The organism is Candidatus Alistipes pullistercoris, from assembly GCF_027665465.1.
Classification (GTDB): domain Bacteria; phylum Bacteroidota; class Bacteroidia; order Bacteroidales; family Rikenellaceae; genus Alistipes_A; species Alistipes_A hominis.
Genome location: NZ_JAQDED010000005.1, coordinates 57,672 through 152,039, shown reverse-complemented (window position 1 = coordinate 152,039; position 94,368 = coordinate 57,672). Strand labels below are relative to the sequence as shown.

Below are 94,368 nucleotides of genomic sequence, written 5' to 3'. Positions count from 1 at the left end.
ACGGCACCCGCCGCAGAACCGCAACCTCGTGTTAAAGGCGATGCGATCTATTTCTATTGTACTTCACGCACCGATCCCGACGAAGGCGTCGAAAGAGGAGAAAATCCGGCAAACGACAATGACCCGCTTTATGTACATCGACCTATCTTTTTTCAGATGGTTTCAAAAACTAAAGATATTTATATTGATTTTGCTTTTTTCAACTACAATCCGGTGGAACTCAGCAAAACCCGCCCGGTAATCCCGGCGAAAGACCAAATGGAAATCGTCACGGGACCCCGAACCATGCTGCGGTTTATCAATACGTTCAATCCGATCACACTGGAAAACAAACTGGCTTCCTTCAAAACGAAAGAAGAATCATGGGCCTGGGTGGACTCGCTTAGAATGACAGGGAAACAGATTTACCTGATCGACTGGAGCGACCCGGTGAACGGTAGCGGAGGCACCGAACTCAAACTGATTCAGGTAAGGCCTACCCTTACCAACCGTCCGTCTTACTAACAAATTAAATACTAAATGATAACTATCGGCAGAAAGAATCGCACCTTTCTGCCGATTTTCATTATATTTACAAAAACGAGCCTGCCGAATTATGAAAACATGGTTGTTACTTGCATTCGTTTGCACGGCGGCATTCACGGCACTCGGTGTCGAACCCCAATCCCGTGTCAAAGGCGATGCGATTTATTTATACTGTTCCGCATCTACACAAGACACCCGGGAAGGCATCGAAAGATTCGAAGATGCTGAAAACGACAATGACCCGTTATTCGCGCATCGGCCGATCAGTTTCGAAATGAAATCGAAACAAAAAAACATTTACATACTCTTTTTCCATTGCAGTTTCAATCCGGCGGAACTCAGCAAAACCCGCCCGGTAGACCCCGCAAAAGATCAGATGGAAATCGTCACGGGATCCCGAACCATGCTGCGGTTTATCAATACGTTCAACCCGATCACGCTGGAAAACAAATTGGCATCCTTCAAAACGAAAGAAGAATCATGGGCCTGGGTAGATTCGCTCAAAGCAACCGGAAAACAGATTTACCTGATCGACTGGAGCGACCCGGTGAACGGTAGCGGAGGAACAGAACTCAGACTGATCCAGGTGGCACCAACAACCATCAACCGACCGCTTTTTTAGATATAAAAGCAGACTAAAAAAACCGGAGGACAGGGACATGCTTTCCGCCGGTCTGTTTTTTCAGTTTCGGGACTTTCGAAAAGAGCTAAAGCAGTTCGCCGATCAGCGTGGCCGAACTGCAATCGGTGATCCGGACGGTCGCGTATTCGCCGATCCGCCGGTCGCCGCGATCGAAGACGACGACTTTGTTCTGCGACGTGCGGCCGAACAGCCGGTCGTCGCTGCGTTTCGAAACGCCTTCGATCAGCACTTCGAACGTGCGGCCCACGTCGCGGCGGTTGCTTTGCAGCGACAGTTCGTTCTGCAGATCGATGATTTCGGTTAGTCGGGCCGTTTTCACCTCGTCGGGCACGTCGTCGGCGAAATGACGAGCCGCTTTGGTATTCGGGCGTTCGGAATATTTGAACATGAAGGCAAATTCGTAGCCGACTTCCCGCATCAGCGACAGCGTGTCGCGATGATCCGCATCGGTCTCGGTGCAGAAACCGGCGATCAGATCGGTCGACAGCGCACAGTCGGGCAAGATACGCCGGATCGCGGCGATCCGGCCGAGGTACCACTCGCGGGTGTATTTTCGGTTCATCAACTCCAGCATCCGCGTGCTGCCGGACTGCGCCGGCAGGTGGATCGCGCGGCACAGGTTCTCCCGCCGCGCCATCACATGCAGCACCTCGTCGCTGAGATCTTTCGGATGCGAAGTCGAAAACCGCACCCGCAGCAACGGGTCGATTCCGGCCACGGCGTCGAGCAGGGCGGCGAAGCCGGTCGAATGCCCGTCCTGTTCCCAACGGTACGAATTGACGTTCTGCCCGAGCAGCGTCACCTCGCGGTAACCGGCGTCGAACAGCTCGCGGGCTTCGCGGAGAATCGTCCGCGGATCGCGGCTGCGTTCGGCTCCGCGCGTATAGGGAACCACGCAGTACGAACACATGTTGTTGCACCCGCGCATGATCGAAATAAAAGCGCTGACGCCGTTCTTATCGAGCCGCACCGGGGCGATTTCGGCATAAGTCTCCTCCTGCGACAACAGCACGTTGACCGAACGGCTGCCGTCGCCGGCCTGCCGCAGCAGCCGAGGCAGATCGCGGTAAGAGTCCGGCCCGGCCACGATATCGACCAACTGTTCGCGCTCCATCAACTGCTCTTTCATCCGTTCGGCCATGCAGCCGATCACGCCGACGAGCAACGCTTTCTTACGCCGCTTATAAGGCTTGAACTCGCGCAAACGGCCGAGGACGCGCTGCTCGGCATTGTCGCGTACCGAACAGGTATTCACGAGGATCACGTCCGCTTCGTCGATCCGCTCGGTGTAACGGTATCCGTCGCGCTGCAGGATCGACAGCACCACTTCGCTGTCGCTGACATTCATCTGACAGCCGTAGGTTTCGATATACAGTTTACTGCCATCGCCGGACAACGGCCGCAGTTTTTTCAGATTTTCGGCATTGAAATCCATCGTTTACTCTTTTTGCGGGAAAGGCTTGAAACCGTCCCCATAAGTTTCGTCGGCATCGACAATCACGACGAACGCCGTCGGATCGATCTCGTGTACCATACTGCGCACCATCGACACCTCGCCGCGGCTCACCACCACGAAAATCACCTCCTTATCCCGCGCGGTGTACAAACCCGACGCCTTCAGGTAAGTGCCTCCGCGTCCCATTCGTTCGAGGATATATTCCCGGATCTGCTCGCGCCGGTCGGAAACGATGAACAGCAGCTTGTCGTAGCTCGCGCCGTCGAGGATATAGTCGATGACCCGCGACGAGACAAAGATAGTGACTAACGAGTAAAGCGGCAAGCGCCAGTCGCCCAAAACGATCATGCCGAACAGTACGACGCACGAATCGACGATCAGTATTCCGCGCGAAAAGCGGATGTGCGCGTAGCGCGTCAGTAACTTCGCGATGATGTCGGTGCCTCCCGACGTGGCGTGCGACTTGATGATCAGCCCGGTTCCGGCGCCGATCAGCACGCCGCCGAAGATACACGGCAGGAACATGTCCTGCGACAGATTCATGGCTCCGCCGAACAGCGTTTCGGGACTCTCGCCGAAAAGCCACGTCATCGCGTTCATCGAAAGGGGGATCAACAGCGCGGAAAAAATCGTTTTCGCCCCGAACGCCCGCCCGAATACCTTCATCCCGACCAGCAGCAGCGGGATGTCGAGCATCAGGCCGAACGTCCCGACCTGCACCGACGGAAACAGATAGTGCAGCACGATGCCGGCGCCGTACACCCCTCCCGGCACGATGCGGTACGGGTTCATAAACAACACGAACCCGGCGGACAGCACGACACTGCCGACGAACACGTAAATCCACGAAACGACGGACTGTCTCGCAAGCCATCGGTCGTATACTTTCGGAATCATAACATTCCTCCTTTTTCTATTTTCGTTCCAATAAATAACAAAAGTAATCAATTCTGTTAAAAACCAAACTCCGGATTTCGTTTATGCGTTTTATTTGCCTAATTTTGCGGCTTAACGCGAAAAATCATGGTACTCAATATAACCTTAATCGTCATTGCTTATCTGCTGGGATCCATTCCGAGCGCCGTATGGATCGGCCGCCGCTTTTACGGCATCGATGTCCGCGAACACGGCAGCCATAACGCCGGAGCGACCAACACGCTGCGCGTGCTGGGGCTGCGGGCGGCGCTTCCTGTCTTCGGGATCGACATGCTGAAAGGATTCGTCGCGGTGATGCTGTCGCACCTGACCGCTTACGAAAACGGCAGCGACGCGATGTTCGACCTGAAGATCGCGCTGGTGGCGGCAGCCGTGATCGGGCATATCCTGCCGCTGTTCGCCGGGTTTCGCGGCGGCAAGGGCGTCGCCACGCTGGCGGGAGCGGTGTTGGCCGTCTATCCGTCGGCCGTGTTGTTGTGCCTGCTGATTTTCGGGATCGTCTTCGTAACCACCCACTACGTATCGCTCGGTTCGATCAGCGCCGGGATCGCGTTCCCGATCTTCGTAATCGGCGTATTCGGCGAACGGTCAGTATCGCTGATCGTATTCAGTTGCGTCATCGCGGTGTTGCTGCTGTATACCCACCGCAGGAACATCCAGCGGCTGTTCGACCACAGCGAATCGAAGACCTATCTGTTCAAAAAAAAGGACAAAAAATAACCGCTTCCCGGAACAACCCGTTTGCAAAGGAGTACGAAAACGCATCCTGTCCCCCGCCGGCACAGACGATCTTACCCGACGCAGAGCAAAAACAGATCCGATATGAAAAAAGTGAAAATAACGGTGCTGAAAACCACCCTGAACGAAGAACTGGCCAAAGAGTACGGGGCCGAAGGACTGACCGCATGCCCGATGCTGAAACAGGGACAAACGTTTTATGCGGATTACGCCCGCCCCGAAGGATTCTGCGACGAAGCGTGGAAAGCGATCTACCAATACGCGTTCGCCCTGGCCCACGGAGCGGGAAACGGTCTTTTCTATTACGGCGACTGGATCCGGAAACAGGGAATGGCGATCTGCAGTTGCAACGACGGACTGCGTCCCGTGATTTTCAAGCTGGAAGCGACCGACGAAGAATCGACGATCGACTACACTCCGGTGCGGTAATTCGGCCCCGGCCGGAAACGCCGGAAGCGGAAAACCGTTCCCGCGCTTCCGAAACCGGCACTCACTCCGGCACGCCCACGGCGCATACCGGAGTTTGCTCCGCCCGCCGCGACAGGAACGTCGGATACCCATAAAAAAACGGACGGCAGCCCCGCGAGGCCTGCCGTCCGTTTTTAAAACCCGGTCGTCAGATCCGGTCGAAACGCGTGTATTGGGCCAACGCCGCCGGGATACGAATATTCTCCGGAGTCTGGTTGTTCTCCAGCAACGCCGCCAGGATACGCGGCAGAGCCAGCGAACTGCCGTTCAGCGTATGGGCCAACTGCGTTTTCTTATGAGCATCGCGGTAGCGCAGCTTCAACCGGTTTGCCTGGAACGACTCGAAATTCGATACGGACGACACCTCGAGCCAACGTCCCTGCGCCGCCGAATAGACTTCGAAATCATACGTAATCGCCGACGTGAAACTCATGTCGCCGCCGCAAAGTCGCAGAATCCGGTACGGCAGTTCCAGTTTTTGGACAATGCTTTCCACATGCGCGATCATCCCGTCCAGCGCCTCGTAAGAGCGGTCGGGATGCGCCAGTTGGACGATCTCCACCTTATCGAACTGGTGCAGCCGGTTCAATCCGCGCACATCCTTGCCGTAGGAGCCCGCTTCCCGGCGGAAACAGGGCGTATAAGCGGTCATCTTGATCGGAAAATCGGATTCGTCGAGGATTACGTCGCGGTAGATGTTCGTCACGGGCACTTCGGCCGTCGGGATCAGGTAGTAATTGTCGAGCGTCACATGGTACATCTGCCCCTCTTTGTCGGGCAACTGCCCGGTACCGAAGCCCGACGCCTCGTTGACCATCAGCGGCGGCATGATCTCGGTATAACCGGCAGCCGTATTGCAGTCGAGGAAAAACGCGATCAACGCGCGCTGCAGCGCAGCGCCCTTGCCTTTATAAACGGGAAAACCGGCCCCGGTCAGCTTGACACCCAGTTCGAAATCGATCAGGTCGTATTTGCGGGCCAATTCCCAGTGCGGCAACGCTCCTTCCGGAAGCGCGGGATTCGTCCCGCCCATACGCACCACCACGTTATCGGCCGCCGTCTTGCCGCGCGGCACGTCCTTGTTCGGGAAATTCGGCAACGTCACGATCACGGCGTTCAGCTCTTCGCCTACGGCCCGCAACCGCTCCTCCATGCTCCGCGAGCGTTCCTTCAACTGAACCGTTTTCGCCTTAGCGGCTTCGGCCTCCTCCTTTTTGCCCTGTTTGAACAGCATACCCACTTCCTTGGCGATGGCATTTTGCTGCGCCAGGCATGCATCCAATTGAGCCTGAATAGATTTACGTTCATCGTCCAGCGCTTCGATCTTCTCGACGGCCTCTGTGGCATCCACCCCCTTGACGGCCAAACGTTCCAGCGTAAACGCCTTGTCTTCCCTGATTTGCTTAAGTGTCAGCATTTGGTTTCGATCTTTTTAAATTTTTGTATACTGCTTTCGTTCGTTTTTACGTAATATCAGTGAGGCAAAGATACTATTTTTTCGTACCTTTGTAACCTGTGAATTCATAATTTATGGACATCCGGAAAAACATATCGCCGCTGGTCGTACTGCTGTTTTGCCTGTTAAGCGCATGCGTAGGAACCGGAGGAGCGAAAGCCGACGGCGTTTCTGAAAAGAAACGGGAACAGACGGAAAAGAAAAAAGCCGGCCTGATACGCAGCGTATCGCCGCTGTACGGCACCTACGTCACGCAGGGGGAATCGCAGCGGATCGTAGCGGAACTCGGCGCGGAAGTCGATAGCGTCGTTTTGTCGATCGGCGGCAGCCGCGTGACGGCGCTCGACACGGCGGGTTACGTGTATGCCACCGACGGGAAACACCCCACCGGACGGATCGTTTACCGAATCACCGCCTACCGCGACGGCGACAGCGACAGCCGCACCGGCGAATTTACCATCCTGGCCGCAAAAGCGCCCATACTGTACGGACACAAGGTGCTCAGGCAATATCCGCACAACGCCGACTCGTATACGCAGGGCCTGCTGTGGCACAACGGCTCGCTGTACGAAAGCACCGGCCTCGAGGGACGTTCGTCGGTACGCAGGGTCGAACTCGCCACCGGCAGGCCGGTCGTCACCAAAAAACTGGACGACAACCTGTTCGGCGAAGGCCTCGCGCTGCTGGACGGCAAGCTGTACCAACTGACCTGGCAAAACAACAAGGCGTTCGTCTACGATCTGGAAACGTTCGACAAAGTCGGCGAATTCGATTACAGCGGCGAAGGCTGGGGACTGACCACCGACGGGAAGCACCTGTATATGAGCGACGGCAGCGAAAAAATTTATGTCCTCGACCCGGAAACTTTCCGGCGGATACGCACGATCGAAGTCTATACCGACCAGAGCAAGGTAGCCTACGTCAACGAGATGGAGTGGATCAAAGGCGAAATCTGGGCCAACGTCTACATGACCGACACCATCATCCGGATCGACCCGCAGACCGGCGCGGTGACCGGAGCGATCGACATGAGCGGACTGCTCTCCGAAGCGGACGTCACGCCGGCGACCGACGTGCTGAATGGCATCGCCTACGACGCCAGAACGGGCCGGATTTTCGTCACCGGCAAAAACTGGAACAAACTATTCGAAATTTCGGTCCATCCGAAGTAGGGCCGACTCCACAATTTACGTATGCTGAAATTTTCGATACACGACCAGAGCGCGCGCCGAATCCTGATCCTCGACGGCGGACTCGGAACGATGATACAGGGCTACGGCCTGAGCGAAGAGGATTACCGCGGAACGCGTTTTGCAGATTGGAAAATCCTGCTGAAAGGGTGCAACGACCTGCTCGTGCTGACCCGTCCGCAAGTGATCGCCGAAATCCACGAAGCCTATCTCAAAGCGGGAGCCGACATCATCTCGACCGACACGTTCAACGCCAGCGCGGTATCGATGGCCGATTACGGGCTCGAGGCGTATGTTTATGAGATGAACCGGGCGGCGGCGGCGCTGGCCCGCAAAGTCGCCGACGGCTATACGCTCCGCAATCCATCGAAACCGCGCTTCGTAGCCGGTTCGATCGGCCCGACCAATCGCACGGCGTCGATCTCGCCGGACGTCAACAATCCGGGTTACCGGGCGGTGACGTTCGACGACCTTCGGGCATCCTATGCCGAACAGGTGCGCGGTCTGCTGGACGGCGGAGCGGACGTGCTGCTGATCGAGACGATCTTCGACACGCTGAACGCGAAAGCCGCGCTGTTCGCCATCGAGGAGACTTTCGCCGAACGCGGAAGACGGATTCCGGTGATGGTCTCCGGAACCATCACCGACGCCAGCGGACGGACGCTGTCCGGGCAAACGATCGAGGCTTTCTACGCTTCGATCGCCCATGCGAATCCTTTTTCGGTAGGACTGAACTGCGGCTACGGCGCCGAACTGATGCTGCCTTACATCGAACGGCTGGCGGCGGTCGCCGGGTGCGCCGTATCGTCGCACCCGAACGCCGGACTGCCGAACGGCTTCGGCGGTTACGACGAAACGCCCGAAATGATGGCGGCAACGATCGGAACCTACCTGGACAAAGGCCTGCTGAACATCGTCGGCGGATGCTGCGGCACGACGCCGGAACACATCGCCGCCATCGCGCAAGTCGCATCGAAATACACGCCGCGCGCAATCCCGGAACCGGAGCACGTAACTACGCTCAGCGGACTGGAAACGCTGCGGATCACGCCCGAAGCTAACTTCGTCAACGTCGGCGAACGGACGAACGTGGCCGGATCGGCCAAATTCGCCGGCTTGATCCGTGAAAAAAAATACGAAGAAGCGCTGTCCGTAGCGCGGCAGCAAGTCGAAGGCGGCGCTCAGATCGTCGATATCTGCATGGACGACGGGCTGATCGACGGCCCGACGGCGATGCGCGACTTCCTGAACCTCGTGATGTCCGAACCGGACATCGCACGGGTCCCGGTCATGATCGACTCGTCGAAATGGGAAGTGCTCGAAACGGGGCTCAAATGCGTGCAGGGTAAATCGGTAGTCAACTCGATCTCGTTGAAAGAAGGCGAGCGGGAGTTCCTGCACCGGGCCGGACTGATCCGCCGTTACGGAGCGGCGGCCGTCGTAATGCTGTTCGACGAACAGGGTCAGGCCGATACTTTCGAACGGAAAATCGCGGTCGCCGGCCGCGCCTACGAATTGCTGACCGAAAACGGCTTCCCGGCCGAAGACATCATCTTCGATCCCAACGTGCTGTCGGTAGCCACCGGTATCGAAGAACACGACGGCTACGGCATCGACTTCATCCGCGCCTGCGGCTGGATCAAGGCCAACTGTCCGTATGCGAAGGTCAGCGGCGGGGTCAGCAACCTGTCGTTCTCGTTCCGAGGCAACAACAAGGTGCGCGAGGCGATGCATTCGGTATTCCTGTACCATGCGATCGCCGAAGGGATGGACATGGGCATCGTCAACCCGTCGATGCTGCAGGTGTACAGCGAAATTCCTTCCGAATTGCTGGAACTATGCGAAAACGTCGTGCTGAACCGGCGTCCCGACGCGACCGAACGGCTGACCGCATACGCACAGCAACTCAAGGATAAAAGCGGCACCGTGTCCGACGATACGCAACGGCTACAGTGGCGCAAAGGGAGTGTCGACGAACGGCTGGCGCACGCCATGCTGAAAGGAATCACCGATTTTATCGACGAAGACACCGAAGAAGCCTACCGGTCGCTGGGCAATGCGCTGGCCGTGATCGAAGGGCCGCTGATGAACGGCATGAACCGGGTCGGCGAATTGTTCGGCAGCGGAAAGATGTTCCTGCCGCAGGTGGTCAAGAGCGCCCGCGTGATGAAACGCGCCGTCGCGGTGCTGACTCCCTACATCGAACAGGAGCGCAGCGAAGGACGCGCCGCATCGGCCGGGAGGATCGTCGTGGCGACGGTCAAGGGCGACGTGCACGACATCGGCAAAAACATCGTCTCGGTGGTGCTGGCCTGCAACGGCTATCAGATCGAAGACCTCGGCGTGATGGTCGAGACGGGACGGATCGCCGACGCCGCCTCGAAATGGCAGGCCGACGTGATCGGACTCAGCGGACTGATTACCCCGTCGCTCGAGGAGATGGCCAAAGTAATCGTCTCGGTCGAACAGATGGGCCTGAAGATCCCGATTCTGATCGGCGGCGCCACCACGTCGGACATGCACACGGCGGTCAAACTGGCCCCGCTGTACAGCGGCCCGGTGATCCACGTCAAAGACGCGTCGGAAGACGTGCGGATACTCGGCGAACTGAATTCGGCGCACCGCGAAGACTTTTTGCGGAACCTGCGGACAGAGCAGCAGCGGCTGCGCGAAGAGTTCGTCCGCAAAGAGAGCGGCAAAACCTACCGCACGCTCGCCGAAGCCCGCGCCCGCGCACTGAGAATCGACACGAGCCGGATCGCGCGGCCCGCGCGCACGGGACGTTTCGTTTTCGCGGACTACCCGTTGGACGAAATCGCGAAACTGATCAACTGGAGTTACTTTTTCGCCGGCTGGGGACTGGCCGGACGCTACCCCGCCCTGCTGGACGACCCGATCAAAGGCGAAGAAGCCCGCAAACTGTTCGCTGACGCGCAGGAGCTATTGCAGCAAATCATCGACAACAAATGGCTGAGGGCCAACGGCGTCGTCGGGATTTACCCGGCGACCGGCGACGGCGACGACATCGTGCTGTACGCAGACGACAGCCGGCGGCAGGAACTCCTGCGGCTGCCGCAGTTGCGCAACCAACAACCCGACGACGAAACGAACCTGTCGCTGGCCGACTTCGTCGCTCCGGCAGGCAGCGGAATAGCAGACTACGTCGGCGCGTTCGCCGTAACGGCGGGCATCGGTCTGAACGAACTGGCCGAACGTTTCCGCCGCGACAACGACGACTACCGCGCCATCATGACCAAGTTGCTCGGCGACCGGCTGGCCGAAGCCTTCGCCGAAACGTTGCACCGGCGGGTGCGCACCGAACTGTGGGGATACGAAAAACCGGACGCATTCACGCCGAAAGAGCTGTTCGCCGGACGGTACCGGGGTATCCGCCCGGCATTCGGCTACCCCTCGTGCCCGGATCACTCGATGAAAGAGGACATCTTCCGGCTGATGCGGGTGACCGAAGCGACCGGCATCGCGCTGACCGAATCGTACATGATGACGCCCGGCGAATCGACCTGCGGCCTGATCTTCGGCTGCGAGGAGGCCCGTAACTTCTCGATAGACAAGATAGACGGCGAACAACTCGCCGATTACGCGGCAAGGAGGAACGTCGATCCGGAAAAACTGAAAACAATCATGCCGCAGCACCTGCGGTAGCGCCATAGCGAAATTAAAAACCTATTTCATGCACATTACCGACATCATACGAAAAGCCGGCGCGGAAGGCAAACCCCGTTTCTCGTTCGAACTGCTGCCGCCGCTCAAAGGCGACGGAACACAGCGCACGTTCGAAGCGATCGACCCGCTTATGGAATTCTCCCCGATCTTCTGTAGCGTCACCTACCACCGCGAGGACGTCAAATACGTCGAAAAAGAAAACGGTCTGCTCGAACGGCACACGGTACGCCGGCGGCCGGGGACGGTCGGCATTTCGGCGGCCATCATGCAGCGGTACGGCCTGACCGTCATCCCGCACCTGATCTGCGGCGGCCAGTCGCGCTACGACATCGAAGACGCCCTGATCGACCTGGACTTCCTGGGAATACAAAACGTGCTGGCGCTCCGCGGAGACAATCTGAAAGGAGAACACACGTTCCGCAACCACCCGGACGGACACCTGCACGCGTCGGAGCTGGTCGAGCAGATCGAACGGATGAACCGAGGCGTTTTCATCGACGGCGAGGTCGAACAGTGCCACAACACGAATTTCTGCATCGGCGTGGCCGGTTACCCCGAGAAACACGCCGAAGCCCCGAACAAAGCCGAAGACCTGCGCCGGCTGAAAGAGAAAGTAGACGCCGGCGCCGCGTACATCATCACGCAGATGAGTTTCGACAGCGCGAAAATCCTGTCGTTCATCGACGACTGCCGCGCGGCCGGAATCGACGTGCCGATCGTTCCGGGCATCAAGCCGTTCTCGACGAAAGCCCAGCTCACGATGCTGCCTCAGATTTTCCATGTCGACCTGCCCGAAGCGTTGGTCGAAACGGTGAAGCGGTGTAACAACAACGCCGAAGTGCGCGAAGCGGGCGTCGAATGGGCCATTGCACAGGGACGCGAGCTGATCGCGGCCGGAATTCCCGTCCTGCATTTTTACACGATGGGAAAGACCGACAACATGGTCAAGATCGCCCGCGCGTTATTCTAAAAACCGAGAACCTATGGACTACGAATCGATTAAAAAACACGCGAAGGCCGTTTCCGAACAGGTATTGACCGTCCGCAGGACGATCCACTCCCGGCCGGAGCTGTCGTTCGAAGAGCACGAAACGGCGGATTACATCGCCGCACAGCTTACCGAAGCGGGAATCCTGTTCCGCAGGATCGCCGGAACGGGTATCCTGGCGCGCATCGAAGGGCACGGCGACCTGCAACGCTGCGTGGTGCTCAGGGCCGACACGGACGCGCTGCCGATCTGGGAGGAAACCGGACTCGAATGCGCCTCCCGGCACGACGGAGTGATGCACGCCTGCGGGCACGACATGCACACCGCCTGCCTGCTCGGCGCGCTGCTCGTGCTGAACCGGCACAAATCGGAGATCGCCGGAACCGTGTTCGGGCTGTTCCAGCCCGGCGAAGAGGTTTGCCCCGGAGGCGCGTCGATGGTCATGGCAGAAGACCCGTTCCGCGATTACCGGGTGGTCGCATTCGTCGGGGAGCACGTCGCCCCGGAAATGGCAGTGGGAAACCTCGGTTTCCGCAGCGGAAAGTACATGGCTTCGAGCGACGAATTGTGGATAGAAGTACACGGCACCGGCGGCCACGGCGCCCTGCCGCACACGATGACCGATCCGGTCGTAGCCGCCGCCGCGCTGATCACGTCGCTGCAACAGGTGGTCAGCCGCAACAACAACGCCACGATCCCGACCGTGCTGTCGATCGGGCGGGTCATCGCCAACGGAGCGACCAACGTCATTCCGCCGGTCGTACAAGTCGCCGGGACGCTGCGCACGATGGACGAACGGTGGCGCGCGCAGGCTAAACGGCGCATTCACGAGATCGCCGCCGGAGTCGCCGCGGCCCATTGCGTTACGGCCGAAGTGAAAATCCCGGAAGGATATCCGTGCGTGGTCAACGATCCGGCGCTGACCGTCCGCGCCCGCAGCATCGCTGCCAAACTCTGGGGCAAGGAGCACGTCGAAGAGCTCGACCTGCGGATGACCGCCGAAGATTTCGGCACCTACACGGAACGCTACCCCAGCCTCTTTTTCAGGCTCGGCACCGCGCGTAAAAACGGCGAATGCGGCGGCGCGTTGCACACCGCTACGTTCAACCCGGACGAACAAGCGCTGGATTACGGCGTGGTCACGATGGCCGTATTCGCCCTGGAGTTTCTGCAATAATCCGCCAAATTTATTCGTTGTTAACTTGACTCGTATATAGAATAATTATACATTTGCGTCGTGGAACTCTTAAAACAAACAGAAAATGGCTTACAAAATCAGTAAAGACACATGCACCGCTTGCGGTACCTGCATCGACGAATGCCCGGTGGGAGCTATCTCCGCAGGGGATGTCTATGTAATCGATCCCGAGTCCTGCACCGAGTGCGGTACCTGCGCCGACGTTTGCCCGACCGAATCCATTTCGCTGGAATAATACGGCCACGCAACGTGGGAAAATAGAACCGCTTTCTCTTCGGAGAAGCGGTTTTCCTATTTAAAAAACGATGGACAACGAAAAAATATACCGCAAGGCGCTCGCCCTCGAACCGCTGACCGCCGGCGAGGCGATGCGGCTGTACGACACCGCCCCGACCGGCGAGTTGACGTTACTCGCATGGGAACTGCGCCAAAAGCAGGTTCCGGGCGACGTGGTAACGTGGCAAATCGACCGCAATGTCAACATCACGAACGTCTGCATTTCGGGTTGTAAATTCTGCAATTTTCACTGCAAGCCGCACCAGACCGAACGGGCCTACGTCACCACGATCGAACAGTATGCCCAAAAAATCGAGGAAACCCTCGCGCTGGGCGGCGACCAACTGTTGTTGCAGGGCGGCCTGCACCCGAAACTGGGGATCGATTTTTACGAAAACCTGTTCCGGGAGCTGAAAACGCGCTATCCGCAGATCCGACTGCATGCGCTCGGCGCGCCCGAAGTATTCCACATCGCCCGGATCAGCGGGCTGGACACGGAAACGACGCTGCGACGGCTGGTCGACGCGGGACTCGACTCGCTGCCCGGAGCCGGAGCCGAAATCCTCGACAACGGGGTGCGGCGGACTATCTCGCCCGGCAAACCGAACGCCGACCAATGGCTCGACGTCATGCGCACCGCGCACCGCCTCGGCCTGGCGACCTCGGCGACGATGATGTACGGGCACGTAGAAACGCCGCGGCAACGCATCGAACACCTGATCCGAATCCGCGACCTGCAGGCCGAATGTCCGGCCGGAAACTACGGATTCATCGCCTTCATCCCGTGGATCTTCCGCGCGAGCGGAACGCAGCTCGAACGCGAGGGCGTAAGCGCCCGGTTCGTTCCGCTCGAATACCTACGGATCATCGCGATCAGCCGCATCGTCCTGCACAACATCCGCAATATACAGGCTTCGTGGCTGACGGTTGGCAAAGCGACCGCGCAAATGGCGCTGCACGGCGGCGCCAACGATATGGGATCGATCATGATCGAAGAAAACGTCGTCTCGTCGGCCGGCGCGCACAATCGTTTCGACGCGCAGGGTATCCGGCAGGCGATCCGAGAGGCGGGCTTCGTGCCGCGCCTGCGCAACCAGTTATACGAATTCCGGGACGAACCGTCCGCATAGGAACACCCGGAACGGGCCAAGTTATTCTGTACACGGGACTTTTCCGAAACATTCCGACAATCCCGCCGCGATTTAGCACAATATTTGCACGAACCGTTTCCAAACCGTCATTAATCATTAAAACGCAAAACGATGAAACAGGTAAGTGCAGAGGTGCTAAACCTCGATGTTCAGAAACTGATCGAAATGCTTAACGCCGCCCTGTGCGAAGAGTGGCTGGCCTACTACCAATATTGGGTAGGCGCGCGCGTCACGGAAGGCCCGATGCGCAGCGAAATCGAATCGGAAATGCTCAAGCATGCCGACGAAGAACTGTCGCACGCCGTCAAACTGATCGATCGGATCATCCAGCTCGGCGGCACGCCCGTGCTCAGCCCCGACCAATGGATGAAAATGGCCCGGTGCAAATACGAAGCGCCGACCGACCCGTACATCGAAACCGTTCTCGAACAGAATCTGCGCGGCGAACGCTGTGCAATCAAGCGCTACCAGGACATCGCCGACTTTACGAGCGGGATCGACTATACAACCGCCAAAATGGCCGTCGAAATCCTCGAAGACGAACTGGAACACGAGCAAGACATCATCTCGTTCCAGCGCGACATCACTTCGCTGAAAAAGACGCTCGACAAAATGATGAAATAAAACAACCCGGTTACGGACATAAGAGGGAATCCCGCTATTTGCGGGATTCCCTCTCATGTTGCCGAAACTGCGGCGCGGCCCGGAAAAATTTCCTAAATTTGTCCGTACTTCAAAAAAACGGAACGTCATGAAATACCTGTTTCTTCACTATCCAAAGTGCGGCACCTGCATCAAAGCCGCCAAATGGCTGCGGGCGAACGGCATCGACGTCGAAGCGCGCGACATCACGCTGCAAAACCCGACCGCGCAGGAACTCTCCGCATGGATTCCCGCCAGCGGACTGCCGATCCGGAAATTCTTCAACACCAGCGGGCTGAAATACAGGGAACTGAACCTGAAAGAAAAAATGGAAACAGCAACCCGCGAAGAGTTGCTGTCCGTACTCGCCTCCGACGGCAAGCTGGTCAAACGCCCGTTGTTGGTCGCCGCAGACTTCGTGCTGGTCGGCTTCGACGAAACCGCATGGCGGCAACGGCTGGCGGTACGCTAAAAACCTTCAGGCTGATTAGTTGATCTTCTTGCGGTCGGCTTCGGTCTCTTCGGGCTCCATCTCTATCTGCAAAGCGATCATCTTGATGACCGCAGCGGCGGCTTCGTCCCCCTTGTTGCCGTACTTTCCACCGGCACGGTCGATGGCCTGCTGCAAATTCTCAGTCGTCAGCACCCCGAAGGCCACCGGCATGTTCCACGACAGCATCAACTGCGTAACGCCCTGCGTAACGCCCTGGCACACATAATCGAAATGCCGCGTCTCGCCCTGGATCACGCAGCCCAGCACGATCACGCCGTCCACATCGGTGTACTCGGCGAAAAACTGCGCTCCGAGGGAAAGTTCGAACGTCCCGGGGACGCGTTTCACTTCGATATTCTGTTCGTCGCACCCGGCGTTTTTCAACGTACGCACCGCTCCTTCGAGCAACGCGCCGGTGATCTGCTCGTTCCACTCCGACACCACGATGCCGATCCTCATATCCGCCGCCGAGGGCAGTTCCGTTCCTATTTCCGACAAATTTTTATGAATCGTCGCCATATCTTTTATTTATAGTTTAAGTCAAAAAAGGTTGCCGTACAACACAGCAACCTTTCGGTTTATGGATTCCGTAAACGGTTACTGCTGCTGAATTCGCCCGATGTATTTCTGAATATCACGGGCCTCCATGCTGGTCGGATAATCGACCTCGACCGCCTCGTACGCCGCGAGCGCCTTGGCATTGTCGCCGAGCTTTTCGTACACTTCGCCGGCTTTTTTCAGGTAGTAAGGCGCCGTAAGCGGATCGCTGCTCGTGGCGACGGCTTTTTCATACGACTTGGCAGCCTCGGCGTAATCGCCCATCTGGACATAAACGTCGCCCCGCAGTCCGTAGTTCTGCGCGGCCAGCAAAGCGGACGGCACGTCGTCGGTCGAGCCTTTGTACTGAGTCAGGTAGTCCAGCGCTTCCTGGTACTGTCCCAGGCGCAGGTAGCAGATTCCGGCGTAATGCCTGGCTACGTTGCCCGTTCCGGTCGAACCGTATTTTTCGATCACCTGCAGGAAACCGGCGAAATTACCGTCCCCGTTCAGCGCCAGTTTGAACGAATCCTGGGCGAACTGCTGCTCGGCGGCGAACATCATCGCCGAAGCCTTCTCCATCCGCGGAACGGCGACCAGGTATTTATATCCGAAGAAACCTCCCACCACGATGATAACGACTCCCAAAGCGGTCAGCAGCGACCGGCTGTTTCGCATGATAAAAGCCTCGACGCGACCGATCGCCGATGCGATGGCTACCTCGGGATCTTTTTCGGCCTGCGGTTTGTTTTGTGCCATAATCGATTCAAAAATTAAAATTTACATACTTACGAAATGCAAAAGTAACCTTTTTTAGGGAAATTAAAACTATTTCGGCATCTTTTTTATCTTTGCCCGCCTCCGGAGCGACGCCCGCAAAATCCTCCCGTCGGCATCCGGGAAGCAAAAAACCGCGCGCCGCGGAATATTCCCGAAAATTAAGTATCTTTGGGAACGTAAAAACAACCTTATGCACCTCCACAAACTGTCGCTGATCGACTTCAAGAACATTGCGGAAGCCCATATCGAGCTTTCGCCGCAGATCAACTGCCTGGTAGGCGACAACGGAACCGGCAAAACCAACCTGCTCGACGCCGTACATTACCTGTCGGTCGGTAAAAGCGGATTCAATTTTGCCGATTCGCAGTGCATACGCCACGGTGCGGACGCATTTTTGATCGACGGCGTTTACCGGACGTCCGAAGATCGCAGCGAGCACATCGTTTGCTCGTACAAAAAAAATTCTCAGAAAAAGTTGTGCCGCGGCGGGAAGGAGTACGAAAAGCTGTCCGATCACTTCGGACTGATCCCGCTGGTGATGGTCACCCCGTCGGACACCGCGCTGATCAACGAATCGGGCGAGGAGCGGCGCAGGTACATGAACAGTCTCATTTCGCAGCTCGACCGGAAATACCTCGCGACATTGGTGCGGTACAACCACCTGCTCGCCGAACGGAACAAACTACTCAAGGCACAGCAAACGCCGAACTTTTCCGAAATAATGGAAGTGATCGATCTACAGATGGCGGCTCTCGGAACGGATATCAACGCAAGGCGCAAACAACTGATTGACGAACTGGCGCCGCACGTAGCGCGATATTACGCCGCACTGTCCGGCGACCGAGAACAAATCAAACTGAAATACCGGTCGGAACTGAACCAACTGCCGTTCGATGAAATCTTGCGCGATGCGCAGCCACAAGACCGGGCGAACCAATACACTACACGCGGCGTGCACCGTGACGACCTGCGTATGACCCTCGGCGACTATACGTTGCGCAAATACGGTTCCCAGGGACAACAGAAGTCGTTTCTCATCGCGCTGAAGTTGGCCCAGTTCGATCTGATAGCCGGCCACAGTCCGGTTCGGCCGATCCTGCTGCTGGACGACATCTTCGACAAGCTCGACATGCAACGCGTCGAACAGTTGATCCGCATCGTGACCAGCGAACGTTTCGGTCAGATCTTCATTACCGACTGCAACAAAGTCCGGCTCGAAAACGTACTGCACAGCAACGGATGCCGGTACACCCTGTTCAACGTAACCGACGGCGAAATCCGAACGGCATGAGAAGACGCGACCCGATCCGGATAGGCGATGCGCTGAACGATTTTTTCACGTCCACGCCGACGATCGCCCGCAAAATAGCCGAAGCGCGGATTCCGGACGTGTGGCCGCGCGTGGTCGGAGACATCGTCGCATCGTATACCGTCCGGCTCGAGATCAAGACGGGCGGACGGTTGTTCGTCTACCTCAGTTCGTCGGTCGTCCGCAACGAGATCTTCATGCAGCGCGCGGCGCTCAAAGAGGCGATCAACCGGGCCGTCGGCAGCGACATCCTGACGACGATCATCGTCAAATAGCCGCCGCGAAATACCGCCGCCCCTTTTCAAAGAAACCGATAAAAAACCGGGAAGCGTTTACACGCTTCCCGGATCTCTCTGCTCGGAGCGAAAAATTATTTCGTAGCCGAATCCGCAGGAATCACGTCGATCAGATCGACTTCATAGTACAATGCCGAGTTGGCGGGAATCATCTGACCGCGGCCCTGTTTGCCGTAAGCCAGTTCGGACGGCAGCCACAGTTTGATTTTGCCGCCTTTGCCTACCAACTGCATACCTTCGGCCCAACCCGGGATTACGCCCTTCAACGTAATGTTGGCGGTATCCTTGCTGTCATAGGTATTCTGCAGATCCTTTCCTTTGCGGTCGGTCATCTTGTAGAGTACGCGTACGGTCGAAGCCGAATCGGGTTTCACGCTCTCGTCACCCATTTCAACGATCTCGTACAGCAGGCCCGAAGCGGTCTTCTTCACGTTGCTTCCTTTTTCGGCTTCGGCGATGAATTCCGCGCTGGCGATACTGTCTTTACGGGGTTTAACCACCGTGTAGTATTCGCGCATAAAGTTATAGGCGGCCTCCTTGCTCATCACGGAAGTATCGCTCTTGGCAACATCCTGCATCGCTTTTGCGATCACCGCCAGATTCAAGTTGGCGTCCAACATCGTATCCATGTTCTGGATATAGCTGCCCATATCCAGGCCCATAGCATAGGCCAGCGAATCTTCGGTCGATTTGAGGCTGCCTCCGCCGGTCGAGGTGCAGGCGCCGAGGAAAAGGGCGGCCACACCGCTTAAAATAACAACTTTTTTCATTTTTTTAGAACTATAAATTAATAATCAGAATCGTCTTCAAAACCGTGCCACGTTTTCAGTAGCCGTATACGAGTCGCAAACTTAAACAAATTCAGCGAATAATGCACCATTTTCGCCGCATTTTCGGGCAAATATTTTCAATCTTCCGGTTTTTCCTTCCGTTTCACCATCGTGCGGGTAAAAACGAACCCGACGATCACGGCGGCCAGCGACGCCACCAGAATCGCGATTTTGCCGTTACTCACCGTCGCCGGATCGGCAAAGGCCAGGTTATTGATAAAAATCGACATCGTAAATCCGATCCCGGCCAGGCACGAAACGCCGAAAACCCCGGCCCAGGTAGCTCCCTGCGGCAATTCGCCCCATTTCAGCCATACGACCAGCCGGCTGAACAGAAATACGCCCAGCGGCTTGCCGACCACCAATCCGAGAAAGATTCCCATCCCCAGCGGCTCCAACAGCACGCGCAAGTCGCCGAATCCGCTGATCGCGACCCCGGCGTTGGCCAGCGCAAAAACGGGCATAATAAAAAAGGAGACGACGTGGTGCAACGCATATTCCAGCCGTTGCGACGGGCTGATCGCATTGGTCGCCACCAAGCGCACCATCTCGATGTCTTCGAGCTGTTTGCGGTTCGACAGCACCTGCACTCCTTCGCGGTCGTGTCGGCGGAACGAACGCAGGTAATACCGCGTCTTGTAGGAAAAATAACGTTTCGTAAAACGGGGCGTAGACGGAATCGTCAGCGCGATCAGCACGCCGGCGATCGTCGCATGAATCCCCGAATACAGAAACAGAATCCACATCACGATACTGAGAATCAGGTAATAGCGCATCTTGTAAACATTCAGCCGCTTCAGCAGGATCATGAAGACGAACACGACGGCCGCCGCCACGAGCATTCCGACCTGGATGTCGGTCGAATAGAAAACAGCGATTACCAGGATGCCGCCGAGGTCGTCGACTACGGCCAGCGCCATCAGGAACACCTTCAGCGAAACCGGAACCCGGTTGCCGAGTAGCGACAGGATGCCGATCGCAAATGCGATGTCGGTTGCCATCGGGATCCCCCACCCCGACAGGAAATCGCCGCTCCGGTTGATCAGCACGTAAATCAGCGCAGGCACCGCCATGCCTCCGATCGCCGCCGCCACCGGAAGCGCGGCGCGGCGCACCCCGGAAAGTTGGCCGGCGATGATCTCGCGTTTGATTTCCAAGCCGACATAGAAAAAGAAAATAACCATCAACCCGTCGTTGATCCACGCTTCGAGCGGCTTGCTGAGCCGGAAATGGTCGAACCCGACGGTCAGATGGCTCTCAAGCAGGTGGTGATAGACCCCGGCGGTTTGCGGAATGTTGGCCAGAATCAGGGCCAACACCGCGAACGCGACCAAAATCACGCCGCCCGCCCAGGGGCTATGCATGAAACGGTGGTGCTTTTCGTGGCGGACAAAAAAATTCCGCTTGCGTCTGAAAGTAACGGCCCTCGTCATAATCCGTTGTCGAATCGATAAAATAACGCCGCTGCAAAACGGCAAAATGTCAGAGCCTTACCGCAAACAGGATACCAAAACCTCCTATTTGCCGCCCCGCAACGCAAAATTGCACAGTTTATAGAGCATCCGCGCGCCGACGTTGGCGTCCCAGTCATCGTCGCCGGCCGGATCGGGAGCCACCTCGCAAAGGTCGAACCCGACCACCTCGCGACCCGAAGCGGTCAGCCGGTCGAGCAGGTAAACCGCTTCGGCGAAACTCAGTCCGCCCGGAACCGGCGTTCCGGTATGCGGGCAATACTCCGGCGCGAGCCCGTCGATATCGAAACTGACGTACGCCTTTTCGGGCAGGCAGGCGATGATCCGGTCGCACACGGCATTCCAACTTTCGCCGCCGAACTTCGCGGCGGACAGCGCATAATCGTCGAACAGGCGGACACGCGCATCCGCCGAGGCCAGGCGCGCCTCGTCGTCGCAGAGATCGCGAACGCCCACCTGCACCAGAGCCGACACTCCGGCCGCTTCGTTCAACACATTATACATAATGGAAGCGTGCGAATAGGTAAATCCTTCGTAAGCCCGGCGCAGGTCGGCATGAGCGTCGACATGCAGTACGCCGACGCCCGGATTACGCTCGGCCACCGCGCGGATCAATCCGAGCGGGACGCTATGGTCGCCGCCGACCAACCCCACCTTTTTACCGGCGTCCAGCCACCGGCAGGCCTCGTCGTACACTTCCGCATTGAGTTTTTCGGAACCTTCGTTGACCCGCGCGATACGGCGGCGCACCGATTCTCCGGCCGTACCGCCCGATTCCCAGTGTTCGATCACCCGCCGAGCCTCTTCCCGCAATTTTTTACCGCGCAGTTCCAGCGTATCGCCGACCGGCAGCGTCCCGATTCCCTGCCGCCAACCGTCCGGATTGTGCAGGTCGTACAGATCGACCTGCAACGAAGCGTCCAGGATTGCATCGGGACCGCCGGCCGTCCCCTCGCGGTAAGAGGTCGTCACGTCCCACGGAACGGACATCAGCACCAGTCGAGCCTGCTCCGGCGTAAAAGGAAGTCCGAAATAGCGCCCGTTATTCACGCCCGGAGCGTTCGGATCAAAATCTGTTTTCTCCACGTTTTTCGAAATTAAGCGGCCCGCAAACGACCGGCCCGCACGGACAAAAATAGATAAAAATACCGGATTTCCGGGAAAAGGCTTTTTTCCGAATTTTGAAATCCAACCCGTTACCGTTTTTCTTCCGACAAAAAGAACGATCCGGACAATATCCGCCAATCCGCCCGCGTTACTAATGTAGATTTCCGATTATCGTTGTGAAACGGAGATCGGGTAGTTTTTTTCATAATCATACATTAAGTTGGGTAACCCCCGTCGCAGTAGCTGCGGCGGGGGTTTTTTCACGATTCGTCCGCCCGATGCCGGATTCCGTCGCTACCGGAGCCGGAACAAGCCGTAAAAACAAGCCTTTGCGAAAATCCGGACGGCGATTCCAAAGTTATTGTTACATTTGCCCCGGAAACAATAAGCTGGAAGATGAACGCAAAACCTTACGTGCTGGCCGACTGCGACATTCCCTTTCTCAAAGGCGTGCTGGAACCCTACGCCCGCGTGCAATATCTCAAAGGCAGCGAGATTTCGCACTGCGACGCGGCCCGGGCCGACGCTCTGGTCGTGCGGACGCGCACGCACTGCGACGAACGGTTGCTCGGCGGCACGCCGGTCGGATTGATCGCCACGGCCACAATCGGCCACGACCACATCGATTCGGAATACTGCTCCCGGCACGGCATCGCGATCGCGACCGCCCAGGGATGCAACGCGCGCGGGGTGCTGCAATACGTCATGGCGGCCCTCGCGGCCCTCGCAGTCCGGGACGAATGGTCGCCCGCAGACAGAACCCTGGGCGTCGTAGGCGTAGGAAACGTTGGGTCGCTGATCGCCGAATACGGCGAGCTGTTCGGCTTCCGAGTGCTGCGCTGCGACCCGCCGAAGGCCGAACGGAACCCGCAGGACGACTACCTGCCGCTCGGCGAACTGTTGCCGCAGGCCGACATCGTCACCTGTCACGTTCCGCTGAATCGCACGGGAAACTATCCGACGCTGCGAATGGCTTCGGCCTCCTTTTTCGAAGCGATCAAACCGGGGGCGATCTTCATCAACACGTCCCGGGGAAAGATCGTCGACGACGAGGCGCTGATCGGCGCGCTGCAAAGCGGACGGCTGTCGCACGCGGTCGTCGACACCTGGAACAACGAGCCGGATATCCACCCGACGTTGCTAAGCCTGGCCACGTTCGCCACGCCGCACATCGCCGGCTACTCGATCCAGGGAAAAGCCGCCGGAACGGCGGCGGCCGTACGAGCCGTCAGCGAATTTTTCGGATTCCCCCTGAACGGCTGGTATCCTCCGCAGGTAACCCCGAGCCGGGCCGACCCGAACATCACATGGGAACGGATGCGGGAAACCATGCCGCGCTATTTCCGGATCGAAGCCGAGACGCAACGCCTGCGCAGTGCGCCTTCCGCATTCGAAAACATCCGCAACAACTACGACTACCGCACCGAGTTCTTCTAAACGATCCGATTCATAATGAAAATGTTGCGGGCGACGTACTTTTGCCCGGAATTGCTTCCGGAATGCCCGTTATTTTAAAAATTATTCCTACTTTTGCAGAAATTCTGGCCGCCTGATTAATTATGTATAAGAAAGTCATCCGTCCGATCCTGTTCCTGATTCCCCCGGAAATCATCCATCGGATCATCGTCACCGCACTGCGCGTGATTCATTACATTCCCGGTTCACGTATGCTGCTGAGAGCTTTCTGCGCCGTCAGACATCCGTCGTTGGAACGGGAAGTGTTCGGCATCCGGTTCCAAAATCCGGTCGGGATCGCCGCCGGCTTCGACAAGAACGCCGAAGTGTACAAAGAGCTGCTCTCGCTCGGATTCGGATTCACCGAGATCGGAACGGTCACCCCGAAAGCGCAGCCGGGCAATCCGCGCCCGCGCCTGTTCCGGTTGCCCGAAGACAACGCGCTGATCAACCGGATGGGCTTCAACAACCAAGGGATGGAAAACGCCGTCCGCAACCTGCGCCACCGCCGTCCGCACCAGATCATCGGCGGCAACCTCGGCAAAAACACGCAGACGCGCAACGAAGACGCTCCGGCGGACTACCTGCGTCTGTTTCGCAACCTGTACCAATACGTCGACTATTTCATCATCAACGTCAGCTGCCCGAACGTCGCGAACCTGACCAGCCTGCAGGACAAGAACAACCTGAACCTGATCCTGCGCGGTTTGATCGACTTCAGGCGCGGACAGAACCAGTACCGGCCGATCCTGCTGAAAATATCGCCCGACCTGACCGACGCGCAGATCGACGACATGATCGACGTGCTGGTCGAAACGGGACTCGACGGCATTGTCGCGACAAACACGACAACCCGCCGCGACGGACTCGAAACCGATCCGGCCACGGTCGCAGCCATCGGCAACGGCGGACTCAGCGGAGGTCCGCTGACCCGACGGTCGCTGGAAGTGGTGCGCTACATTCACAAAAAAACCGAAGGTCGCTTCCCGATCATCGGCGTGGGCGGCATCATGACCGAGGACGACGCCGTAGCGATGCTGAACGCCGGCGCCAGCCTGATCCAGATCTATACCGGCTTTATCTACAACGGTCCGCAATTCGTCAAACGTATCTGCAAGCGACTGAAGCAGGAAGCCGAGAGCAAGACGAAAACGGAAACCCGATCGGAATCCGGACAACGCTAATCCCTACCGTATGCGAAACGTTCCGCTCGAAAAGGCGGAACGTTTCGATTTACGACGAACGTTCCGGAAACCGGTTTCGAAAAAATGCCGGGCGAAAACGGCCGCCGGAAACCCGACGGCGGGCGAAATCCGGGCGGAGCGGAGCCGGGAACGCCGCCCGACGCTCCTTTACCGCAGCCGGCGACTCCGGAAATTTATCGAAAAAATCAGCCGATCCGCAGTCTCGGCCGCAACGGTCCGAACGAATTTACCGATAAAGCCGTATCTTTGCCGGACGTTTCGCCGGCGGCGGGAACGTTCCGAACAACGTCCGCCGGAATCGGCCGAACGACTTTAAACCGTATAATCATAAAAAATCCCAGATTCGGGATCAGAGAAACGATGCAAGCAGAAATCATTACCATCGGCGACGAAATTCTGATCGGACAGATCGTCGACACCAACTCGGCATGGATCGGCGAAAAGCTGAACGCGGCCGGAATCAAAATCCACCGGATCACTTCGGTATCCGACCGAGCCGAACCTATCTCCGAAGCCGTCACGCAAGCGTTGTCGCACTCCGATATCGTCATCTGCACCGGCGGTCTCGGCCCGACCAAGGACGACATCACCAAACATACGCTGGCCCGGTTGTTCGGCATGAAACTGGTACGCAACGAAGCCGTCTACGAGCAGGTGCGCGCGATGACTGCCGTACGGCACATCGACTTCAACGAACTGAATCAGGGCCAGGCCCTCGTGCCGGACGGATGCACCGTCCTGCCGAACCGTTGCGGAACGGCTCCGGGCATGTGGTTCGAGCGGGACGGCAAAGTGCTCGTATCGCTGCCGGGCGTCCCGTTCGAAATGAAAACGCTGATCGGCGAGCAAGTGCTGCCGCGGCTGTACGAACATTTCCGATTCGACGCGATCGTACACAAAACGGCGATCACCTACGGACTGGCCGAATCGATCCTCGCCGAAACGATCGCCGACTGGGAAAACGCGCTGCCCGCCTACCTGCACCTGGCCTACCTGCCCAGCGCGATGAATATCCGCCTGCGGCTGTCGGCCTACGACGTAGACGGACAGCAGGCCGCGGCGGAAATCGACCGGCAATTCGCATTGCTGGACCAAGCGATCCCGTACCGGATCATCGGTTACGGCGACGCTACGCTCGAAAGCGCCGTCGGCGAGTTGCTGCGCGGCCGCGGCGAAACGGTCGCCGCCGCCGAATCGTGTACGGGCGGCAACATCGCCCACCGCTTTACGGCGCTGCCCGGAGCGTCGGATTACTTCCGGGGAGGCGTCGTAGCCTATTCGAACGACGTCAAGACGGCCCTGCTCGGCGTGAACGCGGACGACCTGAACCGCTGCGGAGCGGTCAGCCGACCGGTGGCCGAACAGATGGCGGCCGGAGTGCGCAAGGCGACCGGAGCGACTTACGGGATCGCGACGACCGGCATCGCCGGCCCGACCGGAGGAACGCCGGACAAACCGGTCGGCACCGTCTGGATGGCCGTCTCAGGCCCCGATGAGACGTATTCGATCCGGATGGTTTTCGGATCGCTGAGGAGCCAGAACATCGAACGCGCGTCGTCGAACGCGATCAATCTGCTCAGGCTGCGCCTGTGCGGCGCTCCGGGAAACGGACTGTGGACGATCCGGTACTGAAGCCGCCCGTAACCGCTTGTGTATTCGGATTATTTCATTGCTGTTGTAGTACTCACGCGTTGAAAGACGTCGTGATATTGTTTCGGCCTGAAAATCGGGAACTTTCAAAGGAACAGGGCGATAGGCACGGGCTCACGCCGGGAGTATGCCGTATGTGAAACGGCCGTTTTCCTGCGTGAAATCTTTTGTATCCGGGATCGATCTCGACACGGGACGTATCCGTACATTCGTGCATACTTAAAGCGTGAACTGTATGCGCTTATTCGTTCCGGATACCCAGGATCTCAAACCGGATCGGTCATGCAGCCTCACGTCTTCCTATGCACTTCACCGGGAGGCGGGTGAAATAAAATCCGGAACAATGAGCCAACCGATCTTTCCGAAACACGGCCCCTGCGCGACGCCGATCGCCCAGGACAATCAATTCCTGCACGAACAGACATTCGCCCTGCAACAGGAAACCGCCCGGCTCGACCGGGAGATCCGAAAAATCATGCAACGCAACGAAGAACTCGAAAAGAGGCGCAAAACAAATGCCGTTGCAATAAAATAGCCTGCGAAACAGCGAAACACATTTAGAATTCCCTTTGCGGAACGCGTATGCAAAGCGTAGCCGGATATGAAAACGGCGCGGACGAAATATCCGCGCCGTTCGAAATTTCCCGCCGGCGTTTTATTGCTGCGGCCTGTCGAAACGGAAACCGACCTGCTCGCGCGGAAGGTGACTCCCGTCGCGCCCCTGCTGTTGCAGGTCGAGCTGGATACGGTCGTACTGCTGCTCCCATTCCAACAGCATACGGTCGTAGCGGATCGCCGCCACGTCCCAGTGAATCGGACGGTTTTCGCCGCGCCACAGATCGCGGTGAAACAGTTTCAGTTCCTTGGTCATGTCCCTCAGCGATCCGAGGCGGCTGGCGTACGGCATAATCAGGTCGTACAACGCCGTATTGACCGCATATCCCTTGTCGTCGTCGCGGACGAACGCATCGTACAGGTCGGACATCTCGCCGGCCAACAGCGCCTTGTGAAACACGAAATCCATCCGCCGGGCGGCGAACAACAGCGCATCGACCGTCGAACCGTGCAGCGCGACCCGGTCGCGCGCGCGGCTGAACTGCGTATAAGCATCCTCGCACCACAAGCGCATCTCGCGGCACGCCCCCGTATTTTGCAAGTGATTCTGCAACGCCACGCCGGCTTCGGTGAACGGCGAAGTGTAAGCCATCTCGAAGTTGACCGCCCCGACGCGGCCGTGCACGTCGGCCAACTTGCAAATTCCGTCGGCGAACGGATGCCCGTCCGAATTGCGATAGAACGCCCAATCAAACGCATCGCGGTAGCGGTCGAGATCCGACTCGCCGTGCTGCCAGGCGCAGGCAGCGGCGTAAACCACGCCGTACCAACCCATATCGAACAAGTCTTCGCCCATATCGTCCCACGAAGTGTTCAGCATCCCCATCGAGCCGTATTTCTGCCCGTCGCGGACGAAATTACGGATATTCTTCATGTGAGACAGGTAATCCGGGAAAACGCGCCCGCCGTAGAAAGCCGACGGCGCGACGAACGTGGCGAAGTGTTTGTCGGCATACGGCTTCAAGAACGTCTCGTAGCTATCCCGGGGCAGGTAGTCCCACGCGACGGCGATCACGTTCGACGGCAGCAGATCGAGTTTCTCGGGATGTTCGACGGCGATCTCTCCCCAAAACAACAACTTTTTATCCTTCAGCGCGGGCAGTGCGGCCACCTTTTTCAGATGTCCCAGGTAAACGTCGGCGTGCGACGACCCGGCCACCGACTCTTTGCTTTTGCCGCGTCCGAGTTCGAACGTCTCGTCGCAACCGATATGAATGAACTCGGACGTGAACATCGGCACGATCTCGCCCAGGTAGTCGCCGATAAAATCGTACGCCCCCGGTTCGGTCGGACTCAGTATCTGGCTGCCGCGCTTTTCGCCGAGGTCGGCGTAACGCTCCTGCCGCAACACATAGTGCAGGTGCCCGAAGGTCTGTTGCTGCGGGATGATCTCGACATGGTAACGTGCGGCGTAATCGATCAGTTCGGCGATCTCCTCCGGGGTGATCGTGCCGCCGTACGGGTTGATCGCCGGATGCGACTTCGACTGGTATAGGTTTTCGGCGTAGATACTGTATCCGTTGATTTTATATTCTGACAAAATGCGCACCTGCTTTTTGGCGTATTCCAGCGTCGGAATCGGCCCGCGGCTCCAGTCGTCCTGCTGCCAGCGATAACGCATCGCCGGAGCGTCGCGCACGGCGACCGCCCGCACCCGGTATCCGTCGCCGGACGGATAGACCAGTTGGCGTAGCGTCTGCACGCCATAGAACAGGCCGGCGGCCGTATTGGCCGAAACGATCACGCCCTGCCCGTCGGCCAACAGCACATACCCTTCCGGATTAAAATCCGGAGCGAGTTCCAACCCCGCCTGTTTCAAGCGTTCGTCGGCCTGACGGTTCAGCCCCGGACGCGTCAGCATCACGGCCCCCTTAACGCCCGACCGCGACTTTCTTACGACCGTGCGGATATTTTCCAGTTCGTCGGTCAACGTCGCGGCGGCAAAAAAATCTTCCTCGTCGCCGGAACACACCCGGACGGTAAGCCGCTCCCCGGGATCGAAATCGCGCTCCCCGACCCGCACCTCGGCCGGATAAGGTATCAACGGCAGTTTTCCGCCTTCGAACGGGTTGTGTTGCTGCGCGATCGCCCGGCCCGTGCCCAATGCCAACAGCGCCAACAACGGCAAAATGATTCGTTTCATACGTATTTTTTATTTGAATTCGTCACACGAAAATACGCATTTCGGACGACATTCCGTTCCGTCCCGAAAAAATTATTGACCGCCGCCGTCCGAAACGGCGCATCTCCGCATTTCCCGTTATCTTTACGGCTTCGTACGAAACGCCCTGTTTTTTTACCGCCGTATTTTTTTATTCGGAGAATATTTCGTATTTTTGGCGATCCTTTTGGAGTAATGTAAAAAAACGAATTCTATGAAAATTTGTGAAATCACGGGTAAAACGGCTCAGGTTGGCAACAACGTGTCGCACTCGAACAAAAAAACCAAGAGGCGTTTTAATCCGAATCTGAAAACGAAACGCTTCTGGAACGAAGAAGAAGGCCGGTGGATCACCCTTAAAGTGACTGCCGCAGGCATGAAAACCATCAACAAGAAAGGTTTGTCCGCAGCCCTGAAAAGCGCCGCTGCGCCCAAATCGGTCTATTAATTATTAATCGAAGCAGAAAATGGCAAAAAAAGGTAACAGGGTTCAGGTTATCCTTGAGTGCACGGAACAGAAAGAGAGCGGGCTTCCGGGAATGTCAAGGTATATCACGACCAAAAACAAGAAAAACACGCCCGACAGGATGGAGCGTAAAAAGTATAACCCGATCCTGAAACGAGTAACCATCCACCGCGAAATTAAATAAGGTTTGAATCATGGCAAAGAAAGTAGTTGCGACGCTGAAGACCGGAGCCGGTAAAGCGCACACGAAATGTATTAAGATGGTGAAATCCGAAAAGACCGGAGCCTACTCCTTCAAAACCGAAGTAGTGCTGAACGATCAGATCAAAGATTTCTTCGCAAAAAAATAAGCGATTTTCCGTCTTATTACAAAAAGCTTCTTAACTGTAAGGAGCTTTTTGTATTTTTGTAGGGCGCATCCCCCGAGTCTCCCGGGGCCCATGCATATCATCAAATAGCGTACGATTATGGGACTGTTCAATATTTTTTCAAAAAAGGAGCATAAAGAAGACCTCGACAAAGGGCTCGAAAAGACGAAAGAAGGGGTTTTCTCGAAACTGGCGCGGGCCGTGGCCGGCAAGTCGAAGGTCGACGAAGAGGTGCTGGACAACCTCGAAGAGGTGCTGATCACGTCGGATGTCGGCGTCGACACCACCGTACGGATCATCGAACGGATCGAAAAACGGGTCGCCGAAGACAAATACATGAACACCGCGGAACTGAACCGCATCTTGCGCACCGAAATCACGGCCCTGCTCGAAGAGAACAAAAGCGCCGGCGAGGAGAACTTCTCCTACGAGAAACGCAACGGTATGCCGTACGTGGTCATGGTGGTCGGCGTCAACGGGGCCGGCAAAACGACCACGATCGGCAAGTTGGCTTCGAAGCTGAAAAACGACGGTAAAAAAGTCTATATCGGCGCCGCCGACACGTTCCGCGCCGCCGCGATCGACCAGCTGGCCGTCTGGGCCGAACGCGCCGGGGTCACGATGATCCGCCAGGACATGGGTTCCGACCCGGCCTCGGTGGCTTTCGACACGCTGCGTAGCGCCGTAGCGAACGATGCCGACGTCGTACTGATCGACACGGCGGGACGGCTGCACAACAAAATCGGCCTGATGAACGAGTTGACCAAGATCCGCAACGTAATGGCCAAAGTGATTCCCGACGCGCCGCACGAAGTGATGCTGGTGCTCGACGGATCGACGGGCCAGAACGCCTTCGAACAGGCGAAACAATTCACGCAAGCCACGCGCGTCACCGCCCTCGCGATCACCAAACTGGACGGCACGGCCAAAGGCGGCGTAGTGATCGGCATCAGCGACCAGTTCAAAATCCCGGTGCGCTACATCGGCGTCGGCGAAGGGATCGACCAACTGCAGGTATTCGACCGCAGGGAATTCGTCGACAGCCTGTTCGGGGAATAAAAACCGCCCGGCGAAACCCCAGCGGTTTCGTTCGGGCGGGAAATCCGCGCCGCACCGGCGCAGGAAGCCGATTTTAAGGATTTAATTTTCCGAAAGACCCCCGGTCGATCTGGAGCGTGCCGATCCGCGGATCGCCTTTATACCGCACGGTCGCCGCGCCGGACAGGCTGGAAACGCTCAGGTTCTGAACGGCCCATACTCGCAACCCCGCCGCGCCGGAACCTCCCAGCGTAACGTCGTTTGCCTTCAGTCCGACCGCTTCCAAATGCGCGCCGCCCGACCCGGAAGCCTTCAGAGCCCCGGTTTCGCCGAAAGCCGTAATGCGCGCGCCGCCCGACATTCCGATTACGATCTGCTCGCATTTTACGGCCATATCGATATTGGCCCCGCCGCTGGCGTCGATCTTCAGGCTGCCGGCTGTCAAATTCAAATTGGCGCGGGAGCCTCCCGAAAGTCCGAGAGAAACGTCTTCGAACGTCCCCTTGATATCGTAACCGGCGCCTCCGCTGGTCTGCGCGCGCAAACGCCCCCCGGAAAAATTCAGCCCGGTCGCCGACGATGCGCCGCTAAGCCCCATGACAAAATCGGAGCCTTCGAAAACTGACGTCGTCGACAGCCGCGCGGCTCCGGAAAGTTGGAGCCGTTCCAGAGCGGGTATGCTGACGACGGCCCTGACTCCTCCGCGGAAATTGCGGCGCTCTTTTCGATCCAACCGGTCCGTATTCAGCCTCAACACGAGATCCCCGCCGCTGACCTTAACGTCAAGCGCCTCTTCGATCTCTTTCGGACAAAAAATCTCGACCGCACATTTATTCGCCCGTACCAACGTAATATCGAAAACGCTCTCCGCCGAAATTCCGGAGAAACCGGACACCTTCACGCGTTTGGTAACCTCCTGCGCGGTCGCGGTCAACGCACAAACGACGCACAGCACTGAAAACATCATTTTTTTCATAACGCATTTTTTGATTGATGGATAATTCGATCTATTCGTAGGAAATTCATTCGTCCGCATCCGATAACTGGGCCCGTAACTGCCTGACGGCTTTCAGTTTCAAATTGAAATATTTTTTCAAGATACGGGCCTTCTTTTCGTCGCCGAGTTCGTCGGGCAGTTGTTCGTATAACGGAACCGTATCGTTGCTGATGTCGCGGATAATGGTCTTCATTTCGGAGGTATCCTCCCCGCGGCGTTCGCTGACATCGACGATATCGCGGGTCAGCGCCTCCAGACTCCGGTTGTACAGGTCGATCTCGGCCTGCACCGGATTCTCCCGCAAACCGTCCCGGCACAGCATCGCGCCGAAAAACACGACTGCCGCCGCCCCCGCAGCCAATGCCCACCGAACCGCCGGCGAATGCGAACGGCGCCCGATCCGATCGAGCTTTCGCCTGAAACGCGCTTCATGGCCGCCGTTCAGCGGCCCGTCGTCGAACAACCCGCGGTTGTTCCGTACAAAATCATACAGCTTATCCATCACGTTGCAATTTTTCCAAAAGTTTACCTTTCGCACGCGTGTACTGCGACCGGACCGAAGAAGTTTTCAGACCCGTTATTTCGGCGATCTCGGCATAATCGTAGCCTTCGAACAGACACAGGGAGAGAATCAGGCGGCAACCGTCGGGCAGCTCGTTCAATCCGGCTTTTATCCGGGCGACCCGGACGGCCGCTTCACCGGCGGAATCGTCCAGCAGCTCGCTCCACCCGGATTCGTCCCGGCTTTTGTCTTCGGCAGGCAACCGGCCGGATTCGGACAGCTCCGACAGAAACGACGCCCGCTTCCGTCGCCGGCGCAAACGGTCGATCGCTCCCCGGACGCAAGTTTTCACCAGCCAGGCCTCGATCTGGGGCGCCGTCTGAGGACATGAGCGCATCCGCGCGAATTTCAAAAACGCATCCTGCATCGCCTCTTCGGCCTCCATGGCATCCCCCACGATCCGCAGGGCCGTATGGAACAACCGACGCGAATAACGGTCGTAAAGCGTGTCGATATCGCAGGACGTTCCCTTCATTTTCAGTGGCTTTTACTATTAAAACGCACGCGGAACCGAAACGCTGCATTTCAGGAATAAAATAACGAAAAACAATAAACAAAAGCTATTTTTTCTGCGGCTCGAACGACGCGCTTCCGAAAAACCGGAAGCCGGGAAGCGTCGGATCGGCCGCAGAAACCCGATACCATGAAAATAAAAAACATTTGCTTATTTCATTAAATCTATTTAATTTTATAAACCCGCCCTGCTAAAACTCCCGTTATGAAAAAACTGCCAATCTGCCGTTTCGCCAGACTGTTGGCCGCAGGATACCAGGCACAGGCCGGTTCCGGCACGAAAGAGGCTACAACCAAATCGAAGTGGAAGACGGCAACATTCCGGGAAACAAACTCTATTTCAACGTAAATCTGGCGCTCGATCCGCTTCGGAAGAAAATGAAATGATGCAAGGAGAAACCGCCCCCCCAGAGCATTAACCTTCCGGATAAAAACGCACCCGAACCGTCCCCGCAAAAAAATATGCCGCCCGTCTGCCGGGCGGCATATCCTCATACCGGAAGCGATCAGTCGGATTATCCGGCGACAGGGCTCGCATAGACCCGGCCGGCCAGTTCCTTGTCCAGCATAAAGGTTCCCACCTTGTCGTCGCCGACCAGCTTCAGCGCATCGATAATGCCCTGCACGTTCTCCTCTTCCTCGATTTGCTCGTCAACGAACCAAACCAACCGGTTCGCCGAAGCGAAATCCTTTTCGGCGGCAGCCAGCTCGCACAGCGCATTGATCCGGGCGGTCACGCTTTTTTCGTGTTTCAGCGTATCTTCGAAAGCGGCCAGCGGAGAATCCCAGGCGGAAGGCACTTCGGCAATCGGCGCCAGAGCGACCTTTCCGCCGCGTGCGAGGACATGATCCATCAGCATCCGGGCATGATCCTGTTCCTCGCGGAACTGGATCGAAAACCAGTTGGCCATTCCCTTGAGTCCTTTCCGGGCGAAATCGCAGGACATCGACAAATACAAGTATGCGGACCAGAATTCCGCATTAATCTGGGCGTTGATCGCCTCTTCCATTTTTTTACTCAGCATAATCTATCGTTTTAAATGTCCGTAAACATTCGGTCAATTTCATGTCGACATGCAAATATAGTGCGGATTTTCCTATTTTTGCAAGCAAATACGCACTATGAAACGTAAAATCAACGTCATAACGCTCGGTTGTTCGAAAAACCTCGTCGATTCGGAACACCTGATGGCGCAATTGCAACGCAACGGTTTCGAAATCGTCCACGACTCGAACGAAACGGACGCCAGGATCGTCGTAATCAACACCTGCGGATTCATCGGCGACGCCAAAGAGGAGTCCGTCAACACGATCCTCGCATTCGCCGACGCGAAGACCAAAGGCTGTATCGACCACCTGTTCGTCATGGGCTGCCTGGCCGAACGCTACCGGGAAGAACTGCGGGAAGAGATCCCCGAAGTGGACGAATACTTCGGCGTCAACGACCTGCGCGACATCGTGAAAACCGTCGGCGGACGCTACCGCGACGAACTGACCGGGGAGCGGCACCTGACCACGCCGGGCCATTACGCCTACCTGAAAATCTCGGAAGGATGCAACTGGGGATGCGGTTATTGCGCGATCCCGCTGATCCGCGGACGTCACGTCTCGGTGCCGATGGAAGAGCTGCTTCGCGAAGCGGAGATGCTGGCCGCGCGGGGCGTCCGGGAACTGATCGTCATCGCGCAGGATACGACCTACTACGGCCTCGACCTGTACGGCGAGCGGCGGCTCGGCGAGTTGCTCCGCAGGCTGTGCCGCATCGACGGGCTCGAATGGGTACGCCTACACTACGCCTACCCGGCGCAGTTCCCGACGGACGTGATCGACGCGCTGCGCGACGAACCGAAAATGTGCAAATACCTCGACATCCCGTTTCAGCACATCAGCGACCCGCAACTGAAAAGTATGCGCCGCGGGCTGAACAAGGCGCAGACCTACGAACTGATCGGCGAACTGCGCCGCCGGATTCCCGGCATCGCGCTGCGGACGACGCTGCTGACCGGCTATCCGGGCGAAAGCGAAGCGGATTTCGACGAACTGCTGGAATTTGTCGAACGGGTGCGGTTCGAACGGCTCGGAGTCTTCCCGTACTCGGAAGAAGAGGGCACCTATTCGGCCATGCGGCTGCGCGACGACGTACCGGACAAGGTGAAACAGCGGCGGGCCGACGCGATTATGGAACTGCAAAACCGCATTTCGGCCGAAAACAACCGCCGGCGGATCGGCACGCGAGAGCGGATCATCATCGACCGGCGCGAGGGAGAGTTCCTCGTCGGACGTTCGCAATACGACTCGCCGGAAGTCGATACCGAAATCCTGATCGAAACCGACGAGAATCCGTCGCCGGGAACCTTCCTGGACGTAAAAATAACGGAAGCAGGAGATTACGACCTTTACGGAAAATTCGTATAGGGAAGCGCGGAAAATAGATTTTGCATTTTGACAAAAAATAACTACTTTTGAGTGGACGAATCAATTTTGTCTGCAGAAATGGATGACAACAAGGCGATTATCGATTCACTGAAGAAAAAGGTTTCTCGGATCATCGAGGACAACCGGCGACTTCGCAGCGAAGTGCGTGAATTGACCGCCGAACGAGACACGGTCATCCTCGAAAAAAGAGCGGCCGAAACGGAAATACGGCAGCTCGGCAGACGAATCGAAACGCTCGAAACGGCGGCCGGTCTGATGGGAAACCGCGGCGACAGCCGGATAGCAAGGCTCAGAGTCAACAAACTATTGCGGGAAATTGACAAATGCCTTGCATTGATGAACAAGTAGCGAAGACGTTATATTGATGGCAGGAACGCGCAGGATATCGGTGAAGTTGGCGGGTAAAGAATACCCGATGACGATCCGGCAGGCCGAGGAGGAAAAGTACCGGCGTGCGGCACAAGATATCAATGCCCTGATCTCGGTTTACAAAACCCGGTTCGCCGCCGAACCGGAAGATTATCTGGCCATGGCCGCTTTGCAGGTGGCCGTCGACAAGGTCGGGCTGGAAATGAACCGGGAGATGACGGAAGAGGCACAGCGTTTGCAGAAAATCGAACGAGAGATCGACGACTACCTGAACAATATTTGAAACGTAAACGACGTCTTAATAACAGACAACAGGTTCTTGGACATATAAGTTAAGGAATAAAAACCCGCATGGATTCCTTTTAAGCTTTGCGAAACTCAACACTATTTACATTGGGGTCAAGCTCAGTATTTCAAAAACAGGCCTTAACCTTCCCCCCGGAAGGTTCTTCATCCGAAGACGTTGGACGTTTGCGATAAACGGCAGCCCCATACATGACGAGATTGGAGATTCGTCAAACAAGGAAAGAGGAATTTGTGCGGGTCTTTTTTATACCCAAACGTACATTTTGTTTAACATATAAATACATTTAACTAACACCTATGAGCATTGTAATTATAGCAATAATTGCCGTCATCTGTTCCGCCGCAGGCTGCTATGCAGGCTATTCGATCACATCGAAAATCGTCCGGAACAAGAAGGCCGCGATTCTGAAAGAGGCCGAATCGGCCGGCGAGATGATCAAAAAGGAGAAGATTCTCCAGGCCAAGGAAAAATTCATCCAGCTCAAAAGCGAACACGACCGGGCCGTCAACGAGCGCAACCAAAAGCTCTCCCAGAGCGAACAGCGCGCCAAACAACTGGAAAACAACCTGACCCAGCAGCAGGACGAGCTGAACAAGAAAATCCGCGAACAGGATTCCGTACGCGAGCGTCTGCAGGCTCAGATCGAGAGCGTCGAACGCAAGAAGGAAGACCTCGACCGCAAAATCAAGGAACAAAACACCCGTCTCGAACAGATCAGCGGCCTCAGTAGCGACGAAGCCAAGAACATCCTGATCGAAAACATGAAAGAGGAGGCCAAGACCGAAGCGATGACCTATGTCAACGAAGTGATGGAAGAGGCCAAGATGAGCGCCAACAAGGAAGCGAAAAAGATCGTCGTACAGACGATCCAGCGCGTCGCTACCGAAGCGGCCATCGAAAACTCGGTCACGGTGTTCAACATCGAGAGCGACGAAGTGAAAGGCCGGATCATCGGCCGCGAAGGACGGAACATCCGGGCCCTGGAAGCCGCTACCGGCATCGAGATCATCGTCGACGACACGCCGGAAGCGATCATCCTGTCGGGCTTCGATCCGGTACGCCGTGAAATCGCGCGTCTGGCGCTGCACCAACTGGTAACGGACGGCCGCATCCATCCGGCACGCATCGAAGAAGTCGTTGCCAAAGTACAGAAACAGATCGAAGAAGAGATCGTCGAAGCCGGCAAGCGCACCACGATCGACCTGGGCATCCACGGGCTCCATCCCGAACTGATCCGCCTGATCGGTAAGATGAAATACCGTTCGTCTTACGGACAAAACCTGCTGCAACACTCGCGCGAAGTGGCCAATCTGTGCGGCATCATGGCCTCGGAACTGGGACTGAACGCCAAGATGGCCCGTCGCGCCGGCCTGCTGCACGATATCGGCAAGGTGCCCGACGACGAACCGGAATTGCCGCACGCAATCATCGGCATGAAACTGGCTGAGAAATTCAAGGAAAAACCGGAAGTGATCAACGCCATCGGGGCGCACCACGACGAAATGGAGATGAACAACCTGATCTCACCGATCGTACAGGTCTGCGACGCGATCTCCGGAGCCCGTCCGGGAGCCCGCCGCGAAGTGGTCGAATCGTACATCAAGCGGCTGAAGGAGATGGAAGACATGGCCCTCGCCTATCCCGGCGTCATGAAGACCTACGCGATTCAGGCCGGCCGCGAACTGCGCGTGATCGTCGGCAGCGAGAAGATCACCGACCAGGAGGCCGACAGCCTGTCGCACGACATCGCCAAGAAGATCCAGGACGAAATGACCTATCCGGGCCAGGTGAAGATCACCGTGATCCGCGAAACCCGCTCGGTCAGCTACGCGAAATAAGGACAACCGGAACCGGAGGAATCCGGATTCATAAAAAGACGACGCCCGGAACTGCAGTTCCGGGCGTCGTCTTTTTATGAATAACACATAAGAGACTGCCAAACAGCATCTTATTTTTAAATCGCCGCATTAAAATACGGACATAAACCATTGAAGCACATCAATCCGGCACGTCTCAGTAAATCCACTTATAGAATAATAAAACAGGATTACTGTTCTCCGAGACTTTTAAAGATAATTCATCCAGCAAAGCGGAATCGCAACCTTTTCTCCGACCTATCTTTTTATCAGCCTCGATATTCACCGGACTGAAATATGAAATCAGATAACCGGAATTGTCGAAATCCAGATACGGTACGGGCCTCAATAAAACGCCATTCTTATCCCTGGCGCTGTTACCGGTGTACAATATCTCTCCTTGTTCGTTGGCAATCAGCACATACGGTCGGAAATCATAAGTATATTCGGCTAAATAACCGTTCGGAAATTTATAGAACGCTACCGGAACTTCTGGTTTTTCACCGCCTAAACCTTTCTGGTAGTTCGAAATCGGGTAATTCTCATCATCCGCCCTCGGTCGTTCGACACCCAAATCAAACACAAGACAGGGCGTTATCCGACCGGAGGTATCGGATACCTGGTAAATAGTATCGTTATGCTGAGCGCTCATATAAATTTGCTCTCCATACCGGTAAAAAAACGACTTCCCTTTATCGTATTGCGTCGACAATCCGAACATTTGCTTATTGAACGGAACAGCAGATATCCGTGTTTTGCCGAAACTGTCGATACATCTGTAATTAAAATAGTCTTCCTTTTGCAAAAAGGTGCTCGAACCATTTCCCATATTAAAAGCGATCAGGCCATCACCCAAAAGTTTGAACGCCTTTGCATGTGGGATCATTTCCTTAACAGAAACGGCTTTATCGTCCATGTCATACGTCAATAACTTTCCCGCATTCTTGTCATACACATGACATACCCAGTCCTTTTCCCTACCGATCTCCATGTCCGTCATTTGCAAATATTCGTTAGGACCGCGCCCCTGGCGATCCCAACAATGCACCAGCCTACCAGTCGAATCGAAAACGTAAGCTTTATTCTCACTCGCAACACCTATATGTCCGTCCAGAAGTTGCAACTTCTTTATTTTTCCAATCAGGACTTCTTGTTGCGGATCCAAAATGACATAATGCGAAAATTCCAATATACTGTCTATCAGTTTACCGTCATCATTCCGACCGACGTCAACAGTTATCGTCAACAAATCGGTAGGGTAATCCGGTCGGGATGCCGAACTTACGCAACCGGAAAACACAACGGAAAATGCGATTGCAACAAACGAGGTTCGTTTCATAAACGGAGACTCTTTAAAAAGTTACCATCATATTTATCTAAAATTATTTTCATTTCATATGATCACAAGAGCAAGCCAGATCGCCCTCCCCAGAACAACTCCTCGAATGGACTTTCACAACCAAACTGTCACTATTAACCACGTCTTCATATACGCAACTAACCTCGGCATATCCAGATGACGTTTCATCCCGGGCTAAAGCTTCTACATTTTCAGTCATCACATCAGATACTGCTGTTTGATGTAATTTCTTACTAATTCCAGAGAAAACCACCAAAGAAAAAGCACCAATAAAGAAAGTCGATTTTTTCATCTTTAATATTCTTTTAACAAAACGTTAATTTATAAACACTGTATTTATTTTTCATGACTACAAGTACAAGCCTTATCTCCTTCTCCCTCACACATTATCGCATGCGACTGGACAACATCTCCATTTGAATCAGTAACTTCTTCATAATAACAAGAAACCTCTGCAAACCCAGACGAAGTTTCGTCTCGAGCAAGAGCCTCCACATTTTCAGAGATCAAATCAGAAACCGCCGTTTGATATGAATTGACTTCCCAGGAAGTCCCAAAACGAGAGCCCCTCCAATTAAAAAAATTGTTTTTTCATCCTTCGTGTTTTTTAATGAATAAAAAATATTTATTTATCAAACTATAAATATAAACCTTAGCTTTATTTCTTTTGCGTATTGTCAAATATGACTAGACAATACCCCATTCAAGTCTATAACCTAAAGAAACATCAGCAAATCCTAATATAATTTCACTCCGAGAGTAACTCGCATATTTCCAAATTTACATGCAAAGGGGATCGCTCAACGTGATTTTTTTTGATTTCTGAAAGGATGCAAAATATACCAACATAATACAACTTTCTTCATACTATATAGATTTAAATAAAATAAATTTCACATTAAAACACTCCATATATTTGAGCAATATATACTTTTTTTTTGCGTTATTCCAAATACAAAACAGCATAAAATGAAATAATTATACGGCACAAAGCACATAATCGTCATTTTAAATCATTTTTCTGTATCATCTCTTAAACTTACAAACAAAGAATTTATCGCTTCTTTCATGAGATTTCCCGTATAAAGAATTGCCCGGAAGCGTCTGCTTCCGGGCAATTCCTATATCCGATCTCGGATTCCCTACGACAGCGGAGTCACCGAAACGTAAGATCTGTCTTTTTCTTTCTTGCGGAAAGAAACCACTCCGTCAACGAGGGCATAAAGCGTATGGTCTTTGCCAATGCCTACGTTTTCACCCGGATTGTGTACGGTGCCGCGCTGGCGAACCAGAATATTGCCCGCTTTGGCAACCTGTCCTCCGAAAAGTTTTACGCCCAAGCGTTTGCTTTCGGATTCCCGACCGTTCTTGGAGCTACCGACTCCTTTCTTGTGTGCCATCTCTGTTCTGAGGTTTTAAACGTTAAGCTTTAATTTCATCGATCTGAATCTGGGTCAGGTATTGACGGTGACCGTTCTTTACCCGATAGCCCTTCCTTCTCCGCTTCTTGAAGACGATCACTTTGTCGTCTTTCAGGTGCTTGAGAATCGTTGCATTCACTGCGGCCCCTTCTACTACAGGTGTGCCGACGTTAACCTGACCGTCATTGTCTGTTAGCAGGACTTTGTCGAAGCTCATCGAGGAACCTTCATCCCCCTGAAGACGGTGAACATAGAGCTTCCGACCTTTCTCAACTTTAAACTGTTGACCTGCGATTTCTACGATTGCGTACATTTAGTCACAAATTAGATTTGCATAAATCGGAGAGCAAAGATAGCGATGTTTTTCGAATAAAACAAAATCCCCGCGCTTTTTCACCGACGACGGGCGGAATTTCGCCGGACGGAAAGCGCGGAACATTCCGTTTCCGGCGCGCATCTATTGGTAAAAAACACGGAATCATTGTTTTTGAAGGGATAAAAAAGTCTTTTCGGGATACAAAAACCGCATTTTATTTCGTTAACGCAAATGAACGGACATTCTCCACTACCGGAATAAGTTACGGAACGTTCCTTTTGCGGCTGTCCGGACGGCTCCGCGGAGAAAGCCCCTGAAAAATTTGAGTAAATCGGAATAAAAACGTACCTTAGACAAAATTTTAAAGACAGATTACCGGACTTATGTATATCGTCAACACCTCTTTCATGGTCGATCCGGCGATCCACGACCGCTGGCTGGAATCTTTGCGCAAACACTACCTCCCGCTGCTCGCGGCACAGGGATTCGATAAAATCACTTTTACCCGCGTATTGCCGGCGACCGCCGAGGAGCATTTCACCTATTCGCTGCAGGTGGACGTCGGCGACATGCCCCGGTACAAGCGACTGGTCGGGGAACTGTTCGAGGAGTATGCCGCAACGGCCCGGGATTTGTTCGGGGACAAACTGATGTGGTTCAATTCCCTGCTGAAAAAAGTGGAATATTAACAAAACGGATATGTACAAAAAAATAGCAGGACTGGTACTGGCGGCCGCGTTGCTTTGCGAATCGCTGGCCGCGCAGTACAGTACGAAAATCGACGTATTGAAGGGAGAACAGTGGTGGGGTGTATTCGTCGGGGGCGAACAGGCGATGCCGCTCAGCGAGCCTTTTCCGCAAACGGACCTTTCCACCTGGGTGAAAAGCAACGTCGCTCCGCTGCTGATTTCGAGCCGGGGACGCTACATCTGGAGCAAATCGCCCTTTAAGATCGAATATACCGGAACCGAATTCCGGATCGAATCGCCGATCGAAGAGGTCGAAGCCGTCACCGGGGGTAAAACCCTGCGGGAAGCCTACCTGGTCTGCTGCCATAAGAATTTTCCGCCGGCAGAAAACGCGCCGACTCCGGCGGCGGAGTTCTTCACGGCCCCGGTGTACGACATGAGCGCGGAAATTCCGTTCTCGGCTACGGCCGACGACATCCGGCAGTATGCACAGAACATTCTCGCCGCAGGCTATCCGGCCGGAACGCTGGTCGTTCCCGGCGGGTGGCAATCGACGATCGGCAGTTTCACGCCGAACATCGAAATGTACGGCGATTTTGCAGCCCTCGTCCGCGAATTGCACGACAAAGGATTCCGGCTCATGCTGACCGTCACGCCATTCGTCAGCGGAGACGGGCCTATTTACCGCGCTTTCCGCAACAGCGGAGCATTCGTCAAACTGTCCGACGGACGCACGGCAATGGCCGAATGGATCGGCGGATACAGCGCTTTTTACGACATCACGCGGGAGACCGTGTACGAAATGCTTCGCCGGCAATTGGGCGTGCTGCACGACAGCCTCGGGGTCGACGGCTTCCTGTTCGACTGCGACGGAGCGCTGCCTTACGCGCGCTTCGCAAATGCCGGGGCCGCCGAATTTCTGAAAAAATGGAGCGAACTGGGCAACGATTTCCACTCCAGCCAATATACGATCAGCCGGGGCGACGGCTTCGCGCCCTATATCCACGATTTACAAACGAAACGTCCGCTGGAATGGGGGCTCTTACAGGAGATGGTATCCAATATCCTTACGGCCAACCTGCTGGGATACCCGTACAGCACGGTGAGCGCCGATCCGGCCCTGACGTCGGACTCCGTCGCACGGGACCCGAAAGTGCTGCTGCGTTACGTGCAGCTCTCGTCGGTATTGCCGGTCGCCGCGCTCGACATCGCCCCGTGGCGGATCACCGATCCGGCGGTCGCCGCGCAGTGCAAGGCGGCGTTTACCGCCCGCGAGAGAATCGGCGAATATTACCGACAGTTGATTCAGGAGAGCGCCCGCACGGCCGAACCCATCGTACGCCACATGGAATACGAATTTCCGCGTAACGGATTCACCGACTGCAACGACCAGTTCATGATCGGGTCGAAATACCTCGTGGCCCCGCTGCTCGGCGAGTCCGACAGCCGGACGGTACGATTCCCGCGCGGAGTGTGGATCAGCCGCAAAGGGGAACGCTTCAAAGGGCCGCTGGTAACCACCGTAACCGTCGCCGACGGAGAAATTCCGATCTTCGAATCCTCCAAATAATATGCGAACCTAATCTGAAACCGAACGCCATAAAACCGAACAGCCATGCTGAACAAAGAACAAACCGACTTCCTGCTGGTAAATGCCTATAATGCCGCGATCCGCGCCGGGGCGCGCATCATCGACATCTATACCGGGGACGCCGATTTCGCCGTGGATATCAAAAGCGACCACACCCCGATCACGATAGCCGACCGGGATGCGCACGAACTGATCAAGAAATACCTGAGCCAGACCCGCGTCCCGCTATTGAGCGAAGAGGGGCGCGACCTGCTGTACGAAGAGCGGCGCAACTGGGATCTGTTTTGGATGGTCGACCCGCTGGACGGCACCAAGGAATTTCTGAAAGGCAACGGAGAATTCACCGTCAACATCGCGCTGATGCACAACAACGAACCGTACATCGGGGTGATCTACGTTCCGTATATCCATAAAATTTACTTCGCGCTGAAAGGAGCCGGATGCTACCTGAAAACCGACGTAGAGCCCGACCACGAAGCGTTGTTCGACCTGCCGCAAATCTGGAGCGATACGACCCGGCTGCCGCTGTGCGACAAAGCCAACGAACCGATCCGCATCGCCGTAAGCCGTTCGCACAATACCGACGAAACGTTCGAACACATCGCCCGGATCAAAGCGGTTCATCCGGCGGCCGAGATCGTCGAGCAGGGCAGTTCGTTCAAATTCTGCCTGCTGGCCGAAGGTACCGTCGAAATTTACGTCCGCACGTCGAACACCTACGAATGGGATACGGCCGCCGGAGAGATCATTCTCAGCGAAGCGGGCGGGGTCGTCGAACCGTTCGACGGGGGCGCGGGATTGCAATACAACAAGATCTCGCTGCACAATCCGCATTTCGTATGCCGCAGCAAATATTTCAGGTAATCTTCCGGAATTTTAGACCGGGAACGTTCCGTTTCGGCCGAACTTTTAGTACCTTTGCGCCGTAATGTATTATTATAATGGTTATGGAAAACAGAAAGAGCGTGGCCCTGGTCGCTCATGACAACATGAAGCGCGACCTGGCCGAATGGGTGGACTGGAACTGGGAGGTTTTGCTGAAACATCATCTGATCTGCACCGGAACGACCGGGAAAATGGTCGAACGGACGTTGCGCGACCGGCGCGGCAAAGAGTTCGATGAGGAAGCGGTCGATATCGTACTGCTGAAATCGGGTCCGCTGGGCGGCGATCAGCAGTTGGGCGCGATGATTGCCGAAGGCAAGGTCGAAGCGGTGATCTTCTTCTGGGATCCGATGCAGGCCCAGCCCCACGACGTGGACGTAAAAGCGCTGCTGCGTCTGGCGACGCTGTACAACGTGCCCACGGCGATCAACCGTTCGACGGCCGATTTCCTGATCTCGTCGCCGCTGTTCGGCAGCAACTACTGCCCGGTGGTGAAAGATTACAAAAGTTATATCGAACGGACGCTGAATCAATAGTTCGGTGTTTCGACCACATACTGCGAACGACGACATTCCTGCTGCAGGTTGTCGTCGTTCGCCGATCATGACAAACCTAAACCAACACGCATAACCCGACCATGAAAAAATTGTTACTGTCGCTTACCTTGCTGTGCGCTTCGCTGGCATACGGACAACGCGACCCGAAAATGGACGCATTCATCGACGACCTGATGAGCAAAATGACCCTCGACGAAAAACTGGGGCAGTTGAACCTCGCTTCCGGGGGCGTTCCGGGCGTCGTAGGCGCCGCCGTAGGCCAGGACGAAGCGATCCGCAAAGGATATCTCAGCGCAACCGGCGGCATGGACCCCGCCGCGACGCAAAAAGCGCAGGAGATCGCCGTCAAGGAGTCGCGGCTCGGCATTCCGCTGCTGATCGGTCTCGACGTGATCCACGGCTATAAAACCATATTTCCGATCCCGCTGGCCATCTCGTGCAGTTGGAATCCGGAACTGATCCGAAAAAGCGCTCGGATCGCTGCCGAAGAGGCTTCGGCTTTCGGCATCAACTGGTTCTACTCGCCGATGGTCGATATCGCCCGCGACGCCCGTTGGGGCCGAATCGCCGAAGGTTCCGGCGAAGATCCGTGGTGGGGGTCGGAAATAGCCAAGGCGATGGTAAAAGGATACCAGGGCGACGACCTGTCGGCGCCGAACACCGTGATGGCCTGCGTCAAGCACTACGCGCTGTACGGCGCATCGGAAGCCGGACGGGATTACAACACGGTGGACATGAGCCGCGTAGCAATGTACAATTATTACCTGCCGCCGTACAAGGCGGCAGCCGAAGCCGGCGCAGGCAGCTTCATGTCGTCGTTCAACGTCGTAGACGGAATTCCGGCGACCGGCAACCGCTGGCTGCTGACCGACGTACTGCGCGACCAATGGAAATTCGACGGGTTCGTGGTTTCGGACGCCGGATCGGTCGGCGAAATGACCGCCCACGGCATGGGAGACCTACAGCAGGTCGCGGCGCTGGCGCTGAAAGCCGGGCTCGACATGGACATGGGCGCGAACGCTTTTATCTGGACGCTGAAAAAATCGCTTGACGAAGGGAAGGTAACCCGGCAGGAGATCGACCAGGCGTGCCGCCGCATCCTCGAAGCCAAATACAAACTGGGACTGTTCGACAACCCGTACCAGTACACCGATCCCGAACGCCAGAAAAAGGCCCTGTCGCCCGAATATTTGCAAACGGCGCGCGAACTGGCCGGAGAGTCGATCGTGCTGCTGAAAAACGACCGGCAAATCCTGCCGCTGCAAAAAACCGGCAAGATCGCCGTGATCGGCCCGATGGGCAACACGCGCGGCGAACTGTTCGGCACCTGGGTCATGCTGCGCGAAGAAGCCCCGGCACGCAGCATTTTCGAAGCCGTCAAAGAGGTCGTCGGCGACCGGGCCGAAGTGGTCTATGCACAGGGATCGAACCTGACCGAGGAACCGATGCTGCTGGCTCAGACCGGGAAAAACACGACGCCGACCGAAACGTTGATCGAACAGGCGCTCGAAACGGCCAAAGACGCCGACGTGATCGTCGCCACGGTCGGCGAACCGAGCGGCTGGTCGGGCGAAGCGCGCTCGCGCTCGGACATCGGACTTCCGGAATGCCAGAAAGCGTTGCTCAAAGCGCTGCACGATACAGGTAAACCGGTCGTCGTGGCGATCATGAGCGGACGCCCGCTGACCCTGTCGTGGGAGAACGAACGGTTCGACGCGATTCTCGAAGCCTGGCACGGCGGAACGATGGCCGGCTACGCGCTGGCCGACGTACTGTTCGGCGACCGCGTACCGTCGGGCAAACTGACCGCGACCTTCCCGCAGAGCGTAGGCCAACTCCCGCTGTACTACAACTCGCTGAATACCGGACGGCCGTACCGCGCCGACTTCTGGGCGACGACCAAATACCTCGACATTACGAACGATCCGGTCTATCCGTTCGGATACGGGCTGAGCTACACGACGTTCGATTACAGCGACATCCAGCTCGACCGGGCGGTCGCTTCGGGCGGTAGCGGGACGATAAACGCCACGGTCAAAGTAACCAACACCGGCACCCGCACGGGCGACGAAATCGTCCAGCTCTACATCGGCGATCCGGTGGCCAGCATCTCGCGACCGGTCAGGGAACTGAAAAACTTCCGCCGGATCACGCTGAAACCCGGCGAAACGCAGGGCGTAACGTTCCGCATCACAACTGCCGACTTGAAATTCTACAACAGCGAACTGGAGCACGTCTGGGAACCCGGAGAGTTCAACGTCTGCATCGGTCCGAACTCCCGCGACGTCAAGACGGCCAAAATAAACTGGACAAAATAGCCCTTCCCCGAATGGATCTGCGCAAAGACATCCGGCGTTTACAAAAACGCTATTTCAGGCATTTTCCCGAAGAAAAAGCCGAAACCGGGCCGTTCACGGAATTCGTCGCCCGGTTCGACGGGGAATCGCTGTACGACCGCAAAAACTTCGCCGGCCATATCACCGCCGGCGGCGTGATCGTCAGTCGGGCGAGCCGCCGGGTACTGCTGCTCAAACACCGCCAACTCGGCAAATGGTTGCAACCCGGCGGACACGTCGAAGCGGCGGACGACTCGGTGCTGGACGCCGCCTACCGCGAGATTGCCGAAGAGACGGGCATCCGCAGCGAACAACTGACGCCGCTGACGTTTCCGGGCGAAACGGCGCTGCCGCTGGACATGGACTCGCACTACATCCCCGCTTGCGCTGCGAAAAACGAAGCGGAACACACGCACCACGACATGCGGTTCGTCTTCCTGTTCGACGGCGACGACGACCGGGTGATGATCGACCGGAACGAATCCGACGCTTTCCGCTGGGTCTCTCTCGACGAACTGGCCGCCATTCCCGACTTCCGCGACCTGGCGCCGCGAATCGAAACGCTGCTCGGCGAAGCGGATGCAAAATAACCGGCGACGGCCGAGAGAAAGACGATTTCATAACAAAAACGAAAGGAGGCGGTTTGCGAACCGCCTCCTTTCGTCTGATATCCGCACTACTCCGCTTCCCGTCGTTTCAAGAAAGGCATCTTCACGACCCGGGCCCGAACGGGCTTATTGCGGATCACCACGTCGATATCCGTACCCGGAGCGGCGAAAGCGCTCTGCACGTACCCCATGCCGATCCCTTTTTTCAGCGTCGGCGACATCGTTCCGGAAGTCACCGCCCCGATCGTCCGCCCGTCCGGAGCCGCAAGCGCGTAACCGTGCCGGGGAATCCCCCGTTCGGTCAGTTCGAAACCGACCAGACGCCGTTCCGTCCCCTCCTTTTTCTGGACTTCGAACAGCGGCCGGTCGATGAAGTCGTTGCCGTCGACCGGCTTCGTAATCCAGCCGAGGCCGGCCTCGACCGGCGAAGTCGTATCGTCGATGTCGTTCCCGTAAAGGCAGAAACCCATCTCCAGGCGCAGCGTATCGCGGGCACCGAGACCGATATTCTGCAAACCGTACTCCGCGCCCGCACGCCACAAAGCATCCCACAACCGGGGAGCGTCCTTCGCCGCCACATAAATTTCACACCCTCCGGCGCCGGTATAGCCCGTCGCGGAAAGAATCGCATTCCCGATGCCGGCCACCTCGGTCTTTACGAACGTATAATATTCGAGATTCTCGACCCGTTCCGGACACAACCGCTGCACGATCCGCATCGCCAGCGGCCCCTGCACGGCGAGCTGCGCGATCTCGTCCGAAGCGTCGTAAAGCTCCCTCCCGGGCCGCATTTCGAATTTTTCGCCCTGTGCGACCAGGTGCGACCAGTCTTTGCCGACGTTCGACGCATTGACCACCAACAGAAATGTCCCGGCGTCGATCCGGTAAATCAGAATGTCGTCCACGATTCCCCCGCGACCGTTCGGCAGACAGGAATACTGTACCTTCCCGTCACGCAGCGCGCGGATGTCGTTCGTCGTAACGTATTGCAGGAATTCCGCGGCACGGGGCCCTTTGACCCAGATCTCCCCCATATGGCTCACATCGAAAACGCCGGCCCGTTCACGCACGGCCGCATGTTCGTCGTTGATTCCGGTGAATTCGATCGGCATGTGGTAGCCGGCGAATTCGGCCATCCGGGCGCCATTCTCAACATGATAGCGGGTAAAAGGAGTGGTTTTCATAGATCGGTTGCATTTTTTTTGCGAAAATACGCCAATTTATCCTAATTTTATACCGGATTTCTAAATTCGACGGAAAACGTATGCTGCTGAAAGTCGCGATCATCGTTCTGATCATCTACATCATCGTCGTGACCCGCTCGCGGATCCGGCTGCCGAACCCCGCGTTGCAGGCGACGGTCGACGTGTTGCAGGCCGCCACGCTGAAAGACGAGCACGTGATGCAGATGGCCCGCAAATACATCGACTATGCCGACGCGCAAAACGCGCTGCTGCCGATAGACGATCCCTACGCGGAACGCCTCGATCGACTGACGTCGCGCTACGTAGCCGTTAACGGCGTTCCGCTGAATTTCCGCGTCTACAAAACCGCGCAAATCAACGCCTTCGCAACGGCCGACGGCAGTATCCGCATTTTCTCCGGGCTGATGGATCTGATGAACGACGACGAACTGATGGCGATCGTCGGTCACGAAATGGGACATATCCGCAACAGCGACACGCTGAGCGCCATGCGCAAGGCCTACCTGACTTCGGCGGCCCGGAATGCGCTGGGCGCGACGGGCGGCGTGATCGGTTCGCTGAGCAGTTCGCAATGGGGATCGCTCGCCGAGAAACTGGCCGGATCGCAATTCTCACAGGGACAAGAGTACGCGGCCGACGATTTCAGTTTCGGTTTTTTGCAGCGCAACGGCTACGACCCGTATGCGATGGCCAGCGCCCTCGAAAAAATCCATCGCACCTCGCAGCGGAAAGACGGACAGGCCGACGCAGTACTGCAGTTGTTTTCGACGCATCCCGACAGTTTCAGCCGCGCCGCTCGGATGCGGGCCAAAGCCGATGCGGCGAAAGCCCTGCCTGCCGCCTGAGAATCGTACCGGGCGAAAAAACATTTCATTAATTGGCTTTTTTATCGTACCTTTGCGACGCAAAAAGAGGCCGGACAGCCTTATGCCGAACCCTTTCATTCCGAACGGTTTGCCGATTACAGACTACCGCCGCGAACGGGCGACGCCGGACGATCCTGCCGGACTTCGACGATTATTCTTAATTTTTTTTAATATAAATCGCTATGGCTTATAGAATGATTCTCAACGAGACCTCCTATTTCGGGGCAGGCTCAAGAAAAGTGATCGCAGAAGAGGTCGCAAAACGCGGCTACAAAAAAGCGTTGGTCGTAACCGACAAAGACCTGGTGAAATTCGGCGTGGCCGCACAGGTGACCGACGTACTGAAAGCCGCCGGCATTCCGTTCGAAATGTTCGACGAAGTGAAACCGAACCCGACCGTAAAGAACGTGAAAAACGGGATCGCGGCATTCAAAGCCGCCGGCGCCGACTTTATCGTAGCTATCGGGGGCGGTTCGTCGATGGACACTTCGAAAGCGGTCGGAATCATCATCAACAACCCGGAATTCGCGGACGTGACTTCGCTGGAAGGCGTCGCCAATACGAAAAAGAAATCGGTTCCGGTAATCGCGCTGCCCACCACCGCAGGCACCGCCGCCGAAGTGACGATCAACTACGTCATCACCGACGAAGAAAACGTGAAGAAAATGGTCTGCGTAGACCCGAACGACATCCCGACGCTGGCGATCATCGACCCCGAACTGATGCTGTCGATGCCGCGCGGACTGACCGCCGCGACCGGTATGGACGCGCTGACCCATGCGATCGAGGGACTGATCACGCTCGGCGCCTGGGAAATGAGCGACATGTTCGAGATCAAAGCGATCGAAATGATCGCCAAATGGCTGCCCAAAGCCGTCGAGAATCCGTCCGACATCGAAGCCCGCGACGGCATGGCTACCGCGCAGTACATCGCCGGCATGGCCTTCTCGAACGTCGGCCTCGGCCTGGTGCACGGCATGGCGCACCCGCTGGGAGCTTACTACGACATTCCGCACGGCGTGGCCAACGCGCTGCTGCTGCCGTTCGTGATGGAGTACAACAAGGAAGCCGCCAAAGCCAAATACCGCACGATCGCCGAAGCGATGGGCGTCGACACCTCCGCCATGGATGACGACCAGGCCGCACAAGCTGCCGTAGACGCAGTGAAAGCGCTGGCCGTCAAAGTACGCATCCCGCAGCACCTCAGCGAACTGGGCGTACCCGAAAGCGGTCTTCCGACGCTGGCTCAGGCCGCTTTCAACGACGTTTGCACGCCGGGCAACCCGCGCAAGGCCGTAGTCGAAGAGATCCTCGAAGTGTACAAAAAAGCGTTTTAGCTTTTTCACGGCATAATTAAACCCGAAAGCGCTCCGTTTCGTAAGAGACGGGGCGCTTTCATCTTGTTGCCGGCAAGCGCTATCCCGCCGGAAATTGTTATATTTGCAACGTGCAACGCAAACATGGAAAAGAAACCGATGGAACCGCAGCGTAAAGCCCTCGAAAAAGGCCCGGAAACGGGCCGCAAAGCGAAAAAAAACGTACCGCGCCGATTGATCAAACTGTTCGCCGTACTGACCGGTTCGCTGTTGCTGCTCATCGCGCTGTTGCTCGGAGCCGTAGCGCTGATCCTGACCCCGTCGCGGTTAACGCCGCTGGTGAACGAATACAGCAGTCGCTATCTGGACGCGCAGGTACGGTTCGACACCGTCACGCTGTCCGTATTCGAGAACTTCCCAAACGTCAGCGTCAAACTTTCCGGCGGCGAGATCATTTCGCACGCTTTCGCCGGATTGCCCGACTCGCTGAGAACCCGGATTCCGGCGGCGGCCGACACGCTGCTGAAATTCGACGAATTTTCGGTTTCGCTGAACCTGCCGCAACTGCTGGCCTCGCGCATTTCGATCCGCCGGATCGCCCTGACGCGGCCGAGAGTCTATGCCTACGTTTCCCCGTGGGGCAAAGCCAACTGGGAAATCTTCGCGGCGGACACAACGGCCGGCGACTCCACGGAGCAGGGCGGCGACCTATACCTGAACATCGCCGGCCTGGACATTCGCAACAGCGGACGAATCGTGTACGACAGCAAGCCCGACAAGCTGTACGCTACGGTCGACCTGGAGCACCTGCGGCTTAAAAACACGTTCCGCCACGACTACAAAATCGACCTGAGCTCCGTGAACAGCGTCCGGCTCGATACGCTGGACGCCTGCAGCAGCCTGCCGGTCGCCCTGAAAGGCGGTTTCACGTTCAATCCGAAACATCCCGAAACGATCGCGCTCGATAAACTGAACCTGCAACTGGGAGACATCCCGATAGGATTCGACGGCCGCGTGTCGATCGCCCGGGACAGCATCGTTTCCGAACTGCAGTGCACGATCCGGCCGCTGGCGCTCGAACGGGCGATCACCCTCGTTCCGCCGCAACTGATGCCGATGCTCCGGGCATTCGACACCAACCTCGCCTTCGACCTGCATACCCGGATCGACGGCAGCTACCGGTTCAGCGACGGACGCCTGCCACGGATCGACCTCGACGTCACGACCAACGACGGATACCTCTCCTACAAAAACGCGAAGGCGCGGATCGACCGGTTCGGGATCGACGCTTCGCTGCGCTACGATCCGCAACGGCCGGACTCGACCGGCGCGGTATTCCGCAAACTGGACATCGCCGGATCGGGCATCCGGCTGCACGGCAGCGGCTCGGTGTGGAACGCGATGCGCGATCCGGCCGTGCGGATGAAACTGACCGGAGCCGTCTACCTGGACACGCTGTCGATCCTGTTCCCGTCGAAACAGGACATCGCCGTACGCGGACGGCTCGGACTGAATACCGACGCTTCGTTCCGGATCAGTCAGCTTCAGATCGGAAAGATCGGCAAAACACGGGTAGAGGGCACCATTACGCTCGACAGCCTACTGGTCGATATCCCCCGCGATACGATTTTCATGATGGTCGGCGGCGGGATGATCCATTTCGGGTCGGACCGCAACCGGCAAGACTCGCTGATCGGGAAAGATGCCGAGATGCTGCACACGACCGTCAAAGCCGACACGTTAAACCTCCGCATGAAACGGCAGTGGGTGCTGCTCGGATCGGCCGTATCGGCGTCGGCCCACAGCGCAGCATCGACGCTGAGCGGCGACACGACCGTCGTACATCCGCTGAACGGCCGCGTCGAGGCGCGTATGCTCGCGATGGCGGCATTCGACTCCACCTGGATTCGTCTGGACGGTATGCAAAGCAATTTCAGCATTGTTCCTTCTGAAAAAAATCCGGCGGTGCCGCTGCTTCAATTGGGATTCGACGCACGGGCGATGCAGGCGAAAAGCGCCGTCAACCGCTACGATCTGCAAAACGGGCATGTCGATTTCCGAGCGACGCTGGTTCCGAACCGAATGGACTCGGCTCGGCGGCGGCAACTGCTCGATTCGCTGCAACAGGCCTATCCGTCCGTCGCGCGCGATTCGCTGTTCGCGTACCACCGTTCCCGAACGCAGATGCGAAGCCGTTCGCGCAAAGACGACTTTTCGGGCTCCGACCTCGATCTGTCGCTCGACAAAAGCGCGGCGGAGATGTTGCGCCGATGGGACGCCAGCGGATCGGTAAAAGCCGCTTCGGGACGGCTGCTGACCCCCTACTTTCCGCTGACCAACACGCTGCAAAACGTCGATATTGCCTTTACGACCGATGCCGTCAAATTGAAAAACACACAGATTCAATCCGGACAGTCGTCGCTCGAACTGACCGGCGAAATCTCGAACCTGCGCCGCGTACTACTCGGACGGGGACAGTTGAAGATCAAAATGAACATCGAATCGGATACGCTGAACTTCAACGAACTGATCCATGCCGCGACCGTCGGCGCACAATACGAAAACGCTTCGGAAACCTACCAGAGATCGGTCGCCGAAGCCGAGAACAGCGAACAATTGCAACAGGTGATCGCCGAACAAAGCGGCGTGGACGACACCACCGCAGCGAGTCCGCTGATCGTGATCCCGTCGAATGTCGATGCGCAGATCGACCTGTGCACGCACTACGGCATCTATACGAATCTGCGCCTGAACTCGCTGGCAGCCGAACTGATCGCCCGCGACCGCTGCCTCCAGATCAAAGACATGAAAGCCGAAACCGACGCCGGCAGCATGAACCTGACGGCACTGTACGCGACCCGCAGCCGGGACGACATCATCACCGGGTTCGACTTGGAACTGACCCGGATGAAAGTCGACCGGCTGATCAGCTTGATTCCGGAAGTCGACTCGATGCTGCCGATGCTGCGGTCGTTCGAAGGCGTCGTGGACTGCCAGATCGCGGCGACCGCGGCCGTCGACACGATGATGAACATCGACCTGTCGACGCTGAACGCCGCATGCAGCATCCACGGCGAGAACATGGTGCTGCTCGACGGCGAGACCTTTACCGAGATCGCCAAAATGATGCATTTCAAGAACAAGCAACGCAACTTGATCGACCGCATTTCGGTCAATATGTTGGTGCGCAACAACCAGATCGAGCTGTTCCCGTTCATCATCGAGATGGACCGCTACAAAGCCGCCGTCAGCGGCGTGCAGAAACTCGACATGAGTTTCAACTACCATATATCGGTGCTCAAATCACCGATCCCGTTCCGCCTCGGCATCAATATTTTCGGCACGCTCGACAAATTCAAATTCCGGCTGGGCCGGGCGCGCTACCGCAGCGAGAATATCCCGTCGTACGTCGGACTGATCGACACGACGCGCGTCAACCTGCGGCATACGATCACCGACATCTTCCACAAGGGGATCGAAGCCGCATCGCTCAGCGGGATGAAGATCACGCCGGCCGCCGATTCGCTGACCGTAAATACCGACAGCGAAGCGCTGTCGAAGGCGGACAGTCTCGAATTGCAACGCCAGGGCATCCTACCGGGAATCGACTCCTCGGAAAACGGAACCGACAGCACGGCTGTTCGACAAAAACCGGACACGGCCGTTTCGGAAACGACACCGCCGACGATAACTCCCGCCGAAACGAAAACGTCCGGACGGAAAGAACAGCGCGCCCTACTGAGACAACAAAAGCGGGAACGCAAAAAAGCGAAAACGAACAATTAAAAAAACAACGATATGGCAAAAATTTTCTGCTTACTCGCCTTGTGCTGCCTGGCAGGAGCGTGCGGCTCCGGAAACGAAAAAAAACAGACTACGGCATCCAAAAATTTCCAAATGATCGAAGTTCCCAGTATCCTGGACAACCCGGACGACCGGGCCGCATACATCGGCAAAAATTACTGGCGGAATTTCGATTTCACGGATACCTCGCTGATCGGCAAACCGGAAACAACGGAACAGGCTTTTGCCGATTACGTCCACATCATCGAACACATGAACGCCGAAACCGCCGCCGCATCAATCAAAACCACGCTGTCGAAAGCGGAAGCGGATACGGCAATGTACGCCCATTTTTTAGACCTATTCGAGAAATACCTCTATGATCCGAACTCCCCGATGCGCAACGAAACGCTCTATATCACCGTTCTACGGGTTGCTATCGGCTCTCCGAAAACGTCCGAAGCGGAAAAGACACGCATGCGTTACCGCCTCGACCTGGCTCAGCGGAACCGTCCGGAAATGCCTGCGACGGATTTCGCCTACACGCTGGCTTCAGGAAAGACCGGCACGCTGTACGACATCGACGCCGAATACCTGATCCTGTTCTTCAATAATCCCGGCTGCCATGCGTGCCAAGAGACGATCGACCAGATCAACGATTCGGAAACGGTTCGTAAAATGATCGGGGACAAACGGCTGAAAGTGCTGTCGATGTATCCGGATGAAGACATGAAAGCATGGAAAGAATACCTTCCGACGCTTCCGACGCATTGGCTGAACGGCTACGACGCTTCGCAGCAGATCAAGAACGAAGAACTGTACGACCTGCGCGCCATCCCGACCCTTTACCTGATCGACCGGAAAAAGTTCGTAATCCTGAAAGACGCTCCGTTCGGAGAAATCGAACATTACCTGACACAAAAAGCCGAAAAGTAGTTACACTTTCCGGCTCCGGATATTTTTCTTCTTCAAACCATGCCGAAAACCGGCGGTCAGGACACGCACAGAATCAATAACTGGGCCGTCAGGATGCGCAGGAACATAGTCAGCGGGTAAACGGTCGCATACCCCACCGACGGCATATCGTTGCCGGCCACGCCGTTCGAGTAGGCCAACGCAGGAGGATCGGTCATCGCCCCGGCAGACACGCCCATCAGCGTATAATAATTGACCTTAAGCACCTTCCGGGCAATGATCCCGACGATCAGCAACGGCAGTACCGTGATGATGAAGCCGTAACCGATCCAATGATAGCCCTCCTCGTACAGCACCGTGTGGACGAATCCTTCGCCGGCCCCCAGGCCGACGCAGGCGAGAAACAGCGCAATCCCGATCTCGCGCAGCATCAGGTTGGCGCTCATCGTCGTATAGGTCACCAGCTTATAGTGCGGCCCGAAACGGCTGATCAGAATCGAAACGACCAGCGGACCTCCCGCCAGCCCCAATTTGACCGGCTGCGGAATGCCGGGAAACATGATCGGCACGCTACCGAGCACGACCCCGAGGAAAATCCCGACGAAAATCGGAATCAGATTCGGTTCGTTCAGCCGCCGCATCGAGTTGCCGAGTATTTTCGAAACGGCATTGATCGCCGACTCGCTGCCCACGACGGTCAGCCGGTCGCCCATCTGAAGCTGCAAATTATGGTTCGGGATCAGATCGACGCCGGCCCGGTTTACCCGCGTCACATTGACGCCGTAACCGCTGCGCAGCCGCAGGGCGCCGATATACTGCCCGTTGAGTTTCGATTTCGTAATCATGATGCGCCGCGAAATCAACTGGTTGTCGAGACGTTCCCACTCGTCTTTGTCCATATCGAGTTTCTCGCCGACGAAATCGGTAATCAATCCCATATCGTCGGTCGTGGTCACGATCAGCGCCTTATCGCCGACCGACAGCGGAGTCTGCGAACCCGCGATGTCGATACGTCCGTCCGGATGCAGTACGCGGGAAATAACGAACTGTCTGTTTATTAGTCGCTTGATCTGCAAAACGGTCTTTCCGTCCAGAAACGGATTCTTCACTTCGACCGAAATACGCACGGCTTCGTGCGCACCGCCCTGTTTGACCGTATAAGCCTTGTCTTCCTCTTCGAAACGGATCCTGAAAATCCAGCGGATGAAGATCATCGACAGGATGATCCCGAGCACGCCGAGCGGATAAGCCACAGCATACCCCATCGCGATATCCGGGGAGTCGATCCCGGTCATGTCGCTGTATGCCTGCTGAGCGGCTCCCAGACCGGGCGTATTGGTCACGGCGCCGGAAAGAATCCCGACCATCGTCGTAATCGGCAGACCGGTAATCAAATAAATCACGTAGGTAATTACGACTCCCAGCAGCACGATCCCGGTAGCCATCAGGTTCAACTGGACGCCTCCCTTCTTAAACGAGGAAAAGAAACTCGGCCCCACCTGCAGCCCGATCGAATAGACGAACAGGATCAATCCGAATTCTTTCAGGAAGTGTAACAGGTGCTCGTTGAGCTGCATCCCGAAATGGCTGAACGTGATCCCGACGAACAGAATCCACGTAACGCCGAGCCGCACCCCGGCAATCTTGATCTTACCCAACGCAACGCCGAGCGAAATCACCACGGCGAGAATCAACACCGAATGAGCGACCCCGCCTCCCCAGAACGCATCGTTCCCGAAAAACAAATTGCGAAAAAATTCCTCCATACCGTCTGTCTGCTACGACCCGAGCATCCCTCCGCAAATTTCGAAAACGCGCCCGGAATCTGAATTTCATTTCGGGTGCGAAGTTAATTAAAATATCCGGCATTTCCCGATGCGAAAAAACAGGAAAAAACCTTTTTTTTTAAAATTATTAAGAAACTTTTTCGCACCCGCCCCATCCGTACCGCCCGAAAATGCGAAGCCGCCAGATCGTCCCGCGCCTGTAAAAACACCGATAAAAATCCGGAATCCATTTCTGCGGTTGTAAAAAACATTCCGCAATGCGGAAAAATAAGACGGTTTTATCTTCCTAAAATCAATTAATTTAGTTTATTTTGTAAAAAATTAGGAAAGTTTTCTTCGGAATCGCACCCCAAAATTCAATAACTCAAATGAAAATGAAAAAATCGATTTTACCCGTATTGCTCGCTGTCGCACTTGCAACGGCTGCCTGTACGTCCAACACGAAACGACAGACGGCTACCCTGAGCGACGATTCGCTGTACACGACTTTCCGGGATCCCGGCCACGAATGGCGGGGCAAACCGTTCTGGTCGTGGAACGGACGGCTCGAAAAAGACGAACTGATCCGCCAGCTTCATATTTTCAAAGAGATGGGTATGGGAGGCGCCTTTTTGCACTCCCGCGTCGGACTGAAGACCGAATACCTCGGGCAAGAGTGGTTCGACCTGACCAACGCCGTGGCCGACGAAGCTGAAAAAATCGGCATGGAAGCGTTTCTGTACGACGAAGACCGCTGGCCTTCGGGCAGCGCCGGCGGCATGGTCACCGAGAATCCGGCCTACCGGATGAATTTCGTGACGCTCTACACGATGCCCGCCGAGGAATTCAAGTGGGACAACGATTCGATCGTCTCGGCATTCGTATGCAAGCTCGACGGGATCGACTACTCGGAACTGGAACGGCTGACCCCCGAATCCGACATGACCCGATACGCCGGGAGAACCGTCCTGAAATTCCAGCACGAAACGGAAAAATGCTCCGACGGCTACAACGGGACCACTTACCTCGACCCGATGAACCGAGAAGCCACCGACCGTTATATCTACCTAACGCACGATCAGTATGAAAAACACTGCGGCGCCCGGCTCGGCGGCAACATCCAGGGGATCTTCACCGACGAACCGCACCGCGGCGGATTGTTCACCTCGCACGAAAGCAAAACCGACGGAGTGACCAGCGGTATCCACCACATTCCGTGGACGCCGAAACTGCCGAAAGAGTATAAAAAGACATACGGAGAAGACCTGACCGCCGAACTGCCGAAAATTTTCCTGCGCGAAAACGGCGAACGGGTCAACGACGCCAAATGGCAATACTGCGACCTGGTACAAACGCTGTTCTTGAAAAACTTCGCCCAACCGCAATACGATTGGTGTACGAAACACAACATGATCTATACCGGCCATGTGCTGCACGAAAACAGTTTCTCGAACCAGGTGACCATGCAGGGTTCGCTGATGCGTTTCTACGAATACCAGCACAACCCGGGCGTCGACATGCTGACCGAGCACGACAACTCCTACTGGGTGGTCAAACAGCTCTCTTCCGCCGCCCGTCAGTTGGACAAAAAATGGCTGCTGTCGGAACTGTACGGCTGCACCGGCTGGCAGTTCAACTTTGCGAACCACAAGGCCGTCGGCGACTGGCAGGCGCTGTTCGGCATCAACGTGCGCTGTCACCACCTGTCGTGGTACACGATGGAAGGCGAGGCCAAACGGGACTACCCGGCCAGCATCTTCTACCAATCCCCCTGGTGGAAAGAATATAAGTACGTCGAAGACTACTTCTCGCGGCTGGGCGTGATGCTGAACCAGGGCGCTCCGGTATGCGATCTGCTGATCGTCAACCCGATCGAAAGCGTAATGAGCCAAGTGAGCGTCAAATCGTTCAACGGCTTGGGCGCATCGGCCCCCGAAATCGTCTCGATGGAGCAGAAATACGCAGACCTGTTCCACTGGCTCGCCGGCGAACGCATCGACTTCGACTACGGCGACGAGGAGATGATGGGACGCCTCAGCAGCGTGGGTAAGGACGCCGAAGGCAATCCCGTTTTCAACGTGGGACACGCCTCCTACCGCACCGTATTGGTAGGAAACATGGAAACGATGCGCGAAACAACCCTGAAAGCACTCCAGAAATTCGAGGAGGCCGGCGGCAAAGTGATTTTCGCCGGCGAAGCGCCTAAATTCGTCAATGCCGTAGCGTCGGAAGCCCCGGCGCAACTGGCCGCGCAGAGCATCCGGATCGATTATGCGCAAAAACCGATCGTAGAGACCGTGAAAAGCCTGATCCGCCCCGTAGTACAGGTGACCGATGCGTCGGGTAACGACATGAAAAACGTCTTCGGTCAGGTGCGTCAGGACGGCGACCGCTACTACGTCGTACTGATGAGCATGGACCGCGGCCGGAAGTTCGATTCGGTAACCGTAACGTTGCCGTTCGCCGGCGAAGTGACGCTGTGGGATTGCAAAACGGGCGACGTATGGAAACAGCCGACCGTAAGCTCCGGAGCCGAAGGATCAAAAATACTCACTTCGTTCGAACCCAACGAGGAGAAAGTTTACACGATCTCGGCCGCATCGCCGGCATTCGCCCGGCAGATGCCGGTAATTACCGAAAAATCGCGGATATCCCTGCCCGACACGTACGATTACACGCTGAACGAACCGAATATCTGCGTACTGGACGTAGCCACTTGGCAGATCGACGAACAGCCGGCGCAACCGCTGACCGAAATCATGAAAATCGATCAAGCGGTACGCAAGCATTTCGACTTGCGTCCCCGTGGCGGAGAGATGGTACAGCCCTGGTATGCGGAAAAAACGGACGGAGTCAACTACCAAAAACCGCTCGGCGTACTGAAAATGCAGTTCCCGTTCGACGTAGCGGTCATGCCTTCCGACACCCTCTTCCTGTGTCTGGAAACGCCCGACCGCTTTACCGCCGTAATCAACGGCCGGAAGCTTTCGATGGAACAATCCGCGGGCTGGTTCATCGACAACAGCATCCGTAAATTCGCCGTCCCGACAAACTACCTCCAGCAGGGCCGGAATACGGTCGAACTAATCGCTAATTTCAGCCGCAACCTCGACCTCGAAGCGCTGTACCTGATCGGCGATTTCGGCGTCGAATTGAAAGGCATTCAGCGGACGCTGACCAAACTACCGGCCAAATTGAAAGTGGGCGATATCGCGACGCAGGGACTTCCGTTCTACTCGGGAGCCGTTTGCTACCAGATCGGCAACCTGCCGAAACCCGCCGCCGGCGAACGCATCATGCTGCAAATGCCGGGCTTCGACGGCGGTTGCATCGAACTGAACAACGACTATGCGCACCAGATCTGCGGATGGGCTCCATACCAAATGGACGTAACCCAGGTGGCCGAAAAAGGCGATGTAGCGCAGTTGAACGTGGTGCTTACGCGCCGCAACACATTCGGCCCGCTGCACGCGCTGCCGGCACGTGCAGGAGCTTACGGCCCGTGGAACTGGCGTACCGAAGGCGGTTCGTTCACAATGGATCAGTACACCCTGCTGCCGGCCGGCCTGACGCAACAGCCGACGCTCGTCATCGACGACGTGAAATAGGCGAACCGGATCGAAAATACGGCAAAGGGGCGGGAGCATTCCTGCCCCTCTGCTTTCGAAAAACGAACCATCAAAAACCACGGTAATGAAACGAATAATCGGAATCATCGCATGGACGGCAACGGCTGTGCTGCTGCTCACGGCGCACGGAGCATCCGCACAGAAAAAACGGCTGCATACCGTCCCATGCAGAAACTACGCCCAGGTCGAAGCGTACTTCCGCTATACGCCCGGATGCGGCACGATCGTCAGCGGACACCGCGGCGGCATGGCGCCGGGATACCCGGAAAACTGCATCGAAACGTTCGAAAATACGCTGAGCCATATGCCGTCGTTCTTCGAGATCGACCCGCAGATGACCCGAGACAGCGTGATCGTGCTGATGCACGACCCGACGATCGACCGCACGACGACCGGCAAAGGAAAAGTATCGGACTATACCTACGAAGAACTGCAACGGTTCAACCTCGTAGACCGCCAGGGCACGGTGACCCCGTATAAAATACCGCGCGTCAGCGATGTGATCCGTTGGAGCCGCGGTAAAACGATCCTGAACTTCGATAAAAAAGAGGTTCCCCGCGACGTGCTGATCCGGCTCGTCAACGAACTGAAAGCCAAAAACGTCATTTACACGGTACACTCGGCCGACGACGCGCGCACCTGCTACGGACTCGATCCGGACGCGCACTTCTCGGCCTGGATCGGCGACATGCGGCAATTCCGCGAATACGAAGCCACCGGGATTCCTTGGTCGCGGTTCATCGCCTACGTGGTCAGCGGTACGATGAAACCCGAACAGCGGGAACTGTACGATGCGCTGCACGCAAAGGGCGTCCGGTGCATGATCTCGGTAGCCCCGACGGTCGACCGGCTGCCGGAAGCGGAAAAACGGAAAGAGGGATACCGGACGGAGATCGCCAAAAATCCGGATATCATCGAAACCGATTATCCGCTCGAACTGATCGGACTGTACTGATCCGGAGACGCCTCGGACAAACGTCGTCCCGCTACCGAAAATAAAAACCGCCCGGATTCGCGCGAATCCGGGCGGTTTTTATTGAATACGACGGCGCGTTATTTCGCTTCGTCCTTGATGCAACGCACAGCCTGTCCGCCGAATATCGGACCGTACATTACCTGTGCACGTTGGTAAGTCGCATTATTGGTCAGCAACATGCTATACGATTGGGCCGTCGTCGCACCGGTCTTATCGTTCAGCTTGAACTGATAACCGGTCGAACCCATAAAGTACCCGAGCGAATTGTAATCGAGATCCTTAGCATTGCTGGCATATTTTCCTTCGGCCTGATCGGTCGTCTTGTTGATCGCGCCGGACAGTACGACGTCGAAACCCGCACCGTTCAGATCGGCCAGCGGGGCTCCTTTCTGCTCAGCCACATAATACTTACCGGGAGCGATTCCTTCCGCTTCGTTGCCGGCTCCCGCAAGGGCGTCCAGTTCCGCTTTGGTCGGAATATGCCACCCTTCCGGGCAAATACCCTGCTTGCCTTCCTGCTGATTCCAGTTCGAGGCGGTTATCTCGCTTACGCCGAACGCCGTAGCATAGTCGTACAGGTAACCCATTTTTTCAACGGACGCAGCGTCGGTAGCCGGTTCTCCGAGGAATCCCGGATACCAAACCCCGTTGCCGTCGGCGGGATCGGACGAAGGAGTCTTTCCGGCAGGCAGGTAGCGCAGATTCTCGGCCATCCACCAGCGGTCGTCGGCCAGCTTAACGATCTTGTAGGTAACGCCGCCGTATTCGAGCGACGGCACTCCCTGCGTAATCGTGTACGTAGCCTCCATCGCCTCCATCAACGGCGAGAATTTCGTCGATACGGTAAGCTCGTAAACGAGGGTTTCCTCGGATTCGTTCGCTCCGATCTTCAGCGTAAAGGTATGATCGCCCTTGCCGCTATCGCCCAGGTCGGCGCCTTCGAACGAACCCGCTACTCCGGTAACTTCCCATTCGGTATTACAAACCAGCTTGGCCTTGAACTCGCCGCCGTCCATCGAAGCGGTCGTATCGGCCGGAACGAATGCGATCGAAATCTTATCCTGTTTTACCGTCAGCACGGCCGTAAGCGCGCTCGAAGCGGCTTTGACCGTAATATTTCCGGTTACGTCGTCGCCGGTTTTCGGGGAAACGAAAAACGACAGCGTGGCATTGCCTTTGCCCGACTCCATGTTCAGCGAACTGATATTCGAACTTTTGGAGGTCACCGTCCATGCGACGTTAGATTCCAATTCGGCCGTATAGGTACCTCCGGCGGGATCGGCGATCACTTCCGCCTCCTTGAACTTGAGCACGGGATCGACCGGATCGTCGTTCTTGTCGTCGCTACAGGCGACGAACAGCAAAGGCAGCACAAAGGCGGCCCATAAATAGATCTTTTTTTTCATAACGCATTTTATTTAGTAAAACATTCATACAATCTCTTCTACTTCTTCTATCGTTCCTTCCGCTCAGAACTGGCAGCCGATCGCCAGCGCGAAAACGCTGCGGTTCCGGCCGGCTACCCAATCCAACTTACCGGCATGAACGCCGCTCCATCCCAGATCTCCGTACACGGGCAGGGCGATCCGGCCCACCGGGCGCGTATAGCGCACTCCGAGCGACAGTTCCCCCCGGGTCGCTGCAAGGTATTCGTATTCGTAATTTCGGTACTCCTCGTTGCCCGCCGCATAGACTCCGGGCTCCATATCCGGCACCGAAGAGGCCGTCTGCCCCTCATCGAGCGGGCTGCCGCCGCCCGTATGACATGCCAGCTCGACGCTGCACTTCAGCCACCCGCGTCCGACCCTGAAATTGCGGTCGGCACCGATATGCACCCGTACATTCTCGACATACTGCGAACGGGTGTACGGAAAAACCAGCGAGCCGATCCCGCTGCGATTGTAGTAGTCCGCACCGGCACGCAGGCTCATCACCGGATTGTAACGGTCGGCCTTCCAGTCGAACTCGTACTCCAGACCGGCATTGACCGCACGCTGGCGGTAAATCTGTCGACTGCCGTAGATAACGGTCTGCACCACCCCGCCGATATTTTCGCTGCGCAGGACATTTTCATTGTTCTTCAGGTTGACGTATCGGAAGTTTCCCCGGATCAGATGGACGTTCCGACGATGCGCGACACTCATTACGCCGCGGTATTCCAGTACATCCGATCCGCTGTGCGTCCAGATCGTCCCCTTCTCCCCCGTCTCGCCCTTACGGTACCGGTAGGTGAACTCGTTGAAAAAACGGAATCCCCTGCTCCGGAAAGCGATCTGTAGCGCAGCGCCCTGCTCGGAATCCTTCATCGGCAGACCCGAGATCCCCGGTTCGTTCAGATGCATACCGTTGCCCGTCCACAGACCCTTCTCGCCGAACCACACGCCTTTGTTGAAAAACATATCGTAATTCTCGCCGGTCGTCCCGATTTGCTCGCACAGCACCCGCTCGGTATTTTTGCGGTACAGGTAATTGGCCCCCAGTTCCACCGCAGCGAAACGATACACAAATCCTGCCGAAAGATTCAGATCCATCATCGTATTGCTGTGGCGCAAATCCTTGCGTTTGGCGTAGTTGTCGGCTTCATAATCGATTCTCAAGCCGCCGGTCAGTTTCTTGGTCAGCAAAAAGCCTACCCCGCCGGACAGGATATACTGCTCCCGCGTCTTTGTCCCGGGCGTAAACTCCACCAGATCGAACGGCCGGTCGCCGGGATTCAGCAGAATCGACCCGGACATATGCTGGCCCCGGAAATAGCGGTACTGCATTTTCCCGTAGAATGAAACTTTCTCGAAACGCCTGAACGACTCGGTCTTAAGCCCGAAATCATAGCTGTCGTCGGATTCCCAGTAATTGATAAAACGACCGTTCTGTTTACCGAAATAAGCCTCGGCATAAGAGACACCCGGAACCGGAACCGCGCCGTGAAGCCCCGCCGCATTGTACGACGTGAGCCACCCGTCGCTGCGCGCAATGTAATCGAAATCGTACAACGGTTTCTCCTTCCTTTCCGCCTGAACGGACGGCCTGAATTTCGGTGATTTTTCACGGCATTTCCGGGTGTCGGACACCGGACATTCCGTTCCACGCCCCCGATGCCTTTTTTGGGCGGATGCCGTAAAACCCACCGCCGTCACCGCCAGCGTCACCGATAAAACCGCTATGTATCTTCGTATCCGTATCATAACTTTCATTTTTTCAAGGCACTCCGTCACCGAACGCCCGTATGGAGCGACTGGACGCTGCGCTCGTGGAAATCCTGCGTCGAATTATTGGTATCCTGATAAACGACCCTACCGCCCGCCTTCAGCGTAGCCTCGGCATCGATCCCGCTCGGATCGTTCCCGTAGGCGTACCCGTACACCACCGGATTGCCCTCGATCGCGAGCGTGGCCTCGGCATCGACGTTGCGGTACAGGGTCCGCCCGAGGAAATTCTCAGTCAGCGTTACGTAACCGGCGTCGATCGCAGGCGCCAGCCGTTTCGCATTTCCGGTCGAGCTGCCCGAAAAGACCTCCATGCCGTCCATGATCCATTCGTTCGGCACTTTGATGCAGCGGGTTCCCGGATAACCGGGCTTCAACACCTCGTTGGCCGCGTCGTTCATATACTCTCTGGCGGTGCCGGCTTCTGCGGGCACCTTGAAAAACAGCGTCGTCGGCGAATCGACCGAAATCGTATAAGCCTTCGCCGTTCCGGTCTTCCGAAGCACCTGCATGTAACGGTCAGTGCGCACTTTATCCCCCGGAGTGGGATGGTAAGTCGTGTTGGTATAGTACGTATTGTCGTAGCAGACGAAACAATCCGCACGGTTCAGATCGACCGACAGCGGATACTGCAACGTATGGTCTATCGCCCCGTTGATGCACATTACGGCCTGGCCGCCGGGTTCGAGCGGATAATCCGTACCGCCGCCCGGAAAACCCCACACGCACTCCACCAGCGGCACGTAATCCCGGAACGATTTCTCCCCGGTCTCGGGATCGGCAATCAGCCAGACGTTCGTTCCGTACGCATTGTAAGGATCGACCGTTCCGAAACAGATATTGTCGAGGTAGGCGACCTTTTCGGAATTGTTGTACAGGATCACGTACTTATCGCTCTGATAAGTACCTTCCAGCGGATCTTTCTTACAGCCGCCGCAGTAGACCTCCTTGATGACGATTTGACTGGTTTTGGAAGCCACCAGCGGGATATTCACCGGCTGCGAAAGGTCGCTGGCCGCAGAGACGATCATCTGATCGCGCGCGCCGTTGAAATAGATGACCGCATCCTGCTCCGACACCCGGTCGCGCGCGCTGACCCGGTAAATTCCGAAAGCCACTTCGAACCGGGCCATATCGTCGTTGCCGGCCGAAGCCGTATAGACCGTGCCCCTGTCCACGTCCTCCAGAGTCACCCGCGCGCTCCCGCCCTCCCGGTCGGGATGACCTTCGGGGTACACCAGCCGCACGGTGAGCTCCCGAGTCGTCCCCTCGTACGGATTATCCTTCCCGTCGAGCAAGTCGTTGCACGAACACAACACGACAGCGACCATGCCCAATACGATTCCCGCGATATATTTATACTTTTTCATACTCCTTTTCCGCTAAAATTTTAACCGCAAGGTCAGTCCGTAATAAAAATCGGGAGTCAGGATCACCTTCACCCCGCTCGCATACGAAGCCAGGTACTTGCGGGCATTGGTAAAGTTGTTGGCGTAGAACGAAACCGACGCCACGTTACCGATCTCCTTGGTAATGCTCAGATTGGCCGAAAAATAAGGATCGTACCCGTCCTGTTTCAACTGGAATGAGTTCCCGTTGATTATCAACCCCTTGAGCACGGGATCGTTTGCGGCGGCATCGTCGTAATTGTAGACGTTTCCTTCCAGATCCATATAGTAAAGCGGCCTCAGCGCCGTATAGCTCTCGCCCTCCTGCTCCACCTGGTAGGCCAGTTGTTTACCGTGATAGGACGAGATGTTCCGCGAGCGCGAAACCAGCGACGCCTCCAGGCGCAACGAGATGACCATCCGGATCGACGGAATGTGCGTAATGGCGGTCAGGTTCGCATCGAGACGCTTCGTCTGCCGGCCGTTGTAGGTGGCGGTCGTCGAACCGCCGTTGTCGGCATAAATCCCCACGTACTCGAACGAACGACCCGGAATCGACGAATGCGACTGATTTTCCTTGTAAATGTAGGAAAACCCTTCGTTGACGTACTTCACGTTCGTATAAGCGGCATCGAAACGGAACTGTGTCCGGATCGACGGAATCTGCGGGAAATCGACCGTCACCTCCAAACCTTTCCGGTCGACCGGCGAACTGTTGTCCTGATAGATGTTCTTCACGAAAGTCTTGTCCATCACCTTGGTATCCATCGGCGTGTAACCGGCCGACGGATCGTCCTTGTCGCCCACGAGGATCTGACCGGTGCGGTTGTCCACGACGATGTCGGGATTGGCCGGCATTTTATAACCGCTCGGCACTTGGCTGATGCGGTATTCGAACGGCGAATAGGTCGTATTGAGGCGATAAGGATACTTGGTTTTATTGAAATAACCGGCCACCGATATCCGGGTGCCGCCGAGGGTCAGATCCACCCCGACCTCGATATTCCGGTTACGCATCCACCGCAGGTTGTCGTTGTAAGCGATCGAATAGGGCGTCGTATGGTAGACATACACGCTGCGGTTGTCGGCGTACGAAGCCCCGAACACCTGGATATCGCGGTACAGCGGATCGGGGTAAAGGATATTGAACGACGGCAGTTTCTCGGTGATTCCCCATCCGCCCCGCACGTTCAACTGATTCAGAAAATATTTCCGTTCGCGATTGATCAGCGTATATTTCACATTGAATCGCGGCGACAGGCTCTGTGCCTTGTTGTACTGCATGTTCTTGATCAGGGTCTTCTCGCCGCGGACGCCGGCCATCACCCCGAGCGAAGTCTGACCGAGCTGCAGCGTCAGGTTGTCTTCGAGGTAAACCGCCAGGTTATGCATATACGGAATGTCCGTATACGGCCGGGGACGGAAACCGTTCGGCTGCAACTGCGGATTTTCGTAATACTCTCCCTGACCGACATTGCCGTTCGCGCTCCAGGTGACGCCGGCTTTCACCCGGTTCAGCAGCCGGTCGAAACGGCGCGACCAGTTCGCCTTCAGCGAGATCCCGTAATCCAGCTCTTTCGAGTCGATGAACTGCGTGTTCACGTAATTGACCGGCAGTTGGTTGGCGACGAAATAACCTTCGGTCGTCGCATTCACGGCCGGCTGTTCCGACGCGGTATGTACCGGCAAGTGGTATTTCGACAGCATGTCGGCATAATTCACCGAGGCCGTTACCGCCACGTTCGTAATCCAGGATTTGTTCAGCAGCCAGTCGAGCGAAGTATTGAACCGCAACGCATTGTCGTGCGCCTTTTTCCACTCGCCGGTCTGCGCGTCCGGGTCGTCCTTGGTATTCATGCCGCCGAGATTGCCCGTCAGGCCGACCGAAAAGTTCAGCGGCGTGCTTCCCCGCCTGAAAACGCGCGCATAATTCAGCGCGATTCCGTTCCGCTGGTAAGTCGTGTACGGCGAAACCGGGTTGTCGATCGCGCGCGTATGCTCCAGCGCGACATTCAGCGAACCGAGATCCCTCCCCAGGTCGAAACCTTTGCTCAGCGAAAACTGCTTGGTTTTGGGGTTCGTCGTAAAAGTCGCCGTATAAGGCGTTTTGCCCTTGCGCGTCTTTACCTTGACGACGCCGCTCGTCAGGTCGCCGTATTCGACCGACGGAATACCCGTAATTACTTCGATGGATTCCACGTTGCTCGATGCGATATTCCGCGTGCTCGCTCCGGACAAGTCGCCGAACGAAGCGTTCGTCGACAACCGTACGCCGTCGACCTCGACCGCCGTACCGAACGAAGCGTTCCCCTGCGAGACGCCGCCGTCGCGGATCGAAAACACGTTGTCTTTCATCAGGTTCGGGTTCACGGTTTTGCCGCCCGGCAGCAGGCTCGACACGTCCGAAACGTTGACCATCTGCAAATGGTCCAGCGCCGCCTTGTCGATCACGCACGAAGTGCTCATGCTGTTGCGGTTCTCGCGCGCGGTAACCACCACTTCGGAGAGTTTCAGGTCGGCGCAGCACAACCGGAAAACCAGATCGTCCCTATCGCCGGTCACGTTCAACTCGCTGTCCAGAGCGACGTACCCCAGGCACGAAACATTGACCGGATGCTTGCCGGCCTGCACGTTCCTGATCGAAAAATGTCCGTTGTCGTCGGTAATCGCCCACAGGTTCGCGTCGACCACCGTCACGACGGCCATCGGAACCCCTTTCGACGACTTGCCGATCTGCACTCTTCCGGATATCGTATATTTTTGTGCGGAAACGCCCAGGACACTAACGCTCAGCAACAAAGCAAGTAGAAATTTTCTCATCCAGCAACCCTAATTTAATCAAGCCTCCAATCCGGACCAACTTTTGCAAAGATGAAAAATTTTGTTACAAAAGACAAAAATAAGCACCTTTTTCACACAAAAAGCGATGCAGCATTCCGCAAAATGCCACATCGCAAACCATTCGTAAAACCGGATAATCCTCTATTTCGACAAGGCCTGTTCGATATCGGCGATGATATCCTCCGCATCCTCGATGCCGACCGAAAAACGGATCAAGTCGGGCGCTACGCCGGCTTCGATCAGTTGTTCGTCGGTTAGTTGGCGGTGGGTATGGCTCGCCGGGTGCAGCACCGAAGTGCGGGCGTCGGCCACATGCGTGACGATAGCGGCCAGTTTCAGGTTGTCCATAAAACGGATCGACACGTCGCGTCCGCCTTTCAGTCCGAACGACAGCACGCCGCAGGAACCGTTCGGCAGGTATTTTTGCCCCAAATCGTAGTATTTGTCCCCTTTCAGGCCGCAGTAATTCACCCATGCCACCTGCCCGTTGCCTTTCAGGTATTCGGCTACTTTCTGCGCATTGGCACAGTGGCGCGGCATCCGCAGGTGCAGCGTTTCGAGTCCGAGGTTCAACAAAAAAGCGTTTTGAGGCGACTGGATCGAGCCCAGGTCGCGCATCAACTGCGCGGTCGCCTTGGTGATATAGGCCAACTTGCCGAAATTTTTCGTATAGGTCAGTCCGTGATACGAAGCGTCGGGACGGGTCAGTCCGGGGTATTTGTCCGCATGGGCTTCCCAATCGAAATTGCCGCTGTCGACGATCGCGCCGCCAACGCTGGTCGCATGGCCGTCCATATATTTGGTCGTCGAGTGCGTCACGATGTCGGCCCCCCACTCGATCGGGCGGCAGTTGATCGGCGTGGCGAACGTATTGTCCACGATCAGCGGCACGCCGTGACCGTGCGCGATCCGCGCGAATTTCTCGATATCCAGCACGGCTACGCCGGGATTGGATATCGTTTCGCCGAACAGCGCTTTGGTATTCGGACGGAACGCCCGGGCGATCTCCTCCTCGGAAGCGTCCTGATCGACGAACGTCACCTCGATGCCCAGTTTCGGCAACGTCACGCCGAACAAGTTATAGGTTCCGCCGTAGATCGTCGACGCGCTGACGACGTGGTCGCCGGCCGAACAGATGTTGAACACGGAATAGAACGAAGCGGCCTGGCCCGAAGAGGTCAACATGCCGGCTACGCCGCCTTCGAGCGCAGCGATCTTCGCCGCTACCGCATCGTTGGTCGGGTTCTGCAGCCGGGTATAGAAGTAGCCGCTCTCTTCCAGATCGAACAGCCGGGCCATCTGTTCGCTCGTCTCGTATTTGAACGTGGTGCTCTGATAAATCGGCAGCACGCGGGGCTCGCCTTTTTTGGGAGTCCATCCCGCCTGAACGCAAAGGGTCCCCCGATGTAGTTTTTTCTCCATTTAGCTGAATTTTAGATTTGCAAATGTAATCATTTCCGCGAAAAATCGTACGCTTCCGGCCGGATCGGAGCTACAAAACCCGCCGTCCGACCGGGTCCCGAGAACGACTCGTACCGCCGGACGAACGCCTCCCGGAAAACGATACCGCATTCGGGTACATTTATGGAATTTCCGGCGGAGAAAGGCGGAAAATTACGATAAATTCCATATCTTCGATTTTTGAACCGTCCCGTCGGGAGAACGATTGAGCATCGGTTCGCACGCGATCGGTTTCGACCGGAACGCAAAAACAGCGGACGAACCGGCAATTCCCGAAAAGACCGTTCCGTCGTCCGTAAAACGCGGCATATCAAATCGTAAAGGCCATGAATCATTCCGGAATCCGGTATTGTTTTCAGCTTTGGAAAGCGAAAGAAAGCATTGTTTTTTTTGTCCTTCTTTCGTATCTTTCGATCCCCAGCGCCCTGTACGCGGCAACCGGGGCAAATGCGCGATCAACCGTTAATCCTAATGATATGAATTTAAACACGCCCCCTGCGATCGCAGGAAACATACCGCAAGACGTAACCGAAAGAGCGGGCGAGAACGCCGTCTTCATCGTGTACGGACTCAAAGAAACGCCCCGGACGGCAGACCGGATAAAAGATTTGTGCGCCAATTTCTCGGCCATGATCCGCAGCATACGCAACCGATTCCCCGACATGCAGTTCAGTTGTACGATGGGATTCGGGGCCGACGCATGGAGCCGTCTTTTCCCGGAACGGCCGAAACCGCGGGAACTCGAAACGTTCCAAGAGATCAAAGGCGCCAGGCATACGGCGGTTTCCACGCCCGGAGACCTGTTTTTCCACATCCGGGGCAGGCAGATGGGCGTTTGTTTCGAATTCGCTTCCATCATCGACGAAAAGCTGAAAGGAACCGTAGACCCCATTGACGAAGTTCACGGCTTCAGGTATCAGGACGGCAAGGCGATCATCGGATTCGTAGACGGCACCGAAAACCCGGCCGTGGACGAAAATCCGTACGAGTTCGCCGTAATCGGGGATGAAGATTCCGGATTTGCGGGAGGCAGCTACATTTTCGTGCAGAAATACCTGCACGACATGAACGCATGGAACGCCCTGCCGGTCGAGGAACAGGAAAAAACGATCGGCCGGAAAAAATTCAACGACGTGGAACTCTCCGACGAGGAGAAACCCGCCAACGCTCACAATGCCGTGACCAACATCCAGGACAGCGCAGGCAACGACCTGAAGATCGTACGGGCGAACATGCCTTTCGCCAACACCTCCAAAGGAGAATACGGCACCTATTTCATCGGTTATGCGGGAACGTTCTCCACCACGCGGCGGATGCTGGAAAACATGTTCGTCGGCGATCCGGCAGGCAATACCGACCGCCTGCTCGATTTCAGTACCGCCGTAACCGGCACGCTGTTTTTCGCACCCTCCTACGACCTGCTCGAAACGCTCGGCGAATAAATGCTACCGGCTCCGAACGGGGACGAACATCCGGAAGACGCGCACGATGCGACGCGTCTTTCGTTTTATAAACGACTCCCCTCACCCGAACAGCAAACGATCCGGCCGAATTTCAGGCGAGAAAACGCACTGTTATAAAACGACGAAGCGATCCCGCCGTCGGCGGGATCGCTTTAAAAACGAAACAGTCCGAAACGGATTATTTGTTTCTTTCCGGACGCAGGCTGCGGACAGTCGCACCGGCCTGCCACATTTCGCTTTCGCGCAGCTCTTTGAGCTCCTGGTTCAGCTTTTCGCGGTAATCCGGCTTGCTGTTCGAGTCGATCGAACGCTGCGCTTCGTTACCGGCAGCCACTTCGGCGTACAGTTTCTTGAACACCGGCAGGGTCGCGTCGCGGAACGGCTTCCACCAGTCCAGGGCGCCGCGCTGTGCGGTCGTCGAGCAGTTGGCGTACATCCAGTCCATTCCGTTTTCGCCTACCAACGGCATCAGGCTCTGGGTCAATTCCTCAACGGTTTCGTTGAAGGCTTCCGACGGCGTGTGGCCGTTTTCGCGCAACACCTGGTACTGCGCGGCGAAAATACCTTGGATAGCGCCCATCAGCGTACCGCGTTCGCCGGTCAGGTCGGAATAAACCTCGCGTTTGAAAGTCGTTTCGAACAGGTAGCCCGAACCCACGCCGATACCCAGCGCGATCACGCGTTCCATAGCGCGGCCGGTAGCATCCTGCAAAACGGCATAGCTTGAGTTCAAACCGCGACCTTCGAGGAACAAACGGCGCAGCGAAGTACCCGAACCTTTCGGAGCGATCATGATCACGTCCACGTCTTTCGGAGGAACGATACCGGTGCGATCCGAATAGGTAGCGCCGAAACCGTGCGAGAAATAGAGCGCCTTGCCGGCCGTCAGGTGCTTTTTCACGGAAGGCCATACGGCGATCTGAGCGGCGTCCGACAGCAAGTACTGAATAATGGTCGCCTTTTCGCAGGCTTCTTCGATTTCGAACAGCGTCTTTCCCGGAACCCAGCCGTCGGCAACGGCTTTGTCCCACGTCTTCGAATTTTTACGCTGGCCGACGATCACGTTGAATCCGTTATCTTTCAGATTCAGAGACTGTCCGGGGCCCTGAACGCCGTATCCGATCACTGCGATGGTTTCGTTCTTCAGCACTTCGAGCGCTTTGCTCAGGGGGAACTCTTCACGTGTGGTCACGTTCTCCACAACTCCCCCGAAATTCATTTTTGCCATGATTTTCTGTTTTTAAAAATCGATTTATAAGTTTGTTATAGTTCGTTCAATCCGTTTCCGTTCGGCTCGCGGTGCAGCACCACGCTGCCCGAACGCGTAAACTCGATCAGGATTCCCCGGCTTTCGAGCTCCGTGCGCATGCTCTCGATCTCCTCGCGCGTGCCGGTCTTCTCGACCACTACGTACGCCGGGTTCATCTCGATGATACGGGCGCTCCACTCGCGGACGATCATGTCCACCGTGCCGCTCTCCTTGAAAATCTTCGACGAAAGTTTATAGAGCGCGATCTCCTGCGTAATCAACTCGTCATTCGAATAGTATTCCACCTGGATCACCTCGACGATGTTACGCAGTTGCTTGGCCAGTTTGTCGATAACCTCCTGCGTCGTAAAAGCCGAGATCACGAACATACTGATTCCCTTGATCGACGATTCCGATACTTTCAGACTTTCGATGTTGATCTTACGCCGCAGGTAGAGAGCCGTAATCCGGTTCAACACCCCGATCTGGTTCTCCGTAAATGCGATAACGATATATTCCTTAATCATAACTGTCAACTCCGTTAGGTTCTACTTTTTGTCAGGTTCCTTGGCGATCAGATCCGACAGCGATGCGCCGGCCGGCACCATCGGAAAAACGTTCTCCTCGGACAGCACGTCCACTTCGAGGAAATAGGCTCCCGGAGCCTTCACCAGTTCGTCGATCGCCCCTTTCAGTTCCGACAACTGCGTCACGCGACGGTTCGGAATCCCGTACGCCTCGGCAATCATCGTGAACTTCGGGTTTTCGAGGCTCGTGTACGAATAACGCTTTTCGAAGAACAACTGCTGCCATTGGCGCACCATACCGAGGTAATGGTTGTTCAGCACGATCATCTTGACGCCGATCTTGTTCTGCATGATCGTCCCAAGCTCCTGCATCGTCATCTGAAACCCGCCGTCGCCCATCATCACGACCACTTCGCGGTCGGGCACGCCGAGTTTCGCCCCCATCGCGGCGGGCAGCCCGAATCCCATCGTGCCGAGCCCTCCGGACGTAATGAAACTGCGCGTACGATTGAACTTCGAATAGCGGGCGCTGAACATCTGGTGCTGTCCCACGTCGGTTACGATCACCGCATCGGCCTTTTCGGCCTCGGCCAGCGTGCTGACCACGTCGTACATCGAAATACGGACGCCCTGCGGATCGGTGCTCGGCTTCACGACGACTTCGTATTCGCGTCGATGGTAGTCTTCCGCCATCGCAATCCATTCGGCGCGCTCCTTATACCGGATGCCCACTTTCAGCGCGTCGAACGCGTCGCCGGCGTCGGCATGGATCGGCAGTTCGACGGCCACGTTCTTGCCCAGTTCGGCCGGATCGATATCGACGTGGATGATCTTCGCATTCGGCGCATACTGCTTCACGTTACCGGTCACCCGGTCGCTGAAACGCATACCGACGGCCACGATCAGATCGCTCTGCTGCGTCATCCGGTTACCGGCGATATTGCCGTGCATACCGAGCATACCGATGAACAGCGGATGGCTGTTCGGCACGGTCGAAATACCCATTAGCGTCTGCGCCATCGGGATTCCGGCCGCTTCGGCGAACTCCAGCAACTTGGTCTCCGCGCCGGCGAGCTTTACGCCCTGTCCAACGATCAGCAGCGGACGTTCGGCCGCATTGATCATTTCGACGGCCCGCTGGATCGCTTTCGGATCAACCTCCGGATGCGGCTTGTAGCTGCGCAAATAAATGCACGGTTTATAACTGTAATCGAACTCCTCGACCTGAGCGTTTTTCGAAATATCGATCACCACCGGCCCGGGACGTCCCGTGCGGGCGATGTAATAAGCCTTGGCGATCGCACCCGGAATTTCGGACGCTTTGGTCACTTGGAAATTCCATTTCGAAATCGGCATCGTCATGCTGATCGTATCGGCCTCCTGGAAGGCGTCCGTTCCGAGCAGAGTCGAAGGCACCTGCCCGGTAATGCAGATGATCGGCGTCGAGTCGAGCATCGCGTCGGCGATCCCGGTCACCAGGTTCGTAGCGCCCGGGCCGGACGTAGCCAGGCAAACGCCCACCTTGCCGGTGGCGCGCGCATAACCCTGCGCGGCATGTACGGCGCCCTGTTCGTGGCGCGTGAGAATGTGATTCAACCGATCGGTATGATGGTACAGATGATCGTAAATCGGGATTACCTGACCGCCCGGGTAACCGAATATCGTATCGGTTCCTTCGGCTATAAGCGACAGTAAGAGAGCCTCGGCCCCTTTTATTTTTTGTTTGTTGGACATAATGAACGTATTAAAATTCAACCATCGGAAAACAACCGCAACCGCCCGGAACGTATTCCGAAAACGATTCTGCTATTACAAGGCTGTTTCCCCGAACAACGTGTTGCTAAATGTTTTCGCGTACTCCGCCCTTGTCGGCCGATGTTACCATCGATGCGTAGGCCTTAAGGGCCCGACTGACGACTCGGTTGCGCTCCACGGGTTCGAAGCGGACAATCGCCTGCCTGCGCATATCGAGCTCCTCCGAAGTAAGTTCTACATTGATCGTTCGGTTCGGTATATCGATAAGGATCGTATCGTCGTCCTTTACCAGCGCGATGTCGCCGCCCGCTGCGGCCTCGGGTGAAACGTGCCCGATCGACAGTCCCGACGTACCGCCGGAAAAACGACCGTCCGTAATCAGCGCGCACGCCTTGCCGAGGTTCACCGACTTCAGGTACGAAGTCGGGTACAGCATCTCCTGCATACCGGGGCCCCCTTTCGGCCCTTCGTAACGGATCACCACCACGTCGCCGGCTTTCACCTTACCGCCCAGAATACCGTCGCAGGCCTCTTCCTGCGATTCGAATACGCGGGCTTTGCCCTCGAAACGCAGGATCGACTCGTCGACGCCCGCCGTCTTGACGATGCAGCCGTTGCGGGCGATGTTGCCGAACAGTACGGCCAGTCCGCCGTCCTTCAGGTACGGATGCTCCAGGTCGCGGATACATCCCTTCTCGCGGTCGGTATCGGCCGCCGGGTATCTCGTATCCTGCGAACCCAGTTTCAGGTTGAAACGTTCGCCGGGAGCGGCCAGCGCACGCGTCTTCGCCTCGTCGGCAACGTCCGGACTGCGCAGGTCGTTCAGGCGGATCGCCTCGCCGAGCGTCATTCCGTCGACGCGGACGACGGCCGTATCGAGCAGCTTCCCTCGGTTCAACTCGCCGAGAATGCTCAGGATTCCGCCGGCGCGGTTGACGTCCTGAATATGGTACAGCGGCGTGTTCGGCGCAACTTTGCAGATCACCGGCACGCGGCGCGACAGCATGTCGATGTCGCTCATCGTGAAATCCACGCCGGCCTCTTGAGCAACCGCCAGCAGGTGCAGCACGGTATTCGACGACCCCCCCATCGCGATATCCATCGACATCGCGTTCAGGAAGGCCGCGCGCGTAGCGACCGACCGCGGCAATACGGCTTCGTTATCGTTGAAATAATATTCCCTGGCATTCTTGACGATCAATTTGGCCGCCTTGCGGAACAACTCCGTCCGCAGTTTATGCGTGGCTAACACCGTTCCGTTACCGGGCAGCGAGAGCCCCAGCGCCTCGGTCAGACAGTTCATCGAGTTGGCGGTAAACATACCGGAGCACGAACCGCAAGTCGGACAAGCGGCGCGTTCGAGCTTCGACAAATCGTCGTCCGAAAAATCCTTGTCGGCTCCCTTGACCATCACGTCGATCAGGTCGTAAGCGCGGTCGCCGAGCCGTCCGGCCTCCATCGGCCCCCCCGACACGAAAACGGCCGGAATGTTCAGCCGCATCGCGGCCATCAGCATCCCCGGGGTGATCTTGTCGCAGTTCGAAATGCAGATCATCGCGTCCACCTTGTGCGCGTTGCACATATATTCGACGCTATCGGCGATCAGGTCGCGCGACGGCAGCGAATAGAGCATCCCGTCGTGTCCCATCGCAATCCCGTCGTCGATGGCGATCGTATTGAACTCGGCGGCGAAACAGCCCTCTTCGGCGATCCACTCTTTGATTTGCTGTCCGATTTCATGCAGATGCACGTGCCCGGGGACGAACTGAGTGAACGAGTTGACGACGGCGATCACCGGCTGTCCGAACTGTTCTTCCTTCATTCCGTTTGCTCTCCAGAGACTTCTGGCTCCCGCCATTTTCCGTCCCGTGGTACAGACACTGCTTCTGAGATTTTTCATAACTTTCGTTTTCTTGTTTCTTCCCTAATGTACTGCGGCAAAATAAGCGAAAGAATCCTGTTTCCGGTCTTCGTTCCGCGCGCCGCCTATGATGCTCAAACCGGCATAACGCCGATCATATCGTTATCATCCAACCGGTTAACAGACATCCGGGCACTATAACAAACCGGTTACGAAATGCCTGGGCGTCCGTTGATCGAGCAAAGGTAGAACTTTTTAAAAAACAATAAAAATTATTACCCGCTTTTTTGAGGGTGAACCACAATTCCTTCGGCTTCGAAAATTCACGGAATCCGGAAAATACGGCGGATCGGCCCATACAAAGCGAACCGGACGGACGGCGGCCGATAAAAACAGCGGCATACGTATTTTTTTTTACCTTTGCTGCGTTATAAACTTATAATCGAAAAGAACATGAAGGAAGAATATATCCCGTTCGTCAACGACCTGATCGAACTGGCCATCCGCGAGGACATCGGCGACGGCGACCATTCGTCGCTCGCGTGCATCCCGCACGACGAACGCGGCCGGATGAAGCTGCTCGTCAAGCAGGAAGGCGTCCTGGCCGGCGTCGAAGTCGCCGAAACCGTGCTGCGCCGGCTCGATCCGGAAGCGAAATTCGAAAAACGGCTCGACGACGGCGCGCGCGTCCAACCGGGCGACATCGCCTTTTACGTCGAAGGACGGCTGATCTCATTGTTGCAGGCCGAACGCATCCTGCTGAACATCATGCAGCGGATGAGCGGCGTAGCGACGCAGACGGCCGTTTACGTCCAGGAACTGGACGGGCTCAAAACACAGGTGATCGACACGCGCAAAACCACGCCGGGCATGCGCGTGCTGGACAAGATGGCCGTCCGCATCGGCGGCGGCGGCAACCACCGCATCGGACTGTTCGACATGGTGATCCTCAAGGACAACCACATCGACTTCGCCGGCGGCATCACGCCGGCGATCCGCAAGACGCAGGCCTACCTGAAAGAGAAAGGCAAAAATATCCCGATCGAAGTCGAGGTGCGATCGCTGGACGACATCCGCGAAGTGCTCTCGGTAGGCGGCGTAGACCGGATCATGCTCGACAACTTCTCGCCGGAGACGACCCGCGAGGCGGTCGCGTTGATCGGCGGACGGTACGAAACCGAATCGTCGGGCGGCATCACGCTGAAAAACCTGCGCGAATATGCCGAATGCGGCGTAGACTTCATCTCGGTCGGCGCGCTGACGCACCAAATCAAGAGCCTCGACTTGAGCCTGAAAGCGTGTAAGGCCGGCGAATAATCTCTTTTGCCGATGAATTTCGAAACGCGGTATGACCTGTCCCGGCGCGGACGATACGCCGGACGTTTACTTTTCCTGATTACGATGGCTGCGCTTATCCTGAATCCCGGTGCGGCGGCCCAGGGCCGCTTCGACTACGCCGACCTGCGCGGCGGTTTGTTCACGCCGAAAACCGTCGGCGGCGTCCGCAGTATGCGCGACGGCGAACATTATACGGCGGTCGACAGCGGCCGCATCGTCCGATACAGCTACCGGACGGGCGAACGGCTGGCCGTGATTTTCGACCGCGCGACAGCCACCCCGTCGATAGACTTTACGGATTACCGGTTCAGCGCCGACGAAACCCGCATCTTGCTGTCGACCGACGTAAAACCGGTGTACCGCCGTTCGTTCACGGCCGAATACTGGATATTCGATACGAAAGACGGATCGCTCAGGCGGCTTTCGACGGGCGGGCCGCAGCAACAGGCCGCCTTCTCGCCGGACGGCCACCGCGTGGCCTTCGTTCGCGACAACGACCTTTTCGTGGCCGACCTCGCGGACGGCGCCGAACGCCGCATTACCTCCGATGGACGGAAGAACCACATCATCAACGGTATCCCCGACTGGGTATACGAAGAGGAATTCGCCTTCGCGCGGGCGTTCGAATGGTCGCCCGACGGACGGCGGATCGCCTGGCTGCGGTTCGACGAAAGCCGCGTCAGGGAGTACAATATGAACCGTTTCGACGGGAAGCTGTATCCGGAAAACTACACGTTCAAGTACCCGAAGGCCGGCGAGGAAAACTCGATCGTCGAACTCTACTGCCACGATCTGGAAACCGGCGAAACCGTCCGGATCGATACCGGCGGCGAAACCGACCGATACATTCCGCGCCTGCTGTGGACGCCGTCCGGAGAGCTGGCTTTCTACCGGCTGAACAGGCTGCAAAATCACTTCGAAGTGTTATTGAGCGACCGCAACGGCGCGACGCGCGTCGTTTACGACGAACGCGACGAACGCTACGTCGAACACGCCGACCGGTCGACCGTCACGTTCCTGCCCGACGGCGACCGTTTCGTCGTCCGCAGCGAACGGAACGGCTACATGCACCTGTACTTGCACAGCATCCGCAAAGGCTTTCTGAAACAACTGACCGACGGACAGTGGGAAGTCACGGCGATGCTGGGCGTCTCCGACGACCGGGTTTACTACTTGTCCACCGAAACCTCGCCGCTCAGACGCGACCTGTATGCGGTCCGACTGGACGGCAAGGATAAGAAACGGCTGACCGGGGGCGACGGCACTTACAACATCCTGCCGTCCGAAGGGTTTCGCTACTACATCAGTTACTTTTCGAACGTCGAGACGCCGGAGCGGATCACGCTGCACGCCGCCGACGGCCGGCTGATCCGCACGCTCGAAGACAACGCCGCGCTACGGGATACGCTGGTGGAGCAGGGCGTACCGGTCAAAGAATTTTTCACGTTCCGGAATTCGGAAGGCATCGAACTGAACGGCTATCTGCTGCGGCCCGGCGATTTCGACCCGGCGAAAAAATACCCGGTGCTGATGACCCAGTACAGCGGTCCCGGATCGCAGCAGGTCGCCGACCGCTGGACGATGGACTGGACGGACGTGCTGGCGCAGCAAGGCTATATCGTCGCCTGCGTCGACGGCCGGGGAACCGGGTTCCGCGGCGAATCGTTCCGCAAATGCACGTACCGGCAACTGGGACGCTACGAAACCGAAGACCAGATCGAAGCGGCCCGCTACCTGGGGTCGCTGCCTTACGTGGACGGGTCGCGGATCGGCATTTACGGCTGGAGTTACGGCGGGTTCATGGCGTTGAACTGCATTCTGAAAGGCAACGACGTGTTCCGCATAGCGATCGCCGTAGCGCCGGTCACCTCATGGCGTTTCTACGACACGGTTTACACCGAAATTTATAACGGCATGCCGCAGGACAATCCGTCGGGCTACGACGACAATTCTCCGATCCGTTTCGCCGACCGGCTCGAAGGAAAACTGTTGATCGCGCACGGCACGGCCGACGACAACGTGCACATTCAAAACACCTACGAAATGGCCGCCCAACTGACCGCGCACGGCAAACCGTTCGAAATGCGGATCTATCCGGACAAAAACCACAGCATGGGCAATGCGCGGCACCACCTGTTGGAACGGTGCATCGAATTCGTAAAAGAAAATCTGTAAAAAAACGCCCCGGCCGTTTGGCGATGCGGCAAAAACTCGTTACCTTGCAGGAAGATAACCTAACCCCTGCAAAGCATGAAAACAAATGCAGCCGTTGCCGGATTGATCGCTCTGGGTTGCCTGTGCTTGTCGTTCAGCCCGCGAATCACGGATTCTCCCGCAGCCGAAAAGACGGCATCTTCATCCGTTTCCGCAAAAACGGATTCTCTGCAAAGGGAAGTCCGCCGTTTCGAAGACACGGTGCGTCAGATGGAAAAAGAACTGGGCTGGGCCGTGTTCGAAGAAGCCACCGAAATCGCTTACCGCAAGGGGATCATCGCCCCGGTCTATTCGCTGGCCGACTATCGTTTCGACATCGCATCCTACAACCTGAAAATCGACTCCTGCAAGGCCTATCGCCGGGCTTTCGACGATGCGGAGGAACAACTGCGCCAGGTGCTGATGCAGGACTCGGCTTACCTGTCGCTGATGCGACACCTTCCGGAAAAGGACGGGAAACCGGACTATGAACGCCTGAAGGCCGGGCAGGAACTGATATTCACCCGCCTGTCGCACACCTCCGAGGAATACCGCTGGAAGCGGGAGATCCGCGAACGCAGGCTGCTCGAATCGAACACCGCGCTGCTGCGCACCGTCGCTGCGGTCTGCCGCAGGCAAAACCGGGAGGTTCCGCCGTTTCCGGTTCCTCACTTACAGAACAAAATACAGAAAGACGCGGAAGCCATCGGATCGGATCTCGCCACATACCTGTCTCCCGACAAAGAGATGGAAATGAAATACAGCGACGAACTGCGGCAGGCCATCGCCTCGCTGGAAGAAGCTCGCGAAGCCCTGTGGCTGACCCGGCAGGATCTGTACCGTCTGCAGGACGAGCGAAAATAATAATCCGCCGCAGCCATGAAAATCCCGATCTGCCTGATCTTCCCGTTCGTATTGCTGTTCCCGCACGCCCGGGCCGAAAATCCGGACGATTTTTCGCCGGAACGCAAGACATGCATTCTGCACCTGAGATCGGTCAGGGACTCACTCCAAAAAGACATAGACAGCAAAAGGCTGCGGATCAACGCGATCCTGTTCACCGAGGGGATCGCGGAGCTCACGGTTGCCGACCAGCCTTACATCCGGCTTCCGTTCCCGTGCCTCGGATACGACGATCTGGACGATTACGTCCGGGCCGTCGATTCGTTGCAGACGTTCGACCGGAGCTATTATCCGGCCGCCCAGCGACGCAGGGACAGTCTCCTTTCCCTCTCCTGCCGTTACCGGGCCGTTCCGGACGAAACGGACTCGCTGGAACTCGTATTCAAAAAGGCCGTGCTCCGGACGTTGTATGCAGATTTTCGGGCGCACGGGCGGCCGATAAACACGGAATACATCCTGGGGCCGGAGAACACGAACCGGGTCGTGGAAAAAAGCCACGAACGTCGGAGACTCGCGCTGGAACTGGGCGCCCTGTGTCGGCTGCTGGATAAAAAACAGATCGCAGCGGCCGCGCTCTGGACTCCGCAATGGAGTCGCTACGTGCAACCGATCCCGACGGCGAACGATTCGCTGCTCGCACGGATACGGCTCCGATCGGTCGATTCGCTCTGCCGCGCGACGGAGCGCAAAAAACTGCAGATCAACAAAAGGGTATACGATTTGATTATCCGCGAGGTAATCCGTACCGGGCGGCCCTTCCCGATGGAGTCGCTCGAAAGATGCGGTTCCATCCCCGTAGCCCGCTATCGGGCGCAGCTTTGCAGGAAGGGAAAAACGGTTCCGGAACAGATCGGATCGTTCGAATTCCAGCTCCGGTTGCTGAAAACGATAGCGACCGACTTCCGGCGGCAGCGGAAACTGTTGCCGGAAGGGGAAGTCACCCAGCTTGCCCGGTACCTCGACATCAACGCGGACGCAAAAATCATGCTGCTACGCGAAGAACTCGACGTCTTGGAACAAAAAACGGAACAGGCGATCGAAACTTACGTAGAACAAAAATACTTGTAAAACAAAACAATATGGAATTTTTAACGGAATATCATTTGCTGGGACTGGTCATCGGGATCGCCACCTTTTTGATTATCGGACTGTTTCACCCGGTAGTCGTCAAAGCCGAATATTACTGGGGAACCGGATGCTGGTGGATTTTCCTCGTGCTCGGAATCGGCGGGATCGCCTGGTCGCTGCTGACCGACAACGTACTGATCGCCGCGCTGGCCGGCGTGTTCGCGTTCTCGTCGTTCTGGACGATCAAGGAACTGTTCGAACAGCAAGAGCGCGTCCGCAAAGGCTGGTTCCCGGCCAACCCGAAACGCCGGACGAAACAAGTATGCCGGACGGAAGAAGAAAAACGGTAAAAACGGCAAAGTCCCCGGTTTCTAATTTAAACCGGGGACTTCTTTATTACTTTCGCCGGAAAACGGTAATCCCGCCCGAAACGATCACTGCTTTTCGAGTTCCAGCAACTTGCTTTTACAAAGCGCGGGACCGGAACGGCTCCATCGATTGTTATCGACCACCCGTCCCTGCTTATCGACCACAACGCAGTGCGGAATCCCGTAAATGTCGAATTTAGTACAAAGCAAGTTCCACTGATCGTCGGACAGCCTCAGGCGCTCGCCCTGAATCCGGCGTTCGGAAAGGAACCGATCGTAAGCCGCAAGCGGGGATATTCCTTCGGACGTGATATATAGGAACTTGATTTTCGAATCTTTCAGCTCTTCGACCGTTTGGCGGGCCTCAACCATCCCCTGCCTGCACGGAGCGCATCCGGTGCCCCAGAAATCGATGTATAGCACGTATCCCCTGTACGGAGCGATCAGCTCGTCGAAATAGTCGTCGGCTTTGGTTCGCGGCTCGTCTTTTTCGACCGGCCGGATTACGACCGACGAGGCTTCTTCGTACGCCCGCACGATCCGACCGGTCAGGTACGGCGTCCCGACATACGGCAGCAACCGGGTCATTTCCGCGAAAAGATCCAACCGAAAATTCTCGTTTTGCTGTTGCTGCGACACGAGGCTGTAAAAATAACCGGTCAATGCGTAATCGTAAGCCAGGCAACGGTCCAATCCGTAACGGCGCAGCGTATCGAACGCATTCGCATACATGTATTTTTCGCGCAGCGTATCCAGCCGCGCCTGCTCTTTCGCCCGCTGCGCGTTGAACTCTTTGAGACAAGCCACGAAGCGACGACTGATCATCGTATCCCGGATCGAGACGGACTCTCCCCGGCTCTTGAACGGCAGGCTGTCCAACTCGGCCCGCTGCCCGGGAGTCAGGTCGGGACATCCTTCCCGCACCTTTCCGGCGATATACGCGATCAGCCCCGGCCCGAACAGACCGCTGAATGCGGAAAATGCGTCTGCGATACGGCCTATATTCATCACCGGACTGCTGACGACAAGCCGGCTGATTACCGAATTCGCATCGGACGTAGTAATCATCAGCGGATCGTCGACCCGCTCCATCGTAACGAAATCGTAAAAGGACGCCGGAAGCGGCCGGTAATCGGGATTCCTCTCGGCCTCGTAAACGCCGTCGTCGCGCAACCGACCGTTTATGATTTTCGAATTTTGATTCGCCGACGCATAGTCCAACAAATTACAAAATGCCCGCTGACTATGCTCCGCGTAGAGCAGATCCCGCGTCCGGCCGCTTATTTCGTAACGGGCCGCCAGAGCCGACAACGAATCTTCCGTCCGGCGAAAACGTTCGGCGATCCACGCCTTGTATTCGTCGGCAGCCCCTCTCCCGACGCACTCCTGAGTCCGGCCGTAAACGCTGTCTTGCGCCGGCACGATTCGGTCGGCGATCATCCGGTACATATTGTATTCGGCCGCGCGGCCCATAAACCGCGACCGGCTCCAGTCCTTCATTCCCGATCTGCACTGAGGATTCTGCAGATCCGACATCACGAAACGGCACATCAGCGTATCGCCCGGCTCGACGTACAAATTCCTGATCGTTCCGGGTCCCAGGCTCATCACCAAGGTCTTCGGATGTTCCGTTTCGATTTCGGCGGAAAAACGGCCGTCCGGAAGCACCTCGATCAGCGCCGCGCAATCCCGGCGCGTTATCGGATCGTACGACATCAGGGTTCCCGACGTAAAGCCGAACTGCGGCGTATACCCTTCCAGAATACCCCGGATCACGGCCGTGCCCGGACGATACAGCTCGTTCCGGTACTTCTCCGGATCGTATTTCCACTCCGCCGCCGGCGTAGTGCGGCGCACCAGGTCGCGGCCCAGCGTCGCGAACGTACGGCCATCGGAGCCGAGCAGCAGCGCGCCGTCGCGCCCTTCCTTCAAGCAGAGCGTCGTATCGCGATCGCCATTCTTAAGCTGCACCCACAGCGTTTTCCCTTTGCGGGTCACCGTTCCGTAATCCCAGAAATCGTTCCGCCACACCGCCGTCTGCGGCAGAAAACCGCAGACCCACCGGTTCGAACCGTCGGAAGTCATCCAATGACCCGCAGCCCACGCCGGAAGCGGCGACGGCGCATCTTTCAGCCAAATGCCGTACGTATTTTCGAGCGGTTTCTGTCTGCCGAGAAAATCGACGCAACGCACATCCGCATCCAGCGGTTCGAAAACGAACCGCGCTTTCGACACGCCGGGAGCGGGTAGAAAAACCTCCTTACCCAGTTCGAACCCTTCGGCCGCCAGCAGTCTGTACCGCCGGTCGCCGCCGCGTTCCCGCAGATAACATCCCGTATCGTAACGGATCCACGAAGCGGGATCGTTGCGTAACGTCACCTCGGCCACCGTCCGCTCTTTTGTGGTTTCGATCCGGTCGAAGCGCACGACGTAAACATAATCGTTCCGCACCGGATCGACCGTACGTTTCTGTCCCCAAGCCGCACAGCATAGCAACAAAAACAATCCCGACAACAAACTCTTTTTCATATCGCATCGTTTTAGATTTGCAGGTTTCCGTCCGGAATCCGGACGCTAAACAAATTTAATAAAAATATCCTGAAAAAGCTATTTCATAACACAAAAAGACAACTCTTTCGGATTGTCTTTTAAAACATTTCTCTTTCTGCGCAACAAATACAGCGAATAACCGGGCCGCTATCGATGCCACGGAACGTCGGTTTCTACTGCTACGCCGCTCCCCCGCCACCCGATCCGGATCGTCGTCAAGGCTCTTTCTCCAGCTTCAGCAATTTACTTTTACAGTGTTTCGGCCCTATCCTGCACCACCCGTTATTATCGACGATGCGCCCCTGTTTATCGACTACGGCGTAATGCGGGATTCCGCCGATGTCGAATTTCGCTTTCAGCAGGTTCCACTGATCGCGGGTAACCCGGATATGCTCTCCCCCGATCCCGTTCTCCGTCAAAAAACGGTCGTAAACCTCGACCGGCGACTGCGATTCGTCGGTAATATAAAGGAACTTGATTTTCAAATCTTTCAACTCTTCGACGACCGGTTTCGCCGCGATCATGCCGCTGCGACACGGCCCGCAACCCGTCGACCAGAAATCGAGGAATAGTACGTTTTCCTTGTAGGGCGCGATCAGTTCGTCGAAATATTCGTCGGCCTTCGTCCGCGGCTTCTGCCGCTCCTGCGTCCGGCGGGTTTCGCAACCCGAAGCATACGACTGCACGATCTTACCGGTCACGTACGGGGTTTTGACATAGGGCAGCAGCCGGGCTACCTCCTCCAGTCGGGCGCTGTCATTCTCCAGTCTGTCACCTTGACCGGCATACCAGCGTGCGAGCGTATAATCGTAAGCCACGCAGCGATCCAATCCGTAACTGCGCAAAGTGTCGAAAGCGGCCCGGTAAAGCGACCGTTCTTGTTCCGACCTGATCCGAGCGATCTCCCGTTTCAAAAAATCCTGCTCCAAAGCCCGGAAACGGCGGATGACGATAGTATCGAGCCCGGCCAATCCGGCGGAATCCCTTTTCCCGGCGATCAACGAATCCAGCGTAGCCATCTGATGCGGGGTCGGCTCCGGCATCGACGCTTTCATCCGCTTGCCGACATCGGCGACCGCTTTCATCCCGAGGGAGTCGTATCGTTTATTAAACCCGTTGTATGCGGCGCCTACGAACATGGCCGGGCCGTATTCGAGCCGGTTGATCACCTCGGCAAAGCAGGTTGTCGCGATCATCAGCGGATCGTCGACGAAATCCATCGTCATAAAATCGCAGAACGACTTCGGCAGCGGCCGGTAATCGGGATTCGGCGTCGCCTTATAGGTTCCGTCGGGCCGTTGCGAGTAGGTATACCGGCGATCGGAATGCCGCATCTGGTAATTGAGCAGGTTCCGGTATTCGGTCGTCCGGAAATTCGCGTACAGCAGATCCCGCGTCCGGGCGGAAAATTCATAGCGGGCGGACAGCGCCGCCAACGAATCGTCCACCTGACGGAGCCGCCCGTCGATCCACGCCCTGAATTCGTCCGAGGCGTCCTTCTCGATGCATTCGCTCATCCGGTCGTAAACGCCCCACGGATTGGGCATCATCCGTTGGGCGATTAAATAAAACTGGTTATGCGGCGCCGAACCTCCCATGAACCGGGAACAATCCCATATCTGTTCATATCCATGTCGCCGGGGATTCTGCAAATCGGTTATACTGTAATAACACATCAGCGTATCGCCCGGCGCCACGAATACATAACCGGAGACGTCTTCTCCGATCTGCATATACAATGCCTGCGGAGCTTCCACCTCCACTTCCACGTCGAACCGTCCGTCGGGCCGGATTTCGATCAGAGAATAAGAATCCCGGCGCAGGACGTGGTCGGTCACGCCCAACGAACCGGTCGTATAACCCAGCTTCGGGGTATAGCCGTCGATCACGCCGCGGATCACCGCTTTCTTTTTACCGTACAGGACGTCCCTGTATTTTTCCGGATCGTATTTCCACTCCGCCGCCGGCGCAGTGCGGCGCACCAAGTCGCGGCCCAGCGTCGCGAACGTACGGCCGTCGGAGCCGAGCAACAACGCGCCGTCGCGCCCTTCCTTCAGGCAGAGCGTCGTATCGCGATCGCCGTTCTTAAGCTGCACCCACAGCGTTTTTCCTTTACGGGTCACCGTTCCGTAATCCCAGAAATCGTTCCACCACACCGCCGTCTGCGGCAGAAAACCGCAGACCCACCGGTTCGAACCGTCCGTCGTCAACCAGTTTCCCGACGCCCAATCCGGCAGTACCGAAGGTTTCTCCGATCTCTCCAGAAAAATTCCGTACGTATTATGCGATTTTTTCCAGCTCGGATCGATGAAATCGACGCAATGTACATCGGCATCGACCGGATCGAAAATGAAACGGGCTTTCATCTCGCCCGATTCGGGCATATACACTTCCTTATTGAGTTCGAAGCCTTCCGCGGCCAACAACCGGTACCGCCGGTCGCTGCCGCAATCTTGCAGATACGTCGTCAGCGAATCGTACCGGATCCAGTAATTCGGGAGATAGCGCAACGTCACTTCGGCCACCGTCCGTTTACCGGTGATTTCGACGCGGTCGAATTTCGCCACATAGGAGAAATCGCTCCGGACGGGATCGACGATCCGTTTCTGTCCGTAAACGCTACAAGCCCACAGCAACAGGAGACCTGCCAGCAGATTCTTTTTCATGACAGAGCAGTTTTAGGTTCGGGCACCGGCACATGCCGACGTATCACAAATATAGCAAAATACGCCGAAAAAACCGCTTTGCGACAAAAAAAGACACTCCGCCGCGAATTATTTGAAATATTTACGCTGGAACAGCAACAAGTAGATGACGCCGACGGTGATGTAACTGTCGGCGAAGTTGAAGATCGGGCTGAAAAACAGGAACGGCTCCCCTCCCACCCCGGGAATCCACGACGGGAAAACGCCCTCCACGATCGGGAAAAACAGCATATCCACGACTTTGCCGTGCAGAAATCCGGCATAACCGCCGCCTTCGGGCAGGAAAGTGGCGACGCTCGTAAAGGTCGATTCGGAAAACAACAGCCCGTAGAACGCGCTGTCGAGCACGTTGCCGAGCGCTCCGGCAAAGATTAGCGAGAAACCCGCCAGAACGCCGGCCGGCGCCTTTTTCCGGTATAAATAAAAAATATAATACCCCAAAGCACCGATCGCCAGCAGACGGAAAACACTGAGTATCAACTTCCCGTAATTACCCCCCAACTCGAATCCGAACGCGGCTCCCGGATTTTCGATAAACCGGATGAAAAACCAATTCGGAAAAACCGTCACACTCTGATCCAACATGAAATGCGTCTTGATCCAAATCTTAACGATCTGGTCGAATACCAGCAAAGCGACGATCAACAGGATAATCTTCTTTTTACTCATCGTGAAGGGGCTCATTTAAGATTTGCAAAGATTGTCTATTTTTTTGGAAAAGACAAACCCGCAAACAAAAAGCAGACAGCCCGTTTCCGCAAACCGCCCGCTTTCGTCCCGACCTCCCCGTTATTTCAGCATATCGCTCAATTCTGCACCGGCTCTGAATTTGACCACATTCCGCGGGGCGATCCGGATAGCCGCCCCCGTTCGGGGATTGCGTCCCGTACGTTCCGGCTTTTTAGCCACCGAGAACGATCCGAAACCGACCAGTACGATCTTGTCGCCCGACCGCAACGTTTCGCCGGTCACTTCAATGAACGCGTCGAGCGCTTTTTTGGCATCGACTTTCGTAATTTTTGCATTTCGCGCAATGGCGTCAACGAGTTGAGATTTATTCATGACTCTTAAGTTTAGGTAAACACGCTGAATTTCAGCACGTTTACAAATATAGTCATTTATCTCGTAAAAACGAAAAACTTAAAATGGAAAATTCGCCAACCGTCCGAAACGCAAAACAAACGTCCCGCCGCCGGAAAACAAACGGGAGAAAGCGCACTACAAGTTGGAAAAGTAAAATTTCCGTTATATTTTTGTCCCCGGAGAGATGGCAGAGTGGTCGATCGCGGCGGTCTTGAAAACCGTTGAGCTGCGAGGCTCCGGGGGTTCGAATCCCTCTCTCTCCGCAAATAATGCTTATTATCAGCGAGTTACACGACCAACACCCAGGTAATGTATCAGATTAGGGCATAGGATTGCAACTAGCTGAAAATCATTATCATGACTTAAAGAAAAACATAAAAAGAAGACGACTTTCGGGTCGTCTTTTGTATTTTTGCGCCCGCAAATCGGCTGAAAACCGGCCGAGGGTTCCGGATAGGAACCTTCATGTATCAGATTAGGGCACGAAAAAAATGACTTGCAAATTTTGCGGAGGAACTTGTATCAAAAAGGCTATCAAGAGAATGGGAAACAACGCTATAAATGCAAACACTGCCACAGGAAACAACAGGCGGATTATTCTTACCAAGCCTATATCCCGGAATTAAACCGGACGATCTCGGAATATACCAAAGAGGGCGTCAGGATCAGAGGCATCGCAAGGTTACTGGAAATATCAACGACTACTCTCATTAGAAGAATCATCTCCATCTCCAAAAATATAACAGCTCCGCATGTAACAGCCAATATAGAATATGAAGTCGATGAAATCAAAACCTTTGTCGGCCGTAAAAAAGATCATATCTGGGTAGCCTATGCTCTGAACTGCGCTGACAAATCCGTCGTCTGTTTCTCTGTTGTACCTCGTACCAATGAAACGCTGAGTAAGGTTACCGATAAACTGACCAATGCCAGATTGATCTATACGGATAAACTCCGGCAATATAAAACACTCATCTCACCGGAAATCCACAGGACTGCTCACCGCGGCACCAACCACATCGAACGTCATAACCTGACCATCCGTACACATATCAAGCGTCTGACCCGCCGCACGATCTGCTTCAGCCGGAAAGCGATAATGCTTTATGCGGTGTTAAAGATTTATTTCTGAGGATAAGATTATCTACGACATGCAAAAACAATCAAGTTTTATTGAGTTAGGCGCAAATTGCAATATAGGAAAACAACGGATATTCCATCTGTATTAATGCGGAATAGTGGCAAACCCAGCCAATAAATTGATTGTAAATATTTAATATACAAATAATTGCATCCAGAAATGACGTAGCAATTTTGACAATTGAAATATTCTTACCTGCCAAAATCTTAATTGAAAAACGTCAGTACAATGACTGTTTTTGTGTCAAATTTGTCAATACAATTAGAAATAATCCCAGTAATTAGAGCAGAAATATTACGGAGCCTAAAGACTATACAAGTCTAATATTCATGCCTTATTAACCTGTTTATTAGATTAATAATACCTAATTTTAAAACAACTCTTTGGGACTTATCTTCAAAAGCTCGTCGTAAGGAATTCCTCCTGTTCCAACAAGCAACACTTTGTCCGGTTGAAATTTCTCAGCAAATACACCCATCCCCTCATTGTCTGCATGAGCTCCGCTTTTCACCTCCAAACCAACAACCTTACCTCCTTTTTCAAGAACAAAATCTACTTCGAAATTACCTTCATGCCAGTAATACAGATTATATCTATCAGATATGGAGTGATTCATTAAATGTGCTCCCACAGAAGACTCAACCAGTCGTCCCCATAATTTCGGATTGACTACTGTGTCCTCAAAAGTTTCATCGCTTTGTGAAGTCAGCAGTGCATTATTGTAGACCTGAAACTTAGGACTCGACGATCGCTATCGAATCACATTTCCTGCATATTTCTCCAAACCACCCAAGAGGCCGCAGTCAGACAGCAATTTAAGATAATTTGCCAACGTCGTCGTGTTACCGGCATCTTGTAGCTGGCCAATATTTTAGTGAAAGAAAGAATCTGGCCAGAATATAAACAACCGAGTTCAAACAATCTCTTTAACAATGCCGGTTTATCCACGCGAGTCAACATCAGGATATCTTTTGAAATGCTTGTTTCGATCAAAGCATCCTTCATATAGTTTTTCCAACGTTCTTCGTCGGTAATAAGCGAGGCAGCACCCGGATATCCCCCGAAATAAACATATTGCTCAATCGACCATTCGAACGCAGCTTTCATTTCAGCAAAAGACCAATGGCCGAGATAAAATGTTTCGAAACGTCCTGCCAATGACTCTGTGAGTCCTTTCTGAATCAATAATCGGGAAGATCCCAGTAAAATTACTTTAATATTGATATTTTCTCGCGTATCCTTATCCCATTGCTGCTTGACGATCTCACTCCAATTTTCAATCTTCCACGAGCAGATATTCCGACACATTTGCAGCCTTCATTCTAAGCCTAGCTGTCTCCCAAACCTGAGTCAACCATGCCGAGTTAGTCGCCGACACGGCATCCGCAGATTCATATACATTAAGGTAACGAAAGTTTCTGCAGCAATTGATTTACCATCGTGGTTTTCCCCACCTGACGAGGCCCGAGGATTACCTGTATGAACTTTCGTGGCTCTTCGATCCTTGCTTGAATCTCCTTTATATAAGGGCGTTCGTACATAATAAATAAATTACTCAACGACTTGTGTAAATTTACTCAATACTTTTGCGATTACAAAATATAGGGCAATGTTTAAATCTATATGATCGTAAAAATGGAAACAAATATTGCGGAGGCACATGCGTAAAAGACGGAACGCAGAGTAACGGCAGGCAACGCTACCAATGCAAGTCGTGTCATCGAAAACAACAGACACTATATAGTTACGACGCCTACCAGAAAAGAGGGAGCGGCATACGAAGTACAGCACGAATACTGAATATCTCTCCCACAACACTACTTAGCAGAATTGTACAGATTGTTCATACAATCTCGCGTCCGACAGTCATTACTCAAAGCACCTATAAAGTAGATGAAATAAAGAGCTTTATACGAAGAAAGTCCGAACACATCTGGATAGCATATGTCTTGGATAGAAAATCCAAACAGGTCGTCAGTTACAATATCGGCCCACGGACAAACGCCACCCTTAACGTTGTCCTCAAAACACTCCATCTATCCGATACAAAACGGGGTCATACCGATAGATTAAAAAACTATCGCTCTCTAATTGTGACAAAAATCCATCGGACGTCATTGTACGGAACTAATCATATCGAACAACATAACTTAACGATTCGGACACATCTGAAGCGCCTGGCTCGAAAAACCATCTATTTCAGCAGGAATGCTGTTATTCTATCTGCAATCTTGAAGATTTATTTCTGGAGATAGTATAATCATCTAACAGTGGCGAATGTGATTATTGAATATCGAATAAAAAATAACCCAGCAAAACAAAATAATCCGATACTGCTCTTTCTTATACTTTAAAAATCGTAAAAACCCGAATTAATCGCTATAAGTTGTAACAACTTAGGTGTAATATACACACTTTTAAAACTGTTATGAATCGGGAAAAACAGATAGAAGAAAGTTTTATTCGGAAACTGACGGAGCAACTAAAATATGTCTATCGTGATGACATTCACGATAGAGCCTCTCTTGAAGCAAATTTCAGGCAGAAATTCGAGACGCTGAACAAAGTAAAATTATCCGATTCCGAATTTGATCGGTTGCTGGAGGAGGTTATCAATCCCGATGTTTTCGTATCGTCGAAAAGGTTACGCGAGCGAAATACATTTACCCGTGAGGACGGAACGCCATTGCAATACACACTGGTCAATATAAAAGATTGGTGTAAGAACGACTATGAAGTAATCAATCAATTACGGATGAATACCGATAACAGCTACCATCGTTACGATGTTATTCTGCTTATCAACGGTATTCCGGTTGTTCAGATCGAACTGAAAACCTATGATGTCAGTCCGCGGCGAGCCATGCAGCAAATCGTGC

The 94,368-nt window shown here is 55.8% G+C and carries 83 protein-coding genes, 1 tRNA gene and 1 pseudogene (2 of these 85 running past the window's edge); 50 read left to right on the top strand and 35 right to left on the bottom strand.

Annotated features, from left to right (window positions below):
- Both PGR91_RS08845 and PGR91_RS08840 read left to right on the top strand, forming a co-directional pair.
- Nucleotides 1–504, top strand: a 504-nt coding sequence (locus PGR91_RS08845; RefSeq protein ID WP_270399326.1) for a hypothetical protein, incomplete at its 5' end; no start/stop codon positions are given.
- Between the two features lie 91 nt (nucleotides 505–595).
- Entirely contained in the window at nucleotides 596–1,147 is a 552-nt protein-coding gene (locus PGR91_RS08840) for a hypothetical protein (RefSeq protein WP_118655834.1), read from the top strand.
- 85 nt (nucleotides 1,148–1,232) lie between these two features.
- Here PGR91_RS08840 and miaB read toward each other — a convergent pair whose 3' ends face one another.
- Nucleotides 1,233–2,603, bottom strand: coding sequence for a tRNA (N6-isopentenyl adenosine(37)-C2)-methylthiotransferase MiaB (miaB, locus tag PGR91_RS08835; protein WP_118655832.1), 1,371 nt, complete (start codon nucleotides 2,601–2,603; stop codon nucleotides 1,233–1,235).
- 3 nt (nucleotides 2,604–2,606) lie between these two features.
- On the bottom strand, nucleotides 2,607–3,521 hold the full coding sequence (locus tag PGR91_RS08830) for a YitT family protein (RefSeq protein ID WP_101572536.1): 915 nt from the start codon (nucleotides 3,519–3,521) through the stop codon (nucleotides 2,607–2,609).
- A gap of 126 nt (nucleotides 3,522–3,647) precedes the next feature.
- Between PGR91_RS08830 and plsY the strand changes: the two genes are divergently transcribed.
- Nucleotides 3,648–4,280 carry a glycerol-3-phosphate 1-O-acyltransferase PlsY gene (gene plsY, locus PGR91_RS08825; RefSeq protein WP_101572534.1) on the top strand — a complete coding sequence of 211 codons (633 nt, stop codon included), beginning with the start codon at nucleotides 3,648–3,650 and terminating at the stop codon, nucleotides 4,278–4,280.
- Between the two features lie 102 nt (nucleotides 4,281–4,382).
- On the top strand, nucleotides 4,383–4,727 hold the full coding sequence (locus PGR91_RS08820) for a TIGR04076 family protein (protein WP_118655830.1): 345 nt from the start codon (nucleotides 4,383–4,385) through the stop codon (nucleotides 4,725–4,727).
- Between the two features lie 187 nt (nucleotides 4,728–4,914).
- Here PGR91_RS08820 and serS read toward each other — a convergent pair whose 3' ends face one another.
- A complete protein-coding gene (serS, locus tag PGR91_RS08815) occupies nucleotides 4,915–6,183 on the bottom strand; it encodes a serine--tRNA ligase (protein ID WP_101572530.1) in 1,269 nt (422 codons plus the stop codon).
- A 113-nt stretch (nucleotides 6,184–6,296) separates the two neighbouring features.
- Here serS and PGR91_RS08810 point away from each other — a divergent pair, with 113 nt between their 5' ends.
- The 8 genes from PGR91_RS08810 (at nucleotide 6,297) to PGR91_RS08775 (ending at nucleotide 15,823) form a co-directional block, all read left to right on the top strand.
- Nucleotides 6,297–7,394: a glutaminyl-peptide cyclotransferase gene (locus PGR91_RS08810; RefSeq protein WP_101572528.1), complete on the top strand. Its 1,098-nt coding sequence runs from the start codon at nucleotides 6,297–6,299 to the stop codon at nucleotides 7,392–7,394.
- Nucleotides 7,395–7,415: 21 nt separating this feature from the next.
- On the top strand, nucleotides 7,416–11,075 hold the full coding sequence (gene metH / locus PGR91_RS08805; RefSeq protein WP_118655828.1) for a methionine synthase: 3,660 nt from the start codon (nucleotides 7,416–7,418) through the stop codon (nucleotides 11,073–11,075).
- 28 nt (nucleotides 11,076–11,103) lie between these two features.
- Nucleotides 11,104–12,066, top strand: a complete 963-nt coding sequence (locus PGR91_RS08800) for a methylenetetrahydrofolate reductase (RefSeq protein ID WP_101572525.1) — start codon at nucleotides 11,104–11,106, stop codon at nucleotides 12,064–12,066.
- Nucleotides 12,067–12,079: 13 nt separating this feature from the next.
- Nucleotides 12,080–13,261, top strand: coding sequence for a M20 metallopeptidase family protein (locus PGR91_RS08795; RefSeq protein ID WP_055204722.1), 1,182 nt, complete (start codon nucleotides 12,080–12,082; stop codon nucleotides 13,259–13,261).
- Nucleotides 13,262–13,346: 85 nt separating this feature from the next.
- Nucleotides 13,347–13,517, top strand: coding sequence for a DUF362 domain-containing protein (locus PGR91_RS08790; protein WP_055204719.1), 171 nt, complete (start codon nucleotides 13,347–13,349; stop codon nucleotides 13,515–13,517).
- A gap of 70 nt (nucleotides 13,518–13,587) precedes the next feature.
- Nucleotides 13,588–14,688 carry a cyclic dehypoxanthinyl futalosine synthase gene (mqnC, locus tag PGR91_RS08785; protein WP_118457833.1) on the top strand — a complete coding sequence of 367 codons (1,101 nt, stop codon included), beginning with the start codon at nucleotides 13,588–13,590 and terminating at the stop codon, nucleotides 14,686–14,688.
- Nucleotides 14,689–14,820: 132 nt separating this feature from the next.
- Nucleotides 14,821–15,333, top strand: a complete 513-nt coding sequence (locus PGR91_RS08780) for a ferritin-like domain-containing protein (RefSeq protein WP_055204716.1) — start codon at nucleotides 14,821–14,823, stop codon at nucleotides 15,331–15,333.
- A 127-nt stretch (nucleotides 15,334–15,460) separates the two neighbouring features.
- Nucleotides 15,461–15,823, top strand: coding sequence for an arsenate reductase family protein (locus PGR91_RS08775; RefSeq protein ID WP_055204713.1), 363 nt, complete (start codon nucleotides 15,461–15,463; stop codon nucleotides 15,821–15,823).
- 15 nt (nucleotides 15,824–15,838) lie between these two features.
- Here the strand turns inward: PGR91_RS08775 and ribH are convergent, their stop codons facing one another.
- A complete protein-coding gene (gene ribH / locus PGR91_RS08770; RefSeq protein WP_055204711.1) occupies nucleotides 15,839–16,363 on the bottom strand; it encodes a 6,7-dimethyl-8-ribityllumazine synthase in 525 nt (174 codons plus the stop codon).
- A 78-nt stretch (nucleotides 16,364–16,441) separates the two neighbouring features.
- Nucleotides 16,442–17,140 (bottom strand): tetratricopeptide repeat protein, encoded by a 699-nt coding sequence (locus tag PGR91_RS08765; RefSeq protein WP_118457835.1) that lies wholly within the window; start codon nucleotides 17,138–17,140, stop codon nucleotides 16,442–16,444.
- Nucleotides 17,141–17,351: 211 nt separating this feature from the next.
- On the opposite strand from PGR91_RS08765, the gene recF reads away from it, so the two are divergent.
- Together recF and PGR91_RS08755 are read left to right on the top strand one after the other, a co-directional pair.
- A complete protein-coding gene (recF, locus tag PGR91_RS08760) occupies nucleotides 17,352–18,452 on the top strand; it encodes a DNA replication/repair protein RecF (RefSeq protein WP_055204707.1) in 1,101 nt (366 codons plus the stop codon).
- Nucleotides 18,449–18,745: a DUF721 domain-containing protein gene (locus tag PGR91_RS08755; RefSeq protein ID WP_101572517.1), complete on the top strand. Its 297-nt coding sequence runs from the start codon at nucleotides 18,449–18,451 to the stop codon at nucleotides 18,743–18,745. The genes recF and PGR91_RS08755 overlap by 4 nt, the downstream gene beginning before the upstream one ends.
- Before the next feature lie 95 nt (nucleotides 18,746–18,840).
- Here the strand turns inward: PGR91_RS08755 and PGR91_RS08750 are convergent, their stop codons facing one another.
- The 3 genes from PGR91_RS08750 to PGR91_RS08740 all read right to left on the bottom strand — a co-directional run bounded on the left by PGR91_RS08750 (nucleotide 18,841) and on the right by PGR91_RS08740 (nucleotide 22,154).
- Complete coding sequence (locus PGR91_RS08750; RefSeq protein WP_055204703.1) at nucleotides 18,841–19,536, bottom strand: FKBP-type peptidyl-prolyl cis-trans isomerase; 696 nt, start codon at nucleotides 19,534–19,536, stop codon at nucleotides 18,841–18,843.
- Nucleotides 19,537–19,673: 137 nt separating this feature from the next.
- Nucleotides 19,674–20,960 carry a Na+/H+ antiporter NhaA gene (nhaA, locus tag PGR91_RS08745; RefSeq protein ID WP_259336713.1) on the bottom strand — a complete coding sequence of 429 codons (1,287 nt, stop codon included), beginning with the start codon at nucleotides 20,958–20,960 and terminating at the stop codon, nucleotides 19,674–19,676.
- A 153-nt stretch (nucleotides 20,961–21,113) separates the two neighbouring features.
- The gene (locus tag PGR91_RS08740) at nucleotides 21,114–22,154 is read right to left on the bottom strand and encodes an agmatinase family protein (protein ID WP_118656238.1); all 1,041 of its coding nucleotides are present in this window, start codon (nucleotides 22,152–22,154) and stop codon (nucleotides 21,114–21,116) included.
- A 417-nt stretch (nucleotides 22,155–22,571) separates the two neighbouring features.
- Between PGR91_RS08740 and PGR91_RS08735 the strand changes: the two genes are divergently transcribed.
- From PGR91_RS08735 to PGR91_RS08720, 4 genes are all read left to right on the top strand, one after another.
- Nucleotides 22,572–23,612 carry a 4-phosphoerythronate dehydrogenase gene (locus PGR91_RS08735; RefSeq protein ID WP_055204700.1) on the top strand — a complete coding sequence of 347 codons (1,041 nt, stop codon included), beginning with the start codon at nucleotides 22,572–22,574 and terminating at the stop codon, nucleotides 23,610–23,612.
- 122 nt (nucleotides 23,613–23,734) lie between these two features.
- Nucleotides 23,735–24,814 carry a quinone-dependent dihydroorotate dehydrogenase gene (locus PGR91_RS08730; protein ID WP_118655824.1) on the top strand — a complete coding sequence of 360 codons (1,080 nt, stop codon included), beginning with the start codon at nucleotides 23,735–23,737 and terminating at the stop codon, nucleotides 24,812–24,814.
- Between the two features lie 381 nt (nucleotides 24,815–25,195).
- A complete protein-coding gene (locus PGR91_RS08725) occupies nucleotides 25,196–26,467 on the top strand; it encodes a competence/damage-inducible protein A (protein WP_101572737.1) in 1,272 nt (423 codons plus the stop codon).
- A gap of 361 nt (nucleotides 26,468–26,828) precedes the next feature.
- Complete coding sequence (locus PGR91_RS08720; RefSeq protein WP_101572511.1) at nucleotides 26,829–27,020, top strand: hypothetical protein; 192 nt, start codon at nucleotides 26,829–26,831, stop codon at nucleotides 27,018–27,020.
- 120 nt (nucleotides 27,021–27,140) lie between these two features.
- Here PGR91_RS08720 and PGR91_RS08715 read toward each other — a convergent pair whose 3' ends face one another.
- Nucleotides 27,141–29,243 carry a beta-N-acetylhexosaminidase gene (locus tag PGR91_RS08715; RefSeq protein WP_118655822.1) on the bottom strand — a complete coding sequence of 701 codons (2,103 nt, stop codon included), beginning with the start codon at nucleotides 29,241–29,243 and terminating at the stop codon, nucleotides 27,141–27,143.
- A 232-nt stretch (nucleotides 29,244–29,475) separates the two neighbouring features.
- On the opposite strand from PGR91_RS08715, the gene rpmB reads away from it, so the two are divergent.
- The 4 genes from rpmB (at nucleotide 29,476) to ftsY (ending at nucleotide 31,154) form a co-directional block, all read left to right on the top strand.
- Nucleotides 29,476–29,709: a 50S ribosomal protein L28 gene (rpmB, locus tag PGR91_RS08710; RefSeq protein WP_055204692.1), complete on the top strand. Its 234-nt coding sequence runs from the start codon at nucleotides 29,476–29,478 to the stop codon at nucleotides 29,707–29,709.
- A gap of 19 nt (nucleotides 29,710–29,728) precedes the next feature.
- The gene (gene rpmG, locus PGR91_RS08705; protein ID WP_019245673.1) at nucleotides 29,729–29,911 is read left to right on the top strand and encodes a 50S ribosomal protein L33; all 183 of its coding nucleotides are present in this window, start codon (nucleotides 29,729–29,731) and stop codon (nucleotides 29,909–29,911) included.
- A gap of 10 nt (nucleotides 29,912–29,921) precedes the next feature.
- On the top strand, nucleotides 29,922–30,077 hold the full coding sequence (locus PGR91_RS08700) for a DUF4295 domain-containing protein (protein WP_081032587.1): 156 nt from the start codon (nucleotides 29,922–29,924) through the stop codon (nucleotides 30,075–30,077).
- 117 nt (nucleotides 30,078–30,194) lie between these two features.
- Complete coding sequence (ftsY, locus tag PGR91_RS08695; RefSeq protein WP_055204690.1) at nucleotides 30,195–31,154, top strand: signal recognition particle-docking protein FtsY; 960 nt, start codon at nucleotides 30,195–30,197, stop codon at nucleotides 31,152–31,154.
- 73 nt (nucleotides 31,155–31,227) lie between these two features.
- Here the strand turns inward: ftsY and PGR91_RS08690 are convergent, their stop codons facing one another.
- Genes PGR91_RS08690 through PGR91_RS08680 form a run of 3 tightly spaced genes read right to left on the bottom strand, consistent with a single transcriptional unit; the run spans nucleotide 31,228 to nucleotide 33,167 of the window.
- Entirely contained in the window at nucleotides 31,228–32,109 is an 882-nt protein-coding gene (locus PGR91_RS08690) for a GIN domain-containing protein (protein WP_172970786.1), read from the bottom strand.
- Between the two features lie 46 nt (nucleotides 32,110–32,155).
- Entirely contained in the window at nucleotides 32,156–32,632 is a 477-nt protein-coding gene (locus PGR91_RS08685) for a hypothetical protein (protein WP_118655818.1), read from the bottom strand.
- On the bottom strand, nucleotides 32,625–33,167 hold the full coding sequence (locus tag PGR91_RS08680; protein WP_118655816.1) for an RNA polymerase sigma factor: 543 nt from the start codon (nucleotides 33,165–33,167) through the stop codon (nucleotides 32,625–32,627). The genes PGR91_RS08685 and PGR91_RS08680 overlap by 8 nt, the downstream gene beginning before the upstream one ends.
- Nucleotides 33,168–33,410: 243 nt before the next feature.
- Between PGR91_RS08680 and PGR91_RS08675 the strand changes: the two genes are divergently transcribed.
- Complete coding sequence (locus tag PGR91_RS08675) at nucleotides 33,411–33,554, top strand: hypothetical protein (protein WP_153498173.1); 144 nt, start codon at nucleotides 33,411–33,413, stop codon at nucleotides 33,552–33,554.
- A gap of 166 nt (nucleotides 33,555–33,720) precedes the next feature.
- Here the strand turns inward: PGR91_RS08675 and PGR91_RS08670 are convergent, their stop codons facing one another.
- Nucleotides 33,721–34,230 (bottom strand): ferritin, encoded by a 510-nt coding sequence (locus PGR91_RS08670; RefSeq protein WP_118655814.1) that lies wholly within the window; start codon nucleotides 34,228–34,230, stop codon nucleotides 33,721–33,723.
- Between the two features lie 97 nt (nucleotides 34,231–34,327).
- On the opposite strand from PGR91_RS08670, the gene rimO reads away from it, so the two are divergent.
- From rimO to rny, 4 genes are all read left to right on the top strand, one after another.
- On the top strand, nucleotides 34,328–35,620 hold the full coding sequence (gene rimO / locus PGR91_RS08665) for a 30S ribosomal protein S12 methylthiotransferase RimO (RefSeq protein WP_118655812.1): 1,293 nt from the start codon (nucleotides 34,328–34,330) through the stop codon (nucleotides 35,618–35,620).
- A 78-nt stretch (nucleotides 35,621–35,698) separates the two neighbouring features.
- On the top strand, nucleotides 35,699–35,989 hold the full coding sequence (locus PGR91_RS08660; RefSeq protein ID WP_055204679.1) for a hypothetical protein: 291 nt from the start codon (nucleotides 35,699–35,701) through the stop codon (nucleotides 35,987–35,989).
- 16 nt (nucleotides 35,990–36,005) lie between these two features.
- A complete protein-coding gene (locus tag PGR91_RS08655; RefSeq protein ID WP_081032585.1) occupies nucleotides 36,006–36,293 on the top strand; it encodes a cell division protein ZapA in 288 nt (95 codons plus the stop codon).
- Between the two features lie 320 nt (nucleotides 36,294–36,613).
- Nucleotides 36,614–38,155 (top strand): ribonuclease Y, encoded by a 1,542-nt coding sequence (gene rny / locus PGR91_RS08650; RefSeq protein WP_101572498.1) that lies wholly within the window; start codon nucleotides 36,614–36,616, stop codon nucleotides 38,153–38,155.
- A 175-nt stretch (nucleotides 38,156–38,330) separates the two neighbouring features.
- Here rny and PGR91_RS08645 read toward each other — a convergent pair whose 3' ends face one another.
- From PGR91_RS08645 to rplU, 5 genes are all read right to left on the bottom strand, one after another.
- On the bottom strand, nucleotides 38,331–39,512 hold the full coding sequence (locus tag PGR91_RS08645; protein WP_101572496.1) for a 6-bladed beta-propeller: 1,182 nt from the start codon (nucleotides 39,510–39,512) through the stop codon (nucleotides 38,331–38,333).
- Between the two features lie 49 nt (nucleotides 39,513–39,561).
- Complete coding sequence (locus PGR91_RS08640) at nucleotides 39,562–39,825, bottom strand: hypothetical protein (protein WP_118457851.1); 264 nt, start codon at nucleotides 39,823–39,825, stop codon at nucleotides 39,562–39,564.
- Nucleotides 39,826–39,869: 44 nt separating this feature from the next.
- The gene (locus PGR91_RS13600) at nucleotides 39,870–40,043 is read right to left on the bottom strand and encodes a hypothetical protein (protein ID WP_373419258.1); all 174 of its coding nucleotides are present in this window, start codon (nucleotides 40,041–40,043) and stop codon (nucleotides 39,870–39,872) included.
- A gap of 632 nt (nucleotides 40,044–40,675) precedes the next feature.
- Nucleotides 40,676–40,933, bottom strand: coding sequence for a 50S ribosomal protein L27 (gene rpmA / locus PGR91_RS08635; protein WP_055204673.1), 258 nt, complete (start codon nucleotides 40,931–40,933; stop codon nucleotides 40,676–40,678).
- Between the two features lie 22 nt (nucleotides 40,934–40,955).
- Complete coding sequence (gene rplU, locus PGR91_RS08630) at nucleotides 40,956–41,267, bottom strand: 50S ribosomal protein L21 (protein ID WP_055204671.1); 312 nt, start codon at nucleotides 41,265–41,267, stop codon at nucleotides 40,956–40,958.
- A gap of 386 nt (nucleotides 41,268–41,653) precedes the next feature.
- Between rplU and PGR91_RS08625 the strand changes: the two genes are divergently transcribed.
- The 6 genes from PGR91_RS08625 to PGR91_RS08600 all read left to right on the top strand — a co-directional run bounded on the left by PGR91_RS08625 (nucleotide 41,654) and on the right by PGR91_RS08600 (nucleotide 47,918).
- The gene (locus tag PGR91_RS08625; protein ID WP_055204669.1) at nucleotides 41,654–41,959 is read left to right on the top strand and encodes a DUF4286 family protein; all 306 of its coding nucleotides are present in this window, start codon (nucleotides 41,654–41,656) and stop codon (nucleotides 41,957–41,959) included.
- A gap of 10 nt (nucleotides 41,960–41,969) precedes the next feature.
- On the top strand, nucleotides 41,970–43,529 hold the full coding sequence (locus PGR91_RS08620) for a TIM-barrel domain-containing protein (protein WP_118655810.1): 1,560 nt from the start codon (nucleotides 41,970–41,972) through the stop codon (nucleotides 43,527–43,529).
- Between the two features lie 45 nt (nucleotides 43,530–43,574).
- The gene (cysQ, locus tag PGR91_RS08615) at nucleotides 43,575–44,414 is read left to right on the top strand and encodes a 3'(2'),5'-bisphosphate nucleotidase CysQ (RefSeq protein ID WP_055204665.1); all 840 of its coding nucleotides are present in this window, start codon (nucleotides 43,575–43,577) and stop codon (nucleotides 44,412–44,414) included.
- A gap of 83 nt (nucleotides 44,415–44,497) precedes the next feature.
- The gene (locus PGR91_RS08610) at nucleotides 44,498–44,971 is read left to right on the top strand and encodes a methylglyoxal synthase (protein WP_055204663.1); all 474 of its coding nucleotides are present in this window, start codon (nucleotides 44,498–44,500) and stop codon (nucleotides 44,969–44,971) included.
- Between the two features lie 101 nt (nucleotides 44,972–45,072).
- Complete coding sequence (bglX, locus tag PGR91_RS08605) at nucleotides 45,073–47,310, top strand: beta-glucosidase BglX (protein WP_118655808.1); 2,238 nt, start codon at nucleotides 45,073–45,075, stop codon at nucleotides 47,308–47,310.
- An 11-nt stretch (nucleotides 47,311–47,321) separates the two neighbouring features.
- On the top strand, nucleotides 47,322–47,918 hold the full coding sequence (locus PGR91_RS08600) for an NUDIX hydrolase (protein WP_101572490.1): 597 nt from the start codon (nucleotides 47,322–47,324) through the stop codon (nucleotides 47,916–47,918).
- A gap of 86 nt (nucleotides 47,919–48,004) precedes the next feature.
- On the opposite strand, the gene gcvT is transcribed toward PGR91_RS08600, so the two are convergent.
- Nucleotides 48,005–49,120: a glycine cleavage system aminomethyltransferase GcvT gene (gcvT, locus tag PGR91_RS08595; protein ID WP_118655806.1), complete on the bottom strand. Its 1,116-nt coding sequence runs from the start codon at nucleotides 49,118–49,120 to the stop codon at nucleotides 48,005–48,007.
- Nucleotides 49,121–49,200: 80 nt separating this feature from the next.
- Between gcvT and PGR91_RS08590 the strand changes: the two genes are divergently transcribed.
- The 4 genes from PGR91_RS08590 (at nucleotide 49,201) to PGR91_RS08575 (ending at nucleotide 56,042) form a co-directional block, all read left to right on the top strand.
- Nucleotides 49,201–49,986, top strand: coding sequence for a M48 family metallopeptidase (locus PGR91_RS08590; RefSeq protein ID WP_118655804.1), 786 nt, complete (start codon nucleotides 49,201–49,203; stop codon nucleotides 49,984–49,986).
- Nucleotides 49,987–50,189: 203 nt separating this feature from the next.
- Entirely contained in the window at nucleotides 50,190–51,344 is a 1,155-nt protein-coding gene (gene fucO, locus PGR91_RS08585) for a lactaldehyde reductase (RefSeq protein WP_055204652.1), read from the top strand.
- Nucleotides 51,345–51,467: 123 nt separating this feature from the next.
- Nucleotides 51,468–55,109, top strand: coding sequence for an AsmA-like C-terminal region-containing protein (locus tag PGR91_RS08580; RefSeq protein WP_118655802.1), 3,642 nt, complete (start codon nucleotides 51,468–51,470; stop codon nucleotides 55,107–55,109).
- Between the two features lie 12 nt (nucleotides 55,110–55,121).
- Nucleotides 55,122–56,042 carry a DUF5106 domain-containing protein gene (locus PGR91_RS08575; RefSeq protein ID WP_101572482.1) on the top strand — a complete coding sequence of 307 codons (921 nt, stop codon included), beginning with the start codon at nucleotides 55,122–55,124 and terminating at the stop codon, nucleotides 56,040–56,042.
- A 56-nt stretch (nucleotides 56,043–56,098) separates the two neighbouring features.
- Here PGR91_RS08575 and PGR91_RS08570 read toward each other — a convergent pair whose 3' ends face one another.
- Nucleotides 56,099–57,787: a putative transporter gene (locus tag PGR91_RS08570; protein WP_101572480.1), complete on the bottom strand. Its 1,689-nt coding sequence runs from the start codon at nucleotides 57,785–57,787 to the stop codon at nucleotides 56,099–56,101.
- A gap of 395 nt (nucleotides 57,788–58,182) precedes the next feature.
- Between PGR91_RS08570 and PGR91_RS08565 the strand changes: the two genes are divergently transcribed.
- Nucleotides 58,183–61,395, top strand: a complete 3,213-nt coding sequence (locus PGR91_RS08565) for a glycosyl hydrolase (protein WP_182424207.1) — start codon at nucleotides 58,183–58,185, stop codon at nucleotides 61,393–61,395.
- Between the two features lie 85 nt (nucleotides 61,396–61,480).
- On the top strand, nucleotides 61,481–62,371 hold the full coding sequence (locus tag PGR91_RS08560) for a glycerophosphodiester phosphodiesterase family protein (RefSeq protein WP_101572476.1): 891 nt from the start codon (nucleotides 61,481–61,483) through the stop codon (nucleotides 62,369–62,371).
- A gap of 98 nt (nucleotides 62,372–62,469) precedes the next feature.
- Here PGR91_RS08560 and PGR91_RS08555 read toward each other — a convergent pair whose 3' ends face one another.
- The 5 genes from PGR91_RS08555 to PGR91_RS08535 form a co-directional block, all read right to left on the bottom strand.
- On the bottom strand, nucleotides 62,470–63,798 hold the full coding sequence (locus tag PGR91_RS08555) for an FISUMP domain-containing protein (RefSeq protein WP_118655798.1): 1,329 nt from the start codon (nucleotides 63,796–63,798) through the stop codon (nucleotides 62,470–62,472).
- A gap of 63 nt (nucleotides 63,799–63,861) precedes the next feature.
- The gene (locus tag PGR91_RS08550; RefSeq protein WP_182424206.1) at nucleotides 63,862–65,574 is read right to left on the bottom strand and encodes a DUF6850 family outer membrane beta-barrel protein; all 1,713 of its coding nucleotides are present in this window, start codon (nucleotides 65,572–65,574) and stop codon (nucleotides 63,862–63,864) included.
- A 26-nt stretch (nucleotides 65,575–65,600) separates the two neighbouring features.
- Entirely contained in the window at nucleotides 65,601–66,965 is a 1,365-nt protein-coding gene (locus PGR91_RS08545) for a DUF4876 domain-containing protein (protein WP_101572470.1), read from the bottom strand.
- 12 nt (nucleotides 66,966–66,977) lie between these two features.
- On the bottom strand, nucleotides 66,978–69,803 hold the full coding sequence (locus PGR91_RS08540) for a TonB-dependent receptor (protein WP_118655796.1): 2,826 nt from the start codon (nucleotides 69,801–69,803) through the stop codon (nucleotides 66,978–66,980).
- Nucleotides 69,804–69,965: 162 nt separating this feature from the next.
- Nucleotides 69,966–71,246: an O-acetylhomoserine aminocarboxypropyltransferase/cysteine synthase family protein gene (locus PGR91_RS08535; protein WP_101572466.1), complete on the bottom strand. Its 1,281-nt coding sequence runs from the start codon at nucleotides 71,244–71,246 to the stop codon at nucleotides 69,966–69,968.
- Nucleotides 71,247–71,761: 515 nt separating this feature from the next.
- Between PGR91_RS08535 and PGR91_RS08530 the strand changes: the two genes are divergently transcribed.
- Nucleotides 71,762–72,727 carry a Dyp-type peroxidase gene (locus PGR91_RS08530; protein ID WP_118458953.1) on the top strand — a complete coding sequence of 322 codons (966 nt, stop codon included), beginning with the start codon at nucleotides 71,762–71,764 and terminating at the stop codon, nucleotides 72,725–72,727.
- Nucleotides 72,728–72,926: 199 nt separating this feature from the next.
- Here the strand turns inward: PGR91_RS08530 and ilvC are convergent, their stop codons facing one another.
- From ilvC to ilvD, 4 genes are all read right to left on the bottom strand, one after another.
- Nucleotides 72,927–73,976: a ketol-acid reductoisomerase gene (gene ilvC, locus PGR91_RS08525; RefSeq protein WP_055204626.1), complete on the bottom strand. Its 1,050-nt coding sequence runs from the start codon at nucleotides 73,974–73,976 to the stop codon at nucleotides 72,927–72,929.
- Nucleotides 73,977–74,011: 35 nt separating this feature from the next.
- Nucleotides 74,012–74,524, bottom strand: a complete 513-nt coding sequence (gene ilvN, locus PGR91_RS08520; RefSeq protein ID WP_118655794.1) for an acetolactate synthase small subunit — start codon at nucleotides 74,522–74,524, stop codon at nucleotides 74,012–74,014.
- Between the two features lie 21 nt (nucleotides 74,525–74,545).
- Nucleotides 74,546–76,258 carry a biosynthetic-type acetolactate synthase large subunit gene (ilvB, locus tag PGR91_RS08515; RefSeq protein ID WP_055205132.1) on the bottom strand — a complete coding sequence of 571 codons (1,713 nt, stop codon included), beginning with the start codon at nucleotides 76,256–76,258 and terminating at the stop codon, nucleotides 74,546–74,548.
- 106 nt (nucleotides 76,259–76,364) lie between these two features.
- Nucleotides 76,365–78,179 carry a dihydroxy-acid dehydratase gene (gene ilvD, locus PGR91_RS08510; protein WP_081032582.1) on the bottom strand — a complete coding sequence of 605 codons (1,815 nt, stop codon included), beginning with the start codon at nucleotides 78,177–78,179 and terminating at the stop codon, nucleotides 76,365–76,367.
- 414 nt (nucleotides 78,180–78,593) lie between these two features.
- Here ilvD and nadC point away from each other — a divergent pair, with 414 nt between their 5' ends.
- The 5 genes from nadC to PGR91_RS08485 all read left to right on the top strand — a co-directional run bounded on the left by nadC (nucleotide 78,594) and on the right by PGR91_RS08485 (nucleotide 83,992).
- Entirely contained in the window at nucleotides 78,594–79,457 is an 864-nt protein-coding gene (gene nadC, locus PGR91_RS08505) for a carboxylating nicotinate-nucleotide diphosphorylase (protein ID WP_055205131.1), read from the top strand.
- A gap of 12 nt (nucleotides 79,458–79,469) precedes the next feature.
- Complete coding sequence (locus tag PGR91_RS08500; protein WP_259336712.1) at nucleotides 79,470–81,653, top strand: S9 family peptidase; 2,184 nt, start codon at nucleotides 79,470–79,472, stop codon at nucleotides 81,651–81,653.
- A 75-nt stretch (nucleotides 81,654–81,728) separates the two neighbouring features.
- A complete protein-coding gene (locus PGR91_RS08495; protein WP_118655792.1) occupies nucleotides 81,729–82,535 on the top strand; it encodes a hypothetical protein in 807 nt (268 codons plus the stop codon).
- Between the two features lie 15 nt (nucleotides 82,536–82,550).
- Nucleotides 82,551–83,642 carry a hypothetical protein gene (locus PGR91_RS08490; RefSeq protein ID WP_118655790.1) on the top strand — a complete coding sequence of 364 codons (1,092 nt, stop codon included), beginning with the start codon at nucleotides 82,551–82,553 and terminating at the stop codon, nucleotides 83,640–83,642.
- 11 nt (nucleotides 83,643–83,653) lie between these two features.
- On the top strand, nucleotides 83,654–83,992 hold the full coding sequence (locus tag PGR91_RS08485) for a DUF4491 family protein (RefSeq protein ID WP_118655788.1): 339 nt from the start codon (nucleotides 83,654–83,656) through the stop codon (nucleotides 83,990–83,992).
- Between the two features lie 84 nt (nucleotides 83,993–84,076).
- Here PGR91_RS08485 and PGR91_RS08480 read toward each other — a convergent pair whose 3' ends face one another.
- The 4 genes from PGR91_RS08480 to PGR91_RS08465 all read right to left on the bottom strand — a co-directional run bounded on the left by PGR91_RS08480 (nucleotide 84,077) and on the right by PGR91_RS08465 (nucleotide 90,327).
- On the bottom strand, nucleotides 84,077–86,539 hold the full coding sequence (locus PGR91_RS08480; RefSeq protein ID WP_118655787.1) for a TlpA family protein disulfide reductase: 2,463 nt from the start codon (nucleotides 86,537–86,539) through the stop codon (nucleotides 84,077–84,079).
- Nucleotides 86,540–86,775: 236 nt separating this feature from the next.
- The gene (locus tag PGR91_RS08475; RefSeq protein WP_118655785.1) at nucleotides 86,776–89,226 is read right to left on the bottom strand and encodes a TlpA family protein disulfide reductase; all 2,451 of its coding nucleotides are present in this window, start codon (nucleotides 89,224–89,226) and stop codon (nucleotides 86,776–86,778) included.
- A 108-nt stretch (nucleotides 89,227–89,334) separates the two neighbouring features.
- Entirely contained in the window at nucleotides 89,335–89,934 is a 600-nt protein-coding gene (locus PGR91_RS08470; RefSeq protein ID WP_055205129.1) for a lipoprotein signal peptidase, read from the bottom strand.
- Nucleotides 89,935–90,054: 120 nt separating this feature from the next.
- Entirely contained in the window at nucleotides 90,055–90,327 is a 273-nt protein-coding gene (locus PGR91_RS08465; protein ID WP_101572448.1) for an HU family DNA-binding protein, read from the bottom strand.
- 199 nt (nucleotides 90,328–90,526) lie between these two features.
- Between PGR91_RS08465 and PGR91_RS08460 the strand changes: the two genes are divergently transcribed.
- Nucleotides 90,527–90,611: transfer RNA gene (locus PGR91_RS08460), tRNA-Ser, on the top strand.
- A 254-nt stretch (nucleotides 90,612–90,865) separates the two neighbouring features.
- The gene (locus PGR91_RS08455; protein WP_216645970.1) at nucleotides 90,866–91,480 is read left to right on the top strand and encodes an IS1 family transposase; all 615 of its coding nucleotides are present in this window, start codon (nucleotides 90,866–90,868) and stop codon (nucleotides 91,478–91,480) included.
- 379 nt (nucleotides 91,481–91,859) lie between these two features.
- On the opposite strand, the gene PGR91_RS13545 is transcribed toward PGR91_RS08455, so the two are convergent.
- The gene (locus tag PGR91_RS13545) at nucleotides 91,860–92,198 is read right to left on the bottom strand and encodes a DUF4143 domain-containing protein (RefSeq protein WP_310648899.1); all 339 of its coding nucleotides are present in this window, start codon (nucleotides 92,196–92,198) and stop codon (nucleotides 91,860–91,862) included.
- A gap of 50 nt (nucleotides 92,199–92,248) precedes the next feature.
- A complete protein-coding gene (locus tag PGR91_RS13540; RefSeq protein ID WP_306345975.1) occupies nucleotides 92,249–92,797 on the bottom strand; it encodes an AAA family ATPase in 549 nt (182 codons plus the stop codon).
- Nucleotides 92,798–93,075: 278 nt separating this feature from the next.
- On the opposite strand from PGR91_RS13540, the gene PGR91_RS08445 reads away from it, so the two are divergent.
- Nucleotides 93,076–93,744 (top strand): IS1 family transposase, encoded by a 669-nt coding sequence (locus tag PGR91_RS08445; protein WP_153498143.1) that lies wholly within the window; start codon nucleotides 93,076–93,078, stop codon nucleotides 93,742–93,744.
- Between the two features lie 173 nt (nucleotides 93,745–93,917).
- Nucleotides 93,918–94,368: pseudogene (locus PGR91_RS13535) on the top strand (type I restriction endonuclease); its annotated part runs 20 nt beyond the window's last position; the annotation flags it as partial.
- Nucleotides 94,365–94,368, top strand: partial view of a LytR/AlgR family response regulator transcription factor gene (locus PGR91_RS13530; protein ID WP_306345986.1) — the 5' portion only. It continues 308 nt past the right edge of the window; 4 of the gene's 312 nt are visible here — the first part of the coding sequence; its start codon is at nucleotides 94,365–94,367; the stop codon falls past the right edge of the window. The pseudogene PGR91_RS13535 and the gene PGR91_RS13530, both read left to right, overlap by 24 nt.

Bases quoted from the DNA above. Each gene is read 5' to 3' on its own strand.
- PGR91_RS08840 (WP_118655834.1), top strand. From the start codon at position 596: ATGAAAACATGGTTGTTACTTGCATTCGTTTGCACGGCGGCATTCACG.
- miaB (WP_118655832.1), bottom strand. From the start codon at position 2,603: ATGGATTTCAATGCCGAAAATCTGAAAAAACTGCGGCCGTTGTCCGGC.
- PGR91_RS08830 (WP_101572536.1), bottom strand. From the start codon at position 3,521: ATGATTCCGAAAGTATACGACCGATGGCTTGCGAGACAGTCCGTCGTT.
- plsY (WP_101572534.1), top strand. From the start codon at position 3,648: ATGGTACTCAATATAACCTTAATCGTCATTGCTTATCTGCTGGGATCC.
- PGR91_RS08820 (WP_118655830.1), top strand. From the start codon at position 4,383: ATGAAAAAAGTGAAAATAACGGTGCTGAAAACCACCCTGAACGAAGAA.
- serS (WP_101572530.1), bottom strand. From the start codon at position 6,183: ATGCTGACACTTAAGCAAATCAGGGAAGACAAGGCGTTTACGCTGGAA.
- PGR91_RS08810 (WP_101572528.1), top strand. From the start codon at position 6,297: ATGGACATCCGGAAAAACATATCGCCGCTGGTCGTACTGCTGTTTTGC.
- metH (WP_118655828.1), top strand. From the start codon at position 7,416: ATGCTGAAATTTTCGATACACGACCAGAGCGCGCGCCGAATCCTGATC.
- PGR91_RS08800 (WP_101572525.1), top strand. From the start codon at position 11,104: ATGCACATTACCGACATCATACGAAAAGCCGGCGCGGAAGGCAAACCC.
- PGR91_RS08795 (WP_055204722.1), top strand. From the start codon at position 12,080: ATGGACTACGAATCGATTAAAAAACACGCGAAGGCCGTTTCCGAACAG.
- PGR91_RS08790 (WP_055204719.1), top strand. From the start codon at position 13,347: ATGGCTTACAAAATCAGTAAAGACACATGCACCGCTTGCGGTACCTGC.
- mqnC (WP_118457833.1), top strand. From the start codon at position 13,588: ATGGACAACGAAAAAATATACCGCAAGGCGCTCGCCCTCGAACCGCTG.
- PGR91_RS08780 (WP_055204716.1), top strand. From the start codon at position 14,821: ATGAAACAGGTAAGTGCAGAGGTGCTAAACCTCGATGTTCAGAAACTG.
- PGR91_RS08775 (WP_055204713.1), top strand. From the start codon at position 15,461: ATGAAATACCTGTTTCTTCACTATCCAAAGTGCGGCACCTGCATCAAA.
- ribH (WP_055204711.1), bottom strand. From the start codon at position 16,363: ATGGCGACGATTCATAAAAATTTGTCGGAAATAGGAACGGAACTGCCC.
- PGR91_RS08765 (WP_118457835.1), bottom strand. From the start codon at position 17,140: ATGGCACAAAACAAACCGCAGGCCGAAAAAGATCCCGAGGTAGCCATC.
- recF (WP_055204707.1), top strand. From the start codon at position 17,352: ATGCACCTCCACAAACTGTCGCTGATCGACTTCAAGAACATTGCGGAA.
- PGR91_RS08755 (WP_101572517.1), top strand. From the start codon at position 18,449: ATGAGAAGACGCGACCCGATCCGGATAGGCGATGCGCTGAACGATTTT.
- PGR91_RS08750 (WP_055204703.1), bottom strand. From the start codon at position 19,536: ATGAAAAAAGTTGTTATTTTAAGCGGTGTGGCCGCCCTTTTCCTCGGC.
- nhaA (WP_259336713.1), bottom strand. From the start codon at position 20,960: ATGCATAGCCCCTGGGCGGGCGGCGTGATTTTGGTCGCGTTCGCGGTG.
- PGR91_RS08735 (WP_055204700.1), top strand. From the start codon at position 22,572: ATGAACGCAAAACCTTACGTGCTGGCCGACTGCGACATTCCCTTTCTC.
- PGR91_RS08730 (WP_118655824.1), top strand. From the start codon at position 23,735: ATGTATAAGAAAGTCATCCGTCCGATCCTGTTCCTGATTCCCCCGGAA.
- PGR91_RS08725 (WP_101572737.1), top strand. From the start codon at position 25,196: ATGCAAGCAGAAATCATTACCATCGGCGACGAAATTCTGATCGGACAG.
- PGR91_RS08720 (WP_101572511.1), top strand. From the start codon at position 26,829: ATGAGCCAACCGATCTTTCCGAAACACGGCCCCTGCGCGACGCCGATC.
- PGR91_RS08715 (WP_118655822.1), bottom strand. From the start codon at position 29,243: ATGAAACGAATCATTTTGCCGTTGTTGGCGCTGTTGGCATTGGGCACG.
- rpmB (WP_055204692.1), top strand. From the start codon at position 29,476: ATGAAAATTTGTGAAATCACGGGTAAAACGGCTCAGGTTGGCAACAAC.
- rpmG (WP_019245673.1), top strand. From the start codon at position 29,729: ATGGCAAAAAAAGGTAACAGGGTTCAGGTTATCCTTGAGTGCACGGAA.
- PGR91_RS08700 (WP_081032587.1), top strand. From the start codon at position 29,922: ATGGCAAAGAAAGTAGTTGCGACGCTGAAGACCGGAGCCGGTAAAGCG.
- ftsY (WP_055204690.1), top strand. From the start codon at position 30,195: ATGGGACTGTTCAATATTTTTTCAAAAAAGGAGCATAAAGAAGACCTC.
- PGR91_RS08690 (WP_172970786.1), bottom strand. From the start codon at position 32,109: ATGAAAAAAATGATGTTTTCAGTGCTGTGCGTCGTTTGTGCGTTGACC.
- PGR91_RS08685 (WP_118655818.1), bottom strand. From the start codon at position 32,632: ATGGATAAGCTGTATGATTTTGTACGGAACAACCGCGGGTTGTTCGAC.
- PGR91_RS08680 (WP_118655816.1), bottom strand. From the start codon at position 33,167: ATGAAGGGAACGTCCTGCGATATCGACACGCTTTACGACCGTTATTCG.
- PGR91_RS08675 (WP_153498173.1), top strand. From the start codon at position 33,411: ATGAAAAAACTGCCAATCTGCCGTTTCGCCAGACTGTTGGCCGCAGGA.
- PGR91_RS08670 (WP_118655814.1), bottom strand. From the start codon at position 34,230: ATGCTGAGTAAAAAAATGGAAGAGGCGATCAACGCCCAGATTAATGCG.
- rimO (WP_118655812.1), top strand. From the start codon at position 34,328: ATGAAACGTAAAATCAACGTCATAACGCTCGGTTGTTCGAAAAACCTC.
- PGR91_RS08660 (WP_055204679.1), top strand. From the start codon at position 35,699: ATGGATGACAACAAGGCGATTATCGATTCACTGAAGAAAAAGGTTTCT.
- PGR91_RS08655 (WP_081032585.1), top strand. From the start codon at position 36,006: ATGGCAGGAACGCGCAGGATATCGGTGAAGTTGGCGGGTAAAGAATAC.
- rny (WP_101572498.1), top strand. From the start codon at position 36,614: ATGAGCATTGTAATTATAGCAATAATTGCCGTCATCTGTTCCGCCGCA.
- PGR91_RS08645 (WP_101572496.1), bottom strand. From the start codon at position 39,512: ATGAAACGAACCTCGTTTGTTGCAATCGCATTTTCCGTTGTGTTTTCC.
- PGR91_RS08640 (WP_118457851.1), bottom strand. From the start codon at position 39,825: ATGAAAAAATCGACTTTCTTTATTGGTGCTTTTTCTTTGGTGGTTTTC.
- rpmA (WP_055204673.1), bottom strand. From the start codon at position 40,933: ATGGCACACAAGAAAGGAGTCGGTAGCTCCAAGAACGGTCGGGAATCC.
- rplU (WP_055204671.1), bottom strand. From the start codon at position 41,267: ATGTACGCAATCGTAGAAATCGCAGGTCAACAGTTTAAAGTTGAGAAA.
- PGR91_RS08625 (WP_055204669.1), top strand. From the start codon at position 41,654: ATGTATATCGTCAACACCTCTTTCATGGTCGATCCGGCGATCCACGAC.
- PGR91_RS08620 (WP_118655810.1), top strand. From the start codon at position 41,970: ATGTACAAAAAAATAGCAGGACTGGTACTGGCGGCCGCGTTGCTTTGC.
- cysQ (WP_055204665.1), top strand. From the start codon at position 43,575: ATGCTGAACAAAGAACAAACCGACTTCCTGCTGGTAAATGCCTATAAT.
- PGR91_RS08610 (WP_055204663.1), top strand. From the start codon at position 44,498: ATGGAAAACAGAAAGAGCGTGGCCCTGGTCGCTCATGACAACATGAAG.
- bglX (WP_118655808.1), top strand. From the start codon at position 45,073: ATGAAAAAATTGTTACTGTCGCTTACCTTGCTGTGCGCTTCGCTGGCA.
- PGR91_RS08600 (WP_101572490.1), top strand. From the start codon at position 47,322: ATGGATCTGCGCAAAGACATCCGGCGTTTACAAAAACGCTATTTCAGG.
- gcvT (WP_118655806.1), bottom strand. From the start codon at position 49,120: ATGAAAACCACTCCTTTTACCCGCTATCATGTTGAGAATGGCGCCCGG.
- PGR91_RS08590 (WP_118655804.1), top strand. From the start codon at position 49,201: ATGCTGCTGAAAGTCGCGATCATCGTTCTGATCATCTACATCATCGTC.
- fucO (WP_055204652.1), top strand. From the start codon at position 50,190: ATGGCTTATAGAATGATTCTCAACGAGACCTCCTATTTCGGGGCAGGC.
- PGR91_RS08580 (WP_118655802.1), top strand. From the start codon at position 51,468: ATGGAAAAGAAACCGATGGAACCGCAGCGTAAAGCCCTCGAAAAAGGC.
- PGR91_RS08575 (WP_101572482.1), top strand. From the start codon at position 55,122: ATGGCAAAAATTTTCTGCTTACTCGCCTTGTGCTGCCTGGCAGGAGCG.
- PGR91_RS08570 (WP_101572480.1), bottom strand. From the start codon at position 57,787: ATGGAGGAATTTTTTCGCAATTTGTTTTTCGGGAACGATGCGTTCTGG.
- PGR91_RS08565 (WP_182424207.1), top strand. From the start codon at position 58,183: ATGAAAAAATCGATTTTACCCGTATTGCTCGCTGTCGCACTTGCAACG.
- PGR91_RS08560 (WP_101572476.1), top strand. From the start codon at position 61,481: ATGAAACGAATAATCGGAATCATCGCATGGACGGCAACGGCTGTGCTG.
- PGR91_RS08555 (WP_118655798.1), bottom strand. From the start codon at position 63,798: ATGAAAAAAAAGATCTATTTATGGGCCGCCTTTGTGCTGCCTTTGCTG.
- PGR91_RS08550 (WP_182424206.1), bottom strand. From the start codon at position 65,574: ATGATACGGATACGAAGATACATAGCGGTTTTATCGGTGACGCTGGCG.
- PGR91_RS08545 (WP_101572470.1), bottom strand. From the start codon at position 66,965: ATGAAAAAGTATAAATATATCGCGGGAATCGTATTGGGCATGGTCGCT.
- PGR91_RS08540 (WP_118655796.1), bottom strand. From the start codon at position 69,803: ATGAGAAAATTTCTACTTGCTTTGTTGCTGAGCGTTAGTGTCCTGGGC.
- PGR91_RS08535 (WP_101572466.1), bottom strand. From the start codon at position 71,246: ATGGAGAAAAAACTACATCGGGGGACCCTTTGCGTTCAGGCGGGATGG.
- PGR91_RS08530 (WP_118458953.1), top strand. From the start codon at position 71,762: ATGAATTTAAACACGCCCCCTGCGATCGCAGGAAACATACCGCAAGAC.
- ilvC (WP_055204626.1), bottom strand. From the start codon at position 73,976: ATGGCAAAAATGAATTTCGGGGGAGTTGTGGAGAACGTGACCACACGT.
- ilvN (WP_118655794.1), bottom strand. From the start codon at position 74,524: ATGATTAAGGAATATATCGTTATCGCATTTACGGAGAACCAGATCGGG.
- ilvB (WP_055205132.1), bottom strand. From the start codon at position 76,258: ATGTCCAACAAACAAAAAATAAAAGGGGCCGAGGCTCTCTTACTGTCG.
- ilvD (WP_081032582.1), bottom strand. From the start codon at position 78,179: ATGAAAAATCTCAGAAGCAGTGTCTGTACCACGGGACGGAAAATGGCG.
- nadC (WP_055205131.1), top strand. From the start codon at position 78,594: ATGAAGGAAGAATATATCCCGTTCGTCAACGACCTGATCGAACTGGCC.
- PGR91_RS08500 (WP_259336712.1), top strand. From the start codon at position 79,470: ATGAATTTCGAAACGCGGTATGACCTGTCCCGGCGCGGACGATACGCC.
- PGR91_RS08495 (WP_118655792.1), top strand. From the start codon at position 81,729: ATGAAAACAAATGCAGCCGTTGCCGGATTGATCGCTCTGGGTTGCCTG.
- PGR91_RS08490 (WP_118655790.1), top strand. From the start codon at position 82,551: ATGAAAATCCCGATCTGCCTGATCTTCCCGTTCGTATTGCTGTTCCCG.
- PGR91_RS08485 (WP_118655788.1), top strand. From the start codon at position 83,654: ATGGAATTTTTAACGGAATATCATTTGCTGGGACTGGTCATCGGGATC.
- PGR91_RS08480 (WP_118655787.1), bottom strand. From the start codon at position 86,539: ATGAAAAAGAGTTTGTTGTCGGGATTGTTTTTGTTGCTATGCTGTGCG.
- PGR91_RS08475 (WP_118655785.1), bottom strand. From the start codon at position 89,226: ATGAAAAAGAATCTGCTGGCAGGTCTCCTGTTGCTGTGGGCTTGTAGC.
- PGR91_RS08470 (WP_055205129.1), bottom strand. From the start codon at position 89,934: ATGAGTAAAAAGAAGATTATCCTGTTGATCGTCGCTTTGCTGGTATTC.
- PGR91_RS08465 (WP_101572448.1), bottom strand. From the start codon at position 90,327: ATGAATAAATCTCAACTCGTTGACGCCATTGCGCGAAATGCAAAAATT.
- PGR91_RS13540 (WP_306345975.1), bottom strand. From the start codon at position 92,797: ATGTGTCGGAATATCTGCTCGTGGAAGATTGAAAATTGGAGTGAGATC.